Source organism: Staphylococcus sp. HMSC069E10 (assembly GCF_001809205.1).
In the GTDB taxonomy this organism is placed as follows: domain Bacteria; phylum Bacillota; class Bacilli; order Staphylococcales; family Staphylococcaceae; genus Staphylococcus; species Staphylococcus hominis.
Map to the genome: position 1 here is coordinate 1 of NZ_KV796492.1, position 115,343 is coordinate 115,343.

The following is a 115,343-nucleotide window of genomic DNA, read 5'->3' on the forward strand; positions in this document are numbered from 1 at the left end:
CTAGATACTTTATGTCCCGGACTCTTTTAAATGTACTATCATTTTTTACATTATAAATTATCGTCTTCAGGGTCTGATTTAACTTGAACAATACGAAGTGAACGGCGCTCTACTTCTTTTAGTTTATCTGCTCTTGTTTCCAGTTTAATCCGATCTTTATTAAGTGTGATAATAAAGGATATCATCATAAACGTAAATATAAATAGAAGGGGTACACTTGCTAATAATGAAGCAGTCTTTAATACTTCAAGAGCTCGTTCTCCACCAACTAACATAAGGGAGAAAGGTAATAGACATAAAGCAAAAGCCCAGAATAAACGATTAGCTTTTAATGGTTCCCCTATTACCTTCTTCTGAGAAGCAGCCGCTAAAATATAAGAACCTGAATCAAATGTCGTTGCTAAGAATAAAAATGCAGATATTAAGAACAACACTATAATTAAAGAACCAAATGGCAATTGATGCATAACTTCTATAATTGTTGCTTCAGTACTATGTTTATTTAAAAAATCAACCACATTAAACTGTCCACTAATTTGTAAATAAACAGCATAATTACCAAAAATTCCAAAGAATAAGACACATCCCAATGTACCATAAGCAATTGTTCCTAATATGACTTCTTTGAGACGACGACCTTTTGAAATTCGAGCAATAAATAAACCAATAAATGGTGCATATACAAGCCACCATGACCAATAAAATATAGTCCAATCTTGAGGGAAATTTGTTTCATTACGGTTTCTAATTCCACCAAATGGCTCCATCCAAGTTGCCATATGGAAGAAATCTCGCATCATATTCCCAAAACCAGTTAAAGTTGTTTCCATAATAAAGATTGTTGGACCTACAATAAATACAAATGCAAGTAATAAGAATGATAACCATACGTTAATATCACTTAATTTTTGTATTCCTTTTTTCAAACCAGTATAAGAACTAATTGCAAAAATGACTGTGATTGTGAAAAGTATAATTGAGCGAATAACCATATTGTCTCCATCTATACCTGTTAATCGTTCAATTCCAGAAGAAATTAATGGCACACCTAATGCTAAAGAGGTTGCCGCTCCTCCTAATAGTCCAAATATAAATAAGATATCTACTAATTTACCTAAAAACTTATCAGTTTGTCCTTTCAATACTGGACGACAGGCTTGACTAATTTTATATACTGGTTGTTTCTTTACAAATACTAAATAGCCAATAGGCAAAGCTGGTAATACATAAATCGCCCATGCAATAGGTCCCCAATGGAACATACCATATTGCGTTGCATATGTAAGAGCCTCATCAGTCATTCCTTTAGCACCATTTGGAGGTACCTGATAATAGAAGGCCCATTCGATAACACCCCAATAAAGAATATCTGAACCAATACCTGCACAAAATAGCATTGCAGCCCAACTAAAATTATTGAATTCAGGTTTATCACTTGCTTTTCCTAAAGTCACATTACCATATCGGCCGAAAGCAATATAGAGTACAAAGGATAAAACGACTAAACCTATAAATAAGTAAACAGATCCTATCGAGTTAGAAATAGCACTATTTATATCAGTAATAACTTTCTCACTTGCACTTGGAAAGACCATCATAGGTATAACTGCTGAAAGCAAGACAATAACAGTACCTATAAAGGTGGGCCAATCCATTATTTTTTCTTTTTTCAACTAAGATCCTCCTTTGAATATTATATGTACGACTTATATTTTATTTACGTGAATGATTCACATGATGACAATATCTAAAATTAAATAAAAATGCAAATTACATTCATAAAATTATTTTAGAAAACTGAATATTTATATATTTTATTCCATTGAAACTATCGAAAAAAATTAACTATATCAACATTGTTAAATTAAAAATAAACGTTTTGAACAAATAATAAATTATAAACATTGAATTTTTATTCATTTTTAATGAATATATATTTTTTTGAAATTCTCTGTTTTAAAATAAAAATAAGAGAAGAATACAATTCTTCTCTTCAATATTCAAAAAGGCACAAAAGGCCTTCTCAATCTATTAAATTGTCATGAAACTTTAAATCGTTTATATTACAAATACTCTATTATAAACTAATATCCTAATATTATTTTTATTATAAAACCAACAATAACTGAAACACCTATTGCAAAGAATCCTGGAATAATAAAGCTTGTAGGTCGTGTACGTCCTGTTTCATCTAAATTAACTGCAAATAATAACGTTGGTTGCGCAGGTATAACAAAGTTAACATTTAATGTTTGTACCATTGCTACAAAATACATGGGTGGAATTCCCATACTCATGACGATGGGTACCATAATCGATGCTGTTGCTGTTTGTGAAATAACAATCATCGCTACTACAGCTACAAGAATAATCACAAGCCAGGGCATATTTTGAATCGTTTTGCCAACATCATTTTGTATGATATGTAAATTATGAGGTGCGTTAAATACTGTCGCACCTAACCAACCAGGTCCGAGTACTGCAAATAATGCACCAATAGCAGATTGTGTAATATTTGAAGATAGAATATCACTCGTATTCACTTTCAACATCAATAAATTAATTGCTGCACTTAAATACATAAAGAATTGTACAATCTCTGTCATTGATACAGTGACATCTTTTCCATTGACATTAAATGAAGGCATGAATTGAGGAAAAATACCAAACGTAAGAATACCAAACACACACAAAATAAATGCTAAAACACCTATCTTTACTCTAGTAGAAAAAGCATGATTTACATCAACGTCAGGTGTATGAGCAATTTCACTTTCAGTAATTGTATTTTTACGTCCTACAAACGTACAAAATATACTTAACATAAACATAGTGATTAATGATGTAGGTAAGACAATACTCAAATATTGACCCATTGAAATTTCATGACCTGCAAGTACTGAAATAACGTAGGCTGTTGCAGATGCAGCTGGACTACAAAGTAAAGCCAAATTAGCAGTTAGTACTGAAGCAATCAGTGGTCGCTTAGGTTGGATTTTAGCTTTTACTGCGGTTTGAGCAATAATAGGTTCTAGTGATAAAGCAATATTTGCAGTCCCTACTCCAAATACGAAGACAAATACAATCATAGGCGCAATAAAAATAATTGATTTTGGAAATCGTTCAATGATTTTCGAAGCAAGATAGACAAGATAATCAATTCCGCCTGTAGCTTGTAGCGTTCCTCCAGCTATACCAATTGCCAGAATAATTAGTACTGCTGTAACAGGGGCAGAACCAGGAGGAAGTTGAAATCCAAATATCATAATCAGTTGGGCCACAATAGCAAAAATACCACAGCCTAAAGCACCTGCTGTGCGCAATCCTAGCATAATGGCTACAATCATTATGATAATTTCTACTATAAACAGTAGCATTATAATAACTCCTAACTTTAAATAGTTCATGTGAATTTTTTAACATATATATTTTATCACTTTTATTTGTTAAAAGTATATAATTGCATAAAGTTAATTAATATAAATATTTTGATAAGAAAAAACCTTTAAAAATCAAAAGGATTCTTAAAGGTTTATCAATATTTATTGTTTTTTATAATCTTCTTTGAGTGATGCACGACCTTCTTCATCATATACTACGTCATCATCGGTATGCCCTTTTGCCATTTTAAGATTTTTCTCAATACGTGCTTCTTCTTCTTTTTTAGAACGACTTCTATAAAAGCGTTCCTCAAAAAGTGAACCCCAAATGAGACCAAATATGACGCCAATCGTAATTACCACAATTGCGATCACTAGGATCCATTGAAGTACTCCTAACGCCATTGTGAATCACCACCTTTATATTTGAACACTATAGGAATTAGTAGTTATATATTTCCCTTTATAAAGTGATTTAAATCATATTAAATGTAATTTTTAAAAATAAAAAAGAGCAAGTTAGAATTCGTTTTGAATTCATATACTTGCTCTTTTAAATAACGTTATTGTTTAAATATCTTAGTCATTATTTTACATTAATTTTTAAATAGTTCATTTCCTTAAATTATGAAATGTAATTGTATGAACTTGCTTGACTTGCTGAAATTATACGTGTAGATACTACACCTACGCCTTGATAGTTCATTTCAGATACTGTAACAGAACCATCACTATTTACACTTTCAACATATGCAACGTGACCATAACCACCTTGAGTCGTTTGCATTACAGCACCTGCTTTAGGTGTATTGTTTACAGTATAACCAGATTGCGCTGCTGCGTTAGCCCAGTTATTTGCATTTCCCCAAGTATTACCAATTGTGCCACCAACTTTGTCATATACATAATATGTACATTGACCCCAAGTATAGTAATTCGCACCTGAATTTGTTTTACCTGAGAATGCTTGAGTTGAAGCAGTTGATTGTGTTCTTGGTGCACTTTGAGTTGTAACTTTTACATTACTATTTGATGTTGACGCAGTGTTAGCGCCTAATCCACCTGTCGTATTATTAGTTGTATAAGATTGATTGTTGTTTGTTGTATATGAATAATTGCTATTGTAATTATAGTTATTATTATTGTAATTATTATAGTTAGATTGACTATTATTTGAATCATTAGTGTGATTTAAACGATCAGGACTCCAATTACCTTGCCATGTGTAATGATAGTTACCTTGTTGATCAATTGTATAAGAGTAGCTATATGAAGTTGGGTCATTAGGGTTATATCCATTATTTTCCGCTGCATGTGCGTCATGATGCGCAAATCCAACTGTAGCGATTCCGGCTGTGGCGATAGTTACTGTAGCGATTTTTTTCATAATTAAATATCCTCCTAGAATTTTAAAACATTCTTCTTTTATTTATCACGTGGCTACTTTCAAATGACATCTCAATATTAAATTACTTCGAATTATTTTTTCTCGTTAATTAACGACAAGACATACTTTATCAGATAAACAAGCGTTTGTGGGCGTTGTTAATACCTTGTAATTGAATCATAATAATACGACGGTTTTTGTAATTAAATCTCTCTTTTGTTACATCATCAAAACACTTTAATATCAATCTTTTTATCAATTTAATCAACAGTGTCATTACAAATGATGTAATATATCTGATTATTTTAAATATGTTTTATTTCATAACATAGGGGAATATTATTTATTATTTTCAAGAATGTATAGCAAAAAACGAGTGAGATAACATTCATTTTGAATTCGTTATCTCACTCGTTTGGTTATTCATTAAATATATTGGTGTTCTTTTAAGTAATTAAGAATATGTTCAACTGATTCATCTATACTTTGTGTTTCAGTATTAATAGTTATTTCAGGATGTTTTGGCGCTTCATAAGGTGCACTAATTCCTGTAAATTCTTTAATTTCACCTGAACGTGCTTTTTCATATAAACCTTTAGGGTCTCGTTTCTCACATTCTTCTACACTACACTCCGTATATACTTCAATGAATTCTCCGTCTTCTAGAATGTCACGTACTTCATCACGATCTTCTCTATATGGAGAAATAAATGCAGTAATTGCAATTGTTCCTGCATCTACAAGCAATTTACTTACTTCACCGATACGACGAATATTTTCTTTACGGTCTTTTGGACTAAAACCTAAGTTTTTATTTAAACCGTGACGGACATTATCGCCATCTAATCGATATGAATGTTTACCTTCTTCAAATAAAGCCTTTTCAAGTGCCACAGAGATTGTTGACTTACCAGAACCAGATAAACCTGTAAACCAAATGACAGCACTTTTATGATCATTTTGACGTTGTCTATCTTCTTTAGTTACTTCTGAATCATGCCATGTAATATTTGTTGATTGACTCATTTTATATACTCCCCCAAATTACTTTTGTCTTAATCCTTTAATTAATACTTCTGCAACTTCAGGTCTTGAGAATTCTTTTGGTAATGATTCGCCATTACGTAATTTTTCTCTTACTTTCGTACCACTTAAATGTACATGGTCTGATGCATCATGTGGACACGTTTTAGCTGTAGCCATATTGCCACATTTTTCGCAGTAAAATGCATGTTCAAATTTTAAAATATGAATATCTAATTCATCTTCAAATTGAGAGATAAGCTCTTGTGCTTCATAAGTCCCATAATAATCACCAACACCTGCGTGATCACGTCCAACAATAAAATGTGTACAACCATAATTTTTACGAACTGTAGCATGTAAAATTGCTTCACGTGGACCTGCATAACGCATCGCTGCAGGATAGATAACTAAACGTGCTCTATCTTTAGGAAAGTAATTTTTCAAGATAGCTTGATAACTTTCCATACGTACATCTGCAGGGATATCATCTGCTTTAGTTTCGCCAACTAAAGGATTTAATAATAAGCCATCTACAATTTCTAATGCAGATTTTTGAATATATTCATGTGCACGGTGGACAGGATTACGTGTTTGGAATCCGACTACTGTTTTCCACCCTAAGTCTTTGAATAATTGACGTGTTTCAGCAGGATCTAAATGATAATCTGAAAATTCATCATGTTTAGGACGATTTACTAATTGAATAGGACCTGCTAAATAAACATTTCCTTTTTCATATACTTTTTTGACACCTGGATGGGCTTCTTCAGTCGTACCATAGACATTTTGAGCTTCTTTTTCTTTATCATACGTATATTTTTCTTCAAGATTTAAAGTACCATAAAGTACGCCATCTTCACCATATAAAGCAATATCATCACCAATATTAAGTTCATTCGCTTGTGCCTCAGTGACAGGTAAAGTGATAGGAATACTCCATACTAGTCCATTTTCAAGATGTGTATCTTCAACAACTTTTTTATAATCCGCTTCTCCCATAAATCCAGTAAGTGGACTAAAACCACCAATAGCTATTAATTCTAAATCTGAAATTGACCAAGGATTTAAAGTTAATGATTTAAAAGCGTTCGCTTTTTCAATTAATGCTTCTCTTTCTTTTCCTTCTACAACTCGATTAATTAACTCTCCACCATGTGGCTTAATTGTATAATTGATAATATCTTCATTTGTTGGCATCGTTGATAACTCCTTTTCTAATTATTTTGATTAGTTTACTCGGCTTTATTTATAAGAAAAAGACAATTTTTTGTTACGAATAATAGTAATAATAACTAATACAATAATCGCACAAATAATTGCGAATCGAATAACATTTGTCACTGTAGTGTCTTGGATGAAATACGTCATTAAAGCATTACTATTTGTAAAAATAATAAGACCACCTACACAAATTGCTAAAATATTAATGGGTAATATTTTAGTTAAATAGGCTGAAATTGGTGCGGCAATCATACCGCCTATACTTAATGCAATGACAAACCACCAATTAATTTGAGTAAATCCTAAAAAGATAATAAAACTTAATGATGTTGAAAGTGTTACAAAAAATTCACTTGCAGACACTGTACCAATGGCATAGCGTGGTTGAATTTTACGACTTGCAAGTAACAACGGTGTATTGACTGGTCCCCAGCCTCCACCACCGATGGCATCTAGAAAACCAGCAACGGCTCCTTGTGGAACAAGTTTCGCACTACTAAGTGTGCCTACGTGTGTATGAATGGCTTTGTGACGTTTAAATAAGAACTGATACAAAATATAAAAACCCATTGAAAGTAAGAATAGTGCTATATAAGGTTTAATATAGTCACCATGTATTTGAGTTAATAATGCTGCACCGATAAATCCACTGATTGATCCTGGTATTGCGAGTTTCAACATGGTTGGCTTATGTACATTTTCAAATTTCCAATGTGATGTACCAGATGCAGCAGTCGTTGCTATTTCTGAAAAATGTACCGTTGCTGAAACAATCGCAGGTGCTATGCCGTATGTTAATAATATAGATGATGAGGAGGCACCGAATCCCATTCCGAGTGATCCATCAACAAGTTGTGCTAAAAATCCAGCTAATGCAAATATAAACAATTTTCTCATATATCACATATCCCTTCATATCTAAACTTGCAAATGAAGCCATCGTGTGAATTCTTGTTGCTTAACCTCATCTAAATACTCATCAGATAAAATGTGTTGTAATAACTCCTGTTTCCTAGATGGCTCGATTGATAATCGTTTAATTAGTTGTCTACTTTCATATAAAAAATCAATATACATTTCATATGATTCATCGTACATATCGCTTATTCTTGAAATAATTTTTTTATTCAATTTAGGACTTGCTCCATTGGTTGACACGCTAATAGAAAGTTTTCCACGTTTTAAAATACTTGGAATCGTAACATTTCCAACTTGGGCTTTCGAAGCATGATTACACAATGCATGATGAGGAACACTTTCTAACACCTTTGTATTGACGTCGTTATTATTTGTGGCAATCACTACAAGGTCGGCATGTTCAACATCTTGTGGCTCAAATTCTTTTTGACTCCAAGTGATATTTTCGTTATCTAATAATTCTTTTAAAGTTGTTGAAATAGTAGGACTAACAATATGAACATCAGCACAATATTCGATTAAAGTTGAAGCTCTTTTGGTTGCAACTTTTCCGCCACCTACTATGACAATCGATTTCTGGCTTAAATCAATCATGAGCGGCATATGGTTCATATTGTCGTCCTCCTATATTAGATATTTTTCAAATTATGGTAATGTCATTTCAACATCTGATACTTGTTCTTTGAACCAGCTAATTTTTTGGCGCATATTTACAACATCACCAATCACAATCATTGCAGGATTTTTGATTTCAGATGCACGTTGTACAATGCTACCTAATGTTCCAGTGACTGTTTTTTGAGAAACTGTTGTCCCTAAATGTACTAACGCTACAGGTGTATCTACTGACTTACCATGACGCACTAATAGTTCACAAATTTCAGGCAAACGTTTTACACCCATATAAATACACAATGTTTCAGGACCATGCGCTAAATGTTCCCAATATGCTTCTTTCGTCATACCTGGTTTATTCACAGCTGTAACAAACGCAACTGAGGAACTATAATCTCTGTGAGTAACAGGAATTCCTGCATAAGCAGGAGCTGCAATTCCTGATGTAATACCAGGAACAACTTCAAATGGAATTTGATTATCCGCTAATATCTCTGCTTCTTCACCACCACGTCCAAAAACGAAAGGATCGCCACCCTTTAATCGTGTAATGGTATGACCTTTTTTCGCTAAATTCACTAACATACGATTTGTTTCCTCTTGTGGCAATGAATGCTTATTTGGATCTTTACCACAATAGAAGAACTTTGTGTTGGGTTTTGCAAAATCTAAAATCTCTTTATTTACTAAGCGATCATATAAAATCACATCTGACGCTTGAATCGCTTTCATACCTTTTACAGTTATTAAATCAGGATCACCAGGTCCTGCACCTACAAGATAAACCTTTCCCATCTTATCACCCCGTTCGCCTTCTATTTCTTTAAAAAATCAGCTGTGAAAATCTCTACCATCATGAACTTTAGCTACTACACCCGAACGAATAACGAAGTCACCGAAATGTTCACCTTCGAGACGTGATTTTCCATAATCCATTAAAATTGGTCTTAAGCTTTCAAGGATTTCCTTTTCATCGATGTTTTCTTTGTATAGTTTATTTAAGCGATCACCATTAAAGCTTCCGCCTAAATACATATTATATTTGCCAGGCGCTTTACCAATAAATGCAATCTCAGCTAATGCAGGTCTTGCACAACCATTAGGACAACCTGTCATACGTATAGTAATCTCTTCTTCACTAATACCAGCTTCATCTAATAAATCTTCAATTTTAGATAATAGCGTTGGTAAATAACGTTCTGATTCAGCCATTGCTAAACCACAAGTTGGAAATGCTACACAAGCCATTGAATTACGTCTTAAACCACTATAATTTTTACCATCAGTTAAACCGTATTTATCAATAAGAGATTGAATATCTGCTTTTTTCTCTTCAGTTACATTAGCAATAATTAAATTTTGATTTGGAGATAATCTAAAATCACCAGTATGTGTTTCTGCAATTTCTCTTAACGCCGTTTTTAACTTATAGTCTTCTGTATCTTTTACACGTCCATTTTGAATGAATAATGTATAATTCCATACACCTTTTTCACCTTCAATCCAACCTAAACGATCGCCATTATGTTCAAATTTAAATTCACGAGCTTCACTGATTTCCCAGCCTAGACGTGTATTTAATTCTTTAACAATATTGTCTACACCAAAACGATCTACTGTATATTTAAAACGTGCATTTTTACGATTTGAACGATTACCGAGATCACGTTGAATTGTAAGTAATGCTTCACATACATCTATGACTTTATCTTTAGGAATAAATCCAGCAATGCGTCCTACTTGAGGGTATGTATCTGGATTACCATGCGTCATACCCATGCCACCACCAATAGCCACATTAAATCCAACGAGTTCATCATTTTCTACAATTGCAATTAAACCAATATCTTGTGAAAATACATCAATATCGTTTGATGGTGGTACGGCAATACCAATTTTAAATTTACGTGGTAAATATTTTTCCCCGTACATTGGTTCTACTTCTTCTTTAGAATCAAGCACTTTCTCTCCATCTAACCAAATTTCATGATAGGCATTCGTTTTAGGTAATAAATGATCACTGATAGCTGTAGCATAATCAAGTATTTCTTTATTAATATTTGATTGATATGGATTTGGGTTACACATTGTATTACGATTGACATCCCCACATGCTGCAATCGTATCTAACACTGATTCATTAATTTTTTTCATAGATGATTTTAAATTTCGTTTTAAAATACCATGAAATTGGAATGTTTGACGTGTTGTTAATTTCAATGTATGATTCGCATAATTATTAGAAATATCATCCATTGCAATCCATTGTTCAGGTGTTGCTTTACCTCCAGGTAGTCGCACACGAATCATGAAAGCATATGCAGGTTCTAATTTTTGTTTACGGCGTTCATCACGTACATCTCGGTCATCTTGTTGATAGCTCCCATGAAACTTAAGTAATTTGGTATCATCATCAGAAATAGCACCAGTTAAAGGATCTGCTAAGCCTTCTTCAATCGTACCGCGTAAATAATTACTTTCAGTTTTTAAATGTTCTAACGCATCAAGGTTTTCATTTAACTCATCAGCAATTTGTTTAATCGTTTTAGCCATTCACTCTCCACCCTTTCTTTAGTACACGTCACGTTGATAACGTTTATCTTTTTTCATTTGTTTTAAGTAGCTTTCAGCATCTTCTTCAGTTAAATTTTGTTCTTTCACTAATACATTGCGAATAGCTTGATGTACATCTTTAGCCATATTTTTTTCATCACCACAAATATAGATTGATGCACCTTTTTCTAACCACTCATTAAATTCTTTACTATGTTCAGCAATGCGATGTTGTACATATACTTTTTGATCTGTATCACGTGAGAAAGCGACATTCATTTTTTCAAGAAAACCATCTTTTAACCATTCTTGCCATTCTGTTTGATATAAGAAATCAGTAGTAAAGTGTTGATCGCCGAAGAATAACCACGTATTACCTTTATAACCATATTCTTCACGTTCTTGCATATGTGCTCTAAATGGCGCAATTCCTGTACCAGGTCCTATCATAATAACAGGCGTATCTCCATTTTTAGGGAATTTAAAGTTTGGATTACGTTTAAGATAAATTGGAACAGTATCTCCTGGTTGAATACGTTCAGCAAATTGAACGGAACATACACCTGAACGATCTCTACCGTGTGTATTATATCTTACTGCACCAACCGTAATGTGAACTTCATCAGGTAATGATTGATAACTACTTGATATAGAATATTCTCTAGGAGGTAATTTTCTAAGGATTTGATATAAATCTTCAGGTTCTAATTCTTCAGGTGGGAAATCATTGAGTAAATCAATAAAATCTCTACCTTCAATATAATTTTGTATCCACTCACTATCTTGAACTTTGTCTTCTAACGCTTCATTATCAAAATATGCTGCTGCATTTTGAAGTAATGGTCTCGTTAATTTTGTAATTTCAAAGTAAGATGTTAATGCTTCTTCTAAAGAAATCGTATCTCCATCTTCTGAGATTTGAATTTGATCTCCCGGATCCCATCCTAATGTACTCATCAGTAATTCAACTAAAGCTGGATCATTTTGTGGTAAAACGACTAAGCAATCTCCTACTTCATATTCTTCACCAAAATTATCTAATAAGAATTCAATATGACGTGTTTCTTTATTAGATCCTCTACCATTTAAATTAATATTTTCTAATACTTCAGCTTGGTATGGATTCGCTTTTGAGTATTTTTTCTCTTTCGCAGATTTAATTGATTCACTTACAACTTGTTCACTTTGTGTACCTTCAGGTGCTGAGTCAATAGTATTAATGACATTAGCCATCCATTTTTCGGCATCTTCTTCATAATCCACATCACAATCAACACGTTCATATAATCGTTCGGCACCAAGTTCTTCAAGTTTTTTATCAAAATCTTTACCTGTTTGACAGAAGAACTCATAAGTTTGGTCACCTAATGCAAGTACTGAAAATCTTACTCCCTCTAATTTAGGAGCTTTTCTACCATGAATAAATTCATGTAATTCGGCTGCATTATCTGGTGGATCTCCTTCACCTTGTGTGGAAGTAATAATAAATAAATCTTCAACATTTTTAAGATTTTTAGATTTAAATTCATCCATGGCTTTTAACGTTACATTATGTCCAATATTTGAAAGACGTTCTTCAAATATTTCTGCTAAACCTTGCGCATTTCCTGTTTCTGAACCATATAATAATGTAATCGCTCGTTTTTCAGGTTGAATTGTTGGTTCATTTTGTTGAAGCATTGTTTCAGTATCCTTTGAAACAGCTCCTATTTGTGAACCTTGTGTGTCAGATGTTCCTGATGTAAGTTGTTGATTTGCGACTAAATAGCCACTTAACCATACTTTTTGTTCTGGTGTAAGTGTCTGTAATAATTCATTAATTTGTGTGGCTTGTCCTTCAGTAAAAGGACTATTGGTAACACTTAGATTCAATTCATCCACCTCTATCATTTCAATCTTTATTTTATTTTAAAATACTTACTATCTCTATATTATGTAATCTATATTCGACTTTCCAGTAAAAATCGAATATAGAATATTTTTAAATCCTTATCAGAATACTATGTTTTTTGTATAAAATTTTTTAAACCTTACATCACGGTTTATCTGCAACATGAAGTCCACATTCTGTTTTTTCAAAACTTGACCAACGTCCTGCTCTGGAATCATCTGAATTGAATACTGGCGCTGTACAAGGAATACAACCAATACTTGGATAATGCTGGTCATGCAGTTCATTATAAGGTAAATCGTGCTGTTTAATATAATCCCAAACGTCATCTTCCGTCCAATAAATTAAAGGACATACTTTAATCGATTTAAAACGTTCATCTTTATTAATGAAATTTGTTTTAGCACGAGTCGGAGATTGATCTCTTCGTAGTCCCGAAATCCAGGCAATCGCCCCACCTAGTACCTCTTCTAAAGGTTTAATTTTACGAATATAACAACATTGATTTGGATTATTTTTCCATAATGCAGGATTGTATTTCTCAGCTTGTTCTTCAAGCGTCAATTCTGGTTTCTTCATTTCAATACGTAACTTAGGAAAACATTCTTTTACTCTATCAATTAAATCGTATGTTTCTTGAAAATGTAAATCTGTATCTAAAAATACAATTTGAGCATCTGGTTTAATTTGATAAATCAAATTAATAAGTACCATGCTCTCTGCCCCAAAACTACATGAGTAAACGATATCTTCACCATACGTAGTATAAGCCCATTTTAAAATTTCATAGGCACCCTTTGTCGCGTCGTCAGTAGAAATGGAGTCAATAAATGGATCACCATCAAAACTCTCATACGTTATCTTTGATACTGACATAAACCTATGGTCCCTCCTCAGTATTTACAAATTTATTAATCTAATACCTATCAGAATTGTCAGAATAATATGCTAATACTTTAACGAGTTTCATATAGAAAGTCAAGAAAGTTTAGGGAATATTTGCTTTAAAATAAAAATACATTTTTTATTCGAACTAAAAAAATAATATTAATAAAAAAAGTGCAATATCCTATTATGGACTCGCACTTTTTTATTAATATTCTGGAACCGCAAATATAAGTCCCACCTTATCTCCATCTAAATATACTACAATTTCATAACCATTTCCTTTGATATTGTTATAAACAATATCTCTAAAATTTCTTTTATCATAATTATTGTAATGACTTATAAATTCTTCTTCACTTATATTATTTGGAGCAATTCCCACTGAAGTGACAATCTTTTCTTTAGAGTGTGGATCGTAATTAACTGCCAAATCTCCATACTTAATAGATTCATGATCCATACCATCAATATGAATTTTTCCTGTTAATTTTCCAACTATCCTCTCAACTTCCTTTTCAGTCATTCCTGGCTTTATCCCCATATATCCATTCAATGTATTTTTATGCATGAAATTTTCTAAGAAATCATCACTCATTACATTAATCTGTGGTGATTTCTTATTCTCTATCGTTTCTTTCCCTTCCTTATCAGGATCATTTGGAACTTTACCTTCTTCACTATCTTTTTTAGATACTTGATGCACTGGTGTATCTTTTTTAGGTGCATCTACTGGTCTGACAAAAAAGTAATAATACGTCGAACATGCTACGACAATCATTGCAATAACTAAAATGACAATTACAATAAAAGACCATTTTTTTCGCTTTGAATTAGTGATCATTTGATTTCTATATTGCTCAAATGCTTCTAGATCATTCCCACATTGATTACAAAAGCGTTGAGTTTCATGAATATGATTCCCACAACGTGGACAATATTTCATTTTATTACCTACTTTCACTTCTTGAGGTTAAATTCTTAGATGCTTGTGAACATGTTGATATCTGTTTTTATCTTTCAGCTAAGCACTGAATTTTTGCAATATGATTGCCATCAATATCAACTGCAACTAAATATCCGTTACTTTTATCATTGTTATAAATAATTTCAGTAGGTGTATAACTATCATATGAATAATAGCGACTTAAAAAATCATCTACTTTTACATTATCTGGGCTTACGCCTACTGCTATTACCTTACCTTCTTCATTATTAGGGCTATAATCTACTGTAATATTTCCATATTTCGTTGATTTCCATTTGAACCCTGGCACTTCCAATATGCCTGTAGGTTTACCTATTAATTTTTCAACTTCATTTTTTGTCATACCTACCTTAATACCATAATAGCCGTCTCTACAATCACTCTTTAAATATGTATTTTCAAAATCTTCGGACATCACATCAATATTTGGAGACTTCATACGTATCTCTTTATCATTTTTTTGTTTAGATTTTTTCTCTCCTTGTCTCACTGTCTTTTTGATGTCTTCTTTAGTTTTATGATGTGTGCTTGTCACTTCCTCACTCTTTACCATTTCTGGTTTCACAAAAAAGAAATAGTATGTTAAACCTCCAGAAATTAAAATAGCTACTATAAGTATTACGAATAAAATATATGGCCACCTTTTGTTTTTTTGAGATGCCGCACTTTCATATAATTGATTCTCTCTATATTGTTTAAAAACTTTTAAATCACTACCACATTTATTACAAAATGATTGACCTTCTTTAATTTGATTTCCACATTGTGGACAAAATTTCATGATGTTACCTACTTTCTTTCTTATGATGCACATAATTCTGTTCGTGTTGTAGGTTGTCTGTGTCTTAGTTTAATCCATTCACACTTATATTTATTCATTATTTTAAATGACTTTAAAGTGTTTTCTATAAATTTATTATATTATATAAAAAAATAATAATGAAGTGTTTCTCACTTCATTATTACTAATTAGTTATTCTTTTCATAACGTACTTTTTGACGGTAACCATATGTGCTTTCTTTAATTAATTGATCATTAAGCAAACCTGCACCTATTGCTCCTGCAACAGTAGATATTGAGGTTGCAAACCAAGGAATACTTAAATAAAGTTGAACACTGGCTGGTCCTTTTAAACCTACTTGTTGTCCTAAGAATCCTGGAGGTAATAAAACCAGCTCTGCTATTAAGAATAATGAATATAAAATCATATAATATATAACAATGGCTATAAATAAAGTCATGATAGTTGTTAAATTATATAACATTACAATTCTTTTATGCTTAGCTTCTTTTGTAGATTCCCATAAACCATGGGATACCATTATCCAAACGAGCATACCTAAAATTGCCATGATGGAAATTCCAAATAATCGCCATACAGAAAAATCAAGACCCATATTCCACATGGTTGAAAAAATCAATCCGAATGCACCTGTCGTAAAAGCAATCGCTACAATATTACTTAAACTTGCCATCATATTCAGTGGGTTATTCGCAAAGGTCATCCCACTGACAAGTCGTATCATTCCAAGACTGCGTGAATTTGATAAATATCTTAAATGATTGTTTCCTGTTTCTTTTAAATGTACTTCTGTTTTCTCAATACGTGAAAAAGGAAATTGTTTATTGATTTCTTTCTTAACCCTATTATTGTCATCATAACCTATATGCGCTCTTTCAGAATAATGAAGTTCATTAATAATGGTTACGATAGCATGTTTAAAGCGATTCTTTACAGGACGCCATCCAAATGCAGGATATGAAAATATTGCAGCGCCATTTTTTTTATTAATATCTAAAGCAAGTACGTTTTGATGATAGAACATAGGTAAGTCTGTAATTCCTACAACATAATCCCATTCTCTTTTATTATGATAATCTTGAATTTTTTTGAATATTTCTTCCACACTTTCCGCAAAACCAGTAAGAGGATCCACCACGAGATCAACTTGCCAGTCACGTTGATGATTATCTTGTTCTGATAATATATTGGGTATGTCATTAATTAAACTTTGTGCTAATTTCTCTGTCACTCCTGGCGCCACAACGAGACCAATTAATTTTTCTTCACTCATGTTGTTTCCTCCTCTCTATGATCTTGTTTTTTATGTTCATCTTGTTGATTATCATTATTTTGTTTATTGGATGCACTTTCTTCAACTTGTTGATTTGATGCATCATGAGAAGATGATTGAGCTTGTTCTTTTTCTTTCTTCTCTTGTTCTGCTTCTTTATAACGATGATATTGTCGATACGAATAAGTAATCTGACGGATTTTCTCTTCATTCTCTACAGTAGACCCCATTGCCCCAGCAAGTAAACCTAGTGAAGATACAAACCATACTAATTTTACATAATTTATAAATGTAAAATGAGGATGTGCGCTGGTCCATTGATTAAATAAACTTGGTGGAACAAACAATGATACACTTATCGCTAATAAAAGATATAAAATAATATAATTTAAAAGTGTAATAATAAATAATGTGAATACGGTAGTAAAATTATAAATATAGCGATACACACGCTGTGACTTAGCCGTTTTACGTTCAATCAATTGATGTGCATAGAGTAACCAGCCTGTCATACCTAGGATAGCAATAAGCATAAGTATAATAAATCTTATTATGGAGTACTGTATACTCAGCTCCCAAGGCATGGAGAAAATCGATACATAAGTCCCAGTTGCAAAAGCAACTGAAATAATCTTTTTGAAATTAAAAATATTTTTCCATGGTTCATTTGCTCGTGTTAACCCTAAAATAAGTTGAATCCAACTGAGAATAAACCATCGATGAATATAACGTTGCTTTGGCGTTTCATCTTCATTTGGTTCTACTGCTTTAGGATGTATAAGAGGATGAATCTTGGGAGCCACTCTTGAAGTTGAATAATACAATTGTTCAATAATAGAAGTTAAACTATTTCTTAATTTTCGTCGTAGGTCTATCCAACCTAATGAAGGTAAAGATAGCATCGCTACTTGTTTATCATTATTAAAATCACTAATCACTACTTTATTTCCAGAAATACTTGGTAAATCTGTAATACATACAACAAAATCCCAATCATGTTTCTCTTTCATTTTTGCCGCTTTATCAATACTTTCATGTACATCTTCAGCTGAGCCAATCATTAAATCAACGTGGAGCTGAAATACCCATTCTTGTTGATCATTCACACGTTGATTCAGCTGTTCTTTTACATCTGGAATAACAGCTTCTACGTGTTTATGAGATACACCCGGTGAAGGTATCAAACCGATTTTGTGCATTGTGTTATCCTCCTTTCTTTATAAATATATAAAGTAAGGTGTACGTCGAAAAAGTCTACTCTTTTCAAACGTACACCTATTTATAAATGATTATTTAGCAAGTACAAGTGGTGAAAAGATAATGTAAGCAAGTACTACTAAACCTAGAACAATACCGCCTGTAATATAACGATATTTCCAAGGTGTAAGATCCACTTTAGCTTTATTAGTATTTAAGTCAAACGTATTGGAAGGTTTAAATTTATTAAAGACAAGTATAATAGCTAAATCAATAAAGAACATAAAACTAAAAGTATATAAATAATTTAATTGTGGCACCATAAAACTAATTGCAGCATATAACACAATGTGTGTAACTAAAGCTACTTTAGCGCCTAGTTTAGATGTGTGCTTAGAATAAAATGCAACTAAGACCAATGCAAGTACTGGCATACTATATACACCATTGAACTGTTGCACAATCGCATATAATCCACTTGGGAAAAGGGCAATAAGTGGAGATATACCTACTACAATAATGCCAATCACAACTGTCGCGATATGACCGACACGTGCAATATGTTGATCTGAAGCACGCTTACCAAAAATAGGTTTATAAAAGTCTAAAGTAAAGAGTGTTGTTGTACTGTTTAATGATCCAACAAATGAACTTAATATGGCTCCAAAAATAACTGCTCCGAATAAACCATAGCCCCAATCAGGTAAAATCGCCTGAATCAATGCAGGATAAGCATTATCATTAGATGTTATACCCCCATTGAAATAATTATATGCAATAACACCAGGAATCACTGTAAAAATAGGACCAAATACCTTGAATAAACTTAAATATATCGCACCTTTTTGTGCTTCTTTTAAATTCTTACCAGCTAAGGCTTTTTGTACAATCATTTGGTTCGCACACCAAAAGAATAAATTATTAAAGAACATACCAAAGAATAATGTTGGCCATGGAACAACATCTGAATCAATGGCCCCAAAAGCGTTTAGTTTTTCAGGCGTACGTTGGACCATGTGGTCGAATCCTTTTACAAAATTCCCATCACCTAAATGATGTAAACCTAAAATTGTAATAATCAAACCACCTATAATTAATCCGACACCATAGATTGAATCACTAAATGCGCTCAGTGACAAACCACCGATGAATAAGTAGATAACACCTACTGCACCAATGACAAATGCAATAATAATCGTTGCTGTGGCATCACTTACTCCTAAGTATTCCCCAATACTAAACATTTTATTAAATACTAATGAACCAGAATATAAGACAACTGGTAAAAATGATACAACATAAGTGAAAATAAATAATATAGAAACGAAACGTTTAGTAAAGGTACCATAACGCATTTCAAGTAATTCAGAAATGGTATCCACACCGTACCTTAAATATTTTGGTAAGAATATCCATGCAAGTAAGACAACTGCTACAGCAGCTGTGACTTCCCAAGCCATCACTTCCATACCCTTACCATAACTTTGACCATTCTGCCCTACAATTTGTTCTGTAGATAGGTTAGTCATAATAATCGTTGAGGCAATCGTAAATCCTGTTAAACTATTGCCTCCCATAAAATAGCCATCTGCACTATCAGTCTTTATTTTTTTTGAACGCCAGAACGCATAAAGACTGACCCCCATAACAACGGCTAAAAATAAAATAATTGCTAGCCAATTCATAATACGTGTCGCTCTCCTCAATATTTTATTTGCAAAAAATAAAAACGTTAAATCTTCATTCAACGTTAAACTGTTTATTACTTATCCTATAAAGCACCTATTTAGTGTAACTTCTATTTTAACCACGGTATATCTGATTTTCAATCATATAATTGAAAATTATTATAAAAATAAATTATATAAATTTTTATTTTTATATTCAAATAAAAAAGTAATCAATATATTCTTTAATGGAAGCGCTTGACTTCTGATAATAGAAGGCATAAAGTGAAACTATAGTTAAATCATATGCACTAGGGGTGTTTTAAAACTGAGATGAGGTGTAACCTCAAACCCTTTGAACCTGAACTAGCTTATACTAGCGTAGGAAAGTGTCGTATAAAATAAGATGACCTGTTGAGATGTGTCAAACTGTTCTCAATAATGATAGATCTATTTTAATGCAACTTTCCTAATGTGAAGGTTGCATATTTTTTCGCTGTAAATGAAGTAAATGGAGGCACGATCTTTATGACGAGAACAGTATTAGTAACGGGAAGTAGCCGTGGTTTAGGTGCGGTCATTGCAAAAACATTAGCTACACAAGGATTTGAAGTAATCATTAATTACAATCAAAGTCGTGAAGCGGCTGAGGCACTTGCAAAGGAGCTTGGTGACAAAGCTATCGCAATTCAAGCAGATGTCACACAACGTGATGAAGTTGATCGTTTAGTTAATGAGGCAACACATCATTTTGGAAAAATTGACGTTGTGGTCAATAACGCATTAGTTAATTTTAAATTCGATCCTAATGCGCAAAAGGCATTTAAAGACTTAGCATGGGAAGACTATCAACAACAAATTGATGGTACCCTAAAAGGCGCTTTTAATGTTACTCAAAGTGTCATTCCGCAATTTATAGAACGTGGTTCTGGTGCCATTGTAAGCATTGGCACAAATTTGTATCAACATCCCGTTGTCCCATATCATGAATACACAACAGCTAAAGCTGGATTGATTGGATTCACGCGTAATGTTGCAGCCGAATTAGGGCAATATGGTATTACTGCTAATGTAGTGTCAGGAGGATTGCTTAAAACAACTGATGCTAGTGCTGTCACTACACCAGACGTTTTTGATTTAATTGCACAGACTACGCCATTACGTAAAGTGACTACCCCACAAGATGTTGCTAATATGGTTGCTTATTTAAGTAGCGAAGCAGCAGATGGTATGACTGGTCAAAATATTACTGTCGATGGTGGTTTAACCATGAATTAATATATAACTGGTCTTCCTTATCTTAGAATAGAAATAAAATGAACATTGGAGTGAGAAATTAAATTGACCCATCAACATCAACTTCATCTCGGTATATTAATCTATGGATGTGGTCATCATCAAGCTGCTTGGCAACTTCCCAATTCAAGTATTGAACGTATCGGTGATATTCAATACTATCAAGAATTAGCTCAGTTATCTGAAAAAGGGTTGTTAGATGTAGTCTTTTTCGCAGATAATCAGTCTTTTATCCCTAGCTATACTTCTATGCCAAGTTTTTGGTTTGATCCACTGATTAACTTAACTGCTATATCTCAAGTCACACAACATGTTGGATTAGTTCCTACCATTTCAAGTACATTTTCTAATCCATTCACTGCAGCACGTCAGTTACTTAGTTTAGATCATATTAGTGGTGGACGAGTGGGATGGAATTTAGTCACTTCCATGACAGATGCCGAAGCTCAAAATCACAGCATGGACCATCTACCCAATCATGATGAACGCTATAAGAAAGCAGAAGAGTTTGCTCAAGTCATGAATGGATTGTTTGATTCTTGGCATACTGAAGATTTCAAACCAAATCGGCATCATCATACAATGATAAATCGCAATATCAAACCGCTTCACCACAATGGCAAATATTTTCAAGTTCATGGACCATTAACAACACCAAGTAGCATTCAAGGAAAACCTGTGGCGATGCAAGCAGGTGCATCTAAACAAGGTATTGCATTAGCTACAAAATATGCAGATGCAGTATATTCTGTTTCTTGGAATATGAAGCAAGCAAAACGTTATCGCGAGCGCTTAGATAGTGAAATGGCACAACATGACCACAAGCGTTATATTAAAGTCTTTCCTGGACTAGTCACTTATGTAGGTCATACACATGAAGAAGCATTGAAAAAGAAAGCAAAACTTGATCAACGACTTCCTATCAAAGCCGCTTTAAAGCAACTCAGTTTTTTCATTCAACAAGACTGTAGTCAGTGGGAATTAGATGCTCCTGTGCCTAAACTACCTTCTTTAGAAGAGTTTAACGGTCCCGTCGGTCGATATGAAACCATCTTAGAAATTATTCAAGATAAGCAACCTACTGTCAGAGAACTGCTAAGTTACCTTAATGCGGGGGGTGGACATCTGACACTCATAGGTACGCCAAAAGAAATTGTAGATGAAATGGAACGCTGGTTTAATGCGGGTGTTGCAGATGGATTTAACTTAATGCCACCTTCTTTACCAGATAGTTTAGACGACGTGGTTACACTCATTGTACCTGAATTACAACGTCGTGGCTTATATCGACATCAGTATAAAGGTTCTACACTAAGAGAACACTTAGATTTAATTTAATATTAAAATCATTTATCTAATATATTTTATCCAAACCATATAGTAGAAATTGTAGAAATTAACGTAAAAAGCGATGGTATTAACTTAGGAATACCATCGCTTTTATATATCATATTATTAATATTTGTATGGATCGTTATCTTTTTCTTCTTGAAGCTTTCTTGCTTCATCTTGAATAAAATCATTACTTCGTTTATTCGTTTTATGATTTGAATAACGTTGATCACGATAGTCGTCATCATTTGAATCATTTACGTGTGTATCGTGGTATCTTTCATTATTATTGTCCGCTGCTTGATCTTTATTTGAATAATGATCTTTAATATAACGTTGTTGTTGTCTTTCTTCTTCTTCATTCAAAATGAATGCATTATTATTTGCATTTACATCATGATGGTCTCTTCTGTAATGATCATTATAACCGCCATTGCCATACATGTCATGCTTAGGTTTACGAACAAGTAACATAATACCAGCAATTAACCATAAAATTAAACTAATCCAGTTTGTAGCAATCGCTAAAATACCTGCAATAATTAATAAGATACCTGCAAGTTTAGGTTTTTTATTAATTAAAATACCGCCAATAATTGCAAGAATTAATGGGATGAACGCGCCCCATGTAAAGAAATTAAATAAACCACCTAATGCATCCATACCATTATTTATTTCTGTTATAGAAACCTCATTGCCTTGTTTTTGTGTTTCATTAATAATTTGTTCTTTAAAATCAGCATTACCAATAAAGGGTTTAATCATTAAAAACATAATTGCAACTAATGCTTGAATCGCAACACCTATCCAAGTAAGAACGTGTTCCCCTGTACGTTTAATGTTATTGTTACTATTTCTATTTGTTGTATCATCATATTGTTTTACCATTATTCCGCCTCCTTTTTTTATCCTTATACCCTACTGCCTAAAGTCTTACACTCATTTATATATAAGAATGAGGATTTCTTTTTACTAATATATCAACGATGAATGAGACGATAATATACACGAGACGTCATTACATACATCAAAGCATAGATTATCATTACAAACACTAAGACACCGATATAAGTTGTTAAAAATAATTTTATATCATTAACATCTAAAATACCAAGCAAAGTATAAATCATTTTAGAAGCACATAGTACATGTATCATAGATATTATAATAGGTAAAGTAAAAATAATAACTACTTGGTCATTAATAACAGATTTAATTCGTTCTTCTTCTAAACCTACTTGACGCATAATTCGATAGTTTTTTCGATCTTCATATCCCTCAGCAATATTCTTATAATACATCATCGTAAATGTGCCAATCATTAAGACTAAAGAAACAATAGTGCCAACAAAAATGAGACCACCATAAATATCAAACATTTCCTTATTTAATTCATCTTTTTTATCAATTTGAATATCATATTGTTTCATCAATTTAGAATTAATATGATCTATGGACTGTGTATCATGTGTTTTAAGATTAAAAGCAATGTATGAGTTAATATTTGCTGTTGTTTGATAATAATAAATCAATTGACGTTGTTGATTTACATTATGAGTAACAAGCGTGACTGCTCCTGGAAATGGAAATGAAAAATGATCTCCCTTTAACTGATTTGTTTTAAATGTTTGATTCATTAATTTGATATGGTTTAACTTTTGAAACATGACATTATTCGTTAATATTCCCATTTCATTATGTTTAAGTCGTAGATTCGTATGATTGATTGTATTGTAATCTTGCTGATTCATTACAATTAAATATACACTATTTACATCCAATGGACTATTCTCATTATCTCGCTTTACAAATGTACCCTTTTTATAAGTGACTGCGACACTTCCACTTGTATATTCTCTGAAAGCATCAACATCAACATATCTCTTAATCTCGTTTTCTAGCTGACGTACTTTGTGTTTACTCGTAGTACTATGATGCACATCTCCACTCAATTCAATACGATATTGTGTTGGCATTAAATGATTCGCACGTTGGTCTACACTACGATATGTAGCGACGCTCATTCCTAGAGTCACAATAAGAAAAGTACATAGCATGGTTAAACTAGCCAAACCGATAGAATTAGAATTCATTCTTGAGCGTAAACCAGAAATAGTAAAAAAATATTTAGGTCGATAATAAACACTCGGAATCTTTTGAAGCCAATCTATCACTAAAACACTCAGTGATATAAATAAGCAATACGTTCCTATTGTCACTAAAATAAGGGCAATAAAAATATTACGTAGTGAAACCAAAATGAGTGTATCTTTTAAGGCAATCATATAACTGTCAACAACAGTTATGATTCCAACAATCAATAAGATATAGAGTAAAGGTTTGGACCACTGTTTTTCCGTTGGATGTTGCTGCTGTATTAACTTAATAGGACTTTGAAAAGTGATTTTTATATTGTTGACAATAAATAAAAATAGCATCATTATCGCTAACATCAACAAGGTGTATCTCATTGCACTTATATCAAATGGATATTTTTTCAAAGATACATGCGTATACCCTAATATTTTATTTAACGACATATAAGTTAATGCACCAAATAAGTAACCACCTATCATACTCAGACACCCAATGATAATATATTGATAAATTCCTTCTATAAACAACATTAACCTAAAATGCTTTTTTTCCATACCAAGAATCATATTCATAGCCAGCTCTTTTTGACGACGTCGCATAATAAAACGATTAGCATAAAGAATAAAAAGTAGTCCAAACAGACACATAAAAAAATTTCCGATACCAATAAAAACTGGAATAACATCACTATGCTTATGAATCGAAGCATTCATGTTTAAGGATAATAAAATAAATTCAATACCAAATAATGTACTGATTACTAGAATAAATGGAATCATAATATGTCGCTGTGTTTTAAAATTCTGAGTGACTAATGTCCAAAGCAAGCGAAAGGTCATTTTAATCACCTCTTTCGTGAAGCATTGCTAAACTATCAGCAATACGTTTTTGAAACTCTGATTGTAGTTCCTCCCCTCGATAAATTTCATGATATAAACGGCCATCTTTAATGAACAAAATACGTTTGGCATAAGAAGCATCCACAGCCGAATGTGTCACCATTAAAATGGTTTGCTCATTTTTATTAATATCTCTAAATAGTTCCATAATCGTTTTAGATGTTTTAGAATCAAGTGCACCTGTAGGCTCATCTGCGAGTAACAAATCCGGTTCATTAATCAGTGCTCGACAGATAGCCACGCGTTGTTGTTCTCCTCCTGATATTTCAAAAGGATATTTATTAAGCAGTGGTTCAATATGTAATTGATAACTTAAGCGATAGAGACGATGACGCATCATCTGATGTGAGCGATTCGCAAGTACAAGCGGCATTAAGATATTATCTTTATTTGTCATTGTCGGCAAAATGTTAAAGTCTTGAAAGACAAAACCTAAATGATCTCGACGGAAATATGCGATTTCTTTATTACGCAATTGACGGATATTTTGCTCGTCAATCGTTATCGTACCTTCAGTAGTTTTATCATAAGTTGCAATTAAATTAAGTAAAGTGGATTTCCCAGATCCAGATTCACCCATAATTGCTACAAATTCACCCCTATCCACATTAAATGAAATGCCATTTAATGCGGTAGTAGCATTCAGACCTCTCCCAAATGTTTTTTTTACATTATTCACGTCTAACAACATGATATCCATGCTTCCTTTCTTTTCATTAAACTCTTTAATTTATCACTTACTACTATCATAAAACAAAAAGAAACCAGTAACATTAATCATTTCTTAAAAATGTTACTGGTTGTCCTTACATTATTGAAAGTTTAATTATTTTCTGGGAAATGTATGTCAAATGTAGTTCCTTCATTGAGCGTTGAAGACACTTCTACTTTATGATGTAAATGTGCCGATATATGTTTAACAATAAATAATCCAATGCCACTTGAATGTTGATTAAGTCTTCCGTTATAGCCCGAGTAGCCTTTATCGAAGATTTTGGGAAGATCGGCTTTACTAATTCCTACACCATTATCTCGTATAGATAGCACACGATTTTCGTTGTTAAACGTAATCCAAATGTCTTTACCACGTGCATATTTCAAAGCATTATTAAGAATTTGTTCTATCATGATTGTACACCATTGAACATCAGTAAGTACTTCATCTTCACAACGTGTGTAATGAATGTTTGTTTTTTGGTCGATGAATTGAATCGAATATTTCATAATAAGAGGTTTAACGAGATCATTAATGACTACTTTCGAAAAGGACATATCCGTTTCTTGATTCATTAATTTTAAATAGCTAAGTGCAAGACTCGTATAGTTATCAATTTGTATAATTTCTTGACGCACGCGATTCACTACATTATCTTCATTTCTTTCTAAAAGGAGTTTCGAAGCGGTAATAGGTGTCTTCATTTGATGCACCCATGTTAAAAAATAGTTCTCAACATTGACTTGGTATGCAGATTGTTCATTTTTTACACGTTGTAATTCATCTTCTAAGTCAGCAACTTCTTCTTTTAAAGACACTGCTTCTTGAAATCCACTAAGTTGAATCAACCAAAAAATAATCATTATGAAAAGAATAATTGCCATACCTAGAAAGAATGCGTTGAAAGGCAAATTAAAAAGAAAGAAAATCACCAAAAAAAGTAATAGAAATAATGCTACTATCATCATTTGATGACGTATCGATTTTATAAATGCTTTTAACATCATATTTACACCTTATACCCTACATTTTTCTTTGTCTCAATGAAATCAACAATACCGATAGATTGCAGTTTTTTACGTAGGCGTGTCATATTTACTGCTAACGTATTATCATCAATAAAATTCTCCGATTCCCAACATTTTTCAATGATTGCTGTACGACTGACATATTTCCCTTCATTTTGAAATAATTTATTCAAAATTTGTAGTTCAGTAAACGAAAGTTGTACAGAGTCATCGTTGTAGTAAAGTGTGGCTTCATCAACAACGAGCTTACACCCTTTAACAGTAATCTCATTATTTGAAACCGTTAAATCATATGTTCTACGTAGCAATGCTTGAATTTTCGCTATAGTAAGTGATAAATTAAATGGTTTTTCAATAAAGTCATCTCCGCCCATTTGAATTGCCATAATTTGATCCATATTGTCAGTACGCGAACTAATGAAAATAATTGGGACATTAGATACTTTACGTATCTCTTGGCACCAATGATAACCATTAAATGTAGGTAAATTAATATCTAATAACACAAGTTCAGGTTCTGAAGTTTTAAATTCTTCGAGAATATTATCGAACTGCTTAGCAATACTCACTTCATAGTTCCAATGTGAGAGTTCATTCCCTAGACTTTCTGCAATGACGACATCATCTTCGACAATCAATACTTTCATTTTTTTCATCCTTTATTTTGCGTCATGATCATTATTGTCATTAGGATTAGACATTTTATTTTTTTCTTGTTCAAATTTATTTTCTTTATGTTTCGTTTTTTTCTTACGTTTTCTTTCTTCCATAATAGATAATGCGATAAATACAACTATCAGTAAAGGAGATAACATTACGAATATCATTATTGATTCACCTCTATATATTTATTCATGACATGATTTCTTTAACTTTATTTTAACGCTTTTTCTTTAAATTGAATATATTCGAGATTAACTGTTTCATAAAAAAGTAAGGAGCGAGATTCGAATTCATTTTGAATACGCCGTCTCACTCCCATGCTTCTTTTACTTTTAATCTTCTTTATTTAAAATATACTTTCTAATATCTTCTATGGTGATCGCTTCTTTAATTTGTCTTTTGATATCATTGATTTTTGCTATTCTTCCAATACTCCCTGCCCAACTTTTAGGACTATGCTGTTTCCAATCATCTAATTCTTTAAATAGTTCTTGTAATGTTGTCATATGTTTACCACCTTTTTTTAATTTGGGTAAATAAAATAGCCCTCCTTAAATAAGAAGCGCTTGTCGACATCTTCTTATCTTTCAGGAAAATCCTGTTGGATGTAGCACCTCACGCAAAGCGCAGTTGCTGAAGTTTCATAGGGCCAATTCCCTCCACTTACTCTTAATAAGATCAAACTATTTTATTTAATACTATTATAACATATATTTTCAATTCTTTATATTAAATTAATTTATCAAATCATAGAATATGATAAATTAATAATTTTTTACAATACCTTAAACTAAAGTTTACTAAATACTTACTTCAAATCAAATAAAGTTTCTTAATATAAATATGTAAGTAATCTATATTTTACATATTAGGGGGCTTTTTTAATTATGAGTTTTATTAATAAATTTGGAAAAACCACAGTAGCAACTTCAATCCTAGCTGCTTCAGTATTAGGTACAACACATGTATCATTTGCATCTGGTGCTGGACAAGGTGCTCAAGGTCAACAAGGTCAAGATGGCGATTACATGGCCATCGGTAACACTAAAAATCCTAAAAATGTGATTTTCATGGTTGGAGATGGTATGGGTCCTTCTTATAATTCAGCTTACCGTTATTATGCAGATAATCCTAATACCAAAGAATTAGATCAAACTGCTTTTGATAAATATTTAAAAGGGACTAACCGTACTAACCCTAATGATCCTAAAGAAAATGTAACTGACTCAGCTGCAGGTGGTACAGCTTTCGCTACAGGTCATAAAACATATAATGGTTCAATCTCTGTAGATAATGATAAAAAACCTTTAAAATCAGTATTAGAATATGCTAAAGAACAAGGTAAATCAACTGGTTTAGTGACAACAGCAGAAGTCACTGATGCAACCCCAGCTGTGTATGCGGCACATGTAGATGATCGTGATAAAAAAGATGAAATTGCACAACAATTTTATAATGATAAAATTAATGGCCAACATAAAGTAGACGTTATCTTAGGTGGGGGCTCTAAATACTTCGGTAAAGAAAATGGTCATTTAACTGAGAAATTCCAAAAAGATGGTTACGACTATGTAACCAATAAAACTGACTTAGCTAACTCTAAAAATGATCAAGTATTAGGTTTATTTGCTGAAAAAAATATGCCGTTACAAATTGATGCACCACAACAAAATCCATTATTAGCAGATATGGAAGACAGTGCATTATCTAAATTAGAAAAAAATGATAAAGGATTCTTCTTAATGGTAGAAGGCGCTTCAATTGATAAATCTGGTCATCCTAATGATATCACTGGTGTCATGTCAGAAATGAGCGGTTTCGATAAAGCATTCCAAAACGCTATCGACTATGCGAAAAATCATAAAGATACATTAGTTGTCGCAACTGCTGACCACTCAACTGGTGGTTTATCCATCGCTAAAGGTAAAGATTATGTATGGAATCCAGACGCTATTCATAAAATGAAACATTCTGGTAGTTACATGACTGAACAAATTGCTAAAGGTAAAGATCCTGAAACAGTGATCAATGAAGGTTATGGTGTCGACTTCCCTGAAAAACAACTAGATAAAGTTAAAGAAGCTGCAAAAGAACTTAAAGACGTAACTGATAAAGCAAAAGACGATAAAGATCCGAAAATTGCTGAAGCAACAACTCAATTACAAGATGCAATTCAAAAACCAATTAACGATGCATCTCATACTGGTTGGACAACATATGGTCATACTGGTGAAGACGTAAATACTTACGCATATGGTCCAGGTGCTGATAAATTCCGTGGTAACATTGATAACACAGATAGCGCGAAAAACATCTTCGACTTCTTTGGTCAAGATGTAACGTCTAATCAAAATCAACAATAATATGTAGCTCATAGATAAGACGCTCTCTATAATTGAAGAGCGTCTTGTTTTATAGTCAGATAAATCACTTTAGCAAGTAATGACCTGCTAAAGTGATTTTTTACATCATTATTTCATTTCTAAATTATCTTTAATTTTTTGTTTTACTTCATTTAAGCTATCTTTATTGGAATAGAGCTTAAAACTGGTATATCAAGGTCTCGTTTGATATCTTTTTCAATTATGTATTTTTTTACTTAGTAATATTTTTAGTTGTAAATGATTTAATTATAATTAATTCTTTCGTATATCAATACATTAAAACAAAAAACCGAGATATTTCAATCTTAGAAATATCTCGGTTTATATGATTAATATTCAATATTTGGCATTTCGTTTACTTTGTTTTGATATTTTTTGAAAGCAATATAGCCTACAAAACCAATAATAGTTGTAACTAAAAGTTTTTTCATTATTGTCACTCCTTTTAATTTTTAGCGTACATTAGATTTGTTTAATCAAAAAACAAGTCTAGACTAAATATATTATACACTCATTTGGTATTATTTTTAAAGTCAATCGAACAAATTGCGTTATATTTATGTCATTTTAGAGAATGTATTGACAATAATATCTAATTTTTCATCACAAATAAACAAATATATATCGCAACAAATTCTAAGAAAGTAAAAAGATAAATATATTTTAAATTCAGCTTTTCTTTAAGTGGTACCTCCCAATGTGGATACTGACGTTCATAATAGACATTTTGAGTAAAAAATAATCCTAAACCAAATGGAATATAAGTAATGATGTTTTTATACTTTGACTCTAACTCTATTTTATTAAGAAAATGTCTCATCAGCACTTGCAATATAATGACAATAACTAAGAGGAGTAGTATGTGAATCATTTTATTAATCGTACCCCTTTCACAAATAATATAACAGTGGCTTGTAATAACACTATAAGTACAATAAAAATTAACACTTTTTAAATTGATGGCATCAAACACGTGATACGTAATCGTGTTAATGGGTATGTAAATAACCAAACCATATGAAATCTCAAAACACGTCCTACAAATATTCCTATTCCATTTAGAAACTTTAAAAACAATACTAAGTAATGATTAAGGTCATATATTAGAAGTATAATGTGATAAAGTTATAAATATAAAGATTATATAATTTATTGCAAAGGAAACACTTATTAAGTAACTATGTAAATACTGCCTATTCAATTAAATCAATAACGATATAAAAATATGTCCTTACAATATAACGTGGTGTTACATTCTACACTACTTTCTTTCTATAAATAAATTAAGGTTAGGAAAATAGAATGCTAACACGTGATATCTTAACATTCTACTTTACTCTAACCTCTTCTATATTAAATCGTGTACTTTCGAATTGCATTATTTATAACTGTTGTAAAGGAAGACATGGCTAGCGCTCAATTGTTTTCATTTTTTATGTACTTTTAACAAATAACCGTTATGCGTGAAAAATATTTATTAACAATCTAGTGTTAATTCTAATTGACCTCCCTTAACATTTTATAATGTAATCTACAATATTATTTGGTTTTATTACAGTCAACTATCCTATCGTACGTTGTACATTAAATGTAAATATATTTAATTCTTTTGAAATAAGTTGAATTAACTTTTCATTGTTATTGATCATAGACAGTATATTTTCTCCTTAAAATGGTATAGAAACATCTGAACTTTCAATATACATCAGTTTAGCTTCTTTTTTAAGATTCTTTTTCATCTTTTAAATGTTTAATATCTTGAAACCCTTCTCGATAATTCGATAATTCTTCCATAATCGCATACCAATCTTTTCCAACTTTTTGGAACGTTTGTTGCATTAATTCATCTTGTGCTTTGTTTAATTTTTCTACTAGTTTACTTCCTTTAGGCGTGGGAAATAATTGCTTTACTCTTCGATCTTCTTCAGATTGTTGTTCAATAACTAATGCTTCTTCTTTTAACTTTTTCAATGTTGCGTGAGACCCTTGCTTTGATATTTCTAACGTATTTAGTAACTGCTTAATCGTAATACCAGGCAATTTATTGATAAAAAATAAAAAGCGATGATGTTGTCGACTCATACCATATTTTTCGATAATTTCATCTGCAGTCGTCACAAACGTTTTATAAGCGAAATAAAATAGCATGTGCTCATAATCATTTTTATTTCGATCCATATTCACTCGTTCCTTTTCAAAGTCATTATTAATTATTATAGTAAATTTTCTAACGACTTTCATCAAAAGGTCAATAATGTTGATTTTATTTATAACCAGGCTTATCCTATATATGTAAACAAAAGCAATACAAAGGTGGAATTGAATATGAAACAACGTGTAGGACAATATTTAATGGATGCAGTACATGAAGCAGGTGTCAATAAAATATTTGGTGTGCCAGGAGATTTTAATCTAGCATTTTTAGATGACATCGTCAGTCATGAAGGCGTTGAATGGGTTGGAACAACGAATGAACTAAATGGTGCTTATACCGCTGATGGTTACGCACGAATGAATGGACTAGGCGTACTCGTAACAACATTTGGCGTTGGCGAATTAAGTGCTGTTAATGGTATTGCAGGCGCTTATGCAGAACGTGTTCCGGTCATTGCTATCACAGGCGCACCAACAAGAGCTGTTGAAAAGGCAGGCAAATATGTGCATCACTCTTTAGGTGAAGGACACTTTGATAGTTATCGACACATGTTTGAACCTATTACTACTGCACAAGCCTATATTACAACTGAAAATGCAACAACTGAAATTCCTAGAGTAATCAATGCTGCAATTCAAGAACGTCGACCTGTACACATTCACTTACCAATCGATGTAGCAGTGTCAGATATTGAAGTTGAACAACCATTCAAAGTTGAAAAAACACCTCAACAAGATGTATCTCAATATGTAGATATGGTGGCTGATAAGTTACGTTCAGCTAAACAACCATTAATTATTACTGGTCATGAAATCAATAGTTTCCATTTACATGATGAATTAGAACAATTTGTAAATAAAACGAATATTCCAGTTGTTCAATTATCGTTAGGTAAAGGGGCATTCAATGAAGAAAACCCACACTATATGGGTATTTATGATGGAGAAATTGCTAAAGATGACATTAAAGACTATGTCGATCATAGCGATGCTATTTTAAATATTGGTGCCAAATTAACTGACTCAGCTACTGCAGGCTTTTCATATAAATTTGATATTAACGAAGTGGTCATGATTAATCATCGTCTATTCAAATTAAACGATACGATTGATAAAGAAATTATATTGCCTGAATTCTTAGAAGCGTTAAGTACGATAGATTATACAAATAAACATTCATTCCCTTCTTATCAACAACCAAAATCAATTGACTATGAATTAACTGATGATACGTTAACGCAAGATATTTACTTTAAAATGATGCAAGACTTTATTGGCGACAATGACGTATTAATCGCTGAACAAGGGTCATCCTTCTTTGGAGCTTACAGTTTAGCTTTACCTAAAAACATGTCATTTATTGGTCAACCTTTATGGGGTTCAATTGGTTACACATTACCAGCTACATTAGGTTCTCAATTAGCTAATCCACACCGTCGTAATATCTTATTAATTGGTGATGGGTCATTCCAATTAACTGTTCAAGAATTATCAACAATGATTCGCCAAGATATTAAACCTGTGATTTTCTTAATTAATAATGATGGTTATACTGTTGAACGTCTCATTCATGGTATGGAAGAGCCATATAACGATATCAACATGTGGGATTACAAAGCATTACCCAAAGTATTTGGTGGAGATACTGTACAAGTACATGACGTTAAATCTTCAAAAGATTTAAAAGAAACGTTTGATGATATTAATAACCATCCAAATCACATGCACTTTACTGAAGTCACAATGAAATGGGATGACGCACCTCAAACACTACGTGATATCTCTAAATCATTTGCTAATCAAAACAAATAATGGATATTGGGAGAACATTTAAATAAATCAATTAAGAGCGACTATATATGTCAATAATACATATTTAGTCGCTCTTTTTTATAAACTTTTTTCATTTAAAAATTTATTATCGATCACATCTTTTGTAATATCCTGTAAATGTTTGATATTCCATTCACTTTTTGAATCATACTGTAGTCCATGTTTCTCTGCTAATTGTGATGTGTAATCATCAAGGTTATAAATTTTAAAATGTTGTCGTGTTTGTTTATTGGTAGGACGTGCTTGTTCGTAATGATTGACCATGCTTGTCCATTTAACATTTTCTAAATGTACACCTTTAGGTTCTTTTACTACATCGAAGTTTATCCTTCCTAACAATTGATTATTTTCATCTCCACCATATTGTCCATTTAAAAAATTACCTAAAGAATAAGCTACCAAGGTTTTATGGTGATGATCTTTTGCTTTAACCCACTTTACTGGTTGAATCACATGTGGATGCGTGCCAATGACGACATCTACACCCTCATTTGCAAATAATTGAGCGTACTTCTTCTGTGTTTTATTTGGTGTATGGTGATTTTCATTTCCCCAATGTGCCGACACCATGACGACGTCGCTTTGTTGTTTTGCTTTTCGTATATCATGTTTAATAGTAGCTTCATCAAACGTTTTTACTGTATATGGATAGTTTGAGACCATATCATTTGTTCCATATGTATAACTTAATACACTGATTTTCACGCCATTTTTAGAAATGGTATGTACACGATTCGCCTCTTTTTTCGAATTGTATATCCCTGTAAACAATACGTTATGATCAAATTTTTCCCAAGTCTGTATATGATTTGTGATCCCTTGATCTCCTTGATCTAAGGAGTGATTATTTGCACCATTAATCACATCGAACCCTGTTGCAACAATGTCACTTGCTACCTGACTAGGTGTATTGAATCGTTTAAATCCAGAATATGGAATATCATCCCCACCAAGTGGAGACTCCTGATTGACAAAAGCTAAGTCAGGCCTAGCTATGTCTTTCTTTATATTAGAATACATTGGCTTAAAGTTATATGTACCATCTGAATATTGTGCATCATGATATACGACAGGATGAATTAAATTATCTCCCACTGCTACTACCGATATTTTTTCACTATTATTTTCAACAAGAGCCATACCGCATATCAGTGAAAATACTAGAAAAATAACAACCGAAGTTATGTAATATTTGTACACTAAACTTACGCTCCTTATTGATTTAGAGTAGATTCTTTTATATTCACGAAAAACCTAAAATAATTAATACTTGTAATTATTTTAAAATACTCAAAATAATAACTCAAATTAGTTTATGAATTAAAAAAATAAGAAATAGAAAAAGTATCTATTTCTTATTTTTGGTTATCTATCCTTACTAGATGTATCAACATGTTTGATGGGTTGATCGATGGCACTTGCTAATTTGAAAGTTTAGTTTTAACTGTAGTGTTCATTGGTTACTTAACTTTATTCGTTGTAGGTATTGCTGGTTTTGTCTATACTATTTTAGCTATTCTTGCAATGAATAAGGGCGAAGATTTTGTTGTTCCATTTACGATTGAAATCATTAAATAAAACGAAATATCCCTTTGTGACGTATCATCACAAAGGGATATTTTTTTATTTCTCTACTAACCATTCAATGGTACGTTCAATTGCTTTGTCCCAAAAAGCATAATCATGTTCCCCAGGTCCTTCTTCATATTTATAATTGATACCTTTTTCATCTAAATATTTCATAAATCGTTGATTATCATCATATAAGAAGTCTTCTGTGCCACATTGAATAAAGAGTTCTGGAAGTGTTGCGCCTTTATCAACCGCTTCATCCACTAAGTGATAGGTATCTAACTCTGTACCTTTAACTTTTAAAGCTTCACCGGCAATGGCTTTGGGATCAAAGTCATTCCACTCAATATCGAGTAATGATTGTACATCACATACCGCTGACAATGGCGCTGCTTTAGAAAATAAATGGCTTTGAGTTAAAGCGAATTTTATTGTTCCGTACCCCCCCATTGAATGACCTGCAATAAAATTATCTTCTCTTTTTTTAGATACTGGTAACACTTGATGTGCATAATTGTAAATTTCTAATATATAGTCATAGTAGCTATGACCAAAAGCCATATTCGCATAGCCACTGTGATCTGCATTCGGCATAATCACTGCCAACTGATGTGCTTCTGCATAACGTTCGATACTTGTGAAACGCATATACGATGTCGCATCACTTGATAAACCATGGAGCAGTAATAACATTTTTAAAGGTTTTACAGGTTCATGTTGTTTAAAAAAGCTATCGTCTTCTGGAACGATGGCTGTAAACGATTGATTCATCCCAATCGTAGGTGATTTATAATTAATAGTCATAAATGCCATATTGTTTCGTCCTTCCGTTTTATAAGTATGATATCTATTTTACACTTTTTGTAGACTAATGGAACGTTTTTTAATATAAAAAGACGCTAGCCAAATGACTAACGTTTTTGTCAATAAATTGTTTCACGTGAAAACATTATATATCTTCTCTAAATAAAGGTTGACTCATACATCTTGGACCTCCACGACCACGTACCAATTCACTGCCTTTAATTTCAATCACTTTAATCCCTTTATCACGTAATAATTGATTAGAGACATAGTTTCTATCGTATGTTACCACAACGCCTGGGCGAATACATAATGTATTAGATCCATCGTTCCACTGTTCTCTAGCACCGTCTATGACATCTCCATTGCCAGTAGGTATAAATTCTACGTCATCTACACCTAATGCATTGGCTAACGTTTCTCGTAGCTGTCTAGAGTGTGTAATTTTAATATCATCTTTCATTTTATCTTGTTCAATTGTAAAGATATTCATGTGATTCTCTTCTTTAAAAATAGCTGCATGCACTGTAAATTTGTCATAATCAATCATTGTAAATACAGTATCTAGATGCATAAATGTACGACTATTGGGTATTTCAATCGCAAGTACTTTTTTAAATGTAGTATAGTCGTCTTTAAATATATTTCTTGCTAGTCGCTCAATGGCTTCAGCTGATGTACGTTCTGAAATACCGATAGCTAATACATCTTTAGAAAGCACAAGCTCGTCTCCACCTTCGATGTTAAACGGTGATGTACGATCAAGCCACACTGGTATATCTGCATCTTTAAAACGTGGATGATATTTTAGAATATACGTCATAAAAATAGATTCACGACATCTTGCGCGCCAATACATACGATTGATCGACATACCTCTACCAATACTTGCTTGAGGATCCCGTGTAAAATATAAATTGGGCATCGGATCTAAATAGAATGGATAACGATCATCTAAATATTCCACTAGATGCGTTGTTTCAAGTTGAATGTCCTCTTTACGTATCCCAGACATCATTGTTTCAATTAATGCTTGATTTGATAATGTTGAAAAATATGTTTTAATTTCTGTCTCATGACCTAAAATTGTTTTTTGAGATTCTGATAAAATATCATCAATCAATTGCTGTCTTACATCTTCATTTTCAATCGCTTCAGCAGCAAGTTGTTCTAGATAAACGACTTCTACCCCTTCACTTCTAAGTGTTTCTGCAAATTGATCATGCTCTTCTTGTGCCACTTTTAAATATGGAATGTCGTCAAACAACAATCCACTTAAATGATCAGGTACTAAATTTTCTAACTCTTTACCTGGTCGTTTTAATAGCACTGTTTTTAATGTACCGATTTCATTATTAACTTGAATTGGCCCCTTTGTCATTTGTATTCCTCCTTCAAGTAAATGGTATATTTATTGTAATTATCATGAAGCAGTGGTTCATAATATACATTTCATGTATATAATTCTATCGTAGCACTAAATGTTAATTTCCAATAATAAAACCTTTTAATTATCGATCAGAAGACGATTTTAAAATTTTAACTTGAAATACCTTTATATAATCATTTAATATTTATTCGCCTATGTGTATAAAAAATGATTGAAGCGAATACGTTCACTTCAATCACCCATTTAATTCATTGCTTTTTGTACTGTACTATAGCCTAATACGACGCGGTCTACTTTACCTTTATTAACATCAAACCAAACTGTCATACCATTTTGTTTAGGTTGATAGTAATAAATACCTGTTGTGTTGTTGTTACCATTATCAATTTTTTGTAGCTCTTTACTATATACTTTTTTTAGTTGTGTTAATGAAAGTTGACCTTTGACTTCCATATCTAATAACGAGGCAGTTTTACCATCTTTAGATACATTTCTGAAGTATTGATCATATTTCAATACCGATTTATTAGATGTTGTCGATTTAATTTTAATGCCATTAAATTTAACATTTTCAGCTTTAATCGCATTTTTAAAATTTTTATCTAATACGAATGAAGCATTTTGACCCGCATAACCATTATAGTTGTAATATGATGACGTTGCTGCGTGTGCAGTCGGCTGTTGAACAAGTGCACCTGTGACGCTAGCACCTAATAGTGTACTAAACGCTATTGTTGTAGCTACACATACTTTTGTTGTCTTTTTCATATACGTCTTCCTCTTTCTCTTTAAACTACTCATATCATACTTCATTACTCATATCTATACAATCATTATATCAATTGGTTATCTATTTAAATATTTTTTTATAAAATTGTGTTATACTATAAATAGGAGTAATAGTTCTATTTACTCCTTCATAAAAAGTTATACTACGTCATAACATTAGACCACGAGTTTACTTCCCCTTTGTTAAACTTGTGGTCTTATGATATATAAATTCATTATTTTAATTTTTAAATATAAGATTTATTTATATTATGAGAAACCACTTCCTAAAATCGAACGTATGTTCTATAATATTATCGAGGTGGTTTTAATGATTCCTGATCAATACAAACATGAAACAGATTATCGTAACATTCCTAGAGAATATTTAGACGCTAATATACCACAAGGACGTGGCATGATTAAGTGGGCACCGTTTATTATATGTACTAATCTCATAAAAAATCTAATTTAATAGGGTTCAAACATAATTTATATATGTATTATGTTTGAACCCTATATCTATTTATTTTTTACTAATATCATTTAAAATGTCTCGCAATTCTTCAATTTCTTTGTTATTTAATTCTTCATTTTTCGCAAAATTAAGCACTAAACTTTTCATATCCCCTCCATACAATTTATTAAGAAAGGTTTTAGCAGTTTTCATTTTAATATCATCTTCTTTAATAATTGATGAGTAAAAATAAATATTATTATATTTATATCGTTTTATAATCTCTTTTTTATATAGTCTTGTAATTAATGTTCTAATCGTCTTATCGCTAACTTCTTTATTTTTTTGAATCTCAACTACAATTTCATTAGCTGATACTGATTTTTTATTCCATATTATATTCATAACATCCCATTCAGCCATAGATATTTCAACTTGCTTATTGGCCATTTAAAACACCCATTTCTTTTAATATTTTTTCATTTATGAATTTAGCATTTTCACCAGAGGCTTTTTCATCTGATAAATGTGTAGAAAAATAATACTTATCATGATTTGTAATTACGTAACCTACAAACCACCCATTATTATATTTCCCGTTTACTATACCTGTACCTGTTTTCCCATACAATTCATAATTTTCATTTTTTCTAATCAATAACGAAGAAGATAATTGTTTCTTTTCATTTTTACTAAAATGGTTATTTTGTTCCATCATATTTTTTAAAACTATTACTTGTTCAAGATTAGATATTTTCAAACTATCTTCCAACCAATAGGCTTTATAACTTCCCAAATTTTTATTACCATAATTTAATTGCTTGAGTTGATCAGAAGTATAGTTCTTTGATAATTGATTACTAATACGTTCGAAGTACCAATTAACTGAGTTTTGTATTGCCGTATTTAAATCTTGATCCTTATTCCAAGAATCGAAAGGATAATGATTATGATTCCATGACATACGTGAATTTTTATCACTTATAATATGACGGTCAAGTCCAAACAGTGCTAAATAAATTTTGTAAGTTGAATCAGGAGAATATCTTTTTCTACTTTCTTTTTCATTATAAATATAGTATTTGTCTTTCTTCATGCTGTACATAACGAAAGATCCACTATTTGAACCAAAATTTTTACTTTCATCTAAAATTTGGTAATCGCTTTGTAAGGGCTTTTTATAATTATAATCAGTTAAGGATTGCCCCATTAAAAACTGGCTTTGAATTATCATGATAAAAAAAGTAAAAATACAAATAAAAATTAGAATTAATTTTGACTGCTTCTTCAGATTGCCTTCTTTTATATTAATTAATCTTCTTTTGAGTAATGATTTTTTACCATTAAATGAATGGCTTAATATATTTTTGTTGAAAAATGAGGTTTTTAATACGGAATCCATAATAGCTTCCGCATAAGACTTAAATTCATTTTTGTTAATATTATTAAGGACAAATCTATCGGCTTCTACTTCATTGTCATGAATCATCTTTCTTTTTACAATTTGTATTAGTGGATTATAACTCATAGCAATAGAAAAAATATGAAAGATAATTAAATGCAAAGTATCTCTGTTTTTAGCATGAGCATACTCATGCAATATTATATATTTTAGTTTTTTGTCATTTATACTTTTAAAATATAAACTGGGAATCAAAATAATATATTTTCCATACCAAAAAGTTATTGGAGAATGAATAGATTCTGCTTTTCGAATCACAATATTTCTTTTATATTGATGATTGAAAAGTATCTTGTTTATTTTATCTTTTTCTTTTTCATTTAGATAAAGTGACTGTTTCTTTAAATACTTAAGATATAATAAAGAATTTAAAAATTTAAAACTTAAAATAATAACTAAAACTATCCAAATAACTGTGCAGATATTATCTATTGAATCCCAATTAAACTTATGGATGTCTGTTGTAAACTCATGAACAGGTTTAGTGGTATTTATGTTAGGATTCAAATTGTGTGAATTACTTTCAACTGTGGGCTCTTGATTATTCAAATTATTAAATTTAAAAAAAGAGAATTTAATAGGGATGAAAGGAATTAATCCTGCAAGAAGAGTTAGATACCAAACTTTATAATTTAACATATAATTAAAATAGCGTTTTAATATGTACCTAAAAAATAATAACAATAAAAATATAAAACAAAAGCTTACTATGCTCATTATTAATAACTTAGCCATTTCAACACCTTCTTTCAAATATTTATAATAAACTATTGACGCGAATATTACAATTGTAATATTATTGATTTATAGAAATTACAACTGTAATATTGGAGGGTATATTTTGAAAAAGTTAATACTTTTAATTGCAATTGCTTTAGTTTTAAGTGCATGTAATTCAACCAGTTCACATGCTAAAGAGTTAAATAATTTAGAAAAGAAATATAATGCTAATATTGGTGTCTATGCATTAGATACTAAAAGTGGTAAGGAAGTAAAATTTAATGCCGATAAGAGATTTGCCTATGCTTCAACTTCAAAAGCGATAAATAGTGCTATTTTGTTAGAACAAGTACCTTATAATAAGTTAAATAAAAAAGTACATATTAACAAAGATGATATAGTTGCTTATTCTCCTATTTTAGAAAAATATGTAGGAAAAGATATCACTTTAAAAGAACTTATTGAGGCTTCAATGAAGTATAGTGATAATACAGCAAACAATAAAATTATAAACGAAATCGGTGGAATCAAAAAAATTAAAAAACGTTTAAAAAAATTGGGAGATAAAGTAACAAATCCAGTTAGATATGAAATAGAATTAAATTACTATTCACCAAAGAGCAAAAAAGATACTTCAACGCCTGCTGCTTTCGGCAAGACTTTAAATAAACTTATCGCAAATGGAAAATTAAGCAAAAAAAATAAAAATTTCTTACTTGATTTAATGTTAAATAATAAAAACGGAGACACTTTAATTAAAGATGGTGTTCCAAAAGACTATAAGGTTGCTGATAAAAGTGGTCAAGCAATAACATATGCTTCTAGAAATGATGTAGCTTTTATTTATCCTAAGAACCAATCTGAACCTATTATTTTAGTCATTTTTACGAATAAAGACAATAAAAGTGATAAACCTAATGATAAATTGATAAGTGAAACCGCCAAGAATGTAATAAACAAATTTTAATAGTCTAAATGTACTACAAAAACTGATATAATTCTATCTTTCATAAAACTTCATAATATCGAAGAACATATATATTATTTATAATTATATATGTTCTATTTTTTTATGTTCACATTTTTTAAAAGAGAAAATACTATTAACATACCAAACATCATATTCCAGTTACTATAATTATAAATGCTCGATAATCTTACTCAACTTTTCCATATAGAAAATAACTTATTTTAAATTAATTAATTAATCACATTAAAAAATTATATAATCCTTGCCAAAAAAGAACATACGTTCTACAATGATGATGAGGTGGTAAACATGATTCCAAATCCTAATGCGCCAGATGAATATAAATATGAAACTGATTATAGAAAAATACCAAGAAAATATTTAAACCCTAAAATCCCTCAAGGGCGTGGAAAAATCAAATGGCAAGCTTTTGCGACTCTCCCGCAACAGTTTGAAATTTTAGAACAAATTATAAAGGATCAAAATAAAATAGAAAAACCATTGCTAACACATGATTCATTAGATAATTTAGATCAGATTTTTCAAATAAAAATTCAAAATGATGAGTTATGTACAATCTCATATTGGGAAGACGGTAACATTTCAAAATATACAGGAAAAATTTTAAAAAAGGATGAAATTAGTAATACATTTTCCTTTTCTGATACTAACAATAATATATATAATTTAAATAATGCTAACGTTTGTAGTATCACTTAACACTATTTAAACTTTTAAAAAGTTTAAATAGTGTTCTTATAATTACCTTTTTCGAAATACTTCTAGCAAAATCATTATAAGTATCATACTGATATTAAATATATTATTTTTATCACTGAAAAAAATTTCTACTACTTGGAAAATTGATAAAAGACTTATTATTAACAAAAGTTTATTTAATTTTTCGCTTCTTTCTTCTTCCTTATATGCCTGCTCCAATTCAATTAGTAATAATTCTTCTTTGTTTAATTCTTCAATATATTGTGGAGATTTAAAATCATTATTATTCTTTAGATACAAATATAAATATAAACTAGGTAAAAGCTCTGTTCTATAAATAATTGCAATAGATCTCTTGAAATTTAGTATCCATTGTCTAAAATATAGGGCTTCTTTTTTTCCATTTAAATTATATTGTTGATACCCATACAATTGTAATTCATTTAACATAGTTTCTAAGAAAAAGAAATTAGCAGAACTATTGAAATAAAGTGCCATTTGAGAACATTTTTCTAAAACATCTCCTTCTTGCTCATCCATCCAAACTACAAAAACAGATGCTTTATTCAAGAAGTTTATATAATTATCGCTATAACCATCTTGCCTAAAATGTTTACTTTTTCCTTCAAATGAAAAAATAGGCGCATTTACTAACCACTCTTGAATCTTCACGTCCTCATAGAAAGGATCATCAGTAAATTCATTTTCATTAGCTAAATAATAAACTTCAAAACCCATATTTTTAGATACTTTATATTCAAAAATATCCTTACTATTAATTTTTATAATTCTATTAATTTGTCTAGAAACATCTCTAATATTTTTACAATGTCTATTACCATACAATTGATACTGTCTTTGTCTATTATTTTTTTCTTGATTAATTAGAGGATATATCTTATCTTTTACACATGAGAAAGTACTATACAAGTCGCTTCCAAAGTTTATACTCTCTAAGTCTTCAATGATTTCTATAACAAATGTACCATTGTTAAATATAGTTAAGGTTAAAAAAAATAAATTCAAAGTGTTCTCATGAGTAATTTCAATATGTGGAGTGAATATATATTTTTTATATTTGTATCCATGTATATTATTTTGATCAAACAATCCATCATTAATATTTGCATTAGTAGCAAATTTTTCTAAAAATTTTTCTAGTTTTTCGTGATATTCTTTTGTATGTCTTTTATATCTTCCAGGTAAAATCCAATAATCATAATTTACCGGGGGGTTGTCAGGAGATAAAATGCGTATAACTCCTTTTACATTCAATAGAATTTCCTCAATTTTTTCAAACCAAGGGTTCATGTTATTATCTTTTATATTTATAGCAGTAGCATATTGATATGTTACTTTATAGCCTTGTAATTTATTAATATCTTCTAGAATCTTTTCAATTTTATTGTCCATTATTTTAAATATCCTCATACAGCCTAGAATATAAAACGCTAATTTCTTCTTTCAACATTTTTTTCTCTTTTTCTAAAGAATTTACTTTTCTTTTTAAAGAGGAGATTAACGCATCTTTACCGTCATTTTTATTTTTATGAACAAATATTTCTCTGTTTTGTTCACGTAACTTCTCTATTTTCTTTCGAATTTTATTATTTTTATATAATGTAGCTTTCGAAACTTTTGAATGTTTAGAAACGATGTTAAAGTTAATTTCTTTATTTTTTTGAACTAAATCATTTATTGCTTTATCAACTTTTTTCTCGGTTTTAACTTTTCGTTCTGCATGCAACTGTTTTAATTGTTCTTGTCTATTAAATTTTTCCATCTTAACCTCTATACTTTTATTCTATTACTTCTCCCGAATATAATGTTTCCATCTTTTATATTACCTAGTATTTCTTCATATTTATTTAATATATTTATATGCTTTTCAACCATATCTTGTCTATTATTATTTTTAGCTAATTTTATAGATTTGACCGTTGATTTGATATGTAATTCATATTTTTCAACATCTAAATCAGAAAATCCAATAGCTAAATCCTTACATGGTTTCCCAGAATTACAAGTCAGGCATGGCGGAGCTTCCATGTATGGACAATCACCACTCAATCTAGCATGACAAGTGCCATAAGGATTGTCCATTGCGTTTAATTTATGTTCTTGCCATAAAGAATTCAATGCTTTTTCAGATAGTTCACTACTATGCTGTATATTTTTAATTTTACCGTCAACATCAAAACTAAAAGCTCCTTGATCAATAACTGATTCAAAAGCCTTTCTCTTTGTATCATCAAGTAACTTAGCATATCTTAGAGTCATTTCTGGTGAGGAGTGTGCTAATAATTCTTGTATCGTTAATATATCTGCTCCACCATTTAACAATTTTACTGCATAGGTATGTCTAAATTGATGAGTTTTGAAATGGAAGATTTCTCCTTGTTCATCAATAATATTTTTAGTCTTTGATAAATGATTTAAGTGTGCTCTGACCATATGTTGTGTAAAGGGCATTCCCTTTCTTTTTCCTTTATAAATAGCAAAAATATAATTATTAGGATTATTATCTTTTGTACTTTTACTTTTAGAATCGGCTATTAAAACTGCTATTATATCAGCTAATTTATTATCAATTGGTATTCTATGTCCTTTAACAAAAGTTTTAGCAATATCTGTGATTATTGAATACTTTCCATTAACTTTTGCAAGGCAATTATTTTGTAATGTCAATACATCAGAAATTCTTAATCCTGTTTTAAAAGCTATCCAAACTACAGGTATTAAATCTTTATGCAAATCATTTATATGCTCAAAAAGCTGTTCCAATACAAAATCTGGGATATAATCAATTTGGCTACTATTTTTCTTTTCGTGTTTAGGTAAGTCTTGAGGATAAATTAAAAATCGTATATCTTGGTACGGTGCTATAGCATAGTTTTGAGTTATAATATCGTTTAAGAACCTTCTAATTGTTTTTAATTCTTCTCTCACAAAATTCTTAGTACTTTGCAAATTTTTATTAGCTGCATATTCAAACAAAAATTCTATATATGCTTCGATATGACATCTATCTAGTTCATTTAAACTATTCCTTGTTTCTTTATTTTTAGATATATTTTGAAAAAACCTAGTTAAAACTCTTATATAAAACCTTGCTGTAGCAAATGCTATATCACCAGTTATCAAACGATTTTTTAAATATTTTTTTGCTAATTCTCGCATTTTAATTGACTCAATTTTTTCAAAGTTTAAATAATTGCCAGTTAGTGTTTTATTATAACTCAATCCATATTTTTCTAAATTTCTAATATCCCATTTATCTTTTTCCCATTCTTCTCGCTTATCAATGAACTTAATTAGATTAATGTACATATTCTTTAAAAAAGAAGCCAGTCCGCTTTTGTATTCATAATCACCAAAAACTATTGTTGATGATCTTCTTTTTATTGGTATATTATTTTCAGTCAGCCAATTAAACCAGTGCTTTTCTAATGTATTTATATCACAATCAAGTAAAGAATTTAAATTTGGATAAACTTCATTAAAGAACTTAGCAATCTTATTAAGCTTTACTGCTCCAGTATTAAATAAATTAGATAAGGACCAATCCTCTTTAACTATCAGTTTCAAAAAAAGGTATTTAAATTCTAAATTCAAATTTTTACTTTTAATCCTAAAGAAAACATTTTTTCTTTTGTCTCTATAGTTCTTGATACTATCTTGAAATTGCTTGAATTTGTTAAAAGCTGTAATGTGCCACTCATCATTTTTAAAAAAGTAATCATCATATATTTCAGTTATTAAAACCTCTCCTTTTATATTGATGGTTCTACTTTGTAATGTACATAATTCATTAATCATAGTACTGTTTGTAGGTAAATTAATTGGTATTGACATAGTCATTCCCCTTTATTAAAAACTTGAAATTGATGCTTTACTTTATTCCAATCTTCACGTATATCTTCTTCAGTGGGATGAACATATAAATTAATAGTCGTTTGTATATTACTATGACCAAGTCTTTCTTGAACTTGTTTTATATCCTTAGTTTCATTATAAAAAACAGTTGCATGTGTATGGCGAAATAAATGAGGATGAACATTTATAGATGTTTTATGTTTTAGCCTTTTAAATAATGAATATATATCACTATAATTCATAGCTTCTCCTACATTTCTCCCCTTTATTTTTACAAAAAGATAATCAGAACATATTGAAAGTTCGTCAATTATTTCGTAGACATAATCATCGTATAAATCAATTAACGATTGGGAAATAAATATTTTTCTTTCCCCAGTTTTCAAATAAGTACCATTATCATTAAATCTATTTTTCAAAACTATTTGATGGCCTTTTCTAAAGTCAAATTTAATATCATCAATACGTAATGATAATACCTCACCTATACGTAATCCGGTTTCATATAGTAATTGTATTAAGAATTTATCTCTAATATTATTAGCTTCCTCTAATAATTTCTTAACCTCCGCATTAGTTAACACTTCTATTTTTTTCTTTGGTTCTTTAACTTTCAAAATATTTTTCAACGTTCTATAGTCCTTATTTATGTGATGCATGAAACTTTTATATTTTTTAGAGTATTTACTTTCCATATGCATAAAATCATAGAAATTAACATCTAATTTTTTACTCCTATAGAGATAATCATAAAAATTAGATACTACAGTCATAGTCAGATTAATTGTCTTAGGACTAATGCTTTTTTCTTTTCGGTGATAAGAGAGGACATTCTCATATTCAAAAGGTGTTTTCATCCATCTTATAAAATCAACAAAGTTATCAAAACTAACTTCTTTATAGCATATCTTTTTACTTTCTAAGTAAACAAAAAAATTTTTTAGTGCATAGGCATAGGTTTTCTTGGTATTTAAACTTTTCTTAACACTATCCAGATACTTCAAATATCTTACTGCATCTACTATAGGTTCATTATTACCATCTAAAATCATAAAATTGGTACCATTCTTAGATTTTACTTCTACTATTTTCATAATAATCTCATTTCTAATTTTAATAGTATAAGTATACACTATTCAAATTCTTTTTACATCATACATATTAAACTTATTACACGTAATAAAAAAAGACTATTTAATATTTTTACTTTGTTCATTTTTTCTTAAAATATGATTCATTTTAAACAAAATAGTCTATATTCTTCAACATATATATAACCTTTTGCAGTGATGCCTGAACAATATGAACGAATAAAAACTTTTATCGAAAATCAAAATAAAATAACGATGCCCTCTTTGTCGGATGATCAATTCAATATTCTGAATAGACGATTAATCGAAAAATATACAACTCATCAACTCGCTATGATTAGTTATTTTAGAAATGGTACGATTCATTCTATTGCAGCTTATATTAAACGTATTGATATTTTAAAGCGGTATATTACAATTAGTAATGAGAATGGCTCACAAACAATGCAACTCGAATTTGCAGTATTATGTCACATTGAATAATAAAAACGAGCGAGAATTGAACTCAATTCCGCTCGTATTTATCATTTATTTACTTGTTGTGACACCTTCATAGCCAATATTTACTTCTACTGTTCTTCCATGTGTGATAACAAAAGAAACAATTAATCCATCTTTCTTAGGTTGATATTCGAAAATACCACTTTTTTTATCACTTGGAGTACCCTTTACCTTTTTAAAATCTGAGCCATACGCTTTTTTCAATTGATTATATGTCAAATCTCCTTTAACACTAAATTGAACTTTATTCGCCTTCTTGCCATCTTTACTTACACCAGTAAATTTTTGGTTATATTTTTCAAGTTCTTTATTACTATGCGCTTTTTCAAATTTTATTCCATTCATTGTTACATTTCCATATTTAACTGCTTTAATAAACTGTTGATTTGTTACAAATTTTGCGTCTTTATCAACATATCCGTTATATACATAATATGGCTTTGTAGCTGCATGAGCTGTATCCTCGATTGGTAAAACAGTTGTACTTACGCCTAATACTGTCCCAAATGCTAAAGTAACTGATGCTATAGATTTAACTATTTTATTCATGATTGTCCTTCTTTCTCTAATGGATTTTTATTTCACTATTATTATCTCATACTCTTTGTCTTAATTCACTGTACTTTAGATGTATCTATCACAGAATTATGTAAATAAAATGTAATATGATTTGGTTATATAAATACTACCTATTTGTTGAACTTTGATTATAATAAATTAAAGAAATGAATTAAAAATGGAGGACTATCATTTGAAAAAAATATTAGCAACTATAGTCATTATATTACTTGTTGTGGCATTAGGATTCTCAGTCTTTTTTGCAGCCACTCATTCTAATCAATCTGACCCAAATCAAACACAATCTACTAAAAAGAAAGATAAAAAAGAAACTACTTCTGAAAGTCATACAGTTCAATCTAATGAAACAAGTCAGTCTGACAATGGTACCACTGCGCAATCTGAGTCAACAAGTCAATCAATACAAGAACAACAACAAACGACACAACGTCCCTCTACTGTTCAGACTACACAGCCAAAAACAAGCGAATCATCAAACACATCACAACATCGTTCAGAAAGTAACACATCAAAACAACCCACATCTCAAAGCACAGAAGACAAACCATCTTCAGAGCAAACATCAACTGAACAACCTTCAACAGAAGAAAAACCTTCATCGCAACAAAGTACGCAGTCTTCTACTGAAAGTCATACTCATCGTAGTAGTGAATCTAATAACAAATCTAATTAAAAATAATAGCCTGACTGATAATGATGTTTCATTATCAATCAGGCTCTTTTATTTTCTATTCTGTTACTTTACTTTCTTCTACACGTTTCGCAATTTTAGTCATAATTGGATCTAAGAATGGTTTAGCAATAAATCCAATTAAGAAGAAACCAAGACCGAAGAGCCCAAATATAATTAATTTTGTAATTAAAATTTCTGGTACAATACCACCTACAACTTCACGTAAACAATCAATTAAGTACGTAAATGGTAAGTAAGGTGAAATGTTTTGGAAGAACTTAGGTAGTGTAACTACTGGGAAGGTACCGCCACCGCCTGCAATTTGTAGTACTAAAAGAATGATGGCTACCGCTTTACCTGGGTTACCCAATATAGATACACACGTATAAACAATGGTATTAAACACTATGGCTCCAAATAATGCAACGAGTATAAAGAGCAATGGTGATTCTACTTGCGCATGAAGTAAGAATAAGTCACCTGTTGTCACAATGAGGGTTTGTAATACACCCATCAAGATAAAGAACATTCCTTTACCAAGATATTCTTGCCGTTTCGTTAACTGATCTGCTAATTCTTCATGTTTGTTATGCACTGTTAATAAACTCACTAATAATAAAGCGCCTACCCAAATGGATAATGCTGTATAGAATGGTGTCATACCTGAACCATAATCTCTGACTGGGAAAACATCAACTGTTTTCTTATTAATTGGGTTTGCGATAACATCTGCTTGTTTTTTCAAGTCGTTTTTCAGACTATTAACAAGCTTATCTACTGCATCATCATCGTCCAATTGATTGAATATATCATTAGCCTTATTTAAATCTCTTTCGATGCCAGGTAATTTTGTTTGTGCAAAGTTCGCTAAATTCGCTAAAGCTTCTTTTGCTTTTGGCTGATTCTCATCTAATAAATCTACTGCGTTATCGTATTTATCAAATAATGTTGGTAAGTTAGCATTAACAGTAGCTGTTGCATTCGCAAGACGTTGTTCTAAATCAGGTAAATCATTACGTACAAAGTTTGCAGCTTTTGCTACATTTTTTCGTACTGTTGGGAAGTAATTTTTAGCAGTTTGAGTTGCTTCAATATATCCCGCTTCAAGTGATGGTAATTCACTTTGAAGTGTTGCAATACGAGTTTGACCATCACCTACAATGTGTTGACCTGCTTGAATCACTTGATTAATCGTATTTAATTTAGATTGCACATCTGATAATACGACTTGGCCTTCACTTAATTGTTTTGTAATATCATTAGAAACTACAAGTAAACGATTATTTAAATTATTTTTAATGTAATCTCTATAACTACCTAAACCAGAATTTAAAGCTGGCAAGCTTCTTAATACATTAATAGACTCCGCACTACCTTTACCACCACTTGATAATGCATCAATCAATTGGTTAGTAGAACGTAACGTATCATTAATACGGTTATTGGTACTTTCGATTCGTTTAATTTGTGGTGCTAAATTCACATGTTCACGTTGTTGTAATTCTTTTAATACATCAATCAATTGTTGATTGTATTTTGAAGTGTTTTCTAAACGTCCTTTAATATTTCGAAGCATGTCATTATATTCTGTTGGACGATTAGAGGCAATAACACCATACGTTATATCTCTTAATGCTTTTACATCAGATTGTGATGCCTTAGCTTGCTTATCCGCATTTGAAGATAATGCAAGTAATGCTTCAGCAAGTCCACTATTCATTGATTTAACATCTTCATTCGAAAGAATCTGACCATTAGGTAATTGATCATTATTCGAACTATTACTTAGTTTTTGAATCGTATATTGAGGCATACCGTTGTCATTAGTTGTCGCACTTTGTTGTCGTAAATTATTATTCACATTACCATTAACTGCTTGTGCTCGCCTAGTTGCCTCTTGATAATCCCCAACACGTTGCTTAGCCATACCTAAATAACCTTGCGCATCATTAAGTTGTTGATTCGCTAAGTCTAATCCTTGACTCGCAATCTCTACCCCTCTATTAATTTTAGGGAATGTCTGAGGAATATCATCTGCTGCTACATTCACTAATTTCTGAATGTTAGGCATATATTCATTCAATGCGAGAATGAGTTTTGCTTTTTGATTTAAAGAAGGAATCGCTGCATTGACATCATTTAATTTTTGTTGAGCATTTAAAATATCATCTTTATAGGTATCTAAATCACGGAATTGATTCGCATATTGATCAAGCTGATCTTGATGATCATTAAGATAAACAATTCTATCTGCAATTTTATTCAATTTAGGTAAAGATTGATGGGCAGTATAGACTGCATTTTTAATTTTATCGATAGTTGGTACTTCGTCTTCAATTTGAAGACCTACTTTATTTGCTGCTTTCAATAATGCTTTCGTTACAGTAGTATTAAATTGTTTATTGGCTTCATCAACAATAATTGTCGAACCGGTATCAGTCATTTTAGGGGCGACAGCATTAATTTTTTGGTTCACTTTATATGTAATATCTGCTTTTTCCGGATGTTTACGAAGTGTTCCCGTAATTTGATGTGTAAATTTCTTAGGTATATAAATTCCTGCATAATATTTACCCATTCGTATTTCATGATCTGCTTTCTCCCGACTGACAAATTGCCAATCAAATTTATCATTGTTCTTCAATGTGTCTTCGAGCGTATTACCTACATTAATTTTCTTACCTCGAATTTTATCGCCTTGGTCTTCGTTTACAACTGCCACTTTAATATGACCTGTATTACTATATGGATCCCACATTGCCCATAAATTAAACCATGCGTAAAATGAAGGTAAAATTGCCAAACCGCCTAGAATTACCCAAGCAGCAGGTGTTTTAGCGACACGCTTTAAGTCTGTCAAAAATAGTTTAAACGCGTTCTTCATTTTCACTCTCCTAAAAATGAAATATTAAGAATTTATATCAATATGATTTAAAACATTGTTTTTTATATCGTAGAATTAGTATAATACTTTTATCACGAATGCCATAATTAGTTGATATACGTCAACAATTAAAATGGTACTCATGCATTATAGCAGAAAATAATTTTAGCGACAAAACTAATGCTACGTTAAAATACGATAGAAATCGTCTGACTTAAGACGGATTTATAAAATATATTATACAAAATTAAGGAGCGTTTATTGATGTCGAAGCAAAAATTTATGATATATTTGCTAACTACAACTCTGGTTTTACCAACATTTACATCTAGTGTTGCTCAAGCTGAAGAGAATACAAAAGAAACTAAAACATCTGAATCAAATAATGAGGATTCAACTTCTACATCAGAAACAACACATACTGAAAGCAATGAAACTCCATCTTCAGAAGATTCAACTTCTGATAGCTCTGATAATAAAAAGCCAGACTCTCAGTCAAAAGAAAGTCAATCAGACACAGTTTCAAATGAAGATGCCGCTTCTCATTCTAAACCATCATCAACACATTCGAAAAATAATCGTTCATCTAATACTAAAGATGAAGATACGTATCATACACCCTTATCTGTATTTAACATGAATGATTCAAATCATTCATTCTCATCAAATTTTTTAGATCCTAGTCACTTTGAAAATGGCTTTAGTTTAACAAGTTTGATTTCATCTTTATTCCATTTTGATGATGATATTTCTAAATATGAACATGTTGAAAGTGATTCATCTTCATCTAATACTAATGATGACAAAAATGCAACGAATACAACTTCTTCAGATGAAGATCGTACTGAATCATCACAGCAACACACAACAATCGATGCATCACCTCAAGACTCATCTGACAAGTCAAATAGTCATACCACATCATCAAATCAATCTGATGTACTAACAGAAAATAATCAATCAGATCAACCGTCTGAGTCATCATTTAAATATAGTAACAGTAATAACAATCATTCAACTGATGATTCTAGCGTAAGCAAAGCTTTAGATTCATTGAATCAATTAGCTTCCGATTTAAATGATTCTAATAATAATGAGTCATCGACATCTGAAAGTAGCAATCAATCAGCATCACAGCAAACAACAAACAACACAACATCTCAAACCGCTCAGGAAGATCAAGCAACGTCTAACAAAGATCGTCAACAATCAGAGGATGTACTAGATGCGCTTCTTGATAAATATAGTGATAAAGCACAACAAACACATGAAGACTATACATCATCTAAAAAAGACAGCACATCTCAAGCATCACAAAATGAAGATTCAAAAAAAGATACATCAACAACTCAAGACCAACTAGACACAAATAAAGACAATCCACAATTACCAACGGAAAAACAACTAAAACATAAACAAGAAGCACCACAATCATTTGAAAATGATTTTAAACAAAGTAATACACGCGCTATAAGTTTATTCCAAGACGTACCACAATTAGATGGGAACAATGTTACTAATGGAAAGATGGCAGTGGTAGAAAATAAAGCAACACGTGAATTTATTACATCTATTGCTAAAGATGCGCATAAAATTGGGCAAGATAATGACATTTATGCTTCTGTCATGATTGCGCAGGCCATTTTAGAATCAAGTTCAGGTAATAGCGCTCTTGCACAAGCACCAAACTACAATTTATTCGGTATGAAAGGTAGTTATAAAGGCGCTTCAGTTAACTTCAATACACTTGAAGCTAGTAGCGATAATCATATATTTAGTATTAATGCTAGTTTCCGTAAATATCCAAATCTTAAAGCTTCATTAAAAGATTATGCTGATTTAATCAAACACGGTATTGACGGTAATCCTACAATTTATAAATCATCTTGGAAAAACATTGCACCAAGTTATCGTTCAGCAACACGTCATTTAAGCCAAACTTATGCGACTGATCCAAACTATGCAACGAAATTAAATAGCTTAATTGAACATTACAATTTAACTGATTTTGATAAGAAACACATGCCTGATTTAGATAAATACTCAACATCAACAGGAAGTAGTGGCACAGATGTTTCAGGAAGTGCATTTAAGCCATTTTCAATTTCAGATGTTGCTTCACCGTATCCATATGGTCAATGTACTTGGTATGTGTACGAACGTGTTCAACAATTTGATAAACATGTAGGCGGTCATTGGGGCGATGCACATAACTGGGATAATAGCGCTGAAGACGCAGGTTATAGTGTAAGTACAACCCCTAAAAATCATACAGCTGTTGTATTTGAAGCAGGTCAATCTGGAGCAAGTGGGTTATATGGTCACGTTGCTTTCGTTGAAAAAGTCAATGATGATGGATCAATCATTATTTCAGAATCAAATGTAAAAGGATTAGGTATTGTATCATATCGCCAAATTGATGCGGATACTGCCTCATCTTTACACTATATTCAACCTAAATAAATGCATAACAAAAGCCATTGAGTTTCAAAAATTTGAAACTCAATGGCTTTTTTATTATGAATATACTAATACTTGGGCAACTAATAAGCCACCGCCAAAGATAAATACAAAAACGACAATTGGCCATACAAATTTAAACCAATGTGAATATTTCATATCCAACATTTGTAATGTAGCCATAATCAATCCTGTTGGTGCTAAAAATAGCATCGCATATTGTCCAAATTGATACGCTGTAACAATCACAAATCGAGGGATACCTACTGTATCAGCAAGTGGTGCAAATATTGGCATCGCCAGTACAGCTAATCCTGATGATGAAGGAATAATAAATCCTAGGAAGAAAAAGATAATCAATAATACAAGAATAAACAGTGGTCCATTCACATGTTTTACAAGTGATGATGAAAAATTTAACACTGTATCTGAAATCAGTCCATCATTCATAATCCTATTAATACCACGTGCAAGACCAATGATTAATGATACGCCTACTAAGCTTGATGCACCATTAACAAATGCATCGACCACTTTTTTCTCACCTAATCCATTCTTACCTAATGCGACAATAAGCATAATCACAATGGTAAAGGCTAAAAACATAGACGCCATAATCGGGAACCACCATCCCTGAGTCATGACGCCCCAAACCATAATTGGGAATGGCAAGATAAAGAGTATTAAAATAATTTTTTCACGTAAGGTAAAGATACTGTCTTCACCATTATTCTTAATCACTGACCATTGTCTTTCAAACTTCACTTTATCATCATAAGTGTATGATCGTTTCGGATTTTTTTTAATGCGTTTTGCATACCAGTATAAATATCCAATCGTAAAGATGGTTGCTACAATAAGTCCAGCAATACGCCAATATAATCCATCTACAAATGTTGTTCCTGCAGCATTAGAGGCAATGACTACTGAAAAAGGGTTAACGGTTGAAAACGTACTCCCAATAGAACTCGCCAGAAAAATAGATCCTACACATATAATAGAATCATAGCCCATCGCTATAAAAATAGGTACCAGAACTGGATAGAAAGCGACCGCTTCTTCTTCAATACCACATAACGTTCCACCTAAAATCATTAAGATGGATACCATAAAGACCAGTAAAAATTCATACCCTTTCGTTTTTTTAGTTAATGCTAATAATCCCGATTCAAAAGCACCACTCGTTTGTACGACGCCTATTAAACCACCAAGCACAAGAATAAATACCATGACATCGACAGCTTCAATCGTTCCATTTACCATACTTGTCGTAATTTGATCGGGACCCGCTGGCTTTTGTTTCAAGCGCTCGTAAGTTCCAGGAATCGATATCGGTTTATTGATAGCACCTGATTTAAATTGATTCACATCAATTTTGACACCTAATTTATCAAGTTGCTCTTGTGTCCCTGGGACTGTCGTTGTTTTATGATGTGCATCGACAATCTTAAATTCATGCGCTCCTGGATTATAAGAAAGCTTAGAATACGCACCTGCTGGCACAATCCAAGTTGCTAACACCGCAATAATGGTTAAAATAAATAATATTGTAAATGCACCAGGCATTTTTAATCGAAACCGTTTTTTCTCTTTTTTATCAGATGCTATATGCGATACGCGTTCACTGTGTTCCATGCTCCCCACCCCTTTAATCTTAATCACTTCAACATGTGCCACGTCATAATTACAATTGAGTCATTTTAAAATTGTTTTTTCACACTTCAAGTTTATGTCTAATGCATATGACATTCAATGATGATTTAAAGTAAATTGACTATGATTCATACTTTGGATACATCTTTTACATATGTTGAGTTGTCAATTTAAGTGTAACAACGCAACATATAAAAATAGAGTAAATAATTAATGTTCAATGGCATTAATTATTTACTCATAATTATTTTTGGTTTAGTTATTAGATTGGTGATGTTTACGACGACTGAACCATACAAGTGCACCGCCTGCAATAGCAATCACTGCTACAATTGGAATCCAGTTTTTCTTAATGGCTTCACCTGTTGCAGGTAATGATAAATTTCCATCACTATTAAATAAACCGCTAAGTAAACCATCATCGCCTAAATGACCTAATGATAAACCTTGTGTTGGATTAGGAATATCACTTATACCATCAAGTAAGCTATTTCCATTTGTTAATCCATCAAGCAAACTACTACCTGAAGGAAGATTGCCTAATAAATGACTTCCAGTTAAACCACCTAGTAAATCTAATCCATTACCTAATAGATTTGAACCGAGATTGGAACCACTTGTGTTACCCGTAATACGATCTAATAATGATGGTCGATTTACAATTGGATCAAGAATATAGTTTAATCTATTTTTGGCTTGACCTAAGCTATTTTGAAGTTGTAATAAGTCATTGGCTTTACCATTAATTGTACTTTTCACTAAATCCAAAGCATTCGCTTTATCAGATTGTACTCTTGAAATAATATCAGCTAAAGCGTTCGCTTTTGCTTGGTTTAATTTTGTTGCTAACATTGTTTCAATGGCTTGTTTACGATTAGACGTTTTATCTAAAATATCATTTAAAATATCATCACTAGACACAAGCCCATGTTGATTAAATGCTTGTTTTAAGCGCTCAACAATTTGTGAATTTGTTAAATGGTCATTGGCTAATCGTTTCGCAATAGTAGCCGCTTCATTTTGCCCTAAACGTGTAGATAAAATTGTTTTTAATAAATCCTCTTTATTAGTAGCTTGTTCTAACATAGATTTTAAAATGTCATCACTCGTTGTTGAAGTTAATCCATCAATTTGTTTCATAATCTGATCTGCAATTTGTTTATCAGACTGCCCTTTTGTTTTAATATTTTTCAAGATGTGTTGTGCTTCATTTTTACTAAACACGCTGTTTAATATATCTTCAACTGCATGTTGTTTGTCAGACGCTTGTTGCAAACGATTAAGAATAATATCACGGTTATTCTCTATATTTTTACGTACAGTTTCAATGTCATTATCAATAGCTTGTTTATCTTTTTTCGCTAAATCAGCTTGATGTTGAATGTTATCACGTAAATCAGATAATTGATCTAATTTACGATTGATATATAAATGACTGGCATCATCTTTACTATTTTCAATTTTAGCAATAGCTTGATTAATTTTTTCAGTTTCTGATAATTGGTGATTCACTTTATCAAATTGATGATGTCGTACATCTGTATCTAAGTCTTGATCTTTATGCGTATTGTTTAATTTAGCTAATTCATCTAATACATGATGGTTTGAATTAGAATGTGTTGTGTCTTCTGTTGTTGGCGCTTCTTGAGTGCTAGATGATTCAGTTGTCGCCTCTTCAGTATTATTGTCATCACTTGGTAATTGGTTTGAATTGTTTTCTTTTGAACTTTCCATGTCTTTTTTAGCACTATCGATATCATTTTTAATACTATCTAATTTATCAACAATAGAAGTTTCTGATTTAGAAGAGGTTGGTTGATTTGAAGGATCCTCAGTTGTTGGTGCTTCTTTTGATGATTCTTCCGTAGTGGATTCCTCTTTCGTTACTTCATCAGTTGTGTTTTCAGAAGTATTTGATTCAGAAGACGAAGATTCATTTGATGTTGTTGCATCTTTTTGTTGACCGCTATCAACTTTATTAGATAGAGCATCTAAATCTGATACGATGTTATCTAAATCATTTGATATATTAGATGTATCATCAGCAGAAGTGTCGTGACTTGTTGTAGCTTTTTCTTCTGTTGACGCATCTTGAGTGCTAGATGATTCAGTACTATTATCCTTGTTTGAAACGTCCGTTGTGTTTTCTTGTGCTGTTGCTTTATTTTCTTTTTTCGCTTCTTTGATTATATTTTTAATTTCAGTCTGATTTTTAGCACTTTCAATATCTTCTTTATAACTTTTTAACTCAACTGCACTTAAATGTTTTAGTTGCTTAATGTCTTTTTTCGCTTTATTAATTGCATCTTGTAAATCTTTTTGAACATGTGTTGAAGTTTCAGAAGTTGCTGTTTCTGCATCTTGTGTTGCTGCAAATGCATCTTTAGTAAACCCGTAACCTACAAGTGAACTACTTAATATTAAAGCTGAACATGACACTTTTAAATACGAACTTAACTTCGACATTTTACGATTTTCGTTTTGCGTATTTTTATTCATTAATGCCACCCTTTTTTAGTGATATTCCATTTCATTATATAACATTTTACATAAAACTTGAATGTCTTATTATATTTTTATTTATTCGTTTTAATCAAAGATTAAACATCATTAACTATTATATTTTTAAGCGTTTTATATTCATTTTTCGAATATTCGTTACCTCTACTGAATACTGATATTGACCTGTTAAATCAATCAGCGATAAAAACTTATTGTGTCCTGCGCCTGTATCTATAGATAATTCATTTTTATTTTTATAAATCTCGTCTTTCTTTAATCCATAGCGATTATTCGGTACATGACCATGAACTAAATATTTATTTTTAGGAATCTGACGATTAAGCGAATGTGAATAATGTCCAGTAGTATATTCTTTAATCTGCTTATTCAAAGGTTTATTGGTATCTATTCCTGCATGTGCAAAAATATAATTACCAATCACTTCAACAGCAGATAATTCACGTAAGAACGGATGCCAACGCTTAATCTTTTTATCTTTACTATTTAACCAGCGCATTTCATGATTACCTGCTAAAGCAAGCGCACCACGTCGTTTTAACCTTTTAACTAATTTTAATGTTCCAAATGAATCCGGTCCATTATTGACATAATCCCCCATAAGTACGAGCTGATCTTTTTTTGGATTATATTTTGCTCGTTTTAAAAGTATGGAAAGGGCTTTTCGATGTCCATGAATATCAGAAATCACAAGTAGTCTTTCTGACATGTAAATCTCTCCTTAAATGTAAATGCTTTATGTTGTAAGATTTGTTAAGCAACATTGTTATTACCCTCAATTTTTAATTTAATACATGAGAGCGTAACAAAATTTTTATTCAATCCTCTACTGATAATACTGTATATTCCATTATAATGTATCAACATTAACTAACTTTAAACAATTTATTAACGTAACCTCAAAATTCTTTCTTTAATATAAACAATAGAATAGAAAAAATTTATATATTTTGGGGAATTAATTTATGAATACAAAACAAATGATGATTTTTAAAAATTTTGTTGAATTGCAGAATGAAAATGCTGTTGCTGAAAAACTGGGGATAACGCAACCAACTGTAACATTTCATCTAAAAAATTTAAATAACGAACTTGGAATACCCTTATATTTTAAAAAAGGGAAATGTTTCAATTTAACAGATGCTGGAGACTTACTTTATCGTAATTCTAATAAAATGCTAAATTTAATTGATGAAACAACACATATGATTGAAGAATTCAAACAATCCAAACGTGGGACTTTACGCGTTGGAGCAAGTCATGCACCTATTTATAGTATTCTTCCTACCACTTTAAAAAAATATATGCATGATTATCCAAATATTGATATGAATTTAATTGTAGATACTGCTCCTATGATACTAAAGAAAATAAAAGATAGAGAGATTGATATCGGCGTTATTTCAGAAAAAGGATTCAATGAAAAAGAATTGAAAGTGAAACGTCTTCAAGAAAATCCACTTGTTATCGCAATGGATAAAAGACATCCTTTGGCTTCAAAAACAGATATTTCATTAGAAGATTTAAATGCGTATCGTTTCATTATTCATAGTAGTGGTTCAACACGAGAAAGTATTGATGATTGGCGAAAAAACAATTTTATTGATTTAAATGTTCATATGGAATCAAATAGTATTAGTAGTATATTAACCATTATTAAAGATTCTAATTATCTGAGTCTTGTAAGTCAAAGCACCTTATTCCATCATCCTAATATTATTGGCAAGTCATTAAAAGAAGGCCCACCTTCAAGTTATATCTCTATCGTTTACCGGGCAGATCATCATCTCACTGCTCTTATTCAAAACTTTATGACATTAATCTATTCTTTAAAAAATGAAAGTATTTAGACGTCAATGAGATGAAAAGATCATTTATATAACCAAAGGAGTAGAAAACAATTCTTGTAGAATTCATTTTCTACTCCTTTTAATTATTTTATTAAATGTAAATTTATTATAAATTTTATTAATAAATAACTATAAAAATGATAACATTTTTACATTATATTAATAAATCGCTATAAAAATTTGTCTGTTCCTAATATAATAAAATTAAGAGAACACCGTTTTCATCAATTTTGATATGAAGGAGGCTGAGTTGATGCTTATACTTTCTATTATTTTACTAGTAGTTGGTATCATACTCATCTCTATTAGTAGCTTCGTCGCATATAGACAAGATATTGATCTTAGAGAAAAAATATATTTACCTGGCGTTTTATTTGTACTCATTGGTGCAATTTGTCTTATCGGATATTTCGTAGCTTAAATTTATACATATCATAAAGAGAAGGATAACGAATTTTAAATGAATGTTATCCTTCTCTTTTTTATGCTCCTCCTCACTTCTTCTATAAAAAAACAACAATTTTAATAAAATGTTGCATTTTCCAACGTCTTAAATTTTTTAATGGTACACATATAATCAAACTCTTGTTAAATTATAAAATACGTTCTATTAACGTACATTGTCTAATAACGCTATTTTAACAATAAAAGGAGGTATTATATTGGCAAATCTATTATATAAACTTGGTACATTTATCGCTAAGCATAAATGGCTAAGTATTATTATATGGTTAGTCGTACTTGGTGTAGTGATTGCGCCTCTATTAGTTACTTCACCAAAATTTGATAGTGATATCAAAATGAATGGATTAAAATCCATTGATACGAATGATAAAATCAGTAAAGAATTTCATCAAGACAGTGAAAAAGCGTCCATGAAGATTGTCTTTCATTCAAATAAAGAGGATGGATTGAAAGATAAAACAACGAAAAAAGACATAGAGGATGCCTTAGATAATATTAAACAAGATGATGATTATATACAAAACATTTCTAATCCATATGAGTCGGGACAGGTCAATAGTGAAGGCGATACAGCTATTGCTAATATCAGCTATGTTGTCCCTCAAACAAGTATGCAAGATTCATCTAAAAAGATAGTAAATAAAGCACTTCAAGATATTAAAGATAATCACAACATTCAAATTGAAAAAACAACTGGTATGTCAATGGGCTCTGAACCTGGTGGTGTTTCTGAAATAGTAGGTATCGTAGTTGCTTTCATTATTTTACTTATCACATTTGGCTCTCTTATTGCAGCAGGTATGCCAATTATTAGTGCGATTCTTGGTTTAGTAACAAGTGTCGGTATGATTTCATTACTTACATTTATGTTTGACATTCCAAACTTCACATTAACACTAGCTGTAATGATTGGCTTAGCGGTAGGTATTGACTATTCTTTATTTATTCTATTTAGATATAAAGAAATTAAAAAATCAGGTACTGCCACGGTAGAAGCAATTGGTAAAGCAGTAGGTACTGCAGGTAGTGCTGTTATCTTTGCTGGTATTACAGTAATGATGGCAGTGTGTGGTTTATCACTAGTAGGCATTGATTTCTTAGCAATTATGGGATTTGCTTCAGCTATTAGTGTGTTATTCGCTGTTTTAGCAGCCTTAACATTACTTCCTGCATTAATTAGTATTTTCCATAAAAGTATTAAAATTAAAAATAAGCCTACTAAAAATAAAGACCCTAAACATCATCCATGGGCTAAATTCGTTGTAGGTAAACCTGTGCTTGCAACGATTATTAGTTTAGTGATTCTTATTCTAGCTATCATTCCAATCACAGGCATGCGTCTTGGTATTCCTGATGACAGTCTTAAACCAAACGATTCTTCTGAGCATAAAGCGTATCAACTGATTTCAGATAATTTTGGTGAAGGCTATAACGGACAAATTGTAATGTTAGTGAATACTAAAGATGGTGGAAGTAAAACATCAATTGAAAATGATTTAAGTAATATGCGTAGAGATATAGAAGATTTAGATAATGTAGATACAGTATCTAAAGCACAATTGAATGGTAATAATCACTATGCTATCTTTACGATTATTCCAAATGAAGGTCCAAACGCTAAATCTACCACAGATCTTGTATATGAATTGAGAGATTATCACAAAGATGCCGAAGATAAATATCATTATGACACTGAGATTTCTGGTCAAAGCGTCATTAATATCGATATGTCAGAAAAACTGAATGATGCTATCCCAGTATTCGCTAGCGTTATCGTTATACTAGCATTTATTTTACTTATGATTGTATTTAGATCTATCCTTGTACCATTAAAAGCAGTACTTGGATTTGTCTTATCATTAATGGCAACCCTTGGATTTACAACCTTAGTCATGCAAGATGGTGTGATGAGTGGTCTATTTGGTGTAGACAATACAGGTCCATTACTTGCCTTTTTACCTGTTATTACAATCGGTTTATTATTCGGATTAGCCATTGACTATGAATTATTCTTAATGACACGTGTTCATGAAGAATACAGCAAAACTGGAGATAATGATCACTCTATTCGCGTAGGTATTAAAGAAAGTGGTCCAGTTATCGTTGCCGCTGCATTAATTATGTTCAGTGTGTTTATTGCCTTTATCTTCCAAGATGATACTGCAATTAAATCAATGGGTCTTTCTCTTGCATTTGGTGTATTATTTGATGCTTTTATTGTCAGAATGACATTAATTCCTGCTTTAACTAAATTATTCGGTAATGCATCTTGGTACTTACCGAAATGGTTAGGTGTTATATTACCTAAAATTGATGTTGAAGGTAAAGCATTAGAAGAACATCATGAATCTTCTACTTCTAATTACAAACATTCAGAGGCCCCTCGTTATAGAGAATTCGTTGATACACAAGATGTATCTTATCAACATCAAAATCGCAGCTATGCTACCCATTCTAATAATTATAATGCATATGATGATGTTGATTACGAAGCTTTATATACCGAAGAAGGTACACCTGAAACGGTTCATTCTAAGCGACAAGAACAGCATGACACTACAACTTATTTTGATAAAACCACACACCTATACAAAGATTTAACTGATAATAATACGGAGCAGGATGTATTATTTAAAGCATTGATGCTTTATGCCCGCGAACATAATCAACATGTTTACGATAAATATCAAACGAGTCATACAGACAATAGAAAAGATGATCAGGGAGGCGAAAGATATTGATGCTTAAATCACGCGTATCAAAATTTTTAGTACTATTAGCCACACTCACACTAGCCATAGTTTTAAGTGCCTGTGGGAATAGTCAATCCAACTCCTCTACACAAAGTAAAACCGAATTAGGAGACAAAACGATTGAAATCCCTTATATTGCAAGTGATAATTCAACTGCACGTTCACTTGTGATTGCGGAAGTATTAAAGAAAGCTGGTTATGATGTTACAACTACACCTGTGCCAGCAAGTGGACCATTATATGCAACAGTGTCTGCAAGTGATGATGCATTTCATGCTTCAGGTATTTTTCCAGAAACAGATAAAAGATATTATGATAAATTTAAAGATACACTTACTTTATATGATGACAAACATTTAATTAATCATGTTAATGTTGGATTAGCAGTACCTAAATATGTTCAGAACATTGATTCAATTAAAGATTTAAAAGATGATAAAGATTTTGGTAAATCTGTAGATTGGACAATTCAAGGTACTGATAACAGAAATGGTGTTATGCAACAAACGAATGATGAATTAGATAGAGACGATTTGAGTAAATATAGTCTAGATAAAAGTTCCGATCAAGAACAATTCAAAAAAATTCAAAAAGCATATCAACAACAACAACCTATTCTTTTCACATCAATGGAACCAAATTGGTTTTCGAAAGAATTAGATGTCAAAATGCTTAAAGATCCAGACAAAATTTATGGAAATAATAAGCAACATATTGATCTAGTATTCAATCATAATTTTAAAGAAAAACATCCAGCGGCATATGACATTGCAACACGTATGGCAAAAGATTGGGATCAAAAAGATGAGGAACGTTTAGCTAAAAACATCTTTGTTAAAAGTAAAAATCCTGAACAAGTAGCAAAAGATTATGTAGACAATCATGATCACAACGTCGATGATTGGTTAAAAGATATCGACACTAAATAAATATTAAATTGACACTTTATTTGACAATTAAGTGTGGCGAAGAACATTAAATATTCTATCGTCACACTTTTTTACTATCATATTAAAGGTATATATTTGGAATTATTCTAAGGTTTATGATACTTTACTTTTAATAAGTCAAACTTTCGAACTAGAAAAAATGAATAGGAGTATTTTCGGATTATGCCTACTGCCAATCAAAAGCGTATGATTAAACATATAAACGCAACTGTATTTAAATTATTAAATGATTATCATTTTGACGAAATAACAATTCAAAAAATTTGTGATAACGCAGAAATTAATCGTAGTACATTTTATCGTTATTTCCAAGATAAATACGATCTTCTATTCTCTTTACCTGACTATATCGCAACTCAATTTCATCATGAAGATACTCGACCTTTTCTTTCTACAGAAGAATCTTTTCAACAATTCATCTATTTTATCGGAGAACATAAGAAAGTATTTAAACATTTACTGACCTCTTCTCGTCAAGCGGATGTCTTTCGTAATCTAACGCATGTAAGTCGTGAATTAATGTTAGATAGCGTAAAAAGTCAAAATGATCCACTTGCTTTAAAAATTAAACACAGTCATCATCCTGAAATTATTGCAGATTTTTATAGCAGTGGCATGATAGAGGTCTTAAGACGTTGGGTAGAAAATGATTACAATTATAGTGTAGATGAGATTTTTGCTACATTGCATGACATTTTAGATATATCTTTAAACTGTAAATAGTCTAATAATGCTTTGACGTCGCGTCCTACTTAAGAAGTAGATTACTTCACGTTGTTTAATTTCATTTTGTAAATGGAAAGAAAGGGATAGTAGTATCTCTATTAATCATCGACCTAGAAAGTGTCTTAATTGGAAGACGTCTTATGAAATTTTAAATTATAAGTTGCTGCACTTAATTTGATAACTCAAATTATAAAAAAATGAGCATCCAAACTCATTTTGAATTTGAATGCTTTTGATACTGGCAATGTCATCGTATTACATTTTTTCTACGTGGTAAAAGTAAAGCGACTATAAGAGCGATGACTCCAATGACTGCAATAATTATAAATTGTAATGTAAAATTAGATAATGGTTGAATAAGAATCATCAATAATGGCGCAATAGCTGTTCCTAAAAACAGAATAAATGTATTAACGGATAAGAAGAAACCTTGATTTCGATTAACAACCATCCCTACTTTTGAAATAGTAGATGGAATTGCAAACGCAATACCTCCTACAAATATTACACTCCATATCACCAATAAAATAACATTTGTAGTGAAGCCCATTAAAATAAGAGAAACGATACTAACAATTAATGCGCCTACGATAACGTGTTTAACTCCTGTACGATCACTAATACGTCCTGCTAATAGTGAAAGTAACATCCCAATAATACCAAAGAGTTTAGCATTAATTGCTGTTGCTTCCGAGCCCCCTACAATATCAGAAGTAATATAATGATTAAAGATAGTATACATACTAATAAACATTGTGAGTAAAGATAAAGAAATAAGGTAACATAATATGACTATTTTATTATCTTTAAAATCTTTAAAGTTTTTAAAGAAACCTACTAGTTTGAGTTGAGGATTTTTCACTGGACTTTCTGGAATATATTTATATATAAGTACTGCTATAAAGATGTAAAGTAACGTTAATATAAAATAAACCATATGCCAATTAGAATAACGTACTACAATTTCACTCAAGTTTTGGCCAATGACACCAGACAACATAAAACTTGTACTAATAAAACTAATCGCAGTCACACGTTTTACTGGTGAATATGTTTCAGTGACATAAGTAATAGATACAGGTGAAAAAGCTGCCGCACATATACCTTGAATTGCACGAAGAATAATAAGTAGTGTGAACGAATGAATGAAGCCTATAAGTAAACATATAATGACGAGTCCAATAAGTCCAAATAAAATCGTACGAATACGTCCAAATTTTTCAGAAATTGTACCATAAAATAGACAACTTATTGAATACGTAATTGAAAAGATCACACCATTTAGAGAGGCAACAGCATTTGAAATGCCAAAATCTTTTGCGAATACAGAGGTAAGGGGTAAAGCAGTATATAAACTTGCCATAACAATAATACCCGAAATAAAGAAAATTGTAGTCATTCGATTATAATTCATCGATGCTTCCATAATATAACTCCTTTCATAGATTTTTCACAACAGTATTATTATGACACGTTCAATATAGTTTCTAAAGTGTACTGATTAACACTTTCTTATAAAAAGATAATTATCTAACGCTTTTTATTGACTTTACTTACCAATAATCATATAATTTCTAGTATAAAAATTATACTTATTTTATGATAAAATACTTTAACTAAAAAAGGAGTACTTATTAATGATCTTACGTTATGCTGCAAATTTAAAACTTGCAAAAGAATTATATGATTCATCAAAACCAAAATTACAAGGTAGCCAAGAAATGATTGATACATTTAAAAATGTATTTGGTTTACCAGAAAAATCAGTTAAATTAGCAGGCACAGTAGAAGCTACTGCTGCTGCATTATTTGCTGCAAGCTTCTTAAACAAAAATATTTCTCGTTTAGGTTCTATTGCAACATTTGGTGTATTAGGCGTTGCAGCTTACAAACACTTTGAAGCTGGTCACGGTAAAGAAGGCGCACAACACGCTTTAGATTTACTTGGCTTAGCTGCTTTAAGTTTTGCTGATACATTCGGTAAAAACTAATTCAATAACTATATAAATAAAAACGTTCAGCGTGAATGCATTACACATTTATGCTGAACGTTTTTATTTAACTTTTTTTAATGCGACTTTTATACTTAGTTTAACTAATAAATATGATATAAAGGAGCGTTTAGATAATGATATTACGTTATGCTACCAATTTAAAACTCGCTAAAGATTTGTATGCCGCTTCAAAACGTAAACTTACCGGTAACCCTTATACTAAACAACTATTTACACAGGATTTTGAATTATCAGAACGTGCAATGAAATTAGCAGGTGTGATTGAGCTCATTGCATCGGGTTTGTTTGCCACAAGTGTCTTGCATAAAAATATCTCTCGCTTAGGATCACTTGTCACGTTTAGTGTATTAAGCGTTGCAGTATATAAACGCCTTGAGGCAGGTCATGGTAAGGTTGGCGCACAACATGCTTTAGATCTATTAGGTTTAGCTGCACTTAGTCTTATCGATACATTTTCTAAGAAATAATAAAGCGCACATGGGACAACGAATACGATATGAATGCTGTCCCATTCTTTTTAATTGTATTTATTTAATATACTTTTAGAGATATGACATAACGAGATGTCTTCAGGATGTTTATCTAATCTATCTTGATGTTCGTCTGCACTTTTAACATAATTTTCTAAAGGACGTACTTCCACAACGATTTTATCTCTATCTGAACGTTGTTGAATGAATTGTTGTGCTTCTTTAAGATGGTTTTCATTTTCACTATAAACACCTGTACGATATTTAGGTCCTTTATCTACGCCTTGCTTATTCAGACTGTATGGGTCTATGATTTCAAATAAATAATGCATTAAATCATGAATTGAAGTGATGTCAGGATTAAAAACTGTTTTAACGCATTCTACATAGCCATCATATTCATCATCAAGTCGCTGCGTCGTTCCATTCGCACGTCCTGCTTCAGTAGCTATAACGCCTGGCAATGTTTTAATAAATGCTTGTACACCCCACAAACACCCTCCAGCTAGATATACTGTTTCCAATGTATCACCCCTATTTTTATAATTCTTTTACTAAATTATACCAAGCTACATTTGCATGATTAGAATCTGATAATCCTTTATTAATATATCCATGGGATTCATAAAAACTTACTAAAGTATCGCGACAAGTGAGAGTGACTCCGAAACGTACATGTTGCCTTGCTATATTCTCAAAATTATTTAACAATTGTCCTGCAATGCCTTGATGTTGAAAATCTTTCGCTACAACTAAACCGAGTACACTTAAATAACCACCCATATTGGGGTTAGGTCTAATCGATGCAAATAAATCATCTGTAATACACTTATTCGAAATAGCTGGACCATTAATATAGCCAACGATTTGATTGTTTTCTTCTGCAATAATAAACGTATCCGGAATGATTTCAATACGCTGTTTTAAAGCTTGAGTGGTTGCTGCTTCTTCTTTAGTAAACCCTTCATTTTCTAATTGAATTAAACGTTCTAAATCACCTGCCACTACATTTCGAAAAATCATGTTCTACACCCTTTCAATGTCATCCTATAGTTTTATTTAATAGCGATTTATCCTATCAACTTTTAAGTGTATGACAAAACTGTCATATAGATGATAGGGAATATTAAGGTTGTTTTTTTATGAATATGTTAGTTTATAAATGTACATAGGTATGATTATTTTGAAAAATAAAATCATTATCTTTATGTATATAGAATGATCATTACTAAGAACTAACTACCTTTGACTATACATCATTTTAAATAGGTATTTGGTACAACACTTATAGCATCTTCATTCATTTTTCTCACATCCTAGCAGAATATTGATTAACAATATCATTATCATATACCTCATCAACTTATTGATTCAGAGAACGATACTAATTAATCATGACCAAAACAAATGACTCATTACACCTAGAAATGATTACAACATAAATCAGGGTATTAACTATAATATTAATCACATTCTCGTCATCCTTTAGAATCAACACACAGGTTTTTATCATGTTTCAGCGCCACAGTGAAATCTACCTAAAGACAAGGTATCGGTTTCAATGGTCTTGCATAGGAAAATGGATGAAATAAAGACATGCTAGAAAATAATGACAACGATTTTAATAGTTATGTTGAAAAACAGAGCTTAATGAAACAGTGAACAACGACGACTCAACCTCACGACACTAAATTAAATGCTATTCAAACAACACGTTACTTTGACAACACGGCTTATGTATCGAATCACACATCAATGAACCACCGCATTATTTAAAAACAGAACCTACACTTAGTTATCATCATTCACTATTCTTAAATAACGCTATATATTCTTTAGTAACGCCCCTTACTAAAGCATATGACACTAATACTTCAAATATAATGATTTTAGCATATTCACTCTTATACTATCCTTAGAAGTATTAGCTTTAGACGCGTTATTCCTAAAAAACATTAACTGTATTTTTCTAAGTATCTGTTACTAATACTGTAACAACATTTCTTTCATGCATTATAAAAGAGCTATTGTCCAGTTTTCTAAGTCCTGGCAATAGCTCTATTTGTTTATAAAAACGTTCAAATTATGTCTTCTATTATACAATACGTTTACGAATAGCTCCCGAGATAAAGTCAACAATGGCTACCATAATCACTAAGCCGATTAAGATAATCCCTACTCGATCCCATGAACGTGTTTGAAGTGCGAAGATCAGTGGTGTACCAATACCCCCAGCACCGATTAAACCTAAAATAGATGCTGAACGTAAGTTTAATTCAAAACGATATAAAATAAGGGATAAGAATGAAGGTAAAATTTGAGGAATCACCGCAAAGACAAGTGTTTTAGTTTTATTCGCACCACTTGCTTTTAAAGCCTCGGCTGATGAGAAGTCTAAACTTTCAATATCCTCTATAAATAATTTACCTAACATCCCTACTGAGTGAATCCCTAACGCAAGTACCCCTGAAAATGAACCAGGACCTACTGCTTTTATAAAAATTAACGCCATAACAATTTCAGGGAATACGCGAATGACACTAAGAATGAATTTAGTAATCCCTGTGACTGGTCGAACTTTTACTAAGTTACGTGCACCTAAAAATGCGAATGGTATACAAATCACTGCTGCGATAAATGTACCAATAACAGCAATGGCAAACGTTTCAAGTAAACCACGAAGCAAATCTTCTCCAGCTGGAATATAAACGTAATCCCAATCGGGGTGGAATAATCCATTAAAAATAGATTTAAGAATTTCAATTGATTTAGATTTTAATTCTAAAGCAGGCATACCTGCAAAACCCCAAACAATGATAGCTAAAACAACAATGGTAATCAGCCAATGTTTAATCATTCTTTGTTTGTGTTCCTTTGATCTCACTGGATATTTCTTTTCTAACTGATGCTGTTCTTGTGTCATGCGAGTCTTTCCCTCACTTTCGAGCTGACATAGTCAATAATGACAACAATGACTAAAGTGAACAGAATAATCATCGCTGTTTTTGGATATTGGAATAATCCTAAAGTTGAGTCGTAGAATAAACCGATACCACCAGCACCTACTAATCCAAGAACTGCTGAGGCACGAATATTAATCTCAAATGCAAATAATACATATGATAAAAATGTAGACATTGTTTGTGGAACTACTCCAAACATAATCCATTTTGTTTTATTTGCACCTACGGCCGTCATCGCTTCCATTGGGCCTGGATCAATTGTTTCAAGCGATTCATAGAACAATTTCGCAATAACACATATTGTTAAAATAAATAATGCCAATACCCCTGGAATTTGTCCGATACCAAAAACTGCAACAAAGACAGCAGCTAATAATAAATCAGGAATGGTACGTACAATATTTAAAATAAAACGTGATGGAATCGTAATCCACTTTGTTTTTACAATATTACTTGCACAGAGCAATGCGACTGGAATTGATACGATGGAGCCTAAGAATGTCCCTACAATAGCCATGCGAATTGTGTCTAACATAGGTTTAGTAATAGTATTTAAGTAACTCCAATCTGGTGGAACCATTTGTCCAAAGAAAGAACCGATTTGTGGAATCCCTACCATTAAGTCACTAAAGCTAAAGCCCGTATATAAAAAACTCCACACGACGAGCGCAATCACTAAAAATAGAGTTAAACTAGTTTTGAAAGAGAATTTTTTATTTAAATATTGATCATATTTACTTGTAGTAGGTGTTGCCATATTACTCCACCCCTAGCTTCTCATCGTCATTAAGTTTACGGCCATAAATTTCATTAAATACATCTTCATTCGCTTCACTTGCCGGACCATCATAAACCAGTTCTCCTGCACGTAAACCAATAATACGTGTGCCATATTCTAATGCTAAATCAACAAAGTGTAGGTTAATTAAAATGGTAATACCTAATTCTTCATTGATTTTTTTCAAGTCATCCATAACTTGTTTAGTAGTGAGTGGGTCTAAAGATGCAACAGGCTCATCTGCTAAAATAATCGCTGGCTCTTGCGCTAAGGCACGTGCAATTGAAATACGTTGCTGTTGACCTCCAGACAGTTCATCTGAACGTTGGTCATATTTATCCAAAATATTCACACGTTCTAACGCATCCATTGCTTTAATTTTGTCTTCTTTTGGAAATAATCCTAATACCATTTTCCAAGTTGGATGATAACCGACACGACCACTTAATACATTTCTCAACACAGTAGATCGTTTGACTAAATTAAAATGTTGGAAAATCATTCCTATATTACGACGCATCATTAATAATTCTTTACCTTTAGCTTTAGTAATCGATTTACCTTCAATTGTAATATCTCCTGAAGTAATATCATGTAGACGATTGACAGATCTTAATAAAGTAGATTTCCCCGCACCTGATAAACCTACGATAACAGCAAAGTCACCTTTTTCAATGTTTAAATTGATATCTTTTAACCCCACATGACCATTAGGATAAATCTTGCTCACATTTTTAAACTCTATCTGACTCATGTATGTTTACACCCTTCTTTTTAATACAGAGAAAGAGGTCGGGAGCAGAGCATACGAAATGATATATGTACATTTCTATTATTGCTCTATTGTCCTAGCCTCTTCTCTTTATTACCTATTTAATTATGTGATTGTCATAATTATTTCATATCTTGAACTTCTTTTTCATACTTTCTTACGATATCGAAGTCTGAGTCTTTAGCATCTGTATAGCCTTCGTGAGAGTATACTTCACTAATAATTTTATGTCCTTCTTTTGTTTTAGAGATGTCTTTAAATGCTTTTTTAAGTTTATCTTGGAAGTCTTTGTTCATATCAGGACGAACTGAAATCGTATCGTTAGGAATTGGTTTTGTTAGTTTAAGAATTTTAGTATCTTTAAATACGTTGGGTTGATCTTTTTTAACAATGTTACGTGCATCTTGGAATACAGCTGCAGCGTCAACATCACCATTTAATAATGAAATAACGGCTTGGTCATGACCTTTCATGTTTACGATTTTCATATCTTTAGTAGCGTCAATACCAGCATCTTTTTTAATTGTTGCAATTGGGAATGTGTAACCTGCTGTTGAAGTTACATCTTGTAATGCGATTTTTTTACCTTTTAAATCTTTTAAGCTATTAATACCTGAATTCTTTTTAACTAAGATTTCTGATTTATAATCTTTTACAAGTTTTTTGTTACTAGAACCATCTTCATTCACACCATAACGTTGTGCTTGTAATAATAAATCAGCTGCTTTTTGATCATGTGCTAACGTGTAAGCAGTTGGTGGTAAGAAACCAACATCTACTTTTTTAGATTTCATTGCTTCAACAATTGTATTGTAATTTGTTGATACAGAAACTTTTACTGGAATACCTAATTTCTTAGATAATAATTTTTCAAGCGGTTTTGCTTTTGCTTCAAGTGTATCTGCATTTTGTGATGGTACGAATTGTACAGTTAATTCTTTAGGTGTGTAGCCATCTTTACTTGAACTTGATCCACCATCCGAATTACTACTTTTATTATTGTCTAACGAGCTATTATTTCCACATGCTGCTGCAAAAATAATAACTGATAGCGCTAATACTAAAAGGTACTTCAATTGCTTCATAACATATTGCCCCCGTTCGCTATGTATACATTCATGTAATTTGTCAACGCATTTCATTTGACAATATTAAGAGTAGCACAATATTAACCAAAATAACATTTATTATGTGTGAATTTTTTATAGAATTGTTTTACACTGTTAAAGAATTGTAAAATTTATTTAAACATTCTCTAAATAATCTATTATCAACTTATTTTTTTATTATACTTTTTCTATAAATCATTTAAAAATATATTTGGGAGATAAAAATATGAAATGGATAAAAGTATTAAGTAGTACTATTTTAGCTTCAGCAATTACATTATCTACAACGCCAATCAGTCACGCTGCACCAAATCAAACTACCACTCAAACTGTCGCTTTTGACGCTTCACACGGCCAAACGGCAGGAGCTGCTGATTGGGTCATTGACGGTGGTTTTTCCGATTATGCTGATTCAATGCGTCAACAAGGCTATACTGTGAAACAAATCGATGGAGAATCTAATATTACACCTAATACACTACGTGGTACCAATATTCTCGTTCTTCCAGAAGCCAATATTCCTTTTAAAAAGAGAGAACAACAAGCTATGCTTAATTTTGTTGAAAAAGGTGGCAATATCATCTTTATCTCTGATCATTATAATGCAGACAGAAACTTAAATCGTTTCGATTCTTCAGAAGTGATGAATGGTTATCGTCGTGGTGCATATCAAGATATCACCAAAGATTTAACAAATGAGGAAAAACATGCTAAAGCTATGCGCAATGTTAAAAGTTCAGATTGGCTTTCTGAACACTTCGGTGTACGTTTTCGTTACAACGCTTTAGGTGATTTAAACACTCAAAATATTGTATCATCTAGTGACAGCTTTGGTATTACTGAAGGTGTACATTCTGTATCAATGCATGCTGGTTCAACTCTTGCCATTACAGATCCTACAAAAGCAAAAGGTATTATTTTCTTACCAGACCATTTATCTCAAAAACAACGTTGGTCTCATGCAGTCGATCAAGGTATTTACAATGGCGGTGGTATAGCAGAAGGCCCTTATGTTGCTATCTCAAAAGTAGGCAAAGGAAAAGCAGCCTTCATTGGAGATTCATCATTAGTCGAAGATAGTACACCTAAATATGTACGTGAAGATAATGGAAGAACTAAGAAAACGTATGATGGGTTTAAAGAACAAGATAATAGTAAATTACTTGAAAATATTACAACTTGGTTTGGAAAAAAAGATAATACACCGAATTTAAAAGAAACAGGTATTAAGTTAGATCAACCTACGCCACTTCTTAATTTCGAACAACCACAACATTCAACTGAACCTGAAAAAGAACCATGGTCACAACCTCCAACTGGTTATAAATGGTACGATCGTTCAACATTTAAACTAGGTAGTTATGGCAGTACATCATCACAACTAAATAGTAATCATAAAAATCATGGTAGCCATAATGGTAATAACAAAGCGAATAGTACAGAAGATAATACGACTGAAAACAATCATTCACAAGAGGATACAAATACATCACAGTCTTCTCAAGATACAACTACTTCTAATTCAATGATTTCTAGCAATAATATTCAATTCCATTTACCAGATAATGTATCAGTAAATCAACCATTTAATATTCAAGTTGAATTAACAAACATGGCTAAAAACACAACTATTGATCATTTAAAATTAGGTGTTTATCAAGATGGTGGTAGACAGCTTGCAAGTTTTTCTCAAGATGGGCAAAATTATGATACGGTAGGCTATAGTCAAGAACAAAGTGTAACCACTGATGATCAAGGTAACGCAACGTTAACTTTTACAGCTAAAACATCTGAACCTATTTCAGGTGCGAATATTCGTTTAAAACAAGGTAGTAAAACGCTTGCTACAGGTTCAATTCAATAATTTATAATAGTAATACAACACATAAGAGATAATAAAGGTATGTGGCGTTCAATAAACTACTTCCCTTTTTATCTCTTTATTTATGAAAGGAAATGACCTATGACACAACTCTCTTTTTATATCGTAAGTGATATACATGGCTATATTTTTCCCACTGACTTTTCAAAAAGAAACCAAAATCTTCCTATGGGACTATTAAAAGTAAATCAACTGATCGAACAAGAACGCCAACAAGATGATTATAGTTTTAAAATTGATAATGGTGATTTTTTACAAGGTTCTCCTTTATGCCATTACCTAGCAACTGAAGAACAATCAAGTCAACCTCTTACTGATATTTATAATCGTCTTAATTTTGACTTTGGTACATTGGGTAATCATGAATTTAATTATGGATTACCTTATTTACAAAATACTTTAAACCATCTTCATCACCCTATCTTGTGTGCAAATATTTTTGATCACAATAACGCACCTTTGACTGGTCAAGGCGTAAGTTATTTTAAACGTGGCGATATAACTATTGGCGTCATTGGATTAACAACACAATTCATTCCAAATTGGGAACAACCTGCCCATATTAAAGGATTAACGTTCAACAGTGCAGTTGAAACATTAAAATGTATTTTACCAGACGTTCGTAAAAAATCAGATGTTGTCGTTGTGTCTTATCATGGCGGTTTTGAAAGAAGTCTTGATACTGATATACCTACTGAAGAATTAACTGGAGAAAATGAAGGATCTGATATACTAGAACGTTTCCATAAAGATATTGACGTGCTTATAACAGGACACCAACATCGTGATATTGCAATGATAAAAAATGACACCGCCATTATCCAACCAGGTACACGAGGTACAGAATTTGGTAAGGTGACATTAACATTAGATCATGAACATCGAATTACAGATAAACAGAGCACTCTTGTATCTGTGCCTTCTCATCTTTCATTAACATTATCTAACAACGATCATTCACTTTTAAATGAACTTGAAGATTGGCTTGATACGGACATTACAACATTATCAGAACCAATGCTAGTCACTCATCAGTTCGAAGCTCGAACACACCCTCATTCACTTATTAATCTGATAAATTATATTTTGTTAGAAAAAAGTGGTGCAGATATAGCAAGCACTGCGCTATTTGATTCAGCTAAAGGCTTTAATCAACAAGTCACAATGCGAGATATCATTAATAACTATCCTTTTCCTAATACATTCCAAGTTTTAGAACTTAATGGCAAAGGAATTAAAGCTGCTTTAGAAAAATCAGCAAGTTATTTTAGTGTAAATGACAATAATGAAATCACGGTCAGTGACACATTTTTATCTCCAAAACCTCAACATTTTAATTATGATATGTATGGAGGAATCTCTTATACCATTCATGCTGGTGCACCTGTAGGACAACGTGTTTCAGATATTAAAGTCGGCGCTTCACCTTTAGAAGACACAAAAACGTATACCATATGTGTGAACAACTATCGTGCAGTTGGAGGCGGAGATTATAAAATGTTTGCAGAAGCGCCAGTCGTTAAAGATATTCAAGAGGAAGGCGCACAAGTATTAATTGATTATATGACGCAACACGACGTATCTTATATTCCTCAAGTTGTCAATTTTAAGGTAATTATTTAACATTCATTTTACATTTTATAAAAAAGCGTTCTAAATTGAGTGAATTCAATTTAGAACGCTTTTGATTAATAATCAAATGTAACATACTTTTTTTCATAAAAATGATTAATTGTATTAATTATAATTCCTAAGATAATGATCCCGCCTGATACAAATGTAATCGTAAGATATGGGAATCCCATTGATAATAGTATTGACCCCACAATGGCACCTAAAAAGTTTGCAATATTAAAGACTGAAGCTGCAAGTGTACTTGCAAGTAACGGTGCCTCATGTGCACTTAAAATCACTTTACTATTTAATAGAGGCGTTGTACCGAAAGTGCCGAAACCAAATAAGAAACAAATAATAATTGCTAAAATCGCACTATGCACTGCTGTTACAAATAAAACAATCGTTATAAACAATAACACAAAGGTATAGAACAAGTACTGTGTAAGTTTATGTTCTGGTACATTACCTGTAAGCAAGTTACCAACCACACCGCCAAGGCCAAACATAAATAAACATACAGTTAAACCAACAATTCCAAATGGTGCATATTTATGAATCATTGGTTCCATAAACGTATAAGTTGTGAATACGCCTGAATAACCAAAGACAATAATTGCCATTACAATTAAGATATGTGGATTTTTAAATACTTTTAATTCTTTTTTCACACTAGTTTCTGTACTCAATACAACATGAGGTACAAACTTCATCATTCCTAACATAGTAATGACAGCTAACAAAATCATGACGCCAAAGACAAAGCGCCAATTCGCAAATCCACCTAAAAATGAACCGAATGGCACGCCAATCATCACTGCAATTGTTAATCCGGCTTGAACGAGAGCAATCGCTTGTGGTTTTTTACCACGAGGCGCAACAGCTGCCGCCACACTCATACATACGCCAAAGAAAGGCGCGTGCATAGAGGCTGACAATAATCGAGATAACAGTAATATTGGAAAATTCGGTGCTAACATCCCTATTATATTACTTATAATAAAAATGGCCATCAATACTGGGAGTAAACGTTGTGCGCGCACTTTTAAAGTAAATACACGCATTAATGGACCGATTAATGCAACACTAATTGCATACACACTAATTAATAACCCTGCACTCGAAATAGGCACTTTCATATCGCTTGCAATTTGAGTTAATAAACCAGTAACAACATATTCTGCCATTCCAACTGTAAATGTACCTAACATAAATATGAAGAACATCATTCTGTTATCTTTCATTATTGTTTCCTCCCTTTTCTCTCTAAAAATCATATGAAAGATATACTACACAAAATTACATTCTCTGTGAAGAGATTTTTTTAAATTTTTTATTTCTCAAAAATATAGTAATGACAAGTTTTCATATTTTTTCATTATGTTAAAATTAAGACAACTTCAAAAGGCTTAACTAACGTTTTATATAACCTAATTTCTATTAATATATATATTTATATTCAATGTATTGAATATTGTATTTTATAAAATATTTTTCCTCGGTTGACGATGAATTAACATTAATGCCACAACAACGCATAAACCTCCTAAAATTAAATGAAGCGTGAAGGGCTCTCTTAATCCTATAATTGAAAATAGTGTCGAAAATAGGGGTACTAAAAATAAGAAACTACTCGCCGTAGTTGCCCCTCGTTGGCTTAAGCTATAAAACCATAATCCAAATGAACCTACAGAAGCTGGAATAATAAGCCAAAAGAACCATATCCATCCCCAATGATTAAGCGAACTAAGTGTATAATGTTCTTTTAAAACGAGACTCATTATCAGCATAAACATACCACCGAATAATAGTTGCCATCCTGTTAAAACCCAGGGCCCTTTATCAAACACTACCTTTTTTGTCACTATTGTATTGATTGACCAACATAATGAACCAGCTAGTGCAAAAAGCGTTCCCCATCCAAATATTGTTTCATCTAATCCGAGACATAATCCTACTCCAAACACACCAAGTATAAGTGAAGTAATTTTAATTTTTGTTAACCTTTCATCTAAAATAAAATGGGCTAAAAAGGCCAGCCATAGCGGGTTCGTAAATAATAGAATAGATGATATAGAAGAAGACACGCCAAATGCCATTGCAAAATTTAATAATCCCATCGTCCCTGCTGTTTGTAAAAATCCAATAACGAACACTAATATAAATCCTTTATAACTATTCCCTTTACTTGTGGGTAGAATGCCCCTTTCCCCATTTCTCATAAATGTAAGGATTAACATCATACATCCTGCGATAACAAATCGCCATCCACCAAGAAGCATAGGTGGAACATGTTCATTTGAAATTAAATATTTGCCAGTTGGAAAAGATGATCCCATAAAAATAGTCGTAAAAAGAATAGACATATAAAATGTTATTGAAGTATTTAGATGTTTTTTCATTGCTGTCGTCTCCCTATTTTCAATTAAAGATAATTGAGATATATTTTGTCTTTAAATACAATTATATATTAACTAATTTATTTTTTAAATATAATATAAAAATATTATATAATGGATTTGATAGGAGGCTTATATATGAAATTATCTACCGGTTGGGAACAAGCAATATATGTCTTATTAATTTTAAATCAACTCCCTCGTCAGTCAGTAATGACATCTACCGCTTTAAGCAAGCGACTTAAAGTTTCTGATTCTTACTTGAAAAAAATAGTAAAAGCATTAGTAAAAGAAAATTTAGTATATTCAACAACTGGTAAAAATGGAGGATTTACACTTAGAAAAAAACTCAAAGATATTACTTTTTACGATATTTTTTTAGCTATTGAAGGTCGTGGCAATATCTTCTCAAGTCAACATTTACTTACCAACTTTTTAGGAGAAAAAGAAGGACACAAAGCACAACAATGTAACATCAGTATAGCTTTAAATCATATTGAACATACATTGATTTCTACACTTTCTGAAATAAATTTAGAAGATATATATCAAGATATTATCAACCATTATAATCTTGAAGACATTACACAATGGATAGTGTTAAATAGTAAGACTCTTTAGACATCCGATTGTCTAACATCAGACAACCGTTAGTCTCACCTGCAATTTACTTTAAATACATTTTGACAAATATATTTGTCAAAATGACTATAATAATTTACACTAATTGTGAGGAGATGATGATGATTGCGAAATCGATTGAAAGAATTACGAGCGAGAGAAGGTTATAATCAAACGCAACTTGCTAAAAAAGCAGGCATCTCACGTCAAACTGTATCTCTCATTGAAAGAAATGACTTTACACCTTCTATTTTAACTGCTATGAAAATAGCTCGTATTTTTAATGAACCTGTCGAATCTATCTTTATGATTGAGGAGGAAGATTTATGAAAATAGGTCGTTTTATAATCACTTTGTTAATGGGTGGACTGGTTGGAGGATGTATAGCTCTATTCATTAACTACAACCATACTTTTCACTTCTTTGGAAATTATCATTATGCTACACATTCAAATGTCATTTTAATCTCATTAATCTGTGTGGCACTTATCCTAGTCTTAAGTATGTATTTAATTATGATTCAAAAAAAGGCCGTTCATTACAAACGTTTATCCGAAACACATATTGATGAAGATGAGGCGGATTCATATGATAAGAAAGCTAATTTAGCATATATGCAAAATTCATTTATTTATTATCTAGAATTAACAATTAGCTTTATTGCTCTTTTTATCATTGTCTTAGGAAATGGAAATTCTAGTACTAGTAGTTGGGCCTTACTCCCTTTTATGACAACGATTATTTCTTCGGTAATTACAGGATTATTTTATCGTAAATTTGATTCTCGCTACCCCAAATTAGGGGAAAAAAATTATGCCGAGAAATTAATTAATATTTTAGATGAAGGAGAACGACATATTTACTTTAACTCCTTGTTCAAAACATTCTATATTAACCTATCTTTAATTATGATTGGTGCAATATTTTTAGGTTTTTATTCGTTAGAAACAGGACATTCTCAAACGTTAGGAATCTTTATTTTAATCATTTTGTTTATTTATAATGGATTTAGTCATTTATTAAAAACATATAAATTTTATCATTCATAGTTTTCACTTCTATAAAGAAAGGATCATTAGATGACACATTTACTTCAAGTACAGCAACTTAATAAATCGTATAAGAATTCAAATTTCGAATTAAATGATATTTCATTCACTTTAAATCCAGGAGAGGTCATTGGCTTAATTGGTAAAAATGGGTCAGGTAAATCCACACTTATTAACACATTAGTGGGTAATCGATTTAAAGATTCAGGAGAGATTTCTTTTTTTAATCAAATTATTTCCGAAAACGATAAAAATTATAAAGAGCACGTAGGTGTAGTTTTTGATGATTTACGTGTACCGAATAAATTGACAATAACAGAGATCGATAAAGTATTTTTAAATATTTTTAAACATTGGAATAGTGATCAATTTTTCAATCTTATTCAAACATTTGAACTACCTAAAAATAATCAAATTTCTACTTTTTCTAGAGGGATGCGCATGAAAGCAGCATTAGCCATCGCCCTTTCGCATGATACTAAATTATTAATCTTAGATGAAGCAACAGCTGGTATGGATGTTTCAGGACGAGAAGAAGTGTTAGAAATTCTCGAAGATTATGTATCAAAAGGACATGGTATTTTACTTTCATCTCATATTTCTGAGGATATGGAACAACTTGCTACAACACTTATTTTTATGCGCGATGGTCATATTCTTTTACAAGAAGACAAACATATATTACTAACTGATTATGGCATTATCGAAACAGATGAGACATCTCCTTTAGACTTACCTCAAGAGGTAATCATTGCTTCACGAACACGTCATGGTCAACGTCAAACGTTAGTCAAGCAACGTCAGCACTTTGCACAAGCACGCCCACTTCAAAATATTGATGATGCTACAAAATTAATTATGCGAGGTGATAAATAATGAAAGGGCTTATACTTAGTAGTTTTTATGCTTCTAAAAAATCGCTCATAACCTATTTAATTATTGGTATCATATTAAGTATTGTGTTTGCGTTTTTTAGTCCAATGATGTGTTGTTTCATGCTAATGGTCATGTTATTATCTCCCGTATCAGATAACTTAAAACGTGAAAAAGATTCTAAATGGATGTACTATGTATCTACCCTTCCTACACATAGACATACTTATGTAAAAGCATACTTTGCTTTTTATGGTTTACTCATTTTACTTGGTTTAATGATTGGCGCCATCATTTGTCTTATCGTGACTCAAGATATTATGGTTACATTATTTTCAGCATTCATAGGTATTGGGATGGCTTGTACGTATGCATTAATGTTTCCACTCACATTTAAATTTGGTCCTGAGAATTCAAATGTCATTATGCTTACTACAGCAGTTGTTGCTGTTGCGTTATTTTTATCCATGTGGTTCTTTGCTATTATGCCAATACTCATAAAAGCAGGTTCAATGAGTAAAATCGCTTCAAACCCCCTCGTTTTAGTAGCAACTGGTAGTTATGCATTGCTTGGTGTTATTATTTTTGTCATTTCTTATTTTTCATCACTATCTATTTTTAAGAAACAAGAACTATAATCACAAACGTGTGTTCGTTTAAGAACACACGTTTGTTCTATTTTATATTTTGAATACATAACAATTAAGGAGGAAAAACTATGGATATTAAAGCAATTGAAGATTATTTAAATATTGAGTCTCAACGTTATCCTCAACCTACTTTAGATGCACTTAACTATTATATGGAACGCTTTATGCTAACCGTTCCTTTTGAAAATATTAGTGTTCAAAATAAAGAAAAGATTTCAGTTGATTTAGATTATTTATTTAATAAATTTATATATCAACATCGGGGTGGGTTTTGCTATGAAATGAACCACTTCTTCGGTAGCTACTTAGAAGCTAAAGGTTTTAAAGTGTTTCGAATGTCAGCAACCGTTCATCAGCTTAATGGCAACTACAGTCCTAAAGGCTCTCATTTATCACTGGTTGTGCTTATTAATAATGGTTACTATATTGCTGATGTGGGATTTGGCGATTTACCATTACAAGCACTCCCAATAACTTCAATTGAAGCGACACAAATTGTGTTTGAAAAGACAGGTCAATTTCGTGCCATTTTTGAAACCCCTACGACATATCTTCTTCAAAAACTGGAAGAAACAACGTGGGTAACACGTTATAAAGCAGAGTTTATTTCTCATGATATTCATGATTTTGATGAAATGATTAACTACAATACCTCACATCCTGAATCTATATTTGTAAAGCAACTCATGATTACAAAACCACAAAATTTTGGTCGAGCTACGATGTCTTATCATCACCTTACCCTTACTAAAAGATATAAAAAAGAGCAATTCGCTGTCACACGTGAAAATTATAAAGATTTTTTAAAAACCTATTTTAATCTTGACGTTACTATTCTTCCTTTAGAAAAGTGAATACATTTACTACTGTCGCGTAATAATAGCAATGAGGTAAAAACCATGTCCGATATCGAAATTATTGAGCAACACAAAATAACTTAAAAAATATTTATCTTTGATGAACCTACAACAGAACTTTACGAAGACGATTTACCTATTCTCGTTGAATGCTTTAATCATTTGATTGATAAAGGGAATACTGTTATTTTAATCGAACATAATTTAACAATGATGACAGAAGCAGATGGATTTATTGACATTGGACCATTTGCTGGTAAACATGGAGGACAATTATTGTATGCTGGAGAACCTAAAGGACTCCTAGATATTAACAACTCTGTTACAGCAAAACATTTAAGACGATATATTGAATAATAATGATTTAACCCCCGCATGCCCTCAAACACGCGGGGGTTAACATTTACCTACACACTATTATAATAATTTATGTTGCGTCAAGAGTTCTTCTACAAACGTACCTTCTATCTTTTTTAAAAACGTGTGTAATGCAACTTGTTGTATTTTATTTTGCTTGGCTATTGTTTTTAAGTCTTTACGATCATTAAGTTCATAGACTGCATCTAATAAGACACGAATATCAAATTCTGTCGCAATGACTTCTGGAACACCTCTATCTATGTCCAGTAATTGATAAACTGCTTCCATCGCTGTTCTTACAGAATATTCTGTAGTAAACACTGTATCTCTTTCTGTTTCTGCAAAGTTACCAATGAAGGCTAAGTTACGAGAGTGTTGAGGGACAACAAGTGGTCGATCGCCAATCGATCTTGGCATGAAATATGAACAAATGTAAGGCATATATACAGGAATCGTATTACAATGTTGTGTTGCGAGGCATTCTATTTGATCAATAGGTAATCCCATATGATATAACCATTCTTGACATATTTCATGACCACTACATTCAACAATCGGTTTATGGATATAATCGCCCTTCTCATCTGAATATAAAGCGTAAACCCATACACTCACTTCATCTTTAGATTGTTCTTTGAATTGTTGTTGACGATTCACAGTAAAACTCATTTGCCATTTAGAGTCGTTAACTGTGATAATCCCACCTGTTACCGTTTTTCCTGACAATGGATCACGTTTACATAAACGTTCGATAGCTTCAATTACTGTCTTATTATTTGTCGTTACCGTTGCTGAGACGAACCAACTTTTATCTGGCAAATCTTTATAGAATTTTTCGGGATTGCCAAACTCAGGGCTTTGTTTAGCTAAGTTCCGCCATAAATTCCAACTTCCGCCAATGTCTTTTGTAGGAGGCGCAGGTGTGTGATTATCGCCATAAGTTGAACTTTCTGTGATACTACCATTCGTAATAAATACAAGATCATCGGGTGTGAGTTGAATTGTTTCTTTATTACCATTTCGTTTTAGTTCAATTGTTTTAGCAACTTTGTCTTTGGTAGTCACATCTACTTTAACATCAAGCACTTGAACATTGTATTCAAATTGCACACCATGGGACGTTAAGTATGCAATCATAGGGCGTACGAGTGATTCATATTGATTGTATTTAGTAAATTTCAAGGCACTAAAATCAGCTAAACCTCCAATGTGATGCACAAATCTCATTAAATAACGACGCATTTCCATTGCAGAATGCCAAGGTTCAAAAGCGAACATCGTCTTCCAATAAATCCAAAAGTTTGAATTCATGAAATCCTCTGACAAGACATCTGAAATTTTCACATCATTTAAATCTTCTTCTTTCATCATACATAATTGGAGTATTTCTTTCATGGCTTGTTTTGTTAAAGTAAAGTCTCCATCTGTAGGTAATCGTTGACCCCTTTCTTCAATAACACGACATCTTGAGTAGTTTGGATCTTCTTTATTTAACCAATAAAACTCATCTAAAACTGAAGCATCTTCAATTTCAAGTGATGGGATGGAACGGAACAAATCCCATAAACACTCAAAATGATTTTCCATTTCTCTACCACCACGCATAACGTAGCCTTTCATTGGAAGTTCAGTACCATCCAAACTTCCACCAGATTTAGATAATTCTTCTAAAATGTGAATGTTTGACCCATCCATTTGCCCATCTCTAATTAAAAAACATGCAGCAGCTAAAGATGCTAATCCAGAGCCAATAAGATAAGCAGATTTTTGTGCAACATAGTCAGGTTTTTTCGGACGTGCAAATGCTTCATAATTTCCATTACTATAGTACATATGATTCACTCCCCATTTTATTTATATTTTTAAGTAATCTATGAAAAGTAGTAAACTATAAGTAAACGCTTTAGAAATTAATCTACCCTTCGCTTATATTATAATCATTTTATAAAATATTATTGTGAGTCAGTTAAGTGAAAATGTAACTTAAGTGACATTTTTGATAAAATGTCCTAAATGAGAGGTGAACAGCATGAATAATCAAGATTTACGTGTACAACGAACAAAAAAAGCACTCATTACTACATTCTCAGATTTGCTTGAAACGAAATCTTTTGAAAATATCACCATTCAAGATTTATGCGAAAAAGCAAATGTACGTCGTTCTACATTTTACCGTCATTTCAATGATAAGTATGATTTACTTAATCATATTGTTGGTACATTAATTGAATATTTTCGAACGTTACATTTGCCTGAAATTGATCCAAAAGATCCGAGACAATTTTTCAATAAATTTATGAAAGATATTTTATTTTTCATTAGTGATAACAAAACAATGGTAAAAAGTGTCATTTCTATCAATATTTATAGTGAAGTTTATCAAATTTTATATAATCAAATTTATGCAGTGGTTAAACGACAAATTGAATTTGATAAACAAATTGGACAATTTTACATAGATGAGTTCATTTATGGAGAATTTCTAACTGGAGGCATTTTAAGCGTTATTCTAAACTGGATTCAGTATGGCCAACAATCCATTGATGAAGTGTCTTCAGATATCGTTACCATGATTTGTGGAGCAAGAGAGGTTCATTTAAAGTTATTAAAATAAAACAAGAGCGGAAAACAATATCGTACTGACTTATTAAATTGTTTGATGTTAATCTCACATTTAATAGTACGTTAAAGTTTATCCCGCTTTTATTTAGAACCATTTCCATACTTTTTTAGCATTTACTCGTGGATACGTCGTTTCTGGTAAGAAATCACGTTTGTAGTGCACATAGGCTTTTCCATCTTTATTGATTCGTATATCCCATTTTTTATTATCTTTAGGAACAGTATCATATAAATTTTTATCTACTTTATATGTCTTACCGTCAATCTTATGTTCTCCTTTAGATAACACTTTTTTGTATTCATATTCTTTGCGATAATGTTTAAAAATCGCATTCCCTATTCGATTACGATTGTATTTGGCATTATTATCCATATACGGTGCCACATTCATAACTACTTCATTGAGTCGAAGGTGATTCTGTTGATTAGTTAAAGCAATATTATATCCTTTATCACTCGTACCCGTTTTCAATCCATCTGTACCTTTTAAGTAAAGTGGCTCATGTTTAATTGATAAATTAGTATTGTTAAAAGTATAACCTTTTTGAGTATCTTGGCTAAGTTGCGTTATGTTTAAAAATTTTGGATGTTTGGCGATTAAGTGATGAGATAATATCGCAATATCTTCTGCCGTACTTTTAGGATAAATATCCTGTTTATATTTCTTTGGTGCTTGTTGTCCAAGTAAATCATTAGCAGCACCTGCTGGGTTCACAAAATATGTATACTTCATATGAAAAGCTTTAGCTTGCGCATTCATTTTGTCTGTGAACGTTGACGTATTGCCACTCACTTGTTCTCCTAAAATCATCGCGGCTGAATTGCTTGAAGGTAAGGCCGCCTGTGTTAATAAATCTTTAATAGTATATATTTGACCTTGATTTAAAGGGACAGACGTTAAATTTGGCTTTTTAGATAATTGATCATATGCGCTCGTGATTTTAACTTTATCATCTAACTTAAGTTTTCCTTGATGAACTGCTTCTAATGTTAAATAGATGGTCATCATTTTAGACAAAGAAGCAGGATCCGCTTCTTTATTTCCTTGGAAATTATATAATATTTGGCCTTGTTGTGTCGTAAGCGTTACACCATCAGGTTCATAATTTGAACTTACTGCGACATTACCTTCTTTATTTGTAATATCAACAGGTGTTTCTGCTGCATGAGAGATTGAAGTTCCTAATAATGTAAATAAACTAAGTATTCCAATACTTTGTGTTACTTTCAAAAACATTATATTACCTACTTTTTATTTTTAAAATATTGTATAATATATTTTATAACAACTTTACAGGCGAATTACAACTAAGTATCTAATATATATTCTTTAATTATAAAATAAAGAAGAGTTGAACAAATGGTCTTACGAAGTTTGTCCAACTCTTTTGTTTATACCATACTATTGATAGGATTTATCTCCTTTAAAATATTGACGATCTTTCTCACTATACACCTTACTCGGATCTAAAAATGGCTTTAATTTATATTTAAAATCATATAAATTTAATCCATCAATCGCAACACGATCTTGATAGACACTATCATTGCCGATATCTGTAAAATTATTTGGTCCTACACCTGCTAAAAATTTAAATCCTTCATCATGAACCAGATATTGATATGCTTTAGAACCTCTATCTTGAGCACCATGTGGATAGATAAATAAATCTGTTTTTCCTATAATTGGCTCTACTTCTTTTTTCCAACGTTTCGTGTCACGAACAATTTGATGATATGAGCTATTTGCAAAATCGATATGTCCCCATGAATGACTTGCAAATGTCCAACCATCTCGTTTCATTGCTTTGACTACTTTTTCAGCCTCTTTTTTACGTTTTGGGTAATCTTTATTATTTAACTCATTTGTTCGATAACCTAACACGCCATTATATCCTGTTAGTGCAACGACGCCTTTTTGACCATGGAGTGAAAAGTCAGGATGGTCTTTCACGAATTGATTCAATATAGGTACAATATCATTTGTTTCACTTGTCGTTACCTTACCATTTTTATCTTTAGTTTCAGAAACGACGTGTTGTTTCTGATCTAGCACTAAACGATCTGCATATCCATGACCTCTCATGTACTCATAATAATTCATATCATCAATGGATAAAATTAATGGTTTCTTACCCTTAGGTAATTTTAATTCTTTTCTAGTAACTGTCTTCCCTTTTAAATCATAAGCCTCATGTGGATCTATTAATATGTAATGGTGTTTATAAAGTTCATTTAATGAACGCTTAAACTCATCAGCTGTAATCATCCAATCAAAATTACCCTTAGCTTGATTCTTCTCTTGTGTAAAAGCTACTTTAGGTTCAGTAATCACTGGATGATAAAATACATGTGCAATATCACCTTGATACACTTTCCAATCTTTTTTATTCTGAGTACTTTTTTTCGCATACATATTTGCGATGTTTTCTTTATCCTTGTTAGTGTCTTTCTTTGATGATGACAATGTTGAAAATTGACATGCACATAAAAATATAGATATTAAAACAATAAGCGTGCTAAGTAAATATTTCTTAGTCATATAGTTACTCCTTTAAGTTATATAAATATTATAATACCTTCCAACATTATATAATAATTTTATATTATTTATAATAGATGTTGATTAACTTTTGAATACGCTTATTTTAAAATTGACTTAACACGTTTATATACAACAACTACATATCTAAATCTTTAGCGATATCATTTATTGTAGGCATACCACCTTGTGCGCCAAGTGCTGTAACTGAATGACTAGCAGCGACATTAGCAAATGCAATAGCTTTAGCAAGTGAATAGTCTTTTTGTAATCCGACTGCAAGCGCACCATTAAATGTATCCCCTGCCCCTGTTGTATCTTTTACTTCTCGTTCAATACCTTGAATTTCAACTTGTTCTATACCATCGTAAAATACAGCGCCCAATGCACCTTGTGTCACAATCAGTTTATCAGGATAACGTTCTAAAGCTTGTTCAATGTCTCCTTCAAACATATTTTCACTTTCAGTTTCATTTGGTGTTAAGTATGTCACTTGTTCCAATATATCATCTGAAATGTCTCTATATGGAGCTGGATTTAAAATAGAAGTGAGTTCATGTTCATAGCAATAATGAACAGCGTGAGCGACAACGTCAGCTGGAATCTCTTGTTGAAGTAACACAATATCTCCTTTATTTGCTTTTGACAAAGCTGAGTCTACCAAAGAAACTGTCACTTTATGATTTGCTGAAGGGACAACAATAATACTATTGTCATTATCAGCTAGGGTAATGTGAGCAGTACCTGAAGGTCCTTCTACTTTTTTTACATATTCAACATTTACATAATTATGCTTTAGATTTTCAAGAATTTGTTTACCTAACGTATCATCGCCAATACACCCTACCATGTGAACATGGTCACCTAACCTTGCTGCTGCCACTGCTTGATTCGCGCCTTTACCACCTGGTGTAGTGAAAAATGTATTTCCTAATACGGTTTCACCTTTACTTGGCACTTGGTCAGTCGACACAACCAAATCCATCGACATACTTCCCACAACATAAATATGTTTCATACTAACCCTCTCCTTTTTCTTTCTCATCCATATCATATCTAAATTAGCATAAATAATAAAAAAGAGTGAGATAACACATTCAAAAATAAATGCGATCTCACTCTCATTAATAGGTTCTAGATTTTAACTTCATGCTGCTCTTTACCTGCAAACATCACAAGCCACGTTGCAAAAATAAATGGAGCAGTGAAAATAGGAAGACCAATTGGGGCTAATGTTGTAGCTAATGCACCATGCATCACTACTGTTAATAATAAGCCAGTAATCACTGCAAGGATCGGATTGAATTTTGTTTTAAATGTTGCACCCAACGCAATACCCGTTAATATTGAGTTATAGCCGTACAATCCATCCGTAATAGTGGGATAGTCTCCACCTAGTAATGTGATACATACCACTGCTAAAATACTTGATACTATCGCATAGATACCGCCTTTTACTGAACCAATAAAAATGCCAATAATAATTAACAGACTACCCATCATTGATGTCACTAAGAAAATTTCACTAAAGTTTGTAATCATACCGCTAATAAAATTCACATGTGAATGACTGATGTCTGGATGTTTAATTTTAGTAGGCAAAATATCTATTGTGATATGCATTTTTGAAAATTGCATGCCCATTGCTAAAATTAACCAAGTCATAAAGACAAATGGAAAAGTTAACATGGGTAGACCATATGGTTTTAAAATTTCTCGGATTGCAGCTCCAACTGGTAAAGTAAGAGTGGTCGCCACAATAAGTACAATCCAGTTCATTAAAGATACTTCTAAGAATAATGCTAACCCGATTGCTGTTAATACTGAATTGTATCCAGCTAATCCATCATGGATTTCATCCTCACTATAATTAAAGTACGGCGCTAGAACAAGTGCAATGAGACTTCCCACTGCTGCCCCTAATCCAACTTTCCAATTTGCAATAAATAATCCTATAAGAATACACAGCCCTGACCATTTATTATTCATAAATACGACTTGAGCAATATTTTTTAAGAAAATCTCTACATATTTCATAAACTCACCTTTATTATTTTATTCATTTCCTTTCTAATTATTATACCTTTTAAACACTTTTGTAACATTAAAAATATATACAAATTTAATTTAAAAAGTGATTTTAAATAAATTTAAAAGATAAATTACTTGTTAAAAATATTCTACAGTTTTATGATTAATGTTGCAGTACTTATTTTTAAAAGAAAGAAGGTATAACAGTGCATTTTACTCAACGGGAACAAGATAAATTAATGATCGTGGTAGCTGCTGAAGTAGCGCGTCGACGTAAAGCACGTGGCTTAAAATTAAATTATCCAGAAGCATTAGCACTTATTAGTGATGAATTACTAGAAGGTGCACGTGATGGTAAAACTGTAGCTGATTTAATGAGTTACGGTAAACAAATTTTAAATAAAGATGATGTCATGGAAGGCGTTGATAGCATGTTGACTGATATTGAAATTGAAGCAACATTCCCAGATGGAACTAAATTAATCACTATTCATCATCCAATCGTGTAAGGAGGATTTTTAAATGAAACCTGGTGAAATTAAAATAAAAAATACAGAAGTTGAAATTAATCAAGGTCATTTTGAAACAGTGATCAATGTTAAAAATACTGGAGACCGTCCAATTCAAGTTGGTTCACATTTCCATTTCTTTGAAGCCAATGAAGGTTTAAAATTTGATCGAGAAAAAGCATATGGGAAACACTTAGATATTCCTGCTGGTGCTGCTGTTCGTTTTGAACCTGGTGATGAGAAAAAAGTTCAACTCGTTGAATATGCTGGTAACCGTAAAATTTATGGTTTCAGAGGTTTAGTTAACGGTGAAATTGACGAAGATCGCGTTTATCGTCCAACTGGTGAAAATGATGAATATGCTGCGCCAAAAGGTGATAATGGCGAAAAAAATGTGAACAAAATGGGAGGTAAACAGTAATGAGCTTTAAAATGACTCAATCTCAGTATACAAGTTTATATGGTCCAACTGTTGGCGATGCAGTACGACTAGGTGACACTAACTTATTTGCAACTGTTGAAAAAGATTATGCAAATTACGGTGAAGAAGCAACGTTTGGTGGCGGTAAATCTATTCGTGATGGCATGGCTCAAAACCCTAACGTTACACGTGATGACCGCAAAGTGGCTGACTTAGTATTAACAAATGCATTAATTATAGATTATGACAAAATTGTTAAAGCAGATATCGGTGTTAAAAATGGTTATATCTTTGCCATTGGTAAAGCAGGTAACCCTGATATCATGGATAACGTAGATATTATTATTGGTTCAACAACTGATATTATCTCTGCTGAAGGTAAAATCGTAACAGCTGGTGGTATCGATACACATGTTCACTTTATTAACCCCGAACAAGCAGAAGTTGCGCTTGAAAGTGGTGTGACAACACATATCGGTGGTGGTACGGGTGCATCAGAAGGTGCAAAAGCTACAACCGTTACACCTGGACCTTGGCATATCCATCGTATGCTAGAAGCTGCTGAAGATTTACCAATTAATGTTGGTTTCACTGGTAAAGGACAAGCTGTAAACCACACTGCATTAATTGAACAAATTCATGCTGGTGTGATCGGTTTAAAAGTACATGAAGACTGGGGTGCAACTCCTTCAGCGTTAAGTCATGCATTGGATGTAGCAGATGAATTTGATGTACAAATTGCTCTACATGCTGATACATTAAATGAAGCAGGGTTCATGGAAGATACAATGGCCGCTGTAAAAGACCGTGTTTTACACATGTACCATACAGAAGGTGCTGGCGGTGGACATGCGCCAGATTTAATTAAATCTGCATCGTATCCGAATATTTTACCTTCATCTACAAACCCAACATTACCTTACACACATAATACTGTAGATGAACATTTAGATATGGTTATGATTACACACCATTTAAATGCATCTATCCCTGAAGATATTGCTTTCGCAGACTCACGTATTCGTAAAGAAACGATTGCAGCTGAAGACGTATTACAAGATATGGGTGTATTTAGCATGGTAAGTTCTGACTCTCAAGCTATGGGACGTGTGGGTGAAGTCATTACACGTACATGGCAAGTAGCTCATCGTATGAAAGAACAACGTGGTGCTCTAGAAGGTGATACTGACTATAACGATAACAATCGTATTAAACGTTATATCGCAAAATATACAATTAACCCTGCGATTACACATGGTATTTCTGACTATGTTGGATCAATCGAAAAAGGTAAATTAGCTGACTTAGTTCTATGGAATCCAGCTTTCTTCGGTATAAAACCTGAACTTGTTGTTAAAGGTGGATTGATTAACTCAGCTGTGAATGGTGATGCAAATGCTTCTATTCCAACATCAGAGCCTATGAAATATCGTAAAATGTATGGTCAATATGGTGCAAATAAACAACACACTGCGATTACATTCGTTTCTAAAACAGCATACGAAAATGGTATTTATAACCAACTAAACTTAGAACGTATGGTTCGACCAGTCCATGGTATCCGTAATCTTACTAAAAAAGATATGAAAAATAACGATGCAACACCTAAATTAGATGTTGATCCACAAACATATGAAGTATTTGTAGATGGTGAAAAAATCACAAGTGAACCAGCAACTGAATTACCATTAGCACAAAGATACTTCTTATTCTAGGAGGTACTCAGATGATAGTAGAAGACATTCAAGGCAATATCGCTAACCTTTCTGCAGAGGAAAAACAAAAGCATGTAGAAAAAGTATATCTTGAAAACTCTGATCTGGTTAAACGTATTCAACGTGTCACAACAGATCACGGTAATGAAATCGGTATTCGTTTAAAACAACCTATCGATTTACAATATGGCGATATTTTATATCAAGATGACAACAATATGATTGTAGTAGATGTAAACTCGGAAGATTTACTTGTCATTAAGCCGCGTAACATACAAGAAATGGGAGATATTGCGCATCAATTAGGTAATCGTCATTTACCTGCGCAATTCACAGAAACTGAAATGCTTGTACAATATGACTACCTAGTAGAAGATTTATTAAAAACGCTAGGTATTCCCTATAGCCATGAAGATCGAAAAGTGAATAAAGCCTTCAGACATATAGGTCACTCACATGATTAATCATTCACATTTACGACTATTTCAGTTCTGTGATTCACAATTCCCTACTGGCGCATTTAGTCATTCATTTGGACTAGAAACGTATATTCAACGTCAGACAGTTCATGATGCTACATCATTTAGAGAATGGTTAGAACTCTTTCTAAATGAGCAGTTAACCTATTCAGATGGCCTTGCAATGCGTTTAGTTTATAACGCTTTAAATAATGGTGATACAGAAAAAGTATTACACCTTGATCAATTAATTTATGTCCAAAGTTTACCAAGAGAAACACGTGTAGGTACTAAACAAATGGGTACACGTATGGTAAAACTTGCTATAGAACTTTATGATAGTCCATGGATTAATTGGTATCATCAACAAATGAAAGATAAACGTGCAAAACTGCATCCAGCTATTTGTTTTACAATGCTAGGACATTATTTAGGCGTCGATATTGAAACGATTATTGATTACTATCTATATCAGAATGTTTCCAGTTTAACGCAAAATGCAGTACGTGCAATTCCCTTAGGTCAAACAATAGGACAACAAGTTGTGACGGAGATGATTCCACATATCGAACGGACACGACAACACATTCTCACATTAAGCGAAGAAGATTTCGGTTTAACAGCTCCTGGCTTAGAACTGAATCAAATGGAGCATGAAAACGTAAACGTGAGAATCTTTATTTCATAGGAGGTAATATACATGGCAAATCCAATTAAAATTGGTGTAGGCGGTCCTGTAGGTGCAGGTAAAACACAATTAATTGAAAAACTTGTACGTCGTCTATCAAAAGATATGAGTATTGGCGTGATTACAAACGATATTTACACAAAAGAAGACCAAAAAATCTTAGTGAATACTGGTGTTTTACCAGAAGATAGAATTATCGGTGTGGAAACGGGTGGCTGTCCACATACAGCAATTCGTGAAGATGCATCAATGAACTTTGCTGCAATCGATGAATTATTAGATCGTCATGAGGATATTGAACTTATTTTCATCGAATCAGGTGGCGATAACTTAGCTGCTACTTTCAGTCCTGAATTAGTAGATTTCTCTATTTATATCATCGATGTAGCTCAAGGTGAAAAAATTCCACGTAAAGGTGGACAAGGTATGATTAAATCTGATTACTTTATCATTAATAAAACAGATTTAGCAGAATTTGTTGGTGCATCACTTGACCAAATGGCAGAAGATACTAAAACATTTCGTGGCAATCGTCCCTTCACATTTACAAATTTAAAAACCGACGAGGGTTTAGATAATGTCATTGAATGGATTGAACGCGATGCATTACTTAAAGGATTAGCTTAATGGTACAACATCAATTCGATTCAAAACCTTCTTGGACTGGACAATTGAATCTCACTGTTTTTAATAATGGTGAGCGTTCTGTTGCCCGTAATATCTTTTTCGAAAAAGCGTTAAAGGTTATTCGTCCAATTTATTTAAATTTTTCTACGATTCCAACATTTTATATCGTAAATGTTGGCGGTGGTTATTTAGATGGCGATCGTTATCGTATGGATATTAATGTTGAAGAAGATGCTAAAGTCACTTTGACCTCTCAAGGTGCAACTAAAATATATAAGACGTTAAACGATTGCGTGAAACAATACCAAACATTCAATATAGCAAAAGATGGTTATATGGAATATGTAGGAGATCCTATTATTGCTTATGAAAGAGCAAAGTTTTTCCAACATAACGTCTTTAATTTAGATAAAAGTGCATCAATGTTCTATACCGATATTTTAACCCCAGGCTATTCTGAAAAAGACACACCATTCACTTACGACTACATGCATTTAATTAATGAAATTTATGTAGATGATGTGCTTATCACCTACGATAATTTACGCATGCACCCAAGTGAAACAAAAATGAGTTCGATTGGCTATATGGAAAACTATACACATCTTGGTTCGGCTTATTGTATACACCCTAATATAACGCAAAAATTCATTGAAGATGTGTATGATGAAATTAAAGATTATACAAAGCAATACGATTGCCGTATTGGTATTACGCAATTACCTACACATGGTTTTACAGTACGTGTATTATCTAATCTGACACAAGAAATTGAAGAAGTGCTTACACGCGTCCAAGCTTATATTGCTGATAAATTGTATCATCGTCAACTCGACTTTTTAAGAAAATATTAATTAAAATACACCTTATATCATGAGTATAAAGACTCGATATAAGGTGTTATTTTTTTATACTTATTTTTCTATTTTATTTATTATCATTAAATATATATTGATAGATATCATGCGAAACTTGTTCGAAATCGTCAACATTAAGTGAAAGATAGAATTTGAGTTTAGGTTCTGTTCCTGAAGGACGTAATGCAACAAATCCCTCATCAAAGATCAACCGAATCACATTTGACTTTGGCAGAGATATCGTTTCAATTTTATCATCCCGTTTATTGATTCTCTTTTGACTTTGATAGTCTTCAACTGCTATCACTTTTAATCCGCCCAACGTATCTGGAATGTGTTGACGAAGATGTTCCATTAACGTTGCAATCTCTTGTTGACCTTTTTGCCCTTCAAATACTTTAGATATAGGTTGGTCACAATAATATCCTATTTCTTCGTAAATGTCAGTTAATGCATCGCGTAAGGTTTTGCCTTCATTTTTTAAAATTGACGCATATTTGATCACAAGTGGCACAATTTGAATGGCATCTTTATCTCTCACAAAATCTCCCGCAAGATAACCATAACTTTCCTCGTAAGCAAAGATAAACGCTTCATCGTTATTTAATTCGCGAATGGCCTTGGCAATAAATTTAAAACCAATTAAGACTTCCTTCACAGTGACTCCATGTTGCTTTGCGAAACGTTTTCCTAGTTCACCACTTACAATGGATTGAATCATGACTGGATATTTAGGAAGCGTCGTATGATCAACTAAATATTTAATCATTAACGCACCAATCTCACTACCATTAAAATAGTGAATATGACCATCATGATCTCGTTCAACGAATCCCATTCGATCCACATCAGGATCTGTCGCAATGATTAAATCAGCTTTAGAGTATTGGGCTTGTTTGATAGCTAAATCAAACGCTTCATGTTCTTCTGGATTGGCGCTTTTTACAGAACTAAAATCAGGATCAATTTTACATTGTGAGTCAACAAGTTCAATGTTATTAAAGTGAAGGTGGCTTAGCACCTTCGGAATAATAGGTGTTCCTGTACCATGCAAACTCGTATACACCACATTTAAGTTTGATGGAGGTATGTCACCAATCAATTGGCTAATTTCCGAAAAGTAGTATTTATTAATCTCTTCTGGTAAGGGTAAAATATTTTCTTTAATTAACGCCTCATTTAATTCAATTTCTAAATGAAGTGGATCATCTAATTGCTCAATATAATTAGCCACTTCAAGTGAGGCGATATCATCGAGCTGTGCTCCATCAGCACCATACACTTTAATGCCATTATAGTCTTTAGGATTGTGACTGGCTGTAATCATAATGCCTGCAGATGTTTGAAGAAACCTCACTGCATAGGATAATTGAGGCGTTGTTTGATATGTATCTGATAAATACACTTTTATATGATGTGTTGCTAAAATATGTGCGATAATGTCTGCAAATTCTGCTGATAAATGACGAATGTCATAATGAATGACAATGGAAGGTTGTGCCATATTATCTTGTAAATAATATGCAATTCCTAAAGCTAGACGTTGAATGGTATATCGATTTAAACGTCCTGGACCTAAACCAAATTGACCACGAATACCTGCTGTTCCAAAGGAAAGTGTCGTTTCAAACCCTTCTTGTTGAAATTGATATGATTGTTGGTCATAGAATGTTCCTACGAGACTATCTGCTTTATGTGTTATCCAATTGTCTTTCATCCAATACTCCTCTCATACATGATGTATGTCCTATTCTTTTCTTTAGTATAATCGATATCTATTTATGTTTCACATGATACTTATCTTTTTTTAATTAAAATCCTATCTACAATAATACAATTCAAAAACACCCTCACTACGATAAGTAAGGATGTTTTTAATTGTAATTTATAGCTATTTACGATTGAAATTGATAGCTTTCATGTCCTTTAGCGAAACCTTCTACTGTATAAATCATTGATCCACCTTCTGAATTATTCTCAATATCATTGGTACATATTAACAATTGATTTGTACCTGGAATAAATTGCGGATGCGTAGAACGCAACATTTTCCCTTCATCACGACCTGGCATCAAGATTTGACCAATAGGATACCCTCTTTTATTAAAGACAAGAACTCGGCCTTGTCCATACATTGCAACATATAAGTTGTCATCACTATCAATACAAACAGAATCAGGTCCTTCATGACCAGTAAAATAATACGGTATGGTTGCTCCAAACGGTGCAATAGTCACACCATCATCTTCTAATTGAATACGGTGAAGGCGATTCGTCGTTGTTTCAGTTATCCACAGTACTTTTTCATCAGTACTAAGTGCGATACCATTAGCAACAGAAATATTTTGTATCACGGGTGTCACCGTTTTAAAATCAGGAGAAACGTAGTAGACGCCACCTTTAGGATTCGTTGAATACCCTCTAAAGTCGGTGAAATAAAAACCACCTTTACTATCAAATACCATATCATCAATACAATAATCTGTATTGATGTCTGAAATAATGTCTTCAAAGTGTTCTCCATGTTCATCTGTTGCGAAAATACCACCTGTAGATTCAAAGTCACCTAAGTAACATGTAAACAATCGTCCATCTTTATGAATTTTTACTGCAGCTGGATTTTGTTTTTCTGATTGAAACGCTACAGAAATATCTTTGCTTGGTAGATTAACTTTGAAAATCTTTCCACCAAATACTTCACATAAAAATAAGTTATGTTCTCTATCAAAAATAAGTCCTTCAAGTTGAAGTCCTTCATCTGAAATTTCTAACCATGGTTCAGCTGTAACTGTTTGTAATTCACTTTCAGAAACAATAGGAACTACACTTTTAGATTTACCACTATACGTTAATTTAGGTAATTTATTATCCAACATATTAAATAAGCCTCCTTATGTCATTCATTTACATAGTTTATTATACGCTTGAAACATTCTAAACTTAAGCTTACTATATGTAATCGATTTCAATAAGTAAAATGATTCTCCTTGTATAGGTCAATTGACTGATTTATGAGCGCAAATATTGAAAGAAGTTATAATTTTGTTAAAATATTATAATGTCGATTTTTATATAAATAACAATTTAGATACGTTTAACATACAGATAAATTAACTTTTAGAGGAGAATCAGAAAATGGATTATAGAGTGTTATTGTATTACAAATATACAACAATTGATGACCCTGACACATTTGCTACTGAACATTTAGCATTTTGTAAAGAACATAACTTAAAAGGTAGAATCTTAGTATCTACAGAAGGTATCAACGGTACATTATCTGGTACAAAAGAAGATACAGATAAATATATTGAACATATGCATGCAGATGAACGTTTTAAAGATATGACTTTCAAAATTGATGAAACTGAGGGCCATGCATTCAAAAAAATGCATGTACGTCCTAGAAAAGAAATTGTTGCTTTAGGATTAGAAGATGATGTTGATCCACGTGTGACAACTGGTAAATATTACTCACCTAGTGAGTTTAAAGCTGCATTAGAAGATGATGACACTGTTATTTTAGACGCACGTAATGATTATGAATTTGACTTAGGTCATTTCCGCGGTGCCATTCGTCCAGATATTACACGCTTCAGAGATTTACCAGATTGGATTCGTGAAAATAAAGAAAAATTAGACGGTAAAAACATTGTGACTTATTGTACGGGTGGTATCCGTTGTGAAAAATTCTCAGGCTGGCTTGTAAAAGAAGGCTTTGAAAATGTAGGACAATTACATGGCGGTATTGCTACGTATGGTAAAGACCCAGAAACAAAAGGTGAGTACTGGGATGGCAAAATGTACGTCTTCGATGAACGTATTAGTGTCGATGTTAACCATGTAGACAAAACAGTGATTGGTAAAGAACACTTTGATGGCACACCATGCGAACGTTATATTAACTGTGCAAATCCAGAATGCAATAAACAAATTTTAGTATCCGAAGAAAATGAAGCAAAATATCTTGGCGCATGTTCATATGACTGTGCTAAACATAAACGTAATCGCTACGTTGCAAAACACCATATTAGTGATGAGGAATGGAATCGTCGTTTAGAGAACTTTAAAGATGTTCCTGAACATATTCACGCATAATGATATGTACCCTTTATAAGTATCAACCTACTTTTAAAGGGTACTTTTACATACTTACTGTGCTATAATAACTTAAATTGAAACTTACATAAGGTGATTGTTATGAAGAAGCACAGTAAAGATTACTTCCATCTTTTTTATAGTCAGCTATTCGCAAATACTGGAGACGTGTTAATCGTTGTCGGCTTAATTTCGGTAGTATATAGTATAACCTCAAAAACGACTGCCGCTTCTATGATTCCAATTATTTTTACTTCCGGACTCTTTGTTAGTAGCTTTATTTCAAATTATATTTATCAGTATTTTACTCAAAAACAAGTATTGTGGATTTTCCAAGGGCTTAAACTTGTGAGTCTATCCATCATCGCAAGTCTACTTATATTCGAGGAATCTCCAATATTTATTTTTATTCTACTATTTATAAATGCTCTATTTGATGGCTTTACCAATCCAATTAAGAATGCGATGATTCCTTTTATTGAAAAGAAAGAATACATAACGTCGGCAAACGCTTTAATGAATATGATGAGTAGCATTGTTCAATTGTCGACATGGACATTAGGTGGATTTCTGATGAGCCTGATTGGCGCTAAATATTTATTTTTATTTGCGCTTGTACTAGAAATCCTATCCTACTTCTTTATTATTCAACTTTCAGAACGGCATATTTATAATAATGAAAAAGAAAATATATTAAATAGCTTTAAAACTGTATTACGTCATAACTATTTCAATAAACTGAGTTTATATCTAAATCTATCTACAATTTTCGAATCTGTCGCAACATCCATTTGGGTTGCTGCAATTATTCTTACATATACGAGAACATTTTTACATGTCGATGATTTTTGGTTTGGACTCATCAATGCTGCCTTCTTTAGTGGGACGATTATTGCTGGATTATGGATAAATGGTAAAGATCAATTTTTCACAAAAATAAGTTACCCTGTTATTATTTACATTCCGCTCATATTAGCGTTTATTAATGTCAGCTTTATCCTACATAAATCTGTGTTACTTGCTTTACTAATTTCATTATTAATGGGGATTTTCGAAGATTCACGCTATATTTCTTTAAACTCAGTTGTACAACGTGAAGTACCAAAAGAAATCCTGACCTCCACCTATATACTGAATAATTTATTAAGCAGTGTATTTTTCTCACTTGGTACTTTAGGTATTTCACTTGTTGTAGATAATCAAGGAGTGATGTGGGCATATGTAATTAGTGGCGTTGCTTATGTGTTAACATTTATTTTAGGTTTATATTTTAAAATAGCGATTAAAAATTAATTTACGAGGAGACGACGATATGTGTACAGGCATTACATTTCGAGCCAGCAATGGAGATGTTATTTTTGGAAGAACGATGGATTACGATTACCCTTTGAATGGCTTTCCTGCAGTTCAACCTCGAGGATACTCCTTTAAATCGCATGTCGACTATAAAGGGAAAACGTTATATGCCTTTGCAGGTGCTGGTTCTGATATGGAAGGTTTTGTTTTTGGAGATGGCGTCAATGAACATGGACTTGCCATGTCAAATCAATACGATCGTGGATATGCGTCATATGCGACAGACATTCGTGACGGCTATATCAATATTTCGCAAACAGAAGTCCTTGTGTGGGCGCTCGGCTATAACAGAAATATTGAAGAACTTATTGAAAATGCGAAACATGTTAACGTTGTAGCCTATTCATATAGTGATATTAACGAAGTTCCTCCATTACATTATCATTTATCTGATGCGACAGGCAGAACTGTGGAAGTGACATTTGTTGAAGGACGTATCGTAGTGATTGATAATCCAATTGGCGTACTCACAAATAACCCAGATTTAAATTGGCATTATGAAAATTTGAAACACTATATGCATGTGACACCATATAAAATTGATAATACATTTTCAAAACAATTTAACTTAGGGAATATGAATGGCACATTCGGTTTACCTGGAGGGTATACATCTGGCGAACGTTTTGTTCGCGCAGCTTATCTTGTTCATCACTTATTACCAGATAGCGATGATCATCCTATCTTAGATGCATTTAGAATTTTAGACCATGTGAGTGTACCAAAAGGCGCTGTTCGCCCTTCTGACAATGGATTTTATTATACGTTATATCAAACTGTCTTTAATTTAACGACAAAAACACTCTATATTAAATATTATGACTCTAATACCATTACAGAATTACAACTCACCGATGACTTAATAAATCGTGACGATTTGGTAGTCTTTTCGAGAAAGAATAAAGGATTGTATACTGAAAAAGTGAACGGATAACATATTTTTAAATCTAATAAAGTACCTCTCTTACATCAAAGTGTAAGAGAGGCTTATTATTTTTTCACTTTTATCATTCTTTATTTTATCTATAAACTAGTCCACCATCAGTTAAAATGGCTTGTCCAGTAATATAATCTGAATCTGATGATGCTAAGAATGACACTAAAGAAGCCACATCTTGTGGTTCTTGATAACGTCCGAGTTTAATTGCTGATGAGAACTGTTCAAATGCTTCACCTGGTTTTAGATTACTGTCTAGTTTAACCATTTCAGCATCAATACGATCCCACATTTCAGTTTTAGCAACTCCAGGACAATAAGCATTCACCGTAATACCTTTTTCAGCTAATTCTTTCGCTGCAGTTTGAGTGAGAGAACGTACTGAATGTTTAGTAGCACAGTATGTACCTAATACCTCATAAGATTCATGTCCTGCAATACTGCATGCGTTAATGATTTTACCTTTACTATTTTGCTTAATAAACTGTTTTGCTGCCGCTTGAATTCCAAATAACGTGCCATATACATTTATATGGAATAATTTATCCAATTCATCTTCTGTAATATCTAAAATAGGTGATACCGCATCTACACCAGCATTATTTACAAATACATCAATTTGACCAAATTCTGCCACTGCAAATTGAACCAATTCTTCTTGCTCTTTTTTCTTAGAAACATCACTATGAAATGCTACCACGTTATATCCATTCTCTTTAAATTCTTGTTCTGTTTTTTCTAGAGCTTTTTGATTAATATCTTGAATCACAATATTAAATCCATCATTGGCTAAACGTTGAGCAATTCCTTTTCCTAATCCTGCTGCTGAACCTGTAATGACTGCTGTTTTTGTCATAATACCACTCCTTTTACGTAATTATTTTACCCTTCTAGTTTAATTTTATTCTTAATTTTAAATGATTCACAAACTGTTCATATATCTTTTACGTTGCCTTATATCATCATCTGTTTAATGATGTAAATAAGTGTTTATACTTTACGTATTAAACTATAAAAAATTAAAGGAGATGTTTTCTTATGAATATTTTAGTTACTGCATTTGATCCGTTTGGCGGAGAAAAGGTAAATCCGGCATTAGAAGCGGTTAGACAACTGGATCCTACTATTGGGGCACATACCATTACAACATTAGAAATCCCAACTGTATTTCACAAATCAAAAGATGTGATTCAACATGAATTAGAACATCATCATTACGACGTGGTATTATCGATTGGACAAGCAGGGGGACGTTTCAATATTACACCTGAACGTGTAGGCATTAATATTGATGATGCACGTATTGCGGATAATAAAGGACATCAACCCATTGATGTTGCCATTCATCCAGATGGAGCGCCAGCTTACTTTTCAAGTCTTCCTGTTAAGGCAATGACCGAAGCGATTAAAAAAGCGGGTGTTCCAGCAAGTTTATCGAATACCGCAGGCACATTTGTCTGCAATCATGTGCTTTATCAATTAGGCTACCTTGCAGATAAGTATTATCCTAACTTACGATTTGGCTTTATCCATGTGCCCTTTATTCCAGAACAAGTCATAGATAAACCTAATACACCTTCGATGTCTTTAGATACGATTACAAAAGGACTTACAGCAGCAATCAATGCGATTTCAGACCACCCTGATGTTAAAGTAGCTTTAGGAGAAACACATTAGAAAATAAGATAATTAGTGATATATAAGATACAAATTCTATAATTAAAACGATTCTTTTTATCTACAAAATATATAATTTTGTAGACGTTTTTTATTTTCAAAATAAATATTACCGTGTATTATTAATAAGTGACAAATATAAATTGAAAGAGGTTTTAAATTTGAGAAAGCATCTGCTTTTGTCATTCATGATGTGTGCGTCTCTCCTATTAACTGGATGTACACATGATCATCATCAACACAAAGAGGTGAAAGTATCTCTTGCACGAGAATTTAACCCGAGCCAGTTAGATGCACAAGCGTTTGATGTTCCGATGCCTGTCTACAGTGCAATATACCAACCTCTTGTTACATATGGAGAAAATGGAAAGATTGAGCCTGGTTTGGCTAAATCTTGGAAAGTCTCTAATAACGGAAAAGATTATACATTCCATTTAAAACACAACATTAAATTTAATGATGGGTCAACTTTTAACGCAAAAGCAGTCAAATTTTCAATTGAACGTGCGAAAGCAACCGATAAAACGAATCCTATGGAAACCTTGGATAAACTGAAATCGGTCACTCTTAAAGATAACTATACCGTAGACATTCATTTAAAAACACCATCTAATCAGGTATTAAATGAGTTATCACAAGTCCGCCCCCTTCGTATCATGAGTCCAAATGCCGTCAAAGATGGTAAAACGACAGGTCAATTTGAAAAAGCGATTGGTACAGGTCCATTCAAAGTAGCAAATTCAACAAATGAGACTGTGTCTTTTAAACCAAATCCATATTATCGCAACCATCATCCACTGGATTACGACTTAATATTTCAAACTATTGAAGATAGCGATTCACGACATCTTGCGATTGAAAGTCACTCTATCGATATTACTGGGGGATCTCTAGGACATTTGACTCCTCAACAAATCAAGGAATCATACCGTAATCAAGATTTAAAGGTAAAACAATATCCAAGTACAGAAACACAGTTCATGGCCTTTAATCCAGAGGTCTCATTACTTCAAAATAAAAAGATGCGCGAAGTAATCAGTAAAGCGATTAATACTGATCACTTATCATCAAATAAGCAGCTTAAAGGATTATTCCAAGACGGCGTAGAATTCGTGAATGATACAAATCAACACACCCATTCATATAATCCTACTCAAGCGACACGCTTATTAGAACAATTAGGCTATAAAAAAAATGATCGGGGCTACTTTGAAAAAAATGGACGAGACCTTTCTTTAAAATTAGCGCTACAAACTGATGAATTTCCTGAATGGAAAACAAAAGCAGAAATTATGCAACAAGATTTGAAAAACGTAGGTATTCATTTGGATATTAACGTTTTAGATGCCCAAACGTATTATGAAACACTCACTATCCGAAAAGATTATGATCTTATTTTCTATCGTTCTTATACGAATGCGCTCATGCCATATAACTTTTTAAATGCACGCTTTAAGCAAGACGGAGATAAGCCCGGTATGTTCGCAAACGATGTTCAGCTAACAACAATGCTTAACCGCTTCTCAACCATTACCAATAAGGATGATCAACAACGTGCATTTAATCACATCTCACATCGCATCAATCAACAGTATCTTGAAGTGCCAATTGCTTATCCAAACGAAGTGTTTGTTACAAGTCCTAAAATTAAGCAATTCGAATTCTCAGGACAAACGGATGCACCCATTAATTACGATAAATTGAAGGTATCTCATCATGATTAGTATGATTAAACATTTACTTAAACTTATATTATATTTCATTATTATTTCGTTTATCTTATTTGTGCTACTTGAACATACAACTGGAAATCCAGCGATTCAATATCTACATGAACATGGTGTCGCACAAATCACAGATGAACGAATTAAGATGGCTCAAGATAAACTTGGATTAAGCCAAGCATTGCCTATTCGTTATTTACAATGGTTAGGCCATGCATTTACAGGCGATTTAGGCACGAGCTTTAGTAACGGCGAGCCTGTCACTGACCGTATTGCTAAAGCCGTTGCTCCTACCTTGAAACTTATTTTTATCTCAGCTATCATCTTATTTCCACTTGGCTATATTATTGGCTATCTCTGTGGGAATTATCCTAAGAAAAAGTGGTCTACATTCATATTACGTGCGTCTCAAGTGGTGACATCACTACCAGAATATTGGTTAGCCATTATTTTTATTTACTACTTCGGTGTGAAATGGCATCTTCTACCATTTGTTGGAAGTTATAGCTTTGAATACTTTATTCTACCTATCGCTATTTTAGTCCTAGTTGAAGGGAGTCATATGGTTTTACTCAGCAGTCATCTATTTGAACGTACACTTCGTAAGGAAGCATACCAACTTGCCTCATTACGTCAGTTTAAATTAAAAGATCGTATTTACGTACAAGTTAAAGACATCTTAGCGCCATTACTTACGATTACAATTAATAATTTTATTCGTTTATTCAGCCGAGTCATTATCTTAGAAGTCATTTTTAGTATTTCAGGGTTAGGAAAATTGCTTATTATTAGTATTAATCTTCGGGATTATCCACTCATTCTAGGTATTCTAATGATGATGATTACAATCATTATGATATTGAATTTCCTGGGTGATATTTTACTAGAAAAAAGTGACCCTCGTTTGAATATGTCGAAAACGTTAGGAGGGCGAGTAACGTATGAAGATTAAACGTTTCATATGGCCTATTACGATAGTCATTTTAGTTATACTCGCTTATGTCCTATATGATAAAGCAAATCAAATTCATCAATCTCAAGCATTACGTCCCCCAAGTTTACATCATTTACTTGGTACGGATGATTTGGGTAGAGATTTTCTAACACGACTATTTGTAGGTAGCTTGATTACACTTGGTCTTACTGCATTCATTATGATAGGGACAATCGTGCTTGGACTGATTATTGGTCTTATTTCAGCTATAGTAGGTAAATGGTTAGATTCTATCATTATGGCACTTGCAGATATGTTAATCGCTTTACCAGCTATCATTATCGCGCTTGTCGTCCTTGGTTTTATTAATAATTCTGTAGTAGGATTATGTCTTGCACTCATCATCGGCTGGCTCGGTCGCTATTTGCGGTATTTCAGAAATTTAGCACGTGACACGATGACACAACCGTTCGTTAAATTTGCGCCACTTAGTGGGATGTCGAAGTTCCAAGTTACAATACATCACATTGTGCCACATCTCATCAGCGACATTATGGCACTTGTTACTGCAGATTTTGGTAAGTTAATGTTAAGTATTTCCGGTCTCGCCTTTATTGGTTTAGGAGTAAAACCCCCTATTCCTGAATTAGGCGCCATTTTACATGACGGTAAAAGTTATTTCTATTCTGCGCCCTGGTTATTTATCTTTCCAGGTGTCTTATTAGGAGGGTTCGCACTCATATGTCAAATACTCAATCGTCGTCACATTCATTAGATACAGTCCTTTATATCAATGATGTATCTGTTTATCACAAACATGAACCATTACTTAAACAGATACATTTAAAGATTGAAAAAGGAAGCTTTCATTGTTTAATTGGAGAAAGTGGGAGTGGTAAATCTTTACTTACACGTACTGTACTGAATATGAAAGAAGATGATTTAACCTATCGTGGTGAGATTCATCTCGATTTAACACAAACGGATGCAATGTTCCAAGATGCGAATCGCAATTTTTTCCAAAATGTTCGTATCAACCGCCACTTTGATGCATTGTTTGACTCTATGTCATCTTCATTAACACGTGATCAGCAAAAAGCATTTGTATTACGTCAATTTAAACATCTCGGATTGGACCAACCTGAATCCATTTATTATCAGTATCCTTTTGAATTGAGTGGTGGTATGGCACAACGAGTTGCACTTGTCATGGCTATTGTAAGAGAAGCACAGTTTTTAATTACAGATGAACCGACTAGTGCGCTAGATCAACACAATCGTCATAGTTTAATGGCTCTACTACATCATGTAGTGACAGAACATGATATGACAGTGCTATTTGTAACTCATGATTTAAACTTAGTCTTAAACTATGCAACGCATATTAGTGTCATGCTAAACGGAAACATTGTAGAAACAGGGCGTGCTTCTGATATTTTACGTGATCCTCAGCATGCTTACACGAAGCAATTGATTGAACTAGCTAATAGGAGATATCAATATGTTACAGATTAAACAGTTAAATAAAGCTTTTTCTAATAAACAGATATTTAAAAATTTTAATTATACATTAGAGACACACGATCATTTATTGATAAGTGGCGTAAGTGGAAGCGGAAAGTCTACTTTGGCTCAAATTATTGCAGGATTAGATTCAAATTATCAAGGTACACTCATATATAACGATTTAGAACTTGGCCATATTTCACAACACAAATGGATGAAACATATCCAATATGTGCCTCAATATCATTCGAGTACACTTGATCCAAATAAAACAGTTCATTGGATATTAAAACAACCTTTAATTCATTTTCATTATCCTAAGGCTATACATGAGGACAGAATAAAAGAAGTCATGTTGCAATGTAAGTTAGAATCACAATTACTTGGTAAAAAAGTGAGTACTTTAAGTGGTGGCCAATTCCAAAGGCTATGGATAGCAAAAGCTTTGCTTGTAGAACCAGATGTCTTGATTTTAGATGAAGCAACAACAAATTTAGATATGGTGAACGAAGATATCATCTTACAAATGTTAAGAGAATTTCAACATTTACAGTTAATTATCATTACGCATGATTCATATTTATTGCAAGCTTTACCTGGTAAACATTTAAATATTGGTTAATTCAAAATAAAGAGTGGGACAACGAGTTTTGTCTCACTCTTTTCATAAATAGTTCAAATATTTTATAAAGTAAGTTGTAGGTTGAAATCAGAGTATGTTATGTTCAAGTTGCAGTATACGTAGTTCAAATAAAAACATTAGAGGTGATACAACCATGACTCAACAAGGTATTACAGAAACACGTATGCATTCAGATTCAAATCTTGACTCTCATTATCATAAAAAAGATGAACATTATCCTAAAGGGAATCGCTTCTTAAATGTTCTTATTTTTATAGGATGGATGTTACTTGCTCAGATTCCTATTGTTCTTATTTTATTTATTACTAATTTTTCTGCAAAAATGGATGTTACAAGTGGAACACTAGCAACATTATTATTTATGCTGTTAGCCGCTGTCGTTATTTGGCTGGTTAGACGTTATTATCAACGGCATACATATGAGCCAATTAAACCGTTTAAACGCAAAGATATTATGATTAATATCGGATGGGCACTATTACTTCGCGTTATTGTCATTGGAATGAGTTTTCTAATGATGGCAATAACAGGTCAAGCACAGACAGAAAATGATAAGGCATTACTGGGTAACTTTCAAGGCGCGAAACCTTCTCCCGATCAACTTGGACAAGCGTTTCCTGTCATAGTATTTGCACTCACCCTTACGTTTGTAGCTCCCTATTTAGAAGAATTAATTTATCGAGGTATCTTTAAAGAAACGCTATTTAAACGTAGCAGTTTCTGGTTACCATTTATTTTATCCTCACTTATTTTTGCTTCCCAACATGGTATTTCAAATTGGGTTGCGGTCTTAATGTATATCATAATGGGGATGATTTTTTATCTCGCTTATCATCGTCGTCATAACGTTAGAGATAGTATGATGGTTCATATGATTCATAATGGCGTGACGGGTATTGTGATTATTGTGAGTTACTTTATCGCAATGTTTAGCTAAAAAAGTATACCAGTTAAATGAAGTCGACAACTATCTCGCCAAAAAAGGAGTGGATCGGAATTCATTTTGAATTCATCGGCCCACTCCTTTTTTAATTCATTCGATTAATCTATATCAATATGATTTGAATCCTCATTAAACGCTTCAGTTTTAATATTTTTATCTTCCAAGAAATTTGTAATATCTTGTTTTTCTCGATCATTTACAATATCTTGATCTTTATTCACTTGCTCAATATCATTAAAAATAGATGTATCATCATCTGATTTTAATGATATTTCTAAACTTTTTTGCTCTATGCGATTGGCTGTTGAAATATAACGACTTATTTTATCAGTATAGATCGCATAGTCATTATTTGGCATCTGATTATTTTGAATGTATTGTGCAAAATTTGTATCATTCTCATTCTCTAATTGAACAAGTTTTTTTAATTTATTTGCTTCTGTATTGGATAATTTTTGATTGGAATATAATTTTATTTTATATGTATTGATCGTATCGTTAATCTTTTTGTCAATATTAATATACTTTTTAATATCTTTTTTAATCGTTTTCTCAGAAATCTGTACATGTCGTACTGATGTTTTTTCAAAAACATGATCCGGTACCTTTGTATCTGATTCTAGACTGATATCTTGATCATCAGAACTCTTATTGTCTTCTGTTGAATGTTCTTCTTGTGTATCCGCTTTGTCCGAATGGTCACTATCCTCTTTAGACAATCGATGACATCCCACTAAGCCAATAGATAATATGAGAATAAGCATTACTACCACTATCTTTTTCATAACTTTTCTCCTTAACTACGTTTATTTATCTTTACTTTAAGTATAGAACAATTACGACTACTTTTGAATGCGTTATAAGTTGCTATCTTTATATGGACTACGGCACATTAACAGAACAATAATCACAATGGTATAGCCTATGGTAGAGACGATAGATGTTTCAAAACCAAACTGTCCTCCCGTAAGCACCATATTTTTAAAACGTAAAACATATTGAAAGACGTTATAGTCAGTTTCTTTTGTAGTGATATAAACGACTTGAAAGACATTCCAAAAGAAATGTAAAGTGATACTCGCCCAAATGGTGTTAAATCGATATGTTGCTATACCAAACATCATACCAACTAAAGTGCCACTAGCTAACAATAAAAGGAAACTTGTAACATTTAGAGCACCATTCAATAAATGAATCACGCCAAAAAACAGTGAAGTACCAACGATTGCGATTCGAATGTTCGTTTTCTTTTCAATATAGCCCATTAAAAGACCTCGACACACCATTTCCTCGACAATAGCACCAGCTGCAGCTTGCATAAAAATAATGTAACTCAAGTCGTGTATCGTCTTACTGATTGAGTTAAAATGATGTATCTTAAAATCTCCCGGTATAAAAATAAAGTAAATCGCATATACTACGCACGGTAATGCAATCCCTAAAATCAAATAAATCGGATGAAATACAGGTTTTGTAATTCGATATGAAGATAGCGCCTCTTTAAATACATGAGTAATTATCCATCTTACGATGAAAAATGTAAGTAAAATATAAGTGATACTCGATAAAATTGTTCCAATTCCATAAAATGGTATCAATGTATCAAATAATAGCGCAATCGTTTGAGAAATAACCATAATGATTATCGCTAAAAGAAACATACTAACAATTTTTATTATTTTCATTTTTATTCTCCAATATAAGTGATGTATATAGATTATGTTAGCACAATCGATTGTTTAGCAGTTGGTTGGGTATAATGTTTATGTAGAGAATTTATGAACAATGCTTTTTCATATTGGAATTCATAAACATATGGAGGCGTTTAGATGATGAAATTGATCAATTTAAAAAACAAATCTATCGCAAGTGATTATGTAGCAGTTGAGTTATTAAAGTTAATACAAAGTACGCCGACAGCTACTCTTGGATTAGCGACAGGTAATACGATGACAGAAATCTATCCACGATTATCTGAATTATTAACGGCAAATCGTGTGAATTTAAATGATATTAAAACATTTAACTTAGATGAGTATGTGGGTCTTAATTCATCACACCCTCAAAGCTACTACACATATATGCATGAGCTTTTATTTAATCATAACGAATGGAATGAAGATCATATCTACATTCCAAGAGGAGACGCACCTGATCTTGAAGACGAAGCATATGCTTATGAACAGCGTCTATTCTCTATAGGACAACCCGATATTCAATTATTAGGTATTGGAGAAAATGGCCATATCGGTTTCAACGAACCAGGTACATCTTTTGATAGTCAAACACGCGTTGTAGATTTAACTGATTCTACGATTAAAGCCAATAGTATTCATTTTAATACGATTGATGATGTTCCAAAACAAGCTATTTCTATGGGATTACAATCTATTATGCGCGCAAAACGTATCATTTTATTAGCTTTTGGAGAACGTAAACAAGAAGCTATTGAGCGTTTAGTGAATGGTTCAAAAACTGAAACATTACCTGCCTCTATTTTACAAACGCATCCGAATGTAGATATTATTATTGATGATGTCATATTTAATTATTTAAACCACTAAAAAGGACAGAACGTTCGAGTTCTGTCCCTTTTAATATATTAACTTTACTTCCTATGGATGTTTAAATAATTTTAAAAGCAATGAAATAATAATACAAACTATCGCAATAATTGCGAAAGTAATCAAGAAAATTAAATCCGTTTGAGTGAAATTCACACTGATATCTGACCAACTTTTAAAAGAACTATTATAAAGCGCATTGACTACTACAACTGCTAATAAAGCAATGACCGATAACCATCCTAAAGTAGTAAAGAAATTTTTTGCACTTGGAAATCTTAAATCATTTTGCATTATCTATCCCTCCTTTACTTAGAATTCATATATTATGTAGATTTACTATGTATATACACTAAACTTCATATATATAAACCTAAAAAGATAAAGAGATACTAAATTATTCATTTTTCACCATGCGAGTAGTCTTAAAAATGATGAATGGTACCTGATTTAATCGTTGTATCTACTTGTATATGGTCGTCTACAATTACGATATCTGCATCTTTTCCTATGCTTAAGCTTCCTTTTTGCTTATCAATATTAAGTGCAATGGCTTGATTTAAACTTGCCACTCGCCATAAGTGGTCTAAACTATCATGCGTAAATTGAATTAAATTATGCAGTCCTTCATTCATTTTTAAAATACTGCCTGCAAGTGTGCCATTTTCTAAACGTGCTTCTTTCCCTTTAACAATCACATTTTGTCCACCTAAATCATACTCACCATCTTTCATACCTTTGGCACGCATGGCATCTGTAATTAAATACATGTGAGTAGCTCCTTTTTGCTTATATGCAATATCTACAGCAGCAGGATGTGAATGAATCCCATCACCAATAATTTCAGTGTTTAAACTTTGATTGGTCCATGCGGCACCAAACACACCTGGATTACGATGCTCAAAAGGTGTTGCAGCGTTGTAAAGATGCGTTACATGTTTCGCACCTCGTTCTACCGCTTCATTTGCTTCTTCAAATGTGGCAACAGTATGTCCCATTGAAAAGATGATATCATCACGCAATTCATTTAACGTCTCATGAGCACCTTCGACTTCTGGGGCAAAAGTAATGATTTTAATTAATCCTTTCGCTACCTCTTGAAAATGTCGAATTTTTTCAACAGTAGGACGTTGTACATATTTAGGGTTTTGTGCCCCTACTTTGTGTTCAGAAATAAATGGTCCTTCTAAATGTACGCCACCGATTTCAGCCGCTTCACCTAACGTTTGATTTTCATAACAAGCGACAATATTGTTCAATGCTTTTTCAATATTCTCATCAGATTGCGTCATCGTTGTTGCTAAAAATGTTGTTGTACCTTCAGACAATAATTGTTTAGCTAAATGATTTAAGCCGTCATACGATGCATCCATCGCATCTTCTCCATAGCCACCATGAATATGAATATCGATAAAACCTGGTAACACATGCTTTCCTGCTACATCTATTTGATTTAAATGACCTTTATAATCACCTTTTTGAATATCACTAATTTTGCCATTTTCTACGACAAGATACCCTTTTTCAATAACTTGTGCTTCCGTATAAATTCTTCCATTTGTAATGACATATTGAGACATGATACCCCTTCTTTTCTATAAAATTTCTTATCATTTCAAAGATATTATATCATTTCATATTGTCATCATTAGGCAATTTCTTCTTTTGGAAAAAATTTTCAAAAACGTCATTAAATGATTATATATATTCTTCTCAAACAAGACTATTCTATAAATGAAAAAGATTTGATATCAGGATAAAGAAGAAATATCAATGACAAAAAGTCTCGCGCATGAATGCGCGAGACTTTTATATACCATTTCTAAATTTATCTCAACATCGTGCCACCCTTACCTCAATTGATAAGAGTGGCATTTTTTTCATTATGCTGATTTCTATTTCTTAAAAGTACCTCCCCTTCTAATAATAAAGAAGTCGCCTTGTCAGGCGCCTTTAGTTTCCAACGTGAGAAATGGAGGTGAATGACATGATATATCACGAAATCATTACAGAACTCAATAATCTAAATG

At 32.1% G+C, this 115,343-nt stretch carries 105 protein-coding genes, 4 pseudogenes and 2 riboswitches (1 of these 111 running past the window's edge); of the genes and pseudogenes, 47 read left to right on the forward strand and 62 right to left on the reverse strand.

The window, feature by feature from the left end; translation table 11 throughout:
- Positions 1-50: 50 nt before the first annotated feature.
- The 17 genes from HMPREF2561_RS08670 to HMPREF2561_RS08750 form a co-directional block, all read right to left on the reverse strand.
- On the reverse strand, positions 51-1,673 hold the full coding sequence (locus HMPREF2561_RS08670; protein WP_048762292.1) for a BCCT family transporter: 1,623 nt from the start codon (positions 1,671-1,673) through the stop codon (positions 51-53).
- Between the two features lie 411 nt (positions 1,674-2,084).
- Complete coding sequence (locus tag HMPREF2561_RS08675; protein ID WP_017175446.1) at positions 2,085-3,377, reverse strand: anaerobic C4-dicarboxylate transporter family protein; 1,293 nt, start codon at positions 3,375-3,377, stop codon at positions 2,085-2,087.
- A 165-nt stretch (positions 3,378-3,542) separates the two neighbouring features.
- A complete protein-coding gene (locus tag HMPREF2561_RS08680) occupies positions 3,543-3,785 on the reverse strand; it encodes a hypothetical protein (protein WP_017175447.1) in 243 nt (80 codons plus the stop codon).
- A 220-nt stretch (positions 3,786-4,005) separates the two neighbouring features.
- A complete protein-coding gene (locus HMPREF2561_RS08685; RefSeq protein WP_049415756.1) occupies positions 4,006-4,767 on the reverse strand; it encodes a CHAP domain-containing protein in 762 nt (253 codons plus the stop codon).
- Between the two features lie 426 nt (positions 4,768-5,193).
- Positions 5,194-5,793 carry an adenylyl-sulfate kinase gene (cysC, locus tag HMPREF2561_RS08690; RefSeq protein WP_048761799.1) on the reverse strand — a complete coding sequence of 200 codons (600 nt, stop codon included), beginning with the start codon at positions 5,791-5,793 and terminating at the stop codon, positions 5,194-5,196.
- Positions 5,794-5,811: 18 nt separating this feature from the next.
- The gene (gene sat / locus HMPREF2561_RS08695; protein WP_048761802.1) at positions 5,812-6,990 is read right to left on the reverse strand and encodes a sulfate adenylyltransferase; all 1,179 of its coding nucleotides are present in this window, start codon (positions 6,988-6,990) and stop codon (positions 5,812-5,814) included.
- Between the two features lie 45 nt (positions 6,991-7,035).
- A complete protein-coding gene (locus HMPREF2561_RS08700; RefSeq protein WP_048761805.1) occupies positions 7,036-7,911 on the reverse strand; it encodes a sulfite exporter TauE/SafE family protein in 876 nt (291 codons plus the stop codon).
- Positions 7,912-7,932: 21 nt separating this feature from the next.
- Entirely contained in the window at positions 7,933-8,544 is a 612-nt protein-coding gene (locus HMPREF2561_RS08705) for an NAD(P)-binding protein (RefSeq protein WP_017175452.1), read from the reverse strand.
- A 33-nt stretch (positions 8,545-8,577) separates the two neighbouring features.
- Complete coding sequence (gene cobA / locus HMPREF2561_RS08710; protein WP_048761808.1) at positions 8,578-9,342, reverse strand: uroporphyrinogen-III C-methyltransferase; 765 nt, start codon at positions 9,340-9,342, stop codon at positions 8,578-8,580.
- A 36-nt stretch (positions 9,343-9,378) separates the two neighbouring features.
- Positions 9,379-11,100: an assimilatory sulfite reductase (NADPH) hemoprotein subunit gene (gene cysI / locus HMPREF2561_RS08715; protein ID WP_017175454.1), complete on the reverse strand. Its 1,722-nt coding sequence runs from the start codon at positions 11,098-11,100 to the stop codon at positions 9,379-9,381.
- An 18-nt stretch (positions 11,101-11,118) separates the two neighbouring features.
- Positions 11,119-12,972 carry an assimilatory sulfite reductase (NADPH) flavoprotein subunit gene (locus HMPREF2561_RS08720; protein WP_017175455.1) on the reverse strand — a complete coding sequence of 618 codons (1,854 nt, stop codon included), beginning with the start codon at positions 12,970-12,972 and terminating at the stop codon, positions 11,119-11,121.
- A gap of 163 nt (positions 12,973-13,135) precedes the next feature.
- Positions 13,136-13,867, reverse strand: a complete 732-nt coding sequence (locus HMPREF2561_RS08725) for a phosphoadenylyl-sulfate reductase (RefSeq protein ID WP_017175456.1) — start codon at positions 13,865-13,867, stop codon at positions 13,136-13,138.
- A gap of 217 nt (positions 13,868-14,084) precedes the next feature.
- Positions 14,085-14,822 carry a zinc-ribbon domain-containing protein gene (locus HMPREF2561_RS08730; RefSeq protein WP_070468690.1) on the reverse strand — a complete coding sequence of 246 codons (738 nt, stop codon included), beginning with the start codon at positions 14,820-14,822 and terminating at the stop codon, positions 14,085-14,087.
- A gap of 67 nt (positions 14,823-14,889) precedes the next feature.
- Positions 14,890-15,645, reverse strand: a complete 756-nt coding sequence (locus tag HMPREF2561_RS08735; RefSeq protein WP_049414253.1) for a zinc-ribbon domain-containing protein — start codon at positions 15,643-15,645, stop codon at positions 14,890-14,892.
- A 188-nt stretch (positions 15,646-15,833) separates the two neighbouring features.
- Complete coding sequence (locus HMPREF2561_RS08740) at positions 15,834-16,940, reverse strand: hypothetical protein (RefSeq protein ID WP_049419648.1); 1,107 nt, start codon at positions 16,938-16,940, stop codon at positions 15,834-15,836.
- On the reverse strand, positions 16,937-18,139 hold the full coding sequence (locus tag HMPREF2561_RS08745; protein ID WP_037541500.1) for a 5,10-methylene-tetrahydrofolate dehydrogenase: 1,203 nt from the start codon (positions 18,137-18,139) through the stop codon (positions 16,937-16,939). The genes HMPREF2561_RS08740 and HMPREF2561_RS08745 overlap by 4 nt, the downstream gene beginning before the upstream one ends.
- Positions 18,140-18,229: 90 nt before the next feature.
- Complete coding sequence (locus HMPREF2561_RS08750; protein ID WP_017175459.1) at positions 18,230-19,822, reverse strand: solute:sodium symporter family transporter; 1,593 nt, start codon at positions 19,820-19,822, stop codon at positions 18,230-18,232.
- Between the two features lie 285 nt (positions 19,823-20,107).
- Positions 20,108-20,209, forward strand: a riboswitch (TPP riboswitch).
- 123 nt (positions 20,210-20,332) lie between these two features.
- On the opposite strand from HMPREF2561_RS08750, the gene HMPREF2561_RS08755 reads away from it, so the two are divergent.
- Entirely contained in the window at positions 20,333-21,082 is a 750-nt protein-coding gene (locus HMPREF2561_RS08755) for a 3-oxoacyl-ACP reductase (RefSeq protein ID WP_049382134.1), read from the forward strand.
- Positions 21,083-21,145: 63 nt separating this feature from the next.
- Positions 21,146-22,438, forward strand: coding sequence for an LLM class flavin-dependent oxidoreductase (locus tag HMPREF2561_RS08760; protein ID WP_049419649.1), 1,293 nt, complete (start codon positions 21,146-21,148; stop codon positions 22,436-22,438).
- Positions 22,439-22,555: 117 nt separating this feature from the next.
- Here the strand turns inward: HMPREF2561_RS08760 and HMPREF2561_RS08765 are convergent, their stop codons facing one another.
- The 7 genes from HMPREF2561_RS08765 to HMPREF2561_RS10895 all read right to left on the reverse strand — a co-directional run bounded on the left by HMPREF2561_RS08765 (position 22,556) and on the right by HMPREF2561_RS10895 (position 28,340).
- Positions 22,556-23,320, reverse strand: a complete 765-nt coding sequence (locus HMPREF2561_RS08765; RefSeq protein ID WP_049419650.1) for a DUF4064 domain-containing protein — start codon at positions 23,318-23,320, stop codon at positions 22,556-22,558.
- Between the two features lie 92 nt (positions 23,321-23,412).
- Complete coding sequence (locus tag HMPREF2561_RS08770; protein ID WP_049419651.1) at positions 23,413-25,368, reverse strand: ABC transporter permease; 1,956 nt, start codon at positions 25,366-25,368, stop codon at positions 23,413-23,415.
- A 1-nt stretch (position 25,369) separates the two neighbouring features.
- Entirely contained in the window at positions 25,370-26,119 is a 750-nt protein-coding gene (locus tag HMPREF2561_RS08775; RefSeq protein WP_049382136.1) for an ABC transporter ATP-binding protein, read from the reverse strand.
- 131 nt (positions 26,120-26,250) lie between these two features.
- The gene (locus tag HMPREF2561_RS08780; protein WP_049382137.1) at positions 26,251-27,147 is read right to left on the reverse strand and encodes a sensor histidine kinase; all 897 of its coding nucleotides are present in this window, start codon (positions 27,145-27,147) and stop codon (positions 26,251-26,253) included.
- Between the two features lie 5 nt (positions 27,148-27,152).
- Positions 27,153-27,818: a response regulator transcription factor gene (locus HMPREF2561_RS08785; RefSeq protein ID WP_049419652.1), complete on the reverse strand. Its 666-nt coding sequence runs from the start codon at positions 27,816-27,818 to the stop codon at positions 27,153-27,155.
- A gap of 12 nt (positions 27,819-27,830) precedes the next feature.
- Positions 27,831-27,998: a hypothetical protein gene (locus tag HMPREF2561_RS10890; protein ID WP_002488268.1), complete on the reverse strand. Its 168-nt coding sequence runs from the start codon at positions 27,996-27,998 to the stop codon at positions 27,831-27,833.
- Between the two features lie 168 nt (positions 27,999-28,166).
- On the reverse strand, positions 28,167-28,340 hold the full coding sequence (locus HMPREF2561_RS10895; RefSeq protein WP_017175468.1) for a hypothetical protein: 174 nt from the start codon (positions 28,338-28,340) through the stop codon (positions 28,167-28,169).
- 71 nt (positions 28,341-28,411) lie between these two features.
- Positions 28,412-28,513: riboswitch (SAM riboswitch) on the reverse strand.
- A gap of 208 nt (positions 28,514-28,721) precedes the next feature.
- Between HMPREF2561_RS10895 and HMPREF2561_RS08790 the strand changes: the two genes are divergently transcribed.
- Positions 28,722-30,197: an alkaline phosphatase gene (locus tag HMPREF2561_RS08790; RefSeq protein ID WP_049419653.1), complete on the forward strand. Its 1,476-nt coding sequence runs from the start codon at positions 28,722-28,724 to the stop codon at positions 30,195-30,197.
- A gap of 350 nt (positions 30,198-30,547) precedes the next feature.
- On the opposite strand, the gene HMPREF2561_RS10640 is transcribed toward HMPREF2561_RS08790, so the two are convergent.
- Positions 30,548-30,649 carry an SE2200 family small protein gene (locus HMPREF2561_RS10640; RefSeq protein ID WP_017175470.1) on the reverse strand — a complete coding sequence of 34 codons (102 nt, stop codon included), beginning with the start codon at positions 30,647-30,649 and terminating at the stop codon, positions 30,548-30,550.
- Positions 30,650-31,940: 1,291 nt separating this feature from the next.
- Positions 31,941-32,396 (reverse strand): MarR family winged helix-turn-helix transcriptional regulator, encoded by a 456-nt coding sequence (locus HMPREF2561_RS08800; RefSeq protein WP_048761850.1) that lies wholly within the window; start codon positions 32,394-32,396, stop codon positions 31,941-31,943.
- 147 nt (positions 32,397-32,543) lie between these two features.
- On the opposite strand from HMPREF2561_RS08800, the gene HMPREF2561_RS08805 reads away from it, so the two are divergent.
- Positions 32,544-34,184, forward strand: coding sequence for an alpha-keto acid decarboxylase family protein (locus HMPREF2561_RS08805; RefSeq protein ID WP_061544096.1), 1,641 nt, complete (start codon positions 32,544-32,546; stop codon positions 34,182-34,184).
- 78 nt (positions 34,185-34,262) lie between these two features.
- On the opposite strand, the gene HMPREF2561_RS08810 is transcribed toward HMPREF2561_RS08805, so the two are convergent.
- The gene (locus HMPREF2561_RS08810; RefSeq protein ID WP_080979420.1) at positions 34,263-35,345 is read right to left on the reverse strand and encodes a CapA family protein; all 1,083 of its coding nucleotides are present in this window, start codon (positions 35,343-35,345) and stop codon (positions 34,263-34,265) included.
- Between the two features lie 303 nt (positions 35,346-35,648).
- On the opposite strand from HMPREF2561_RS08810, the pseudogene HMPREF2561_RS08815 reads away from it, so the two are divergent.
- A pseudogene (locus HMPREF2561_RS08815) lies at positions 35,649-35,783 on the forward strand (DUF4870 domain-containing protein); the annotation flags it as partial.
- A 45-nt stretch (positions 35,784-35,828) separates the two neighbouring features.
- Here the strand turns inward: HMPREF2561_RS08815 and HMPREF2561_RS08820 are convergent.
- From HMPREF2561_RS08820 to HMPREF2561_RS08830, 3 genes are all read right to left on the reverse strand, one after another.
- Positions 35,829-36,590, reverse strand: a complete 762-nt coding sequence (locus tag HMPREF2561_RS08820; protein ID WP_049379403.1) for an alpha/beta hydrolase — start codon at positions 36,588-36,590, stop codon at positions 35,829-35,831.
- Between the two features lie 136 nt (positions 36,591-36,726).
- Complete coding sequence (gene arcA, locus HMPREF2561_RS08825) at positions 36,727-37,962, reverse strand: arginine deiminase (RefSeq protein ID WP_049419657.1); 1,236 nt, start codon at positions 37,960-37,962, stop codon at positions 36,727-36,729.
- Positions 37,963-38,214: 252 nt separating this feature from the next.
- A complete protein-coding gene (locus tag HMPREF2561_RS08830) occupies positions 38,215-38,739 on the reverse strand; it encodes an immunodominant staphylococcal antigen IsaB family protein (protein ID WP_019834626.1) in 525 nt (174 codons plus the stop codon).
- A gap of 331 nt (positions 38,740-39,070) precedes the next feature.
- Between HMPREF2561_RS08830 and HMPREF2561_RS10780 the strand changes: the two are divergent.
- Positions 39,071-39,178: pseudogene (locus tag HMPREF2561_RS10780) on the forward strand (hypothetical protein); the annotation flags it as partial.
- A gap of 87 nt (positions 39,179-39,265) precedes the next feature.
- Here the strand turns inward: HMPREF2561_RS10780 and blaI are convergent.
- Both blaI and blaR1 read right to left on the reverse strand, forming a co-directional pair.
- Positions 39,266-39,646 carry a penicillinase repressor BlaI gene (gene blaI / locus HMPREF2561_RS08835; RefSeq protein ID WP_001284658.1) on the reverse strand — a complete coding sequence of 127 codons (381 nt, stop codon included), beginning with the start codon at positions 39,644-39,646 and terminating at the stop codon, positions 39,266-39,268.
- The gene (gene blaR1 / locus HMPREF2561_RS08840) at positions 39,636-41,393 is read right to left on the reverse strand and encodes a beta-lactam sensor/signal transducer BlaR1 (RefSeq protein WP_001096367.1); all 1,758 of its coding nucleotides are present in this window, start codon (positions 41,391-41,393) and stop codon (positions 39,636-39,638) included. The genes blaI and blaR1 overlap by 11 nt, the downstream gene beginning before the upstream one ends.
- 106 nt (positions 41,394-41,499) lie before the next feature.
- On the opposite strand from blaR1, the gene blaZ reads away from it, so the two are divergent.
- Both blaZ and HMPREF2561_RS08850 read left to right on the forward strand, forming a co-directional pair.
- Positions 41,500-42,345 (forward strand): penicillin-hydrolyzing class A beta-lactamase BlaZ, encoded by an 846-nt coding sequence (gene blaZ, locus HMPREF2561_RS08845; RefSeq protein WP_000733621.1) that lies wholly within the window; start codon positions 41,500-41,502, stop codon positions 42,343-42,345.
- A 312-nt stretch (positions 42,346-42,657) separates the two neighbouring features.
- Positions 42,658-43,068: a YolD-like family protein gene (locus tag HMPREF2561_RS08850; protein ID WP_000612779.1), complete on the forward strand. Its 411-nt coding sequence runs from the start codon at positions 42,658-42,660 to the stop codon at positions 43,066-43,068.
- Between the two features lie 42 nt (positions 43,069-43,110).
- Here the strand turns inward: HMPREF2561_RS08850 and HMPREF2561_RS08855 are convergent, their stop codons facing one another.
- From HMPREF2561_RS08855 to HMPREF2561_RS08870, 4 genes are read right to left on the reverse strand one after another with little or no spacing between them, the layout of a single operon-like run.
- Positions 43,111-44,481, reverse strand: coding sequence for a hypothetical protein (locus tag HMPREF2561_RS08855; protein WP_070468692.1), 1,371 nt, complete (start codon positions 44,479-44,481; stop codon positions 43,111-43,113).
- Between the two features lie 4 nt (positions 44,482-44,485).
- Positions 44,486-44,851: a DUF6262 family protein gene (locus HMPREF2561_RS08860; protein WP_000410574.1), complete on the reverse strand. Its 366-nt coding sequence runs from the start codon at positions 44,849-44,851 to the stop codon at positions 44,486-44,488.
- 8 nt (positions 44,852-44,859) lie between these two features.
- Positions 44,860-46,923, reverse strand: a complete 2,064-nt coding sequence (locus HMPREF2561_RS08865; protein ID WP_070468694.1) for a tyrosine-type recombinase/integrase — start codon at positions 46,921-46,923, stop codon at positions 44,860-44,862.
- A gap of 2 nt (positions 46,924-46,925) precedes the next feature.
- Complete coding sequence (locus tag HMPREF2561_RS08870; RefSeq protein WP_000706213.1) at positions 46,926-48,038, reverse strand: tyrosine-type recombinase/integrase; 1,113 nt, start codon at positions 48,036-48,038, stop codon at positions 46,926-46,928.
- 195 nt (positions 48,039-48,233) lie between these two features.
- Between HMPREF2561_RS08870 and HMPREF2561_RS08875 the strand changes: the two genes are divergently transcribed.
- Entirely contained in the window at positions 48,234-48,518 is a 285-nt protein-coding gene (locus tag HMPREF2561_RS08875; protein WP_079335392.1) for a YolD-like family protein, read from the forward strand.
- Positions 48,519-48,563: 45 nt separating this feature from the next.
- Here HMPREF2561_RS08875 and HMPREF2561_RS08880 read toward each other — a convergent pair whose 3' ends face one another.
- Entirely contained in the window at positions 48,564-49,085 is a 522-nt protein-coding gene (locus tag HMPREF2561_RS08880) for an immunodominant staphylococcal antigen IsaB family protein (protein ID WP_049419659.1), read from the reverse strand.
- 202 nt (positions 49,086-49,287) lie between these two features.
- On the opposite strand from HMPREF2561_RS08880, the gene HMPREF2561_RS08885 reads away from it, so the two are divergent.
- The gene (locus HMPREF2561_RS08885; protein WP_049419660.1) at positions 49,288-49,788 is read left to right on the forward strand and encodes a hypothetical protein; all 501 of its coding nucleotides are present in this window, start codon (positions 49,288-49,290) and stop codon (positions 49,786-49,788) included.
- A 55-nt stretch (positions 49,789-49,843) separates the two neighbouring features.
- Here the strand turns inward: HMPREF2561_RS08885 and HMPREF2561_RS08890 are convergent, their stop codons facing one another.
- On the reverse strand, positions 49,844-52,672 hold the full coding sequence (locus HMPREF2561_RS08890; protein ID WP_049419661.1) for a YhgE/Pip domain-containing protein: 2,829 nt from the start codon (positions 52,670-52,672) through the stop codon (positions 49,844-49,846).
- 264 nt (positions 52,673-52,936) lie between these two features.
- On the opposite strand from HMPREF2561_RS08890, the gene HMPREF2561_RS08895 reads away from it, so the two are divergent.
- On the forward strand, positions 52,937-55,135 hold the full coding sequence (locus tag HMPREF2561_RS08895; protein WP_049419662.1) for an amidase domain-containing protein: 2,199 nt from the start codon (positions 52,937-52,939) through the stop codon (positions 55,133-55,135).
- A gap of 54 nt (positions 55,136-55,189) precedes the next feature.
- Here HMPREF2561_RS08895 and HMPREF2561_RS08900 read toward each other — a convergent pair whose 3' ends face one another.
- The 3 genes from HMPREF2561_RS08900 to HMPREF2561_RS08910 all read right to left on the reverse strand — a co-directional run bounded on the left by HMPREF2561_RS08900 (position 55,190) and on the right by HMPREF2561_RS08910 (position 60,014).
- A complete protein-coding gene (locus tag HMPREF2561_RS08900; RefSeq protein ID WP_049382166.1) occupies positions 55,190-56,767 on the reverse strand; it encodes a YfcC family protein in 1,578 nt (525 codons plus the stop codon).
- Positions 56,768-57,040: 273 nt separating this feature from the next.
- Positions 57,041-59,284 carry an LPXTG cell wall anchor domain-containing protein gene (locus HMPREF2561_RS08905; RefSeq protein WP_049382165.1) on the reverse strand — a complete coding sequence of 748 codons (2,244 nt, stop codon included), beginning with the start codon at positions 59,282-59,284 and terminating at the stop codon, positions 57,041-57,043.
- Positions 59,285-59,402: 118 nt separating this feature from the next.
- Positions 59,403-60,014, reverse strand: a complete 612-nt coding sequence (locus HMPREF2561_RS08910) for a metallophosphoesterase (RefSeq protein ID WP_002449416.1) — start codon at positions 60,012-60,014, stop codon at positions 59,403-59,405.
- Positions 60,015-60,270: 256 nt separating this feature from the next.
- Between HMPREF2561_RS08910 and HMPREF2561_RS08915 the strand changes: the two genes are divergently transcribed.
- The 5 genes and pseudogenes from HMPREF2561_RS08915 to HMPREF2561_RS08930 all read left to right on the forward strand — a co-directional run bounded on the left by HMPREF2561_RS08915 (position 60,271) and on the right by HMPREF2561_RS08930 (position 66,046).
- Positions 60,271-61,155: a LysR family transcriptional regulator gene (locus tag HMPREF2561_RS08915; RefSeq protein ID WP_002449315.1), complete on the forward strand. Its 885-nt coding sequence runs from the start codon at positions 60,271-60,273 to the stop codon at positions 61,153-61,155.
- Between the two features lie 253 nt (positions 61,156-61,408).
- Entirely contained in the window at positions 61,409-61,576 is a 168-nt protein-coding gene (locus tag HMPREF2561_RS10900) for a hypothetical protein (protein ID WP_002449294.1), read from the forward strand.
- A 241-nt stretch (positions 61,577-61,817) separates the two neighbouring features.
- Positions 61,818-63,975: pseudogene (locus HMPREF2561_RS08920) on the forward strand (MMPL family transporter); the annotation flags it as partial.
- Positions 63,976-64,360: 385 nt separating this feature from the next.
- On the forward strand, positions 64,361-65,302 hold the full coding sequence (locus HMPREF2561_RS08925) for a glycine betaine ABC transporter substrate-binding protein (protein ID WP_037555801.1): 942 nt from the start codon (positions 64,361-64,363) through the stop codon (positions 65,300-65,302).
- Between the two features lie 183 nt (positions 65,303-65,485).
- The gene (locus HMPREF2561_RS08930; RefSeq protein ID WP_002449274.1) at positions 65,486-66,046 is read left to right on the forward strand and encodes a TetR/AcrR family transcriptional regulator; all 561 of its coding nucleotides are present in this window, start codon (positions 65,486-65,488) and stop codon (positions 66,044-66,046) included.
- 250 nt (positions 66,047-66,296) lie between these two features.
- Here the strand turns inward: HMPREF2561_RS08930 and HMPREF2561_RS08935 are convergent, their stop codons facing one another.
- Positions 66,297-67,475, reverse strand: a complete 1,179-nt coding sequence (locus tag HMPREF2561_RS08935; RefSeq protein WP_049419663.1) for an MFS transporter — start codon at positions 67,473-67,475, stop codon at positions 66,297-66,299.
- Between the two features lie 211 nt (positions 67,476-67,686).
- Between HMPREF2561_RS08935 and HMPREF2561_RS08940 the strand changes: the two genes are divergently transcribed.
- Entirely contained in the window at positions 67,687-68,040 is a 354-nt protein-coding gene (locus HMPREF2561_RS08940; RefSeq protein WP_002449545.1) for a DoxX family protein, read from the forward strand.
- A gap of 137 nt (positions 68,041-68,177) precedes the next feature.
- Positions 68,178-68,531 (forward strand): hypothetical protein, encoded by a 354-nt coding sequence (locus HMPREF2561_RS08945; protein WP_049419664.1) that lies wholly within the window; start codon positions 68,178-68,180, stop codon positions 68,529-68,531.
- Positions 68,532-68,581: 50 nt separating this feature from the next.
- On the opposite strand, the gene HMPREF2561_RS08950 is transcribed toward HMPREF2561_RS08945, so the two are convergent.
- From HMPREF2561_RS08950 to HMPREF2561_RS08975, 6 genes are all read right to left on the reverse strand, one after another.
- Positions 68,582-69,058 (reverse strand): peptide-methionine (S)-S-oxide reductase, encoded by a 477-nt coding sequence (locus HMPREF2561_RS08950; protein ID WP_002449282.1) that lies wholly within the window; start codon positions 69,056-69,058, stop codon positions 68,582-68,584.
- Between the two features lie 16 nt (positions 69,059-69,074).
- Positions 69,075-69,557 carry a GNAT family N-acetyltransferase gene (locus tag HMPREF2561_RS08955; RefSeq protein ID WP_070468696.1) on the reverse strand — a complete coding sequence of 161 codons (483 nt, stop codon included), beginning with the start codon at positions 69,555-69,557 and terminating at the stop codon, positions 69,075-69,077.
- A 1,072-nt stretch (positions 69,558-70,629) separates the two neighbouring features.
- Positions 70,630-71,457: a phosphonate ABC transporter, permease protein PhnE gene (phnE, locus tag HMPREF2561_RS08960; RefSeq protein ID WP_017175496.1), complete on the reverse strand. Its 828-nt coding sequence runs from the start codon at positions 71,455-71,457 to the stop codon at positions 70,630-70,632.
- Positions 71,454-72,254, reverse strand: coding sequence for a phosphonate ABC transporter, permease protein PhnE (phnE, locus tag HMPREF2561_RS08965; RefSeq protein WP_048680895.1), 801 nt, complete (start codon positions 72,252-72,254; stop codon positions 71,454-71,456). Before phnE (HMPREF2561_RS08965) ends, phnE (HMPREF2561_RS08960) begins: the two co-directional genes overlap by 4 nt.
- A 1-nt stretch (position 72,255) precedes the next feature.
- Complete coding sequence (phnC, locus tag HMPREF2561_RS08970; RefSeq protein WP_002454720.1) at positions 72,256-73,029, reverse strand: phosphonate ABC transporter ATP-binding protein; 774 nt, start codon at positions 73,027-73,029, stop codon at positions 72,256-72,258.
- Between the two features lie 140 nt (positions 73,030-73,169).
- Positions 73,170-74,132, reverse strand: a complete 963-nt coding sequence (locus tag HMPREF2561_RS08975) for a phosphate/phosphite/phosphonate ABC transporter substrate-binding protein (protein WP_049434729.1) — start codon at positions 74,130-74,132, stop codon at positions 73,170-73,172.
- A gap of 250 nt (positions 74,133-74,382) precedes the next feature.
- Between HMPREF2561_RS08975 and HMPREF2561_RS08980 the strand changes: the two genes are divergently transcribed.
- Together HMPREF2561_RS08980 and HMPREF2561_RS08985 are read left to right on the forward strand one after the other, a co-directional pair.
- Positions 74,383-76,020 carry a motility-associated ABC transporter substrate-binding family protein gene (locus HMPREF2561_RS08980; RefSeq protein ID WP_049434727.1) on the forward strand — a complete coding sequence of 546 codons (1,638 nt, stop codon included), beginning with the start codon at positions 74,383-74,385 and terminating at the stop codon, positions 76,018-76,020.
- 99 nt (positions 76,021-76,119) lie between these two features.
- The gene (locus HMPREF2561_RS08985) at positions 76,120-77,661 is read left to right on the forward strand and encodes a bifunctional metallophosphatase/5'-nucleotidase (protein ID WP_070468698.1); all 1,542 of its coding nucleotides are present in this window, start codon (positions 76,120-76,122) and stop codon (positions 77,659-77,661) included.
- 65 nt (positions 77,662-77,726) lie between these two features.
- On the opposite strand, the gene HMPREF2561_RS08990 is transcribed toward HMPREF2561_RS08985, so the two are convergent.
- Together HMPREF2561_RS08990 and HMPREF2561_RS08995 are read right to left on the reverse strand one after the other, a co-directional pair.
- Positions 77,727-78,896, reverse strand: a complete 1,170-nt coding sequence (locus HMPREF2561_RS08990; RefSeq protein ID WP_002449194.1) for an MFS transporter — start codon at positions 78,894-78,896, stop codon at positions 77,727-77,729.
- Between the two features lie 237 nt (positions 78,897-79,133).
- Positions 79,134-80,054, reverse strand: coding sequence for a DMT family transporter (locus HMPREF2561_RS08995; protein WP_049419666.1), 921 nt, complete (start codon positions 80,052-80,054; stop codon positions 79,134-79,136).
- A gap of 135 nt (positions 80,055-80,189) precedes the next feature.
- Between HMPREF2561_RS08995 and HMPREF2561_RS09000 the strand changes: the two genes are divergently transcribed.
- From HMPREF2561_RS09000 to HMPREF2561_RS09030, 7 genes and pseudogenes are all read left to right on the forward strand, one after another.
- Positions 80,190-80,672 carry an RrF2 family transcriptional regulator gene (locus tag HMPREF2561_RS09000; RefSeq protein WP_049419667.1) on the forward strand — a complete coding sequence of 161 codons (483 nt, stop codon included), beginning with the start codon at positions 80,190-80,192 and terminating at the stop codon, positions 80,670-80,672.
- Positions 80,673-80,798: 126 nt separating this feature from the next.
- Positions 80,799-81,002, forward strand: coding sequence for a helix-turn-helix transcriptional regulator (locus HMPREF2561_RS09005; protein ID WP_049334900.1), 204 nt, complete (start codon positions 80,799-80,801; stop codon positions 81,000-81,002).
- The gene (locus HMPREF2561_RS09010) at positions 80,999-81,721 is read left to right on the forward strand and encodes a DUF3169 family protein (RefSeq protein ID WP_049419668.1); all 723 of its coding nucleotides are present in this window, start codon (positions 80,999-81,001) and stop codon (positions 81,719-81,721) included. The genes HMPREF2561_RS09005 and HMPREF2561_RS09010 overlap by 4 nt, the downstream gene beginning before the upstream one ends.
- A 30-nt stretch (positions 81,722-81,751) precedes the next feature.
- The gene (locus HMPREF2561_RS09015) at positions 81,752-82,597 is read left to right on the forward strand and encodes an ABC transporter ATP-binding protein (RefSeq protein WP_049419669.1); all 846 of its coding nucleotides are present in this window, start codon (positions 81,752-81,754) and stop codon (positions 82,595-82,597) included.
- A complete protein-coding gene (locus tag HMPREF2561_RS09020) occupies positions 82,597-83,232 on the forward strand; it encodes an ABC-2 transporter permease (RefSeq protein WP_049419670.1) in 636 nt (211 codons plus the stop codon). The genes HMPREF2561_RS09015 and HMPREF2561_RS09020 overlap by 1 nt, the downstream gene beginning before the upstream one ends.
- Before the next feature lie 80 nt (positions 83,233-83,312).
- Positions 83,313-84,098, forward strand: a complete 786-nt coding sequence (locus HMPREF2561_RS09025) for an arylamine N-acetyltransferase (protein WP_065580969.1) — start codon at positions 83,313-83,315, stop codon at positions 84,096-84,098.
- Positions 84,099-84,188: 90 nt separating this feature from the next.
- A pseudogene (locus tag HMPREF2561_RS09030) lies at positions 84,189-84,458 on the forward strand (excinuclease ABC subunit UvrA); the annotation flags it as partial.
- Between the two features lie 60 nt (positions 84,459-84,518).
- On the opposite strand, the gene HMPREF2561_RS09035 reads toward HMPREF2561_RS09030, so the two are convergent.
- Entirely contained in the window at positions 84,519-86,294 is a 1,776-nt protein-coding gene (locus HMPREF2561_RS09035; RefSeq protein ID WP_070468700.1) for an oleate hydratase, read from the reverse strand.
- A 196-nt stretch (positions 86,295-86,490) separates the two neighbouring features.
- Here HMPREF2561_RS09035 and HMPREF2561_RS09040 point away from each other — a divergent pair, with 196 nt between their 5' ends.
- A complete protein-coding gene (locus tag HMPREF2561_RS09040; protein ID WP_017175510.1) occupies positions 86,491-87,075 on the forward strand; it encodes a TetR/AcrR family transcriptional regulator in 585 nt (194 codons plus the stop codon).
- 93 nt (positions 87,076-87,168) lie between these two features.
- Here the strand turns inward: HMPREF2561_RS09040 and pbp4 are convergent, their stop codons facing one another.
- The 4 genes from pbp4 to yut all read right to left on the reverse strand — a co-directional run bounded on the left by pbp4 (position 87,169) and on the right by yut (position 91,662).
- Positions 87,169-88,320 (reverse strand): penicillin-binding protein PBP4, encoded by a 1,152-nt coding sequence (gene pbp4, locus HMPREF2561_RS09045; RefSeq protein WP_049415835.1) that lies wholly within the window; start codon positions 88,318-88,320, stop codon positions 87,169-87,171.
- 165 nt (positions 88,321-88,485) lie between these two features.
- Positions 88,486-89,625 carry a polysaccharide deacetylase family protein gene (locus HMPREF2561_RS09050; RefSeq protein WP_049382243.1) on the reverse strand — a complete coding sequence of 380 codons (1,140 nt, stop codon included), beginning with the start codon at positions 89,623-89,625 and terminating at the stop codon, positions 88,486-88,488.
- Between the two features lie 139 nt (positions 89,626-89,764).
- On the reverse strand, positions 89,765-90,643 hold the full coding sequence (locus HMPREF2561_RS09055; protein WP_049379392.1) for a ribokinase: 879 nt from the start codon (positions 90,641-90,643) through the stop codon (positions 89,765-89,767).
- A 116-nt stretch (positions 90,644-90,759) separates the two neighbouring features.
- Complete coding sequence (yut, locus tag HMPREF2561_RS09060) at positions 90,760-91,662, reverse strand: urea transporter (protein WP_048683235.1); 903 nt, start codon at positions 91,660-91,662, stop codon at positions 90,760-90,762.
- Positions 91,663-91,862: 200 nt separating this feature from the next.
- Between yut and HMPREF2561_RS09065 the strand changes: the two genes are divergently transcribed.
- From HMPREF2561_RS09065 to HMPREF2561_RS09095, 7 genes are read left to right on the forward strand one after another with little or no spacing between them, the layout of a single operon-like run.
- A complete protein-coding gene (locus HMPREF2561_RS09065; RefSeq protein WP_002449337.1) occupies positions 91,863-92,165 on the forward strand; it encodes an urease subunit gamma in 303 nt (100 codons plus the stop codon).
- Positions 92,166-92,178: 13 nt separating this feature from the next.
- A complete protein-coding gene (locus tag HMPREF2561_RS09070) occupies positions 92,179-92,586 on the forward strand; it encodes an urease subunit beta (protein WP_017175515.1) in 408 nt (135 codons plus the stop codon).
- A complete protein-coding gene (ureC, locus tag HMPREF2561_RS09075; RefSeq protein WP_017175516.1) occupies positions 92,586-94,301 on the forward strand; it encodes an urease subunit alpha in 1,716 nt (571 codons plus the stop codon). The genes HMPREF2561_RS09070 and ureC overlap by 1 nt, the downstream gene beginning before the upstream one ends.
- A gap of 11 nt (positions 94,302-94,312) precedes the next feature.
- Positions 94,313-94,765 (forward strand): urease accessory protein UreE, encoded by a 453-nt coding sequence (ureE, locus tag HMPREF2561_RS09080; RefSeq protein WP_002449547.1) that lies wholly within the window; start codon positions 94,313-94,315, stop codon positions 94,763-94,765.
- Entirely contained in the window at positions 94,758-95,447 is a 690-nt protein-coding gene (locus tag HMPREF2561_RS09085; RefSeq protein WP_017175517.1) for an urease accessory protein UreF, read from the forward strand. The genes ureE and HMPREF2561_RS09085 overlap by 8 nt, the downstream gene beginning before the upstream one ends.
- A 12-nt stretch (positions 95,448-95,459) precedes the next feature.
- Entirely contained in the window at positions 95,460-96,074 is a 615-nt protein-coding gene (gene ureG, locus HMPREF2561_RS09090) for an urease accessory protein UreG (RefSeq protein ID WP_017175518.1), read from the forward strand.
- Complete coding sequence (locus HMPREF2561_RS09095) at positions 96,074-96,928, forward strand: urease accessory protein UreD (protein ID WP_017175519.1); 855 nt, start codon at positions 96,074-96,076, stop codon at positions 96,926-96,928. The genes ureG and HMPREF2561_RS09095 overlap by 1 nt, the downstream gene beginning before the upstream one ends.
- Positions 96,929-97,001: 73 nt before the next feature.
- Here HMPREF2561_RS09095 and HMPREF2561_RS09100 read toward each other — a convergent pair whose 3' ends face one another.
- A complete protein-coding gene (locus HMPREF2561_RS09100; RefSeq protein WP_048761906.1) occupies positions 97,002-98,648 on the reverse strand; it encodes a phospho-sugar mutase in 1,647 nt (548 codons plus the stop codon).
- A 178-nt stretch (positions 98,649-98,826) separates the two neighbouring features.
- Positions 98,827-99,807, reverse strand: a complete 981-nt coding sequence (locus tag HMPREF2561_RS09105) for an SMP-30/gluconolactonase/LRE family protein (protein WP_017175521.1) — start codon at positions 99,805-99,807, stop codon at positions 98,827-98,829.
- 259 nt (positions 99,808-100,066) lie between these two features.
- Between HMPREF2561_RS09105 and HMPREF2561_RS09110 the strand changes: the two genes are divergently transcribed.
- The 3 genes from HMPREF2561_RS09110 to HMPREF2561_RS09120 all read left to right on the forward strand — a co-directional run bounded on the left by HMPREF2561_RS09110 (position 100,067) and on the right by HMPREF2561_RS09120 (position 103,319).
- The gene (locus tag HMPREF2561_RS09110) at positions 100,067-101,029 is read left to right on the forward strand and encodes an oxygen-dependent tRNA uridine(34) hydroxylase TrhO (RefSeq protein ID WP_017175522.1); all 963 of its coding nucleotides are present in this window, start codon (positions 100,067-100,069) and stop codon (positions 101,027-101,029) included.
- 102 nt (positions 101,030-101,131) lie between these two features.
- Positions 101,132-102,322, forward strand: coding sequence for an MFS transporter (locus HMPREF2561_RS09115; RefSeq protein WP_017175523.1), 1,191 nt, complete (start codon positions 101,132-101,134; stop codon positions 102,320-102,322).
- A 19-nt stretch (positions 102,323-102,341) separates the two neighbouring features.
- Complete coding sequence (locus HMPREF2561_RS09120; protein WP_017175524.1) at positions 102,342-103,319, forward strand: choloylglycine hydrolase family protein; 978 nt, start codon at positions 102,342-102,344, stop codon at positions 103,317-103,319.
- Between the two features lie 85 nt (positions 103,320-103,404).
- On the opposite strand, the gene HMPREF2561_RS09125 is transcribed toward HMPREF2561_RS09120, so the two are convergent.
- Positions 103,405-104,178 (reverse strand): acetoin reductase, encoded by a 774-nt coding sequence (locus HMPREF2561_RS09125; RefSeq protein ID WP_002449443.1) that lies wholly within the window; start codon positions 104,176-104,178, stop codon positions 103,405-103,407.
- Positions 104,179-104,360: 182 nt separating this feature from the next.
- Between HMPREF2561_RS09125 and pcp the strand changes: the two genes are divergently transcribed.
- The 7 genes from pcp (at position 104,361) to HMPREF2561_RS09160 (ending at position 110,743) form a co-directional block, all read left to right on the forward strand.
- On the forward strand, positions 104,361-104,999 hold the full coding sequence (gene pcp, locus HMPREF2561_RS09130; RefSeq protein WP_070468702.1) for a pyroglutamyl-peptidase I: 639 nt from the start codon (positions 104,361-104,363) through the stop codon (positions 104,997-104,999).
- A 161-nt stretch (positions 105,000-105,160) separates the two neighbouring features.
- The gene (locus HMPREF2561_RS09135; protein ID WP_017175526.1) at positions 105,161-106,723 is read left to right on the forward strand and encodes a nickel ABC transporter substrate-binding protein; all 1,563 of its coding nucleotides are present in this window, start codon (positions 105,161-105,163) and stop codon (positions 106,721-106,723) included.
- Entirely contained in the window at positions 106,716-107,675 is a 960-nt protein-coding gene (locus HMPREF2561_RS09140; protein WP_017175527.1) for an ABC transporter permease, read from the forward strand. Before HMPREF2561_RS09135 ends, HMPREF2561_RS09140 begins: the two co-directional genes overlap by 8 nt.
- Entirely contained in the window at positions 107,665-108,432 is a 768-nt protein-coding gene (locus HMPREF2561_RS09145) for an ABC transporter permease (protein ID WP_061544117.1), read from the forward strand. The genes HMPREF2561_RS09140 and HMPREF2561_RS09145 overlap by 11 nt, the downstream gene beginning before the upstream one ends.
- Entirely contained in the window at positions 108,399-109,172 is a 774-nt protein-coding gene (locus HMPREF2561_RS09150) for an ATP-binding cassette domain-containing protein (protein ID WP_061544119.1), read from the forward strand. Before HMPREF2561_RS09145 ends, HMPREF2561_RS09150 begins: the two co-directional genes overlap by 34 nt.
- Positions 109,159-109,785 (forward strand): ATP-binding cassette domain-containing protein, encoded by a 627-nt coding sequence (locus HMPREF2561_RS09155; protein ID WP_061544120.1) that lies wholly within the window; start codon positions 109,159-109,161, stop codon positions 109,783-109,785. Before HMPREF2561_RS09150 ends, HMPREF2561_RS09155 begins: the two co-directional genes overlap by 14 nt.
- 154 nt (positions 109,786-109,939) lie before the next feature.
- On the forward strand, positions 109,940-110,743 hold the full coding sequence (locus tag HMPREF2561_RS09160) for a CPBP family intramembrane glutamic endopeptidase (protein ID WP_070468704.1): 804 nt from the start codon (positions 109,940-109,942) through the stop codon (positions 110,741-110,743).
- 104 nt (positions 110,744-110,847) lie between these two features.
- Here the strand turns inward: HMPREF2561_RS09160 and HMPREF2561_RS09165 are convergent, their stop codons facing one another.
- Positions 110,848-111,534, reverse strand: a complete 687-nt coding sequence (locus HMPREF2561_RS09165) for an NDxxF motif lipoprotein (protein ID WP_061544124.1) — start codon at positions 111,532-111,534, stop codon at positions 110,848-110,850.
- Positions 111,535-111,606: 72 nt separating this feature from the next.
- Positions 111,607-112,434: a CPBP family intramembrane glutamic endopeptidase gene (locus tag HMPREF2561_RS09170; protein WP_070443092.1), complete on the reverse strand. Its 828-nt coding sequence runs from the start codon at positions 112,432-112,434 to the stop codon at positions 111,607-111,609.
- A 147-nt stretch (positions 112,435-112,581) separates the two neighbouring features.
- Between HMPREF2561_RS09170 and nagB the strand changes: the two genes are divergently transcribed.
- Complete coding sequence (nagB, locus tag HMPREF2561_RS09175) at positions 112,582-113,313, forward strand: glucosamine-6-phosphate deaminase (RefSeq protein ID WP_049415907.1); 732 nt, start codon at positions 112,582-112,584, stop codon at positions 113,311-113,313.
- Positions 113,314-113,364: 51 nt separating this feature from the next.
- Here nagB and HMPREF2561_RS09180 read toward each other — a convergent pair whose 3' ends face one another.
- Positions 113,365-113,607, reverse strand: a complete 243-nt coding sequence (locus HMPREF2561_RS09180) for a hypothetical protein (RefSeq protein WP_017175592.1) — start codon at positions 113,605-113,607, stop codon at positions 113,365-113,367.
- 131 nt (positions 113,608-113,738) lie between these two features.
- A complete protein-coding gene (gene nagA, locus HMPREF2561_RS09185) occupies positions 113,739-114,893 on the reverse strand; it encodes an N-acetylglucosamine-6-phosphate deacetylase (protein WP_017175591.1) in 1,155 nt (384 codons plus the stop codon).
- Between the two features lie 407 nt (positions 114,894-115,300).
- Here nagA and HMPREF2561_RS09190 point away from each other — a divergent pair, with 407 nt between their 5' ends.
- On the forward strand, positions 115,301-115,343 hold the start of the coding sequence (locus HMPREF2561_RS09190; protein ID WP_017175590.1) for a hypothetical protein. It continues 215 nt past the right edge of the window; 43 of the gene's 258 nt are visible here — the first part of the coding sequence; it begins with the start codon at positions 115,301-115,303; its stop codon lies off the right edge, out of view.

Bases quoted from the DNA above. Each gene is read 5' to 3' on its own strand.
- HMPREF2561_RS08755 (WP_049382134.1), top strand. From the start codon at position 20,333: ATGACGAGAACAGTATTAGTAACGGGAAGTAGCCGTGGTTTAGGTGCG.
- HMPREF2561_RS09050 (WP_049382243.1), bottom strand. From the start codon at position 89,625: ATGACTAAGAAATATTTACTTAGCACGCTTATTGTTTTAATATCTATA.
- HMPREF2561_RS08900 (WP_049382166.1), bottom strand. From the start codon at position 56,767: ATGGAACACAGTGAACGCGTATCGCATATAGCATCTGATAAAAAAGAG.
- HMPREF2561_RS09020 (WP_049419670.1), top strand. From the start codon at position 82,597: ATGAAAGGGCTTATACTTAGTAGTTTTTATGCTTCTAAAAAATCGCTC.
- HMPREF2561_RS09100 (WP_048761906.1), bottom strand. From the start codon at position 98,648: ATGAAAGACAATTGGATAACACATAAAGCAGATAGTCTCGTAGGAACA.
- HMPREF2561_RS09165 (WP_061544124.1), bottom strand. From the start codon at position 111,534: ATGAAAAAGATAGTGGTAGTAATGCTTATTCTCATATTATCTATTGGC.
- HMPREF2561_RS08985 (WP_070468698.1), top strand. From the start codon at position 76,120: ATGACACAACTCTCTTTTTATATCGTAAGTGATATACATGGCTATATT.
- HMPREF2561_RS08680 (WP_017175447.1), bottom strand. From the start codon at position 3,785: ATGGCGTTAGGAGTACTTCAATGGATCCTAGTGATCGCAATTGTGGTA.
- HMPREF2561_RS08810 (WP_080979420.1), bottom strand. From the start codon at position 35,345: ATGGCTCTTGTTGAAAATAATAGTGAAAAAATATCGGTAGTAGCAGTG.
- HMPREF2561_RS08910 (WP_002449416.1), bottom strand. From the start codon at position 60,014: ATGTCAGAAAGACTACTTGTGATTTCTGATATTCATGGACATCGAAAA.
- HMPREF2561_RS09160 (WP_070468704.1), top strand. From the start codon at position 109,940: ATGACTCAACAAGGTATTACAGAAACACGTATGCATTCAGATTCAAAT.
- HMPREF2561_RS09055 (WP_049379392.1), bottom strand. From the start codon at position 90,643: ATGAAACATATTTATGTTGTGGGAAGTATGTCGATGGATTTGGTTGTG.
- HMPREF2561_RS08725 (WP_017175456.1), bottom strand. From the start codon at position 13,867: ATGTCAGTATCAAAGATAACGTATGAGAGTTTTGATGGTGATCCATTT.
- pbp4 (WP_049415835.1), bottom strand. From the start codon at position 88,320: ATGTTTTTGAAAGTAACACAAAGTATTGGAATACTTAGTTTATTTACA.
- HMPREF2561_RS08925 (WP_037555801.1), top strand. From the start codon at position 64,361: ATGCTTAAATCACGCGTATCAAAATTTTTAGTACTATTAGCCACACTC.
- HMPREF2561_RS08865 (WP_070468694.1), bottom strand. From the start codon at position 46,923: ATGTCAATACCAATTAATTTACCTACAAACAGTACTATGATTAATGAA.
- ureG (WP_017175518.1), top strand. From the start codon at position 95,460: ATGGCAAATCCAATTAAAATTGGTGTAGGCGGTCCTGTAGGTGCAGGT.
- HMPREF2561_RS09150 (WP_061544119.1), top strand. From the start codon at position 108,399: ATGTCAAATACTCAATCGTCGTCACATTCATTAGATACAGTCCTTTAT.
- HMPREF2561_RS08850 (WP_000612779.1), top strand. From the start codon at position 42,658: ATGATTCCAAATCCTAATGCGCCAGATGAATATAAATATGAAACTGAT.
- HMPREF2561_RS09180 (WP_017175592.1), bottom strand. From the start codon at position 113,607: ATGCAAAATGATTTAAGATTTCCAAGTGCAAAAAATTTCTTTACTACT.
- blaR1 (WP_001096367.1), bottom strand. From the start codon at position 41,393: ATGGCTAAGTTATTAATAATGAGCATAGTAAGCTTTTGTTTTATATTT.
- HMPREF2561_RS08990 (WP_002449194.1), bottom strand. From the start codon at position 78,896: ATGAAAGATAACAGAATGATGTTCTTCATATTTATGTTAGGTACATTT.
- HMPREF2561_RS09170 (WP_070443092.1), bottom strand. From the start codon at position 112,434: ATGAAAATAATAAAAATTGTTAGTATGTTTCTTTTAGCGATAATCATT.
- HMPREF2561_RS09095 (WP_017175519.1), top strand. From the start codon at position 96,074: ATGGTACAACATCAATTCGATTCAAAACCTTCTTGGACTGGACAATTG.
- HMPREF2561_RS08700 (WP_048761805.1), bottom strand. From the start codon at position 7,911: ATGAGAAAATTGTTTATATTTGCATTAGCTGGATTTTTAGCACAACTT.
- HMPREF2561_RS08915 (WP_002449315.1), top strand. From the start codon at position 60,271: ATGAATACAAAACAAATGATGATTTTTAAAAATTTTGTTGAATTGCAG.
- HMPREF2561_RS08765 (WP_049419650.1), bottom strand. From the start codon at position 23,320: ATGGTAAAACAATATGATGATACAACAAATAGAAATAGTAACAATAAC.
- HMPREF2561_RS09010 (WP_049419668.1), top strand. From the start codon at position 80,999: ATGAAAATAGGTCGTTTTATAATCACTTTGTTAATGGGTGGACTGGTT.
- HMPREF2561_RS08775 (WP_049382136.1), bottom strand. From the start codon at position 26,119: ATGTTGTTAGACGTGAATAATGTAAAAAAAACATTTGGGAGAGGTCTG.
- HMPREF2561_RS08820 (WP_049379403.1), bottom strand. From the start codon at position 36,590: ATGGCATTTATGACTATTAATTATAAATCACCTACGATTGGGATGAAT.
- HMPREF2561_RS08740 (WP_049419648.1), bottom strand. From the start codon at position 16,940: ATGAGTGAAGAAAAATTAATTGGTCTCGTTGTGGCGCCAGGAGTGACA.
- HMPREF2561_RS09110 (WP_017175522.1), top strand. From the start codon at position 100,067: ATGGATTATAGAGTGTTATTGTATTACAAATATACAACAATTGATGAC.
- HMPREF2561_RS08935 (WP_049419663.1), bottom strand. From the start codon at position 67,475: ATGGAAGCATCGATGAATTATAATCGAATGACTACAATTTTCTTTATT.
- HMPREF2561_RS08890 (WP_049419661.1), bottom strand. From the start codon at position 52,672: ATGAAGAACGCGTTTAAACTATTTTTGACAGACTTAAAGCGTGTCGCT.
- blaI (WP_001284658.1), bottom strand. From the start codon at position 39,646: ATGGCCAATAAGCAAGTTGAAATATCTATGGCTGAATGGGATGTTATG.
- HMPREF2561_RS09145 (WP_061544117.1), top strand. From the start codon at position 107,665: ATGAAGATTAAACGTTTCATATGGCCTATTACGATAGTCATTTTAGTT.
- HMPREF2561_RS08875 (WP_079335392.1), top strand. From the start codon at position 48,234: ATGCCTGAACAATATGAACGAATAAAAACTTTTATCGAAAATCAAAAT.
- cobA (WP_048761808.1), bottom strand. From the start codon at position 9,342: ATGGGAAAGGTTTATCTTGTAGGTGCAGGACCTGGTGATCCTGATTTA.
- nagA (WP_017175591.1), bottom strand. From the start codon at position 114,893: ATGTCTCAATATGTCATTACAAATGGAAGAATTTATACGGAAGCACAA.
- HMPREF2561_RS08945 (WP_049419664.1), top strand. From the start codon at position 68,178: ATGATATTACGTTATGCTACCAATTTAAAACTCGCTAAAGATTTGTAT.
- sat (WP_048761802.1), bottom strand. From the start codon at position 6,990: ATGCCAACAAATGAAGATATTATCAATTATACAATTAAGCCACATGGT.
- pcp (WP_070468702.1), top strand. From the start codon at position 104,361: ATGAATATTTTAGTTACTGCATTTGATCCGTTTGGCGGAGAAAAGGTA.
- HMPREF2561_RS08730 (WP_070468690.1), bottom strand. From the start codon at position 14,822: ATGAAATATTGTCCACGTTGTGGGAATCATATTCATGAAACTCAACGC.
- HMPREF2561_RS08770 (WP_049419651.1), bottom strand. From the start codon at position 25,368: ATGACCTTTCGCTTGCTTTGGACATTAGTCACTCAGAATTTTAAAACA.
- HMPREF2561_RS10890 (WP_002488268.1), bottom strand. From the start codon at position 27,998: ATGATATTCGTAATGTTATCTCCTTTACTGATAGTTGTATTTATCGCA.
- HMPREF2561_RS08995 (WP_049419666.1), bottom strand. From the start codon at position 80,054: ATGAAAAAACATCTAAATACTTCAATAACATTTTATATGTCTATTCTT.
- HMPREF2561_RS08860 (WP_000410574.1), bottom strand. From the start codon at position 44,851: ATGGAAAAATTTAATAGACAAGAACAATTAAAACAGTTGCATGCAGAA.
- HMPREF2561_RS08675 (WP_017175446.1), bottom strand. From the start codon at position 3,377: ATGCTACTGTTTATAGTAGAAATTATCATAATGATTGTAGCCATTATG.
- HMPREF2561_RS08800 (WP_048761850.1), bottom strand. From the start codon at position 32,396: ATGGATCGAAATAAAAATGATTATGAGCACATGCTATTTTATTTCGCT.
- HMPREF2561_RS08855 (WP_070468692.1), bottom strand. From the start codon at position 44,481: ATGGACAATAAAATTGAAAAGATTCTAGAAGATATTAATAAATTACAA.
- cysC (WP_048761799.1), bottom strand. From the start codon at position 5,793: ATGAGTCAATCAACAAATATTACATGGCATGATTCAGAAGTAACTAAA.
- HMPREF2561_RS09070 (WP_017175515.1), top strand. From the start codon at position 92,179: ATGAAACCTGGTGAAATTAAAATAAAAAATACAGAAGTTGAAATTAAT.
- HMPREF2561_RS08685 (WP_049415756.1), bottom strand. From the start codon at position 4,767: ATGAAAAAAATCGCTACAGTAACTATCGCCACAGCCGGAATCGCTACA.
- HMPREF2561_RS08880 (WP_049419659.1), bottom strand. From the start codon at position 49,085: ATGAATAAAATAGTTAAATCTATAGCATCAGTTACTTTAGCATTTGGG.
- HMPREF2561_RS09040 (WP_017175510.1), top strand. From the start codon at position 86,491: ATGAATAATCAAGATTTACGTGTACAACGAACAAAAAAAGCACTCATT.
- HMPREF2561_RS08930 (WP_002449274.1), top strand. From the start codon at position 65,486: ATGCCTACTGCCAATCAAAAGCGTATGATTAAACATATAAACGCAACT.
- HMPREF2561_RS08805 (WP_061544096.1), top strand. From the start codon at position 32,544: ATGAAACAACGTGTAGGACAATATTTAATGGATGCAGTACATGAAGCA.
- HMPREF2561_RS10640 (WP_017175470.1), bottom strand. From the start codon at position 30,649: ATGAAAAAACTTTTAGTTACAACTATTATTGGTTTTGTAGGCTATATT.
- HMPREF2561_RS10895 (WP_017175468.1), bottom strand. From the start codon at position 28,340: ATGACAACATTACAAGAACTATTTAAAGAATTAGATGATTGGAAACAG.
- HMPREF2561_RS09120 (WP_017175524.1), top strand. From the start codon at position 102,342: ATGTGTACAGGCATTACATTTCGAGCCAGCAATGGAGATGTTATTTTT.
- HMPREF2561_RS09035 (WP_070468700.1), bottom strand. From the start codon at position 86,294: ATGTACTATAGTAATGGAAATTATGAAGCATTTGCACGTCCGAAAAAA.
- HMPREF2561_RS08975 (WP_049434729.1), bottom strand. From the start codon at position 74,132: ATGAAGCAATTGAAGTACCTTTTAGTATTAGCGCTATCAGTTATTATT.
- HMPREF2561_RS08905 (WP_049382165.1), bottom strand. From the start codon at position 59,284: ATGAATAAAAATACGCAAAACGAAAATCGTAAAATGTCGAAGTTAAGT.
- arcA (WP_049419657.1), bottom strand. From the start codon at position 37,962: ATGACAAAGGGGCCAATTCAAGTTAATAATGAAATCGGTACATTAAAA.
- yut (WP_048683235.1), bottom strand. From the start codon at position 91,662: ATGAAATATGTAGAGATTTTCTTAAAAAATATTGCTCAAGTCGTATTT.
- HMPREF2561_RS10900 (WP_002449294.1), top strand. From the start codon at position 61,409: ATGCTTATACTTTCTATTATTTTACTAGTAGTTGGTATCATACTCATC.
- ureE (WP_002449547.1), top strand. From the start codon at position 94,313: ATGATAGTAGAAGACATTCAAGGCAATATCGCTAACCTTTCTGCAGAG.
- HMPREF2561_RS08745 (WP_037541500.1), bottom strand. From the start codon at position 18,139: ATGCACAAAATCGGTTTGATACCTTCACCGGGTGTATCTCATAAACAC.
- HMPREF2561_RS08895 (WP_049419662.1), top strand. From the start codon at position 52,937: ATGTCGAAGCAAAAATTTATGATATATTTGCTAACTACAACTCTGGTT.
- HMPREF2561_RS09125 (WP_002449443.1), bottom strand. From the start codon at position 104,178: ATGACAAAAACAGCAGTCATTACAGGTTCAGCAGCAGGATTAGGAAAA.
- HMPREF2561_RS09155 (WP_061544120.1), top strand. From the start codon at position 109,159: ATGTTACAGATTAAACAGTTAAATAAAGCTTTTTCTAATAAACAGATA.
- phnE (WP_017175496.1), bottom strand. From the start codon at position 71,457: ATGACACAAGAACAGCATCAGTTAGAAAAGAAATATCCAGTGAGATCA.
- HMPREF2561_RS09105 (WP_017175521.1), bottom strand. From the start codon at position 99,807: ATGTTGGATAATAAATTACCTAAATTAACGTATAGTGGTAAATCTAAA.
- HMPREF2561_RS08870 (WP_000706213.1), bottom strand. From the start codon at position 48,038: ATGAAAATAGTAGAAGTAAAATCTAAGAATGGTACCAATTTTATGATT.
- HMPREF2561_RS08790 (WP_049419653.1), top strand. From the start codon at position 28,722: ATGAGTTTTATTAATAAATTTGGAAAAACCACAGTAGCAACTTCAATC.
- cysI (WP_017175454.1), bottom strand. From the start codon at position 11,100: ATGGCTAAAACGATTAAACAAATTGCTGATGAGTTAAATGAAAACCTT.
- HMPREF2561_RS08785 (WP_049419652.1), bottom strand. From the start codon at position 27,818: ATGAAAGTATTGATTGTCGAAGATGATGTCGTCATTGCAGAAAGTCTA.
- phnC (WP_002454720.1), bottom strand. From the start codon at position 73,029: ATGAGTCAGATAGAGTTTAAAAATGTGAGCAAGATTTATCCTAATGGT.
- HMPREF2561_RS09025 (WP_065580969.1), top strand. From the start codon at position 83,313: ATGGATATTAAAGCAATTGAAGATTATTTAAATATTGAGTCTCAACGT.
- HMPREF2561_RS08980 (WP_049434727.1), top strand. From the start codon at position 74,383: ATGAAATGGATAAAAGTATTAAGTAGTACTATTTTAGCTTCAGCAATT.
- HMPREF2561_RS09000 (WP_049419667.1), top strand. From the start codon at position 80,190: ATGAAATTATCTACCGGTTGGGAACAAGCAATATATGTCTTATTAATT.
- HMPREF2561_RS08735 (WP_049414253.1), bottom strand. From the start codon at position 15,645: ATGAAATTTTGTCCACAATGTGGAAATCAAATTAAAGAAGGTCAATCA.
- HMPREF2561_RS09085 (WP_017175517.1), top strand. From the start codon at position 94,758: ATGATTAATCATTCACATTTACGACTATTTCAGTTCTGTGATTCACAA.
- HMPREF2561_RS08780 (WP_049382137.1), bottom strand. From the start codon at position 27,147: ATGTTAAAAGCATTTATAAAATCGATACGTCATCAAATGATGATAGTA.
- HMPREF2561_RS08830 (WP_019834626.1), bottom strand. From the start codon at position 38,739: ATGAAAAAGACAACAAAAGTATGTGTAGCTACAACAATAGCGTTTAGT.
- HMPREF2561_RS08940 (WP_002449545.1), top strand. From the start codon at position 67,687: ATGATCTTACGTTATGCTGCAAATTTAAAACTTGCAAAAGAATTATAT.
- HMPREF2561_RS09115 (WP_017175523.1), top strand. From the start codon at position 101,132: ATGAAGAAGCACAGTAAAGATTACTTCCATCTTTTTTATAGTCAGCTA.
- HMPREF2561_RS09140 (WP_017175527.1), top strand. From the start codon at position 106,716: ATGATTAGTATGATTAAACATTTACTTAAACTTATATTATATTTCATT.
- HMPREF2561_RS09015 (WP_049419669.1), top strand. From the start codon at position 81,752: ATGACACATTTACTTCAAGTACAGCAACTTAATAAATCGTATAAGAAT.
- HMPREF2561_RS08705 (WP_017175452.1), bottom strand. From the start codon at position 8,544: ATGAACCATATGCCGCTCATGATTGATTTAAGCCAGAAATCGATTGTC.
- HMPREF2561_RS08750 (WP_017175459.1), bottom strand. From the start codon at position 19,822: ATGAATTGGCTAGCAATTATTTTATTTTTAGCCGTTGTTATGGGGGTC.
- ureC (WP_017175516.1), top strand. From the start codon at position 92,586: ATGAGCTTTAAAATGACTCAATCTCAGTATACAAGTTTATATGGTCCA.
- nagB (WP_049415907.1), top strand. From the start codon at position 112,582: ATGAAATTGATCAATTTAAAAAACAAATCTATCGCAAGTGATTATGTA.
- HMPREF2561_RS08955 (WP_070468696.1), bottom strand. From the start codon at position 69,557: ATGATTTTTCGAAATGTAGTGGCAGGTGATTTAGAACGTTTAATTCAA.
- phnE (WP_048680895.1), bottom strand. From the start codon at position 72,254: ATGGCAACACCTACTACAAGTAAATATGATCAATATTTAAATAAAAAA.